The organism is Microvirga splendida, from assembly GCF_016427565.1.
Taxonomy (GTDB): Bacteria; Pseudomonadota; Alphaproteobacteria; order Rhizobiales; family Beijerinckiaceae; genus Microvirga; species Microvirga splendida.
Genome location: NZ_JAELXT010000011.1, coordinates 1 through 112,899 on the forward strand (window position 1 = coordinate 1; position 112,899 = coordinate 112,899).

At 65.9% G+C, this 112,899-nt stretch carries 107 protein-coding genes (1 of these 107 only partly in view); 51 read left to right on the top strand and 56 right to left on the bottom strand.

All coding sequences use genetic code 11. From position 1 onward, the window contains the following. The 19 genes from JAO75_RS12250 to JAO75_RS12340 form a co-directional block, all read right to left on the bottom strand. The coding region (locus JAO75_RS12250) for a calcium-binding protein (protein ID WP_425523179.1) at window positions 1–569 on the bottom strand (569 nt) is incomplete at its 3' end. 835 nt (window positions 570–1,404) lie between these two features. Beyond that, entirely contained in the window at window positions 1,405–4,350 is a 2,946-nt protein-coding gene (locus JAO75_RS12255) for a bifunctional [glutamine synthetase] adenylyltransferase/[glutamine synthetase]-adenylyl-L-tyrosine phosphorylase (protein WP_199049427.1), read from the bottom strand. Between the two features lie 94 nt (window positions 4,351–4,444). Continuing rightward, window positions 4,445–5,878: a HAMP domain-containing sensor histidine kinase gene (locus JAO75_RS12260; protein WP_199049428.1), complete on the bottom strand. Its 1,434-nt coding sequence runs from the start codon at window positions 5,876–5,878 to the stop codon at window positions 4,445–4,447. Window positions 5,879–5,888: 10 nt separating this feature from the next. Further along, window positions 5,889–6,587, bottom strand: coding sequence for a winged helix-turn-helix domain-containing protein (locus JAO75_RS12265; protein WP_199049429.1), 699 nt, complete (start codon window positions 6,585–6,587; stop codon window positions 5,889–5,891). Window positions 6,588–6,727: 140 nt separating this feature from the next. After that, entirely contained in the window at window positions 6,728–7,930 is a 1,203-nt protein-coding gene (locus tag JAO75_RS12270; protein ID WP_199049430.1) for a trypsin-like peptidase domain-containing protein, read from the bottom strand. A gap of 106 nt (window positions 7,931–8,036) precedes the next feature. Continuing rightward, a complete protein-coding gene (locus JAO75_RS12275; RefSeq protein WP_199049431.1) occupies window positions 8,037–8,501 on the bottom strand; it encodes a cytochrome c-type biogenesis protein in 465 nt (154 codons plus the stop codon). Between the two features lie 3 nt (window positions 8,502–8,504). Further along, complete coding sequence (locus JAO75_RS12280) at window positions 8,505–10,487, bottom strand: heme lyase CcmF/NrfE family subunit (protein ID WP_199049432.1); 1,983 nt, start codon at window positions 10,485–10,487, stop codon at window positions 8,505–8,507. A 15-nt stretch (window positions 10,488–10,502) separates the two neighbouring features. Further along, on the bottom strand, window positions 10,503–10,961 hold the full coding sequence (ccmE, locus tag JAO75_RS12285; protein WP_199049433.1) for a cytochrome c maturation protein CcmE: 459 nt from the start codon (window positions 10,959–10,961) through the stop codon (window positions 10,503–10,505). After that, the gene (gene ccmI / locus JAO75_RS12290) at window positions 10,958–12,070 is read right to left on the bottom strand and encodes a c-type cytochrome biogenesis protein CcmI (protein WP_199049434.1); all 1,113 of its coding nucleotides are present in this window, start codon (window positions 12,068–12,070) and stop codon (window positions 10,958–10,960) included. Before ccmI ends, ccmE begins: the two co-directional genes overlap by 4 nt. A 65-nt stretch (window positions 12,071–12,135) precedes the next feature. Continuing rightward, complete coding sequence (locus tag JAO75_RS12295) at window positions 12,136–13,533, bottom strand: ATP-binding protein (protein ID WP_199049435.1); 1,398 nt, start codon at window positions 13,531–13,533, stop codon at window positions 12,136–12,138. Further along, complete coding sequence (locus tag JAO75_RS12300) at window positions 13,530–14,207, bottom strand: response regulator (protein ID WP_199049436.1); 678 nt, start codon at window positions 14,205–14,207, stop codon at window positions 13,530–13,532. The genes JAO75_RS12295 and JAO75_RS12300 overlap by 4 nt, the downstream gene beginning before the upstream one ends. 14 nt (window positions 14,208–14,221) lie before the next feature. Continuing rightward, a complete protein-coding gene (locus JAO75_RS12305) occupies window positions 14,222–14,422 on the bottom strand; it encodes a PepSY domain-containing protein (protein ID WP_199049437.1) in 201 nt (66 codons plus the stop codon). A 197-nt stretch (window positions 14,423–14,619) separates the two neighbouring features. Then, the gene (locus JAO75_RS12310; protein ID WP_199049438.1) at window positions 14,620–14,841 is read right to left on the bottom strand and encodes a hypothetical protein; all 222 of its coding nucleotides are present in this window, start codon (window positions 14,839–14,841) and stop codon (window positions 14,620–14,622) included. A gap of 1 nt (window position 14,842) precedes the next feature. Beyond that, window positions 14,843–15,385, bottom strand: coding sequence for a glycosyl hydrolase 108 family protein (locus JAO75_RS12315; RefSeq protein ID WP_199049439.1), 543 nt, complete (start codon window positions 15,383–15,385; stop codon window positions 14,843–14,845). An 8-nt stretch (window positions 15,386–15,393) separates the two neighbouring features. Continuing rightward, the gene (locus tag JAO75_RS12320; protein ID WP_199049440.1) at window positions 15,394–16,932 is read right to left on the bottom strand and encodes a DUF2793 domain-containing protein; all 1,539 of its coding nucleotides are present in this window, start codon (window positions 16,930–16,932) and stop codon (window positions 15,394–15,396) included. Window positions 16,933–17,226: 294 nt separating this feature from the next. Next, on the bottom strand, window positions 17,227–21,084 hold the full coding sequence (locus JAO75_RS12325; protein WP_199049441.1) for a baseplate multidomain protein megatron: 3,858 nt from the start codon (window positions 21,082–21,084) through the stop codon (window positions 17,227–17,229). Next, complete coding sequence (locus JAO75_RS12330) at window positions 21,084–21,512, bottom strand: NlpC/P60 family protein (RefSeq protein ID WP_199049442.1); 429 nt, start codon at window positions 21,510–21,512, stop codon at window positions 21,084–21,086. Before JAO75_RS12330 ends, JAO75_RS12325 begins: the two co-directional genes overlap by 1 nt. 194 nt (window positions 21,513–21,706) lie before the next feature. Continuing rightward, a complete protein-coding gene (locus JAO75_RS12335; RefSeq protein WP_199049443.1) occupies window positions 21,707–22,597 on the bottom strand; it encodes a DUF2163 domain-containing protein in 891 nt (296 codons plus the stop codon). A 398-nt stretch (window positions 22,598–22,995) separates the two neighbouring features. Further along, a complete protein-coding gene (locus tag JAO75_RS12340) occupies window positions 22,996–23,634 on the bottom strand; it encodes a DUF2460 domain-containing protein (RefSeq protein WP_199049444.1) in 639 nt (212 codons plus the stop codon). Window positions 23,635–23,716: 82 nt separating this feature from the next. Between JAO75_RS12340 and JAO75_RS12345 the strand changes: the two genes are divergently transcribed. Then, window positions 23,717–23,962, top strand: a complete 246-nt coding sequence (locus JAO75_RS12345) for an HP1242/YdcH family protein (protein WP_199049445.1) — start codon at window positions 23,717–23,719, stop codon at window positions 23,960–23,962. A 6-nt stretch (window positions 23,963–23,968) separates the two neighbouring features. Here the strand turns inward: JAO75_RS12345 and JAO75_RS12350 are convergent, their stop codons facing one another. Beyond that, on the bottom strand, window positions 23,969–24,640 hold the full coding sequence (locus JAO75_RS12350) for a phage tail tape measure protein (RefSeq protein WP_425523180.1): 672 nt from the start codon (window positions 24,638–24,640) through the stop codon (window positions 23,969–23,971). On the opposite strand from JAO75_RS12350, the gene JAO75_RS12355 reads away from it, so the two are divergent. Continuing rightward, entirely contained in the window at window positions 24,573–24,932 is a 360-nt protein-coding gene (locus tag JAO75_RS12355; RefSeq protein ID WP_199049562.1) for a hypothetical protein, read from the top strand. The genes JAO75_RS12350 and JAO75_RS12355 overlap by 68 nt on opposite strands. An 89-nt stretch (window positions 24,933–25,021) precedes the next feature. On the opposite strand, the gene JAO75_RS12360 is transcribed toward JAO75_RS12355, so the two are convergent. The 6 genes from JAO75_RS12360 to JAO75_RS12385 form a co-directional block, all read right to left on the bottom strand. Further along, window positions 25,022–25,210, bottom strand: coding sequence for a phage tail assembly chaperone (locus JAO75_RS12360; protein ID WP_246742477.1), 189 nt, complete (start codon window positions 25,208–25,210; stop codon window positions 25,022–25,024). Further along, a complete protein-coding gene (locus JAO75_RS12365) occupies window positions 25,182–25,565 on the bottom strand; it encodes a gene transfer agent family protein (protein ID WP_199049446.1) in 384 nt (127 codons plus the stop codon). Before JAO75_RS12365 ends, JAO75_RS12360 begins: the two co-directional genes overlap by 29 nt. An 8-nt stretch (window positions 25,566–25,573) precedes the next feature. Then, complete coding sequence (locus JAO75_RS12370) at window positions 25,574–25,984, bottom strand: phage major tail protein, TP901-1 family (RefSeq protein WP_199049447.1); 411 nt, start codon at window positions 25,982–25,984, stop codon at window positions 25,574–25,576. A 174-nt stretch (window positions 25,985–26,158) separates the two neighbouring features. Then, window positions 26,159–26,572, bottom strand: a complete 414-nt coding sequence (locus tag JAO75_RS12375) for a DUF3168 domain-containing protein (protein ID WP_199049448.1) — start codon at window positions 26,570–26,572, stop codon at window positions 26,159–26,161. Beyond that, on the bottom strand, window positions 26,569–26,904 hold the full coding sequence (locus JAO75_RS12380) for a phage head closure protein (protein ID WP_199049449.1): 336 nt from the start codon (window positions 26,902–26,904) through the stop codon (window positions 26,569–26,571). Before JAO75_RS12380 ends, JAO75_RS12375 begins: the two co-directional genes overlap by 4 nt. Window positions 26,905–26,919: 15 nt before the next feature. Beyond that, entirely contained in the window at window positions 26,920–27,486 is a 567-nt protein-coding gene (locus JAO75_RS12385; protein WP_199049450.1) for a head-tail connector protein, read from the bottom strand. Between the two features lie 25 nt (window positions 27,487–27,511). Here JAO75_RS12385 and JAO75_RS12390 point away from each other — a divergent pair, with 25 nt between their 5' ends. Next, the gene (locus tag JAO75_RS12390; RefSeq protein ID WP_199049451.1) at window positions 27,512–28,258 is read left to right on the top strand and encodes a S1 family peptidase; all 747 of its coding nucleotides are present in this window, start codon (window positions 27,512–27,514) and stop codon (window positions 28,256–28,258) included. Window positions 28,259–28,337: 79 nt separating this feature from the next. Beyond that, window positions 28,338–29,126 carry a S1 family peptidase gene (locus JAO75_RS12395; RefSeq protein WP_199049452.1) on the top strand — a complete coding sequence of 263 codons (789 nt, stop codon included), beginning with the start codon at window positions 28,338–28,340 and terminating at the stop codon, window positions 29,124–29,126. A gap of 151 nt (window positions 29,127–29,277) precedes the next feature. On the opposite strand, the gene JAO75_RS12400 is transcribed toward JAO75_RS12395, so the two are convergent. The 8 genes from JAO75_RS12400 to JAO75_RS12435 form a co-directional block, all read right to left on the bottom strand. Next, complete coding sequence (locus JAO75_RS12400) at window positions 29,278–30,513, bottom strand: phage major capsid protein (protein WP_199049453.1); 1,236 nt, start codon at window positions 30,511–30,513, stop codon at window positions 29,278–29,280. Window positions 30,514–30,783: 270 nt separating this feature from the next. Continuing rightward, window positions 30,784–31,002, bottom strand: a complete 219-nt coding sequence (locus JAO75_RS12405) for a hypothetical protein (protein ID WP_199049454.1) — start codon at window positions 31,000–31,002, stop codon at window positions 30,784–30,786. Between the two features lie 107 nt (window positions 31,003–31,109). After that, a complete protein-coding gene (locus JAO75_RS12410; protein ID WP_199049455.1) occupies window positions 31,110–31,643 on the bottom strand; it encodes an HK97 family phage prohead protease in 534 nt (177 codons plus the stop codon). Continuing rightward, complete coding sequence (locus JAO75_RS12415; protein WP_199049456.1) at window positions 31,640–31,789, bottom strand: hypothetical protein; 150 nt, start codon at window positions 31,787–31,789, stop codon at window positions 31,640–31,642. Before JAO75_RS12415 ends, JAO75_RS12410 begins: the two co-directional genes overlap by 4 nt. Next, window positions 31,789–31,986, bottom strand: a complete 198-nt coding sequence (locus JAO75_RS12420) for a hypothetical protein (RefSeq protein WP_199049457.1) — start codon at window positions 31,984–31,986, stop codon at window positions 31,789–31,791. Before JAO75_RS12420 ends, JAO75_RS12415 begins: the two co-directional genes overlap by 1 nt. Window positions 31,987–32,493: 507 nt before the next feature. Further along, the gene (locus tag JAO75_RS12425) at window positions 32,494–33,669 is read right to left on the bottom strand and encodes a phage portal protein (RefSeq protein ID WP_199049458.1); all 1,176 of its coding nucleotides are present in this window, start codon (window positions 33,667–33,669) and stop codon (window positions 32,494–32,496) included. Between the two features lie 587 nt (window positions 33,670–34,256). Next, the gene (locus tag JAO75_RS12430) at window positions 34,257–35,630 is read right to left on the bottom strand and encodes a DNA-packaging protein (RefSeq protein ID WP_485020552.1); all 1,374 of its coding nucleotides are present in this window, start codon (window positions 35,628–35,630) and stop codon (window positions 34,257–34,259) included. Then, complete coding sequence (locus JAO75_RS12435; RefSeq protein WP_199049459.1) at window positions 35,518–36,069, bottom strand: hypothetical protein; 552 nt, start codon at window positions 36,067–36,069, stop codon at window positions 35,518–35,520. The genes JAO75_RS12430 and JAO75_RS12435 overlap by 113 nt, the downstream gene beginning before the upstream one ends. 271 nt (window positions 36,070–36,340) lie before the next feature. Here JAO75_RS12435 and JAO75_RS25205 point away from each other — a divergent pair, with 271 nt between their 5' ends. Continuing rightward, entirely contained in the window at window positions 36,341–38,758 is a 2,418-nt protein-coding gene (locus tag JAO75_RS25205) for a cadherin domain-containing protein (RefSeq protein ID WP_199049460.1), read from the top strand. 5 nt (window positions 38,759–38,763) lie between these two features. On the opposite strand, the gene JAO75_RS12445 is transcribed toward JAO75_RS25205, so the two are convergent. Continuing rightward, window positions 38,764–39,795 (bottom strand): endonuclease/exonuclease/phosphatase family protein, encoded by a 1,032-nt coding sequence (locus tag JAO75_RS12445; RefSeq protein ID WP_199049461.1) that lies wholly within the window; start codon window positions 39,793–39,795, stop codon window positions 38,764–38,766. Between the two features lie 159 nt (window positions 39,796–39,954). On the opposite strand from JAO75_RS12445, the gene JAO75_RS12450 reads away from it, so the two are divergent. The 6 genes from JAO75_RS12450 (at window position 39,955) to JAO75_RS12475 (ending at window position 45,571) form a co-directional block, all read left to right on the top strand. Then, the gene (locus JAO75_RS12450) at window positions 39,955–40,149 is read left to right on the top strand and encodes a hypothetical protein (protein ID WP_199049462.1); all 195 of its coding nucleotides are present in this window, start codon (window positions 39,955–39,957) and stop codon (window positions 40,147–40,149) included. Window positions 40,150–40,260: 111 nt separating this feature from the next. Next, a complete protein-coding gene (locus JAO75_RS12455; RefSeq protein ID WP_199049463.1) occupies window positions 40,261–41,757 on the top strand; it encodes a sensor histidine kinase in 1,497 nt (498 codons plus the stop codon). Window positions 41,758–41,893: 136 nt separating this feature from the next. Next, the gene (locus JAO75_RS12460; RefSeq protein ID WP_199049464.1) at window positions 41,894–42,982 is read left to right on the top strand and encodes a TRAP transporter substrate-binding protein; all 1,089 of its coding nucleotides are present in this window, start codon (window positions 41,894–41,896) and stop codon (window positions 42,980–42,982) included. 138 nt (window positions 42,983–43,120) lie between these two features. Further along, window positions 43,121–43,702, top strand: a complete 582-nt coding sequence (locus JAO75_RS12465; protein ID WP_199049465.1) for a DUF2939 domain-containing protein — start codon at window positions 43,121–43,123, stop codon at window positions 43,700–43,702. Window positions 43,703–43,789: 87 nt separating this feature from the next. Beyond that, window positions 43,790–44,104 carry a YMGG-like glycine zipper-containing protein gene (locus tag JAO75_RS12470; RefSeq protein ID WP_199049466.1) on the top strand — a complete coding sequence of 105 codons (315 nt, stop codon included), beginning with the start codon at window positions 43,790–43,792 and terminating at the stop codon, window positions 44,102–44,104. A 417-nt stretch (window positions 44,105–44,521) separates the two neighbouring features. Next, the gene (locus JAO75_RS12475) at window positions 44,522–45,571 is read left to right on the top strand and encodes an AI-2E family transporter (RefSeq protein WP_199049467.1); all 1,050 of its coding nucleotides are present in this window, start codon (window positions 44,522–44,524) and stop codon (window positions 45,569–45,571) included. Window positions 45,572–45,592: 21 nt separating this feature from the next. On the opposite strand, the gene JAO75_RS12480 is transcribed toward JAO75_RS12475, so the two are convergent. After that, window positions 45,593–46,087: a YcgN family cysteine cluster protein gene (locus JAO75_RS12480; RefSeq protein WP_199049468.1), complete on the bottom strand. Its 495-nt coding sequence runs from the start codon at window positions 46,085–46,087 to the stop codon at window positions 45,593–45,595. 243 nt (window positions 46,088–46,330) lie between these two features. Here JAO75_RS12480 and JAO75_RS12485 point away from each other — a divergent pair, with 243 nt between their 5' ends. The 4 genes from JAO75_RS12485 to JAO75_RS12500 are packed head-to-tail and all read left to right on the top strand — an operon-like array spanning window position 46,331 to window position 50,248. Further along, window positions 46,331–48,514 (top strand): transglycosylase domain-containing protein, encoded by a 2,184-nt coding sequence (locus JAO75_RS12485; RefSeq protein WP_199049469.1) that lies wholly within the window; start codon window positions 46,331–46,333, stop codon window positions 48,512–48,514. Between the two features lie 20 nt (window positions 48,515–48,534). Next, window positions 48,535–49,185 carry a DUF1214 domain-containing protein gene (locus JAO75_RS12490; protein ID WP_199049470.1) on the top strand — a complete coding sequence of 217 codons (651 nt, stop codon included), beginning with the start codon at window positions 48,535–48,537 and terminating at the stop codon, window positions 49,183–49,185. Continuing rightward, on the top strand, window positions 49,182–49,745 hold the full coding sequence (locus JAO75_RS12495; protein WP_199049471.1) for a DUF1254 domain-containing protein: 564 nt from the start codon (window positions 49,182–49,184) through the stop codon (window positions 49,743–49,745). The genes JAO75_RS12490 and JAO75_RS12495 overlap by 4 nt, the downstream gene beginning before the upstream one ends. A gap of 5 nt (window positions 49,746–49,750) precedes the next feature. Then, window positions 49,751–50,248 (top strand): GNAT family N-acetyltransferase, encoded by a 498-nt coding sequence (locus JAO75_RS12500; protein ID WP_199049472.1) that lies wholly within the window; start codon window positions 49,751–49,753, stop codon window positions 50,246–50,248. A 37-nt stretch (window positions 50,249–50,285) separates the two neighbouring features. On the opposite strand, the gene JAO75_RS12505 is transcribed toward JAO75_RS12500, so the two are convergent. Next, on the bottom strand, window positions 50,286–50,489 hold the full coding sequence (locus JAO75_RS12505; protein WP_199049473.1) for a hypothetical protein: 204 nt from the start codon (window positions 50,487–50,489) through the stop codon (window positions 50,286–50,288). 251 nt (window positions 50,490–50,740) lie between these two features. On the opposite strand from JAO75_RS12505, the gene JAO75_RS12510 reads away from it, so the two are divergent. After that, window positions 50,741–51,760 (top strand): DUF2336 domain-containing protein, encoded by a 1,020-nt coding sequence (locus JAO75_RS12510; protein ID WP_199049474.1) that lies wholly within the window; start codon window positions 50,741–50,743, stop codon window positions 51,758–51,760. A 109-nt stretch (window positions 51,761–51,869) separates the two neighbouring features. Then, a complete protein-coding gene (locus JAO75_RS12515; RefSeq protein WP_199049475.1) occupies window positions 51,870–52,454 on the top strand; it encodes a carboxymuconolactone decarboxylase family protein in 585 nt (194 codons plus the stop codon). A gap of 19 nt (window positions 52,455–52,473) precedes the next feature. On the opposite strand, the gene JAO75_RS12520 is transcribed toward JAO75_RS12515, so the two are convergent. Next, window positions 52,474–52,815 carry a DUF1491 family protein gene (locus tag JAO75_RS12520; RefSeq protein ID WP_199049476.1) on the bottom strand — a complete coding sequence of 114 codons (342 nt, stop codon included), beginning with the start codon at window positions 52,813–52,815 and terminating at the stop codon, window positions 52,474–52,476. After that, complete coding sequence (locus JAO75_RS12525; RefSeq protein ID WP_199049477.1) at window positions 52,815–53,648, bottom strand: peptidoglycan-binding domain-containing protein; 834 nt, start codon at window positions 53,646–53,648, stop codon at window positions 52,815–52,817. Before JAO75_RS12525 ends, JAO75_RS12520 begins: the two co-directional genes overlap by 1 nt. Window positions 53,649–54,017: 369 nt before the next feature. Between JAO75_RS12525 and JAO75_RS12530 the strand changes: the two genes are divergently transcribed. Further along, window positions 54,018–54,341: a hypothetical protein gene (locus tag JAO75_RS12530; RefSeq protein WP_199049478.1), complete on the top strand. Its 324-nt coding sequence runs from the start codon at window positions 54,018–54,020 to the stop codon at window positions 54,339–54,341. A gap of 68 nt (window positions 54,342–54,409) precedes the next feature. After that, complete coding sequence (locus JAO75_RS12535; RefSeq protein WP_199049479.1) at window positions 54,410–54,838, top strand: SufE family protein; 429 nt, start codon at window positions 54,410–54,412, stop codon at window positions 54,836–54,838. On the opposite strand, the gene JAO75_RS12540 is transcribed toward JAO75_RS12535, so the two are convergent. Beyond that, on the bottom strand, window positions 54,835–55,803 hold the full coding sequence (locus tag JAO75_RS12540) for a DUF6456 domain-containing protein (protein WP_246742478.1): 969 nt from the start codon (window positions 55,801–55,803) through the stop codon (window positions 54,835–54,837). The genes JAO75_RS12535 and JAO75_RS12540 overlap by 4 nt on opposite strands. A gap of 187 nt (window positions 55,804–55,990) precedes the next feature. After that, on the bottom strand, window positions 55,991–56,425 hold the full coding sequence (locus JAO75_RS12545) for a rhodanese-like domain-containing protein (protein ID WP_199049480.1): 435 nt from the start codon (window positions 56,423–56,425) through the stop codon (window positions 55,991–55,993). 88 nt (window positions 56,426–56,513) lie between these two features. Here JAO75_RS12545 and ftrA point away from each other — a divergent pair, with 88 nt between their 5' ends. Continuing rightward, the gene (gene ftrA, locus JAO75_RS12550; protein ID WP_199049481.1) at window positions 56,514–57,509 is read left to right on the top strand and encodes a transcriptional regulator FtrA; all 996 of its coding nucleotides are present in this window, start codon (window positions 56,514–56,516) and stop codon (window positions 57,507–57,509) included. A 45-nt stretch (window positions 57,510–57,554) separates the two neighbouring features. On the opposite strand, the gene JAO75_RS12555 is transcribed toward ftrA, so the two are convergent. Beyond that, window positions 57,555–57,989 carry a Ros/MucR family transcriptional regulator gene (locus JAO75_RS12555; protein ID WP_199049482.1) on the bottom strand — a complete coding sequence of 145 codons (435 nt, stop codon included), beginning with the start codon at window positions 57,987–57,989 and terminating at the stop codon, window positions 57,555–57,557. Window positions 57,990–58,399: 410 nt separating this feature from the next. Here JAO75_RS12555 and JAO75_RS12560 point away from each other — a divergent pair, with 410 nt between their 5' ends. The 4 genes from JAO75_RS12560 (at window position 58,400) to JAO75_RS12575 (ending at window position 66,059) form a co-directional block, all read left to right on the top strand. Continuing rightward, a complete protein-coding gene (locus JAO75_RS12560; protein WP_199049483.1) occupies window positions 58,400–60,511 on the top strand; it encodes a S9 family peptidase in 2,112 nt (703 codons plus the stop codon). 87 nt (window positions 60,512–60,598) lie between these two features. Further along, entirely contained in the window at window positions 60,599–62,989 is a 2,391-nt protein-coding gene (locus tag JAO75_RS12565) for a PAS domain-containing protein (RefSeq protein WP_199049484.1), read from the top strand. Window positions 62,990–63,115: 126 nt separating this feature from the next. Beyond that, window positions 63,116–65,497 carry a PAS domain-containing protein gene (locus JAO75_RS12570; RefSeq protein ID WP_199049485.1) on the top strand — a complete coding sequence of 794 codons (2,382 nt, stop codon included), beginning with the start codon at window positions 63,116–63,118 and terminating at the stop codon, window positions 65,495–65,497. A gap of 4 nt (window positions 65,498–65,501) precedes the next feature. Further along, complete coding sequence (locus JAO75_RS12575; protein WP_199049486.1) at window positions 65,502–66,059, top strand: hydrolase; 558 nt, start codon at window positions 65,502–65,504, stop codon at window positions 66,057–66,059. Here JAO75_RS12575 and JAO75_RS12580 read toward each other — a convergent pair. After that, window positions 66,049–66,999, bottom strand: a complete 951-nt coding sequence (locus JAO75_RS12580; RefSeq protein WP_199049487.1) for a hypothetical protein — start codon at window positions 66,997–66,999, stop codon at window positions 66,049–66,051. The genes JAO75_RS12575 and JAO75_RS12580 overlap by 11 nt on opposite strands. 255 nt (window positions 67,000–67,254) lie before the next feature. Here JAO75_RS12580 and JAO75_RS12585 point away from each other — a divergent pair, with 255 nt between their 5' ends. Then, window positions 67,255–67,854 carry a superoxide dismutase gene (locus JAO75_RS12585; protein WP_199049488.1) on the top strand — a complete coding sequence of 200 codons (600 nt, stop codon included), beginning with the start codon at window positions 67,255–67,257 and terminating at the stop codon, window positions 67,852–67,854. Between the two features lie 49 nt (window positions 67,855–67,903). Here the strand turns inward: JAO75_RS12585 and JAO75_RS12590 are convergent, their stop codons facing one another. Beyond that, window positions 67,904–69,169, bottom strand: coding sequence for an adenylate/guanylate cyclase domain-containing protein (locus JAO75_RS12590; protein WP_199049489.1), 1,266 nt, complete (start codon window positions 69,167–69,169; stop codon window positions 67,904–67,906). Between the two features lie 102 nt (window positions 69,170–69,271). Then, complete coding sequence (locus JAO75_RS12595) at window positions 69,272–70,114, bottom strand: ChbG/HpnK family deacetylase (RefSeq protein ID WP_199049490.1); 843 nt, start codon at window positions 70,112–70,114, stop codon at window positions 69,272–69,274. A 95-nt stretch (window positions 70,115–70,209) separates the two neighbouring features. Between JAO75_RS12595 and JAO75_RS12600 the strand changes: the two genes are divergently transcribed. Together JAO75_RS12600 and murJ are read left to right on the top strand one after the other, a co-directional pair. Further along, the gene (locus tag JAO75_RS12600) at window positions 70,210–71,196 is read left to right on the top strand and encodes a glycosyltransferase (RefSeq protein ID WP_199049491.1); all 987 of its coding nucleotides are present in this window, start codon (window positions 70,210–70,212) and stop codon (window positions 71,194–71,196) included. A gap of 3 nt (window positions 71,197–71,199) precedes the next feature. Beyond that, the gene (gene murJ / locus JAO75_RS12605) at window positions 71,200–72,726 is read left to right on the top strand and encodes a murein biosynthesis integral membrane protein MurJ (protein WP_199049492.1); all 1,527 of its coding nucleotides are present in this window, start codon (window positions 71,200–71,202) and stop codon (window positions 72,724–72,726) included. On the opposite strand, the gene JAO75_RS12610 is transcribed toward murJ, so the two are convergent. The 3 genes from JAO75_RS12610 to JAO75_RS12620 form a co-directional block, all read right to left on the bottom strand. Further along, a complete protein-coding gene (locus JAO75_RS12610) occupies window positions 72,707–73,879 on the bottom strand; it encodes an adenylate/guanylate cyclase domain-containing protein (protein ID WP_199049493.1) in 1,173 nt (390 codons plus the stop codon). The two genes, murJ and JAO75_RS12610, sit on opposite strands and share 20 nt — an antisense overlap. A gap of 52 nt (window positions 73,880–73,931) precedes the next feature. Then, window positions 73,932–74,651: a DUF1194 domain-containing protein gene (locus JAO75_RS12615; RefSeq protein ID WP_199049494.1), complete on the bottom strand. Its 720-nt coding sequence runs from the start codon at window positions 74,649–74,651 to the stop codon at window positions 73,932–73,934. A 95-nt stretch (window positions 74,652–74,746) separates the two neighbouring features. Continuing rightward, the gene (locus tag JAO75_RS12620) at window positions 74,747–75,622 is read right to left on the bottom strand and encodes a branched-chain amino acid aminotransferase (RefSeq protein WP_425523182.1); all 876 of its coding nucleotides are present in this window, start codon (window positions 75,620–75,622) and stop codon (window positions 74,747–74,749) included. 161 nt (window positions 75,623–75,783) lie between these two features. Here JAO75_RS12620 and JAO75_RS12625 point away from each other — a divergent pair, with 161 nt between their 5' ends. After that, complete coding sequence (locus JAO75_RS12625; protein ID WP_199049496.1) at window positions 75,784–76,461, top strand: haloacid dehalogenase type II; 678 nt, start codon at window positions 75,784–75,786, stop codon at window positions 76,459–76,461. A 16-nt stretch (window positions 76,462–76,477) separates the two neighbouring features. On the opposite strand, the gene JAO75_RS12630 is transcribed toward JAO75_RS12625, so the two are convergent. The 3 genes from JAO75_RS12630 to JAO75_RS12640 all read right to left on the bottom strand — a co-directional run bounded on the left by JAO75_RS12630 (window position 76,478) and on the right by JAO75_RS12640 (window position 79,764). After that, window positions 76,478–76,672 carry a hypothetical protein gene (locus tag JAO75_RS12630; RefSeq protein ID WP_199049497.1) on the bottom strand — a complete coding sequence of 65 codons (195 nt, stop codon included), beginning with the start codon at window positions 76,670–76,672 and terminating at the stop codon, window positions 76,478–76,480. 89 nt (window positions 76,673–76,761) lie between these two features. Beyond that, window positions 76,762–78,144 (bottom strand): M20/M25/M40 family metallo-hydrolase, encoded by a 1,383-nt coding sequence (locus JAO75_RS12635; RefSeq protein WP_199049498.1) that lies wholly within the window; start codon window positions 78,142–78,144, stop codon window positions 76,762–76,764. A gap of 81 nt (window positions 78,145–78,225) precedes the next feature. Then, a complete protein-coding gene (locus JAO75_RS12640) occupies window positions 78,226–79,764 on the bottom strand; it encodes a helicase HerA-like domain-containing protein (RefSeq protein ID WP_199049499.1) in 1,539 nt (512 codons plus the stop codon). 122 nt (window positions 79,765–79,886) lie between these two features. Here JAO75_RS12640 and JAO75_RS12645 point away from each other — a divergent pair, with 122 nt between their 5' ends. From JAO75_RS12645 to JAO75_RS24855, 7 genes are all read left to right on the top strand, one after another. Beyond that, window positions 79,887–80,267, top strand: coding sequence for a DUF2267 domain-containing protein (locus JAO75_RS12645; RefSeq protein WP_199049500.1), 381 nt, complete (start codon window positions 79,887–79,889; stop codon window positions 80,265–80,267). A 755-nt stretch (window positions 80,268–81,022) separates the two neighbouring features. Further along, window positions 81,023–81,454, top strand: a complete 432-nt coding sequence (locus JAO75_RS12650) for a hypothetical protein (protein ID WP_199049501.1) — start codon at window positions 81,023–81,025, stop codon at window positions 81,452–81,454. A 114-nt stretch (window positions 81,455–81,568) separates the two neighbouring features. Beyond that, on the top strand, window positions 81,569–83,539 hold the full coding sequence (locus tag JAO75_RS12655; RefSeq protein WP_199049502.1) for a methylmalonyl-CoA mutase family protein: 1,971 nt from the start codon (window positions 81,569–81,571) through the stop codon (window positions 83,537–83,539). A 46-nt stretch (window positions 83,540–83,585) separates the two neighbouring features. Beyond that, window positions 83,586–83,966 (top strand): hypothetical protein, encoded by a 381-nt coding sequence (locus JAO75_RS12660; protein ID WP_199049503.1) that lies wholly within the window; start codon window positions 83,586–83,588, stop codon window positions 83,964–83,966. A 140-nt stretch (window positions 83,967–84,106) separates the two neighbouring features. Further along, window positions 84,107–84,475 carry a hypothetical protein gene (locus JAO75_RS12665; RefSeq protein WP_199049504.1) on the top strand — a complete coding sequence of 123 codons (369 nt, stop codon included), beginning with the start codon at window positions 84,107–84,109 and terminating at the stop codon, window positions 84,473–84,475. A 97-nt stretch (window positions 84,476–84,572) separates the two neighbouring features. Next, on the top strand, window positions 84,573–86,735 hold the full coding sequence (gene scpA, locus JAO75_RS12670; protein WP_199049505.1) for a methylmalonyl-CoA mutase: 2,163 nt from the start codon (window positions 84,573–84,575) through the stop codon (window positions 86,733–86,735). A 179-nt stretch (window positions 86,736–86,914) separates the two neighbouring features. After that, complete coding sequence (locus JAO75_RS24855) at window positions 86,915–88,081, top strand: family 16 glycosylhydrolase (protein WP_246742479.1); 1,167 nt, start codon at window positions 86,915–86,917, stop codon at window positions 88,079–88,081. A gap of 161 nt (window positions 88,082–88,242) precedes the next feature. Here the strand turns inward: JAO75_RS24855 and JAO75_RS12680 are convergent, their stop codons facing one another. After that, window positions 88,243–89,223: an alpha/beta hydrolase gene (locus JAO75_RS12680; protein ID WP_199049506.1), complete on the bottom strand. Its 981-nt coding sequence runs from the start codon at window positions 89,221–89,223 to the stop codon at window positions 88,243–88,245. A 180-nt stretch (window positions 89,224–89,403) separates the two neighbouring features. Between JAO75_RS12680 and JAO75_RS12685 the strand changes: the two genes are divergently transcribed. The 4 genes from JAO75_RS12685 to JAO75_RS12700 all read left to right on the top strand — a co-directional run bounded on the left by JAO75_RS12685 (window position 89,404) and on the right by JAO75_RS12700 (window position 92,639). Further along, window positions 89,404–90,162, top strand: coding sequence for a DUF3750 domain-containing protein (locus JAO75_RS12685; protein WP_199049507.1), 759 nt, complete (start codon window positions 89,404–89,406; stop codon window positions 90,160–90,162). 91 nt (window positions 90,163–90,253) lie between these two features. Beyond that, a complete protein-coding gene (locus tag JAO75_RS12690) occupies window positions 90,254–90,685 on the top strand; it encodes an anthrone oxygenase family protein (RefSeq protein WP_199049508.1) in 432 nt (143 codons plus the stop codon). A gap of 82 nt (window positions 90,686–90,767) precedes the next feature. Beyond that, on the top strand, window positions 90,768–91,754 hold the full coding sequence (meaB, locus tag JAO75_RS12695) for a methylmalonyl Co-A mutase-associated GTPase MeaB (RefSeq protein WP_199049509.1): 987 nt from the start codon (window positions 90,768–90,770) through the stop codon (window positions 91,752–91,754). Window positions 91,755–91,847: 93 nt separating this feature from the next. Continuing rightward, complete coding sequence (locus JAO75_RS12700) at window positions 91,848–92,639, top strand: bestrophin-like domain (protein WP_199049510.1); 792 nt, start codon at window positions 91,848–91,850, stop codon at window positions 92,637–92,639. A gap of 6 nt (window positions 92,640–92,645) precedes the next feature. Here JAO75_RS12700 and JAO75_RS12705 read toward each other — a convergent pair whose 3' ends face one another. Continuing rightward, on the bottom strand, window positions 92,646–93,659 hold the full coding sequence (locus JAO75_RS12705) for an asparaginase (protein WP_199049511.1): 1,014 nt from the start codon (window positions 93,657–93,659) through the stop codon (window positions 92,646–92,648). Window positions 93,660–93,827: 168 nt separating this feature from the next. Here JAO75_RS12705 and JAO75_RS12710 point away from each other — a divergent pair, with 168 nt between their 5' ends. From JAO75_RS12710 to JAO75_RS12720, 3 genes are all read left to right on the top strand, one after another. Then, window positions 93,828–95,132, top strand: coding sequence for a UDP-glucose dehydrogenase family protein (locus JAO75_RS12710; protein ID WP_199049512.1), 1,305 nt, complete (start codon window positions 93,828–93,830; stop codon window positions 95,130–95,132). 96 nt (window positions 95,133–95,228) lie between these two features. Next, window positions 95,229–95,465 carry an Lrp/AsnC ligand binding domain-containing protein gene (locus JAO75_RS12715; RefSeq protein ID WP_009494007.1) on the top strand — a complete coding sequence of 79 codons (237 nt, stop codon included), beginning with the start codon at window positions 95,229–95,231 and terminating at the stop codon, window positions 95,463–95,465. An 83-nt stretch (window positions 95,466–95,548) separates the two neighbouring features. Further along, the gene (locus tag JAO75_RS12720; protein WP_199049513.1) at window positions 95,549–96,214 is read left to right on the top strand and encodes a DUF924 family protein; all 666 of its coding nucleotides are present in this window, start codon (window positions 95,549–95,551) and stop codon (window positions 96,212–96,214) included. 22 nt (window positions 96,215–96,236) lie between these two features. On the opposite strand, the gene JAO75_RS12725 is transcribed toward JAO75_RS12720, so the two are convergent. The 3 genes from JAO75_RS12725 to JAO75_RS12735 all read right to left on the bottom strand — a co-directional run bounded on the left by JAO75_RS12725 (window position 96,237) and on the right by JAO75_RS12735 (window position 100,657). After that, on the bottom strand, window positions 96,237–97,319 hold the full coding sequence (locus JAO75_RS12725) for a transglycosylase SLT domain-containing protein (protein ID WP_199049514.1): 1,083 nt from the start codon (window positions 97,317–97,319) through the stop codon (window positions 96,237–96,239). Window positions 97,320–97,493: 174 nt separating this feature from the next. Continuing rightward, window positions 97,494–97,940: a Crp/Fnr family transcriptional regulator gene (locus JAO75_RS12730; protein WP_199049515.1), complete on the bottom strand. Its 447-nt coding sequence runs from the start codon at window positions 97,938–97,940 to the stop codon at window positions 97,494–97,496. Next, entirely contained in the window at window positions 97,937–100,657 is a 2,721-nt protein-coding gene (locus JAO75_RS12735) for an ABC transporter transmembrane domain-containing protein (RefSeq protein WP_199049516.1), read from the bottom strand. Before JAO75_RS12735 ends, JAO75_RS12730 begins: the two co-directional genes overlap by 4 nt. Before the next feature lie 161 nt (window positions 100,658–100,818). Here JAO75_RS12735 and JAO75_RS12740 point away from each other — a divergent pair, with 161 nt between their 5' ends. The 9 genes from JAO75_RS12740 to JAO75_RS12780 form a co-directional block, all read left to right on the top strand. Then, complete coding sequence (locus tag JAO75_RS12740; protein ID WP_199049517.1) at window positions 100,819–102,090, top strand: glycosyltransferase family protein; 1,272 nt, start codon at window positions 100,819–100,821, stop codon at window positions 102,088–102,090. Between the two features lie 8 nt (window positions 102,091–102,098). Then, entirely contained in the window at window positions 102,099–103,370 is a 1,272-nt protein-coding gene (locus JAO75_RS12745) for a glycosyltransferase family 4 protein (protein WP_199049518.1), read from the top strand. Beyond that, window positions 103,367–104,497: a glycosyltransferase family 4 protein gene (locus JAO75_RS12750; RefSeq protein ID WP_343234608.1), complete on the top strand. Its 1,131-nt coding sequence runs from the start codon at window positions 103,367–103,369 to the stop codon at window positions 104,495–104,497. The genes JAO75_RS12745 and JAO75_RS12750 overlap by 4 nt, the downstream gene beginning before the upstream one ends. Then, a complete protein-coding gene (locus tag JAO75_RS12755; protein WP_199049519.1) occupies window positions 104,494–106,434 on the top strand; it encodes a glycosyltransferase in 1,941 nt (646 codons plus the stop codon). The genes JAO75_RS12750 and JAO75_RS12755 overlap by 4 nt, the downstream gene beginning before the upstream one ends. Window positions 106,435–106,464: 30 nt before the next feature. Further along, the gene (locus JAO75_RS12760; protein ID WP_199049520.1) at window positions 106,465–108,330 is read left to right on the top strand and encodes an ABC transporter ATP-binding protein; all 1,866 of its coding nucleotides are present in this window, start codon (window positions 106,465–106,467) and stop codon (window positions 108,328–108,330) included. Continuing rightward, window positions 108,327–110,240 carry an ABC transporter substrate-binding protein gene (locus JAO75_RS12765; protein WP_199049521.1) on the top strand — a complete coding sequence of 638 codons (1,914 nt, stop codon included), beginning with the start codon at window positions 108,327–108,329 and terminating at the stop codon, window positions 110,238–110,240. Before JAO75_RS12760 ends, JAO75_RS12765 begins: the two co-directional genes overlap by 4 nt. After that, window positions 110,237–111,256: an ABC transporter permease gene (locus tag JAO75_RS12770; RefSeq protein ID WP_199049522.1), complete on the top strand. Its 1,020-nt coding sequence runs from the start codon at window positions 110,237–110,239 to the stop codon at window positions 111,254–111,256. The genes JAO75_RS12765 and JAO75_RS12770 overlap by 4 nt, the downstream gene beginning before the upstream one ends. Further along, complete coding sequence (locus JAO75_RS12775; protein ID WP_199049523.1) at window positions 111,253–112,416, top strand: ABC transporter permease; 1,164 nt, start codon at window positions 111,253–111,255, stop codon at window positions 112,414–112,416. Before JAO75_RS12770 ends, JAO75_RS12775 begins: the two co-directional genes overlap by 4 nt. A gap of 73 nt (window positions 112,417–112,489) precedes the next feature. Then, window positions 112,490–112,899, top strand: partial view of an acetamidase/formamidase family protein gene (locus JAO75_RS12780; protein ID WP_199049524.1) — the start only. It continues 538 nt past the right edge of the window; only the first 410 of its 948 coding nucleotides appear in the window; it begins with the start codon at window positions 112,490–112,492; its stop codon lies beyond the right edge, outside the window.

Consider the following 112,899-nt stretch of genomic DNA (forward strand, 5'->3'; position numbering starts at 1 on the left):
TTGTAGGCCGAACCGCCCAGCCCCTCGATGTCGAGGTAGGTGTCGCCGGCGGCTTCACCCGTGTTGGCACCCGACCATGACAGGTTGGCGATCACGCCGGCAGCGGCATGGTAGTAGCTGGCCAGATCGAAGCCGTCCCCGCCGTCGAGGGTATCGGCCCCCTCGCCGCCGAGCAGGTCGTCGTTGCCGGCACCGCCATCGAGGCGGTCATCGCCCTCATGGCCATAGAACTCGTTGGCGAGATCATTGCCGGTGAGACTGTCGTTGTGCCGCGATCCATGCAGGCCCTCGATGGAGACATAGAGGTCACCCGTCGCTAAGCCGCTATTGAGCGACACGTCCCTGAGATTGGCCGTCACAGCAGCAGAGGCGCTGTAGTAATCGACAAAGTCGAAGCCCGAGCCGCCATCGATCAAATCGCTGCCCTTGGAACCGATAAAACGATCATTCCCATCCCCTCCAAGCAAGAGATCGGCTTCGGTGCTGCCGGATAGGATATCGTCCCCTGCTTCTCCGCTCACGACCCCGCCGCCGGAGAGATTGTCAGCCTGATCCGTTCCACGCGTCACGGGTATGTGGGCGGCCTTTTCGGTCGTACCGTCAACAGTAATTGTTCCGTCGTTTATGCCATCGACAAGCGCCTCTCTCTCCCAAAGGAGAAAACTTGTGTCTTGGCGATTGACGCTCTCAAGGTATGAATCAGTAGGACCAAAGAGAGCAATTCCTGGCACTTCCAGCCCAGTGAGTTCGTAGGTTCGTGTAATGACTGATGTCGACCCATTGGACCAAGTAACGGTTGTTGTGGTCGTCACTGTGTCCCAAGTCTGCGTGTAACTCGTGCTGGAACTACTTAGATAAGGCACCACGACGATCGCGTTGTCGAGTAGGATCGTCGTACCTGTGAAATTGTTCGTAGTCGGCGCGGTTGCAGACAAAGTTGCAATATATCCAGCAACATTGACTGTACAGGTCACCGGCGCCGGCCCAGTATAGGTGTATGCGCCCCCAGTACTGTCCCCACTTGCAGTGCCCGTGCCGGATCCGCTTTGAGTGCCTCCGGATGCCGTTCCCCCCGTCGTACTGGACCCGCCAGAACTAGGTCCGATAAAGACCCCGTTGCCGTACCAATTTGAGAGGGTCCCCCCATGTGAGAGCTCGAACAAAACGCAGAGTTGTTCCAACGATGCCATAGCGCCGACCATTCGAAACCCCTTGCCACAGTTCAAGTGTGGAAGGGGCGTACACCCGGTAAATGAGGCTCTATTTCTCGGCTGAAGGGAGCTAGAGTCTACTCCATAATCGTGTAGTAAATCAAAATAACTGCATGAAAAATAAGCTATAACTCTCCCGATAGTTGCATTCCGCAATGAAAGAGATGCGCGCTGGTAGCACCCAACGCCTGCGTCATGCAGTATCGACTACACTACGGACACATCCCCGCATCGCGCCCAAATGCTCCAGCAAAACCTTCGTGCTCGGTAACCCGGCCACAGTCGCAAGGCGCTTGAGAATGACCGCCGGCACGTTCTCCGCATCAAATTTTCCTTCGATGGTCAGACGCTGCCACTGGAAGATGTCGTTGAAGAGCCGGTGGGCTTCGGCGAGAGTCCTTGCGTTATCGCTCGACAGAAGGCCTGCAGTCTGAGCCTCTGCGAAAGTGGCTTCCGTCGAAAGGCCGGCGAGCGACGGATGCGCATTGGCATGGGCCAACACCAGACCCTGCGCGATGAAGTCGAGATCGGTGAGGCCGCCGCGGGCGAGCTTCATGTCCCACGGGTCGCCGTCGCCCTTCTCCTGCGCGATCAGCTCGCGCATGGCGCGCACTTCCCTGAACACGTGCTTCGGATTCCGCTCGGCGGTGAGGATATCCTTGATGGCTTGCGCTACGTCAGCGCCGAACGCCTCGTCACCGGCCAGCACGCGGGCGCGGGTGAGCGCCATGTGCTCCCAGAGGTCGGCCTCTGTCTTCTGGTAATTCACGAAGCCCTTGAACTGCGACGCGACAGGACCCTTGCCGCCCTGCGGGCGCAGGCGCAGGTCGACATCGTAGAGCAGCCCGCGCCGGGTCGGGACGGTCAGCGCCGAGACGAGGCGCTGCGTCAGGCGCGTGTAATAGACAACTGCGTCGAGGCTGCGTGCTCCATTGCTCTCGCGCACATTCTCGTCGAAATCGTAGATCACTACGAGGTCGAGGTCCGAGCCTGCCGTCAGTTCGCGGCTGCCGAGGCGGCCGAGGCCGAGGATCGCGATGCTCGAACCCGGCACGATTCCATGCTCGGCCTCAAAGGCGCGGCGGACCTCGTCGAACGAGGCGCGGATGACGGCGCGCGCGATGGCCGCATAGGCCTCTCCCGTCTGCGTCGGCGAGAGAACGCCGGAGAGCAGCCGCGCGCTGGTGACGAAGCGCATCTGGCGGGCCGCATCGCGGATGCGGTCGAGAAAATCCTCGAAGTCGCGCGGCGGACCGATGAGCTGCCTGACCTGGCTTTCAATCGTCTCGTCGTCCGTGGTGGGCGTGCCGAAGGCGGGATCGATCAACGCATCGAGCACATGGGGGGACTGCGCCACCGTGTCGGCCAGGCGCGGCGCGGTGCCGAGAAGATCGGCAAAGAGAAGCCGCAGGCGGTCGTGCGATTGCAGGATGGTGAGGAGCTCAACGGCCGCCGGCATGCGCCCGAAGGCGCGGTCGAGGGCAGCCAGTGCCCCATCGGGATCGGCGGTGCCGCCGAGCGCGGAGAGCAGCGCGGGCGTGAGCTCGGTCAGCACCTCGCGGGCCCGCGCGCTCTGGATCGCAGGGCGTCTGCCAAAATGCCAGCCGCGCACGGTCTCGGCCACACGCTCAGGCTCATGGAAGCCGAGGCGCTGCAGGGTCGCGAGCGTATCGGGATCGTTGTCCGAACCGGTGAAGACGAGACTGCCCACGTCGGAGGCAAGCTCCGGCCCTTCTTCGAACAAAAGCGCATAATGCCCCTGCACGATCGTCGCCTGATCCGTGAGGGCCTTGGAGAAGGCCTTGAGGTTGGGATAGCCGCAGAATTTCGCGAAGCACTTCAGCTGCTCCTCGTCCGCGGGCAGGCGCTGCGTCTGCTCGTCGGCCACCATCTGCAGCCGGTGCTCGATGGTGCGTAGGAAACGGTAGGCGTCGGAGAGCTCGTCGCGCGCCCTGTCGGTGATCCAGCCCTCATCGTGGAGGGCTTTGAGCATGTCGAGGGTGCGGCGTCCGCGCAAGCCGGGACGGCGCCCGCCGAACACGAGCTGCTGCGTCTGCACGAAGAACTCGATCTCGCGGATGCCGCCGCGTCCGAGCTTGATGTCGTGGCCCACAACGGCGATCTGGTCATGCCCGCGCACCGCATGGATCTGCCGCTTCATGGCATGCACGTCGGCGATGGAGGCGAAGTCGAAATACTTGCGCCAGATGAAGGGGCGCAGCTCCTTCAGGAAGTTCTCTCCGAGCGCGAGATCGCCGGCGATGGGCCGCGCCTTGATGAAGGCCGCGCGCTCCCAGTTCTGCCCCACAGTCTCGTAATAGACATAGGCCGAGGCGAGCGAAACGGCGGTGGGCGTCGAGCCGGGATCGGGGCGCAGGCGATAATCGACGCGATGCACATAGCCATCCGCCGTTCGCTCCTGCAGGAGCTTGGCGAGCTGCTGCGCGATGCGGGTGTAGACCGTCGCGGCCTCGGATGGGTCCCGCAGCACCTGCGTGTCCGGATCGAAGAAGATCACGAGATCGATGTCGCTCGAATAATTGAGCTCCCCTGCCCCGTGCTTGCCCAGCGCCAGCACGGTGAAGCCGGAGCCCTCGCCCGGCGCGTCCGGGTTCGCGAGCGTGATGCGCCCGAGATCCGCCATCTCGGTGAGAACGAGATCGACGCCGCCGGCGACAGAAGCATCGGCGAAGTCGGAGAGCGCCTGCGTCACCTGCTCCGTGGTCCAGAGGCCGCCGATATCGGCCATGGCGACGAGAAGCGCATGGGCGTTGCGGTTCTGCCGGAAGGCACGAACGGCATCGTCGCGGGTGATCGCGCCGGAGCGCAGCGCGCGGAACAGACCCGACTGGCTTTCGATGATGGCGCGATGCGCCTCCTCCGGCGAGGAGAAGACAAGCCTCGCCATGCGGGCCGGATCGTTGACGATCAGCTGCCAGAGGAACGGGGAATGATCGGCAAGGCCAAGGAGGAGGTCGTGGAAGAGGCCCTGGTCGAGATGCCCCAGCAGGGCAGCGGCCTCGGGCTCGTCGCGCACCCGCTCGGCGAAATCCTTCAGCTGCGCCTTCGCCCGTCTCGAGTCGGCCACGAGCGGCGCCTTGGTCAGGCGGCTGAGGAGGGTGTCATTCGAATCCGGCACGGCGGGTCTCTTTGGGTTACTGGGACCGGCCGAGTGTTCACGCCGGGAAACCGGAGGCAACCGAAAACTGCCGTGGGGCGCTCATCCTTCAGGCTTAAGCGGCCGATTGCAGGGAAGGCTGCGGAAGCTCCACGGCCTTCAGGGGCAGCGCCAGCACGACCCTCAAGCCCGGCTCGTTGTCCTCGAGCTTGAGCGCCCCGCCATGGAGACGCGCCACTGCGGCAGCGAGGCTGAGCCCCAGGCCGAAGCCAGGTCGGGAGCGCGCCGTCTCCAGGCGGACGAAGCGTTCCAGCACCCTGCTCCGATCTGCCTCCGGGATGCCGGGACCGCAGTCGGCCACGAGGATCAGCACCTCGCCGTCCCGGCGGTGGGCCGATACGCTGATTGTCTTGTCGGGAGCGTCGGACGAAGCGCCATACTTGAGGGCATTGTCGAGGAGGTTCGACATGGCCTGCCCGAGAAGCTCGCGGCTGCCGTGAACGGGCAGATCGTCCTCGACGGAGACCTCCAGCTCTACGCCCGCCTCCTCGGCCAAGGCCTCGTAGAGTTCCGCCACGCCGCGCACCGCCTCGGCCGCGTCGAAATCGGCCAGCCCCTCGCGAGCACTGCCGGCTTCCAGCCGCGCGATCATCAGCAGCGCATTGAAGATGCGGATGAGGTTGTCGCTCTCGTCGATGGTGGCCTCGAGCGCCGTCTTCAGCTCGTCCGGGGTGTTGGCGGTGCGCAGGGCCTCGTCGGCCTTGTTGCGCAGGCGCGTCAGGGGCGTCTTGAGATCGTGGGCGATGTTGTCCGAGACCTCCTGCATGCCGCGCATCAGCTCGCCGATGCGGTCGAGCATGGCGTTGAGGTTCTGCGCCAGGCGGTCGAGTTCGTCCCCGGTTCCTGCCACCTTCAGGCGACCGCCGAGATCGCCCGCCATGATGTGGCGCGTGATGTCCGTCATGTCGTCGACGCGCTTGAGCACCCGGCGCGCAATGAACCAGCTGCCCAGGCACCCGAGCACGCCGATGAAGAGCAGCGAATAGCCGAAGGCGCGGTGAATGATGTCGCGCAGGCGGATGCGCTCGCCCACGTCGCGCCCGACCAGGAGGCGAAAGCCGCCCGGCAGAAGATAGACCCGCACGATGGCGGCATCGGGCCGCGCCTCGGTCTCGTCGGTGCGGTTGTAGAGCGTCTCGAACTCCCCCGCGCGGCTGAGCACCTCCGGCGGCAGCGCGCCGACATTGCCGGCAATGCGCTCGCCGTTCTCCGTCGTCACCAGGTAAAGCAGGGCGCCCGGAGCGCGCGAGCGCCGCTCCACGTTGTTCACGAGACGACGCAGGCCGCCGAACCGGTACTGGTCGGACAGGCTGTTGATCTCGGTCTCGATGCTGGAGACGAACTGATCGGTCAGGAGCCTTTGGGCGTTCCAGGCGACATAGCCCAGCGTCACGAAAGCAAAGATGGTGAAGATGAGGAGATAGGCAAAGGACAGCTTGAAGGCGGTCGTGCGGAAGAGCTTGCCGAGAGCGCTCATGAAGGCTGTCATGGCCGCACGCTCATTCCTCGTCTCCGTCCGCACCCACGCGCACCATGTAGCCCGCGCCGCGGATGGTGTGGATGAGCGGCTTGTCGAAGCCCTTGTCGATCTTGGCGCGAAGCCGCGAGACGTGAACGTCGATCACGTTGGTCTGCGGATCGAAGTGATAGTCCCACACGTGCTCCAGCAGCATGGTGCGGGTGACCACCTGATTGGCGTTCTTCATCAGGTACTCGAGCAGCCGGAACTCGCGCGGCTGGAGCACGATCTCCTGGCCCGACCGGGCGACGCGATGCGACAGGCGGTCGAGCTCGAGGTCGGCGACGCGGTAGACGGTAGGCTCCGCACTGGGAGCCGAGGCTCGGCGCCGCGAGAGCACCTCGACACGGGCAAGGAGTTCGGAGAAGGCGTAGGGCTTGGGCAGGTAGTCGTCGCCGCCCGCGCGCAGGCCCTTCACCCGGTCGTCCACCTGGCCCAGCGCCGAGAGGATGAGCACCGGCGTCTCCACCTTCTGCTCGCGCAGGGACCGGATCAGGGAGAGGCCGTCGAGCTTGGGCAGCATGCGGTCGACCACGAGGACGTCGTAATCGCCGGCCTCCGCCATGGCGTAGCCGTCGAGGCCGTCGGCGGCATGGTCAGCCACGTGGCCTGCCTCACGGAACGCCTTGACGAGGTAGGAAGCCGCCTCTTTGTCGTCCTCTATGATCAGAATCCGCATCAGCCTGCACGCCGCACAAGAAAAAGCCCGTCGGCGGACCGGTCCTGGAGGGGAAAAACCGGTCCGCCGCGGGCAGAAGACACCAGGTGTCGGGGGCAATCAACTAAGAAAGCCTGGTGTCCATCTCCTTATCCGAAGGATCAGACGCCCTTCGGCTGGCTCGCGACCTCGAGGGTCACGGTCCGCTCCTTGCCGTCACGCCAGAGGGTGAGCGACAGGCTCTTGCCCGGGGCGACATTGGCCACCTTGCGGGAGAGGTCCTTGGCCTCCTTGATCGGCTGCCCGTCGACGGCGATGATCGTGTCGCCCGTCTTGACGCCGGCCTTGGCGGCGGGACTGTCCTTCATGGCCTCGGCCACGAGGGCGCCCTTGGGCTCGCTCAGGCCGATCGCCTCGGCGATCTCCTTGGTCACCGGCTGCATCTGCACGCCGATGAAGCCGCGGGTGACGGAGCCGTTCTCCTTGAGCGACGCGACGACGGTCTCGACCGTGCTCGCCGGGATGGCAAACGCAATACCCACATTGCCGCCCGACGGCGAGAAGATCGCCGTGTTCACGCCCACGACCTCGCCGGAGAGATTGAAGGTCGGGCCACCGGAGTTGCCCTTGTTCACGGAGGCGTCGATCTGGATGAAGTCGTCATAGGGACCGGCGCCGATGTCGCGGTGCTGGGCCGACACGATGCCGGCCGTGACCGTGCCGCCGAGGCCGAACGGGTTGCCGATGGCCACCACCCAGTCGCCGATGCGGGCCTTCTGGGCGGCTAGGCGGACGTAGGGGAAGTCGCTGCCCTCGACCTTCAGCAGGGCGAGGTCGGTCTTCGGATCAGTGCCCACCACCTTGGCGTCGAGCGTCTTGCCGTCGTCCATGGCGATCTCGACCGCGGAGCCCTTGTCGATCACATGGTTGTTGGTCACGATGTAGCCGTCGGCCGAAACGAAGAAGCCGGAGCCCATCGACTGGCCGAACCGGCGCGGACGCTCGCCGCGCTGGCTGCGGTCACCGCGCTCACCGTCGCGGAACTGGCGGAAGAAGCGCTCCATGGGATGGCCCGGGGGCAGGTCCGGCATCGAGAACTGCTGGCCGTCGTCATCGTCGCGGTCGGCCACGTTCTGCACCTTGACCTTCACGGAAACCACGGCGGGCTTCACGCGCTCGATCACGTCGGCAAAGGCTGGAGCGCTCTGGACCGGCTGGGCCATGGACCGCAGCTCGGCATGGGCGGCATTGGGGGCAACCAGACCGCTCTCGACAGCGCCGCCTGCGATCAACGCAGCCACGGCCACTGCGCCGAGCCATGTCGCGGTGCGCTTGCGGGCGGGAGTGGAAACCTTGTCCAACATCTCTTGTCTCTCCTCGAAGAACTCTTGTCGGTTCGTCATGGGAGCAAGATGGGGGGTGCTGGATTACGGTACCCTCACCCGAAGATGAAATGTTGGTAAGGTTTCGTCAGGAGGCGGATTTGTCCTGGCTGAGCAGCCTCTCCAGCGCCTCACGCTCCTCCTCGTCGAGGGTCGGGGCGGTGGGGTTCGGACGGCGTCTCAGGGCCGCGTAGGCGCCGAGGCCGCCCAGCACCAGCACCAGGGCCGGGGTCAGCCAGAGCAGCAGGGTGTGGGCGCCGAAGGTGGGCTTCAGCAGGACGAACTCGCCGTAGCGCTGGACCAGGAAGCTCTCCACCTCGTCGTCGGTGTCTCCGGCGACCAGCCGCTCGCGCACCAGCAGCCGCAGGTCCTTGGCGAGCTGGGCGTCGGAATCGTCGATGGACTGGTTCTGGCAGACGAGGCAGCGCAGGCCCGCCGAGATCTCGCGGGCGCGCCGTTCGAGGGCCGGATCCTTCAGCACCTCACCCGGCTGAACCGCGAAGGCGGAACCGCTGAACAGAAGGGCCGCGATGAGGGCGAGAACGAAGCGCATGGCCTACTCCGCAGGAACCGCAGCCGACGGCATCGTCTTGGCCGGGGCAGGCGCGCCGATGCGCAGGCGCCGGTCGGTCAGGGAGATGCCGCCGCCGATGGCCATCACCAGTGAGCCGATCCAGATCAGAAGCACCAGGGGCTTGTGGTAGAGCCTGATGCCGACCGACCCGTCCGGCTGCGCATCGCCGATGCTGGCATAGACCTGGCCGAGGCCGATGGTCAGGATTCCGGCCTCCGTGGTCGGCATGCCGCGGGTCACGTAGAGCCGCTTCATGGTCTCGATGGTGCCGATCTCGTGACCGGACCTGAATACGGTCAGGACGGCCGCGTCCTCGCGGTAATTGGCCTCGACGCGCGGGATCACCCGCTCGAGCCGCACCTCATAATCACCGCCCTTGAGGCGCTCGCCCACCTTCAGGCTGCCAATGGCCTCGATGCCCCAGGCGGTGGCCGCGATGCCGATCACCGTGAGGCCGACGCCCGCATGGGCCAGGGCCGTGCCCCAGGCCGAGCGCGGCAGGCCTCGCGCCTTGCGCCAGGCGGCCGAGAGCGGCGTGCCCTTCGACCAGGAGCGCGTCACGATCTCGTTGAGCGAGCCGAGCACCAGATAGACGCCGAGCCCGATGCCGAGGGGCGCCGCCACCGGACCGCCGTAGCTGAAGGCGAACAGGACCATGGTGGCCAGGATCGAGATGCCGAACACCGCATAGAGGCGCTGGGCCGTGCCGAGGAAGTTGCCGCGCTTCCAGGCGAGCGTCTGCCCGAGGGGCAGCAGCAGCAGGAGCGGCACGATCAGCGGCAGGAAGGTGAAGTTGAAGAACGGCGCGCCGACGGAGATCTTGTCGCCGGTCATCACCTCCAGGGCCAGCGGGTAGAGCGTGCCGATGAACACGGTGGCGCAGGCGGTGGCGAGGAACAGGTTGTTGACCACGAGCGCGCCCTCGCGGGAGACAGGCGCGAACAGGCCGCCCTGCCGGAGCATGGGCGCGCGCCAGGCGAAGAGCGCCAGCGAGCCGCCGATGAACAGGATCAGGATGCCAAGGATGAACGTGCCGCGCTCCGGGTCGACCGCGAAGGAATGCACGGAGGTGAGCACGCCGGAGCGCACCAGGAAGGTTCCGAGCAGCGAGAGCGAAAAGGTCAGGATGGCGAGCAGGATCGTCCAGACCTTCAAGGCGTCGCGCTTTTCCATCACCACGGTGGAGTGCACGAGCGCCGTGCCGGCGAGCCACGGCATGAGCGAGGCGTTCTCCACCGGGTCCCAGAACCACCAGCCGCCCCAGCCGAGTTCGTAATAGGCCCAGTAGGAGCCCATGGCGATGCCGAGCGTCAGGAACGCCCAGGCGCCGAGCGTCCAGGGCCGCACGATCCTGGCCCAGACCGCATCGATGCGCCCGTCGATGAGCGCCGCGCACGCGAAGGCGAAGGAGATCGAAAAGCCCACATAGCCGATGTAGAGGAGCGGCGGATGGATCGCGAGGCCGGGGTCCTGCAGGAGCGGATTGAGGTCCTGCCCTTCGAGCGGCGCCGGAACGACGCGCGTGAAGGGGTTGGACGTGGTGAGAATGAACAGCAGGAACGCGATGGTCACGGCAGCCTGCACGGCCAGCGTGTTCGCCTGCAGCCGCATGGGGATGCTGTTGCGCGAGATCGCCACGACCGCGCCGAACAGGGCCAGGATCAGCACCCACAGCAGCATGGAGCCTTCGTGGTTCCCCCACACGCCGGAGATCTTGTAGATTAGCGGCTTCGCCGAGTGCGAGTTCTGAAAGACGTTGAGCACCGAGAAGTCGGAGTTCAGGTAGGCGAAGGTCAGGGCCAGGAACGAGAAGGCGATGCAGGCGAAGACCGCCAGCGCGCTCGCCGGCGCCACCGCCATGAGCACGGGATCGTTCGCACGCGCGCCCCAGAGCGGCACGAGGAACTGGATCAGCGACAGGCCCAGGGCGAGCGCGAGTGCGAAATGTCCAGCCTCGACTATCACGAGGATTCTCCCTTGCTACTGCGTCTTGGGCGAAGCGTCGGCCTCGCCCTGCCAGTGGCCCTGCTTCTTCAGCGTGTCGGCGACCTCACGCGGCATATAGTTCTCGTCGTGCTTGGCGAGAACCGAGTCGGCACGGAAAGCGCTCGGGCTCTCCAGGATGCCCTCGGCCACGACCCCCTGCCCTTCGCGGAACAGGTCGGGCAGCAGGCCCTTGTAGTTCACCTTGATCGTGGCCTCGGCATCCATGACCTCGAAGGTGATCTGCTGATCGGCGCCGCGCTGCACGGAGCCTTCCTTCACGAGGCCGCCGAGGCGGATGCGCGTGCCGGGCTGCACGCTCTTCGCCTGGATGTCGGCCGGCGAGTTGAAGAACACGATCGTGTCGTTCATGGCGTAGAGCACGAGCCCGAGTGCGACCGCGAGGACGCATCCGGCAACTCCGATGAGGGTCAGGCGGCGTTGTTTTCTCGTCATGGCTGTGCGTCGGTGAGTTTCAGTTCCTGGGCCATCGTGTCGATGGTCTTCAAGGCTTCGGTATCCTGCGCCAGAGCCTCCCGGGCGCGCTTGGCCGCATCCGCTGCCTTGTCGCGCTGCCCCAGCACCGCATAGGAGCGCATGAGCCGCGCCCATTCCTCGGCGGTGCCGCCCTGGGATTCGAGCCGGCTTGCAAGGCCGGCCACCATGCCGGCGATGGCCTCGGGGCCGATCTGCGGCGTTGTGGCCGCCGGGGCTGCCTCGGGCTGGGGTGCGCCGAGCGCCGCCAGCTCCTGCCTCACGGCATCCACCCACGGCGCATCGGCGGGCGAGGACGCAAGCATCTCCTGGAAAATCGTCTTGGCCTTGTCAGTCTGCCCATCCTGCACGGCCGCGCGGGCGAGATAGAACTGGGCCTTGGGCGCGCTCGGGTCGAGCTTGAGCGCCTGCTCGAAGGCGGCTTGCGCCTCCGCAGTGATGAGCCCGTCCTTGGCAAGCACCAGGACCTCGCCGTAATTGGCGAACCGGACGGCGTCGGGCGTTTGGTAGCGGATCGCCGATTCATAGGCTTTCACCGCGTCCTCGATGCGCCCCATGCGCAGATAGACCGGAGCGATCACCTCCCAGCCGCGCCCGTCCTGCGGGTTCCTGGCGAGATGCGCCTCGATCTCGGCCACAGCTCCGAGCAGGTTCATGTTGCCTGCCTGCTGGGCCTGCTGCAGCTGCGCGCCCGGAGGCTGGCTCAGCAGCTGGGGCGAGCCGTAGATTTCGTAAGTGGCGAGCGCCAGCAGCGGGACGATCGACAATGCGAGGGTCGATGCGGCGCGGCGGCGGCGCAGGGCCGGCTCGCCGACGGCGGCGAAAGCCTCCTCGGCCTGCAGGCCTGTCGCCCGCAGAAGCCGGCGTCCGGCTTCGGCCTTGGCGGCCTCCGCTTCGCCGGGAAGAAGCACGCCGCGGGCCAGATCCCGCTCGATTTCCCCGATCTGCGAGCGATAGAACTGCGTGTCCGGATCGGCCTGGCGCCCGACCGCATAGTGACGCGACAGCGGCCACAGAACCGCCATCACGGCTGCGGCCGTCATTGCCAGAAGAATGATCCAGATCACCATAAAGTCCTATTTACTCCGTGTCCTCCTGAAGCACGACGGTGGCACGGTGTCACGCGTAAATGTCCTTAAGATGAACTCCTGTCCCCTGGGAGTTCGAGGATCGCGCGCAGACCTCCCATGGGCGAGGCGTCGAGCCTGAGCGAGCCGCGATAGAGGCTCGCCAGATCGCTGACAATGGAGAGGCCGAGGCCGGAGCCGGGCTTTGTCTCGTCGAGCCGCCGGCCGCGCTTGAGCATCTCGGTCCTGGCGGCCTCGGGCAGGCCCGGCCCGTCGTCGTCGATCAGCAGGCGGAAGCGCGGCCGGTCGTCGTCGCGGACGATCTCGACCGCCACGACCACCTTGCGCGCGGCCCATTTGGCCGCGTTGTCGATGAGGTTGCCGGCCATTTCCTCGAGATCCTGCTTCTCCCCGCGAAAGCGCAGGTCCGGCGGGATCGCGAGCTCCACCTCCAGGTCCTTGTCGCGATAGATCTTCGCGAAGGTGCGCGCCAACCCTGCGATCACGGGCTCGGCTTCCGTCAGGGTTCCGAGCGTGCCGGCGAGCGCCGCCGCGCGGGCGCGGTCGAGGTAGTAATTGACCTGGTCGCGCATGAGGGCCGCCTGCTCGCGGACCTTGGCGGCCACATCCTCGGGCGCGTTCTCGGCCTCGTTCATGATCACGCTGAGGGGCGTCTTGAGCGCATGGGCGAGGTTGCCAACTTGCGTGCGGGCGCGCTCCAGGATCTCCCGGTTGGTGTCGAGGAGCAGGTTCAGTTCACTGGCCAGGGGAGAGATATCGCGCGGGTATTCGCCCGCGATGCGCTCCGCCTCCCCCTGCCGGATGGCACCCAGCGCGCTGCGGAGATTCGACAGGGGCCGCAGGCCGAAGCGGATCTGGAGAAGCGTGGTGAATCCCAGCCCGGTGCCGAGCAGGGCGAACGTGACGGTGAGGGCGAAGATGAAGTCCCGCACGGCCGCCTCGATCTCGTCGGACGGTCCGGCCACGCGGATGATGTAACGTCCGTCCTCGCCCAGGTCGATGTCGCGCTCGATGATGCGCAGGGAGCGGTCGTCGGGGGCCCGGCCATAGCCAGGGCGGATCTGGCCGAAGCGGTCGTCGCCCGCGGCAAGGTTCGGCAATTGCCCGCCGAACAGGGATTTCGAGGAGCGGATCTCGGCGGGCGCCGCGTTGGGCCGCGCCACCTGCCAGTACCAGCCCGACAGGGGCAGCTCGAACCGGGGATCGCCGATGGGGCCGAGGTCCCGGTCGGGATCGCCCGGCCCGACGAGGTTCGACGCGAGCGTGTTGGCATAGACCAGGAGGCGCTGGTCGAAAGCCCGTTCCGTGTTCTCCCGGTAGAGGGTCGACAGGATCAGCCCCGCGATCAGCAGGATCACGAAGCTCCAGAACACGGAAGAGACCGCCAGGCGGACCGCGATGGGCCGGCTGGCGAAGCGTTTCACGAGCGGGCCGAGACTGGTCACGTCTTGGTCGGGGCCTGGCTCGCGTCAAGGAGATAGCCCAGCCCCCGGACGGTCTGGATGATGTCGACCCCGAGCTTCTTGCGAAGCCTGCCGATGAAGACCTCGATGGTGTTCGAGTCCCGGTCGAAATCCTGGTCGTAGAGATGCTCGGTCAACTCGCCGCGCGAGACGATGCGGCCGGTGTGGTGCATCAGGTAGGACAGCAGCCGGTATTCGTGCGAGGTCAGCTTCACCGGGTTGCCGTCGACAGCCACGCGGCCCGAGCGGGTGTCGAGCTTCACGGGGCCGCAGCTGATCTCGCTGGTGGCATGGCCGGCTGAGCGGCGCAGCAGGGCACGCACGCGGGCGAGAAGCTCCTCCATGTGGAAAGGCTTCGTTACGTAATCGTCGGCGCCGGCATCGAAACCCTGGACCTTGTCGCTCCAGCGGTCGCGGGCCGTGAGGATGATGACGGGCACCTTGCGTCCCTCGCGGCGCCAGGCTGTCAGCACGGTGACGCCGTCCACCTTCGGCAGGCCGAGATCGAGGATGATGGCGTCGTAGGGCTCCGTTTCCCCAAGGAATTGCCCCTCCTCGCCGTCCATGGCGGCATCCACCGCATAGCCAGCCTGCTCGAGGGCAGTCACGATCTGCTTATTGAGGGTTCTGTCGTCCTCGACAACGAGTAGGCGCACGGTTTTCGCTTTCTCTACTTGACCGATCTCACGCGCCCGGAGGAGCCGTCGATCATCACTTGCACGATGCGACCGTCCTTTTGCAAGGCCATGATCACATAGACAAGGGCATCGCTGCTGCGGCAGAGGCTGGCCCGGACCACGTCGGCGCCCGGCACCTGGCGGCGCGCCGTCATCACGGCGGAAGCCGGGGTGACGACGTCCTTGGACGCCACGGCAGCCTGCATCTCACGTTGCGGAAGGCAGTTCCTGAGGGCTGCGGATGCGCTTTGCGCATGGGCAGCCCCCACCATTCCCCACAACGCTATGACCAGACAAACCAGACGCATGAGGTGACCATGCCTTTACCGCACTGAACGAAGTCTGAATGTAGATAGGGCCGGTTTCGGAAGGATGAACCACCGCTATCCCCTTAAAAATCCTCCTTGTTCAGGATCTGCTTCGTGGCGACGATCCGAAAGGCAGTGGAGGCGATGAAGCTGCCGGCGGCGACGAGCTGGAACAGCGCCTCCTCGACGGCGCCGCTTGCCAGCGCCGAGCCGTCGAAGCCGAACAGCCCGAGAACGAGGGCGGCGAACCCGATGAGGTTGGACCAAACGGTCCGGCTGGCCAGAACATTCTTGGTATCGAACATGTCAGACACTCCTGGAGTGAGGGGGTGAAGAGAAAGCAAGCCGCAGAGCCCCCTGCTCGACGGCAAGGACCCGCCGGCGCCAGCCGCGCCCGAAGACGGGCCAGGCGGCGAGACGGCCGAGAAAGCCGAGGCGGGCCCGGGTGAGACGACGGATCGCTTGCGGGAGATCGGCTTCCCCTGCGGCCTTCAGGGTCACGGGCCCCATGAGCCCGTCCGCGGGAACGCCGAGCGTGGTCTGCAGCATCCGCACGGCCCGGACCGGGCCCGAATTCACGGCCAGGTCGAAGACCGCGAGATCGAGACCGGGCGGCAGCTCGTCGGCGCGCACGGCATCCCAGTAGAGCCTGCGGTAGAGGGCGACCGCTTCCGCGCGGGTCAGCTCCCGCACGTCCGTGACGGAGGCGGGATATCCCCTGGCCCGGGACAGGGTTTCGCGGGTGATGCCGAACTTGGTCGCTCCGCCCGGATCGCCAGGGTGATGCACGAAGCCGCCTTCGTGCTGCAGAACAATCTCGACGGCCTCCCCGAAGCGCGATGCGGTCACGGGCGGTCTCACAGTTCCGCCTCAAGCGCGATGAAGGCATCGGGTCCGAGGTAGATGTTGCCGACGCCGCCGGCCGCGGCGGTGAAGGAGGAGCCGGCGCGGAAGCGCAGAACCACGCAGGACGCGCTCGGAGGCGTTGCGCTCGTCACCGTCAAGGCGCCCGTCAGCGCGGACCAGACGGCGCTGCTGTTGCTGTAGAAGCCCACCTGATTCCCGGAGGGCGGCGCGTTCAGCCAGGTGAACCCGCTGGTGAGGAGCGTGGGATCGGCCCGCATCGGCACCGGCAGAGTGCAGACGGCATCGATGATGTTCATGCCGACGCGCTGCCCGACATAGCCGAGCAAGCAGGGCGCTCCGCCGGTGGTGGCGAGGCGCTGGAAATATCGGCGGCAGCGGAGTTCCTCCATGTCGGGCAATGGAGCGCTCCAGGGGCTGGCATGGGCGCCGAGTTCCAGCTTCACGCGCCTGAAGGTGCAGGCAGCCTCTGGCTGCAGGCGCACCGTGATGTTGCCGGTTTCGGCGCCGTCGAGGGTCACGCTCGCCGCCTGACGGCCGGAGCCTGCCGGAATGACGGCACTCTTCGAGCCGACGAGCACCGGCAGGGCCGCCGAGGGATCCTCCACCGAGAGCGTCAGGGTCGCGCCGGCAAGGTTGCCGGCACCGAACTCCGCCGCCGCCTGCGCGGCATCGACCACTTGGTCGAGAGCGCCCGCAAGGGTGATCGTGCCGTCGGCCGCGCGCGTGACGGTGCAGCCGCCAGGCCCGGCCTTCCAGCGGTCGAAGCCGAAGACACCCTCGGCCAGCGAACCGCCCGCGAAGCGGCGCTGGTTCACGATGAACGCGGGATTGATGAGCAGATTGAGGCGCGGCGCGTTGGTGAGGCCCACGGGGAACGACGCGATGCCGGTGCGTCGGTCGATCATGAGGGCGTCGCGCCACTGGGCCCCATCGGGCGAGACGCGGATACTGAAATCGTCGTTGCCGATCAGGCCCGTCTCTGCGCGCCCGCTGAAGCCGCGCTGGTAGAGCTGCGAGAGAACGTTCGCCTCCGCACTCTTGTTGAGCACGAAGCGCAGATCACCGCTCCCGCCCTCCTCTGCGTTCAGCGCCGCGAACAGCGCAGCGTTGAGCTTTGCCGACAACCGGTTCAGGGCGTCGGCATTCGTGCCGATGCCGAGCCGCTGCAGGTTATGGATCTCGTCGGGCACGGAGCCGAAGGTCTTCCATTCGGCTCCGTCGAAGACAACGACAAGATCCTCGTTCTCCACGTAAGCGCGCCAGCCCGCCCGCGGCGAGAAGAAACGCCAGAGGCCGAGATCGAACAGGGCGATCCGGCCCTCCTGCCCCGCAAAGGCGCCCGTCCCATTCGCGCCAACGAGGAAACGGTCGCCCTCCTCGGGCGCCGCCGGCGGCGCGGTGCGGTTGCGCTCCTTCACGGCGAGCTGCACGAGCGCATCGAGCGATGCGAGCGCCTCGTTGTGGGTGACATGCTTCTGCGCCTGCGCGGCTGCGATGAGCGGCAGGGCGAGATGGGGCGTCGATGACATGGAAGGGTGTGCTCCGACAGGGAAACGGACAAGGATGCGCTGACAACACCCACTCACGTCATCACCGGCCTCGTGCCGGTGATCTCGATTTGGAGAGCGCAGCGTTTTCGGATCGGGATGGCCGGCACGAGGCCGGCCATGACGGGCTGGGTGTCATCCCCGGCGCACGCAGTGCGGGAAGGGGATCCATCGCGTTGCGCATACGGGTGGATTCCCTTCCCCTCCGCTGACGCTCCGGCCGGGAATGACAACCGTCCGGTCAAACGTTAGTCAGTGCGAAAATCATGCAGCCGTTCAGCGGATGGCAATAACGACACGTCGCTCGAAGCCGCGCCCCGCAACGGCGCTCATCTGCGCGACGGCGAGAGCCAGCATGGATTGGACATCGCCGAAATCGGCGATCTCCTGCGCGGCCGTGTAGAGGACGGAAGGCTGCGCACTCGTGAGCCTCCGCACCGGCTGTCCATCTTTGAGAATATCGATCTCGTAGGCCTCCGCGTCCTCGGCGAGCGGCACGTCCACAGCCTCCCAGCCATCGCCGTTGCGGCGCGTGCGGCGGATCCAATCGAGACGAATGCCGCCGGGCTCGCGCCGCGCCGTCACGTGCACCGGGCTGAAGGGCTTCAGCGCCTCGCGCCCCACGGTCGCGGCGATCTCCGCCATGGACGCATCTGCATGGTCGCGCCCGGACGGCCCGATCCTGTAGCGCCATGTCTGGCCGAGATCCTGGAGATTGGTTGCAAGCGGCGCGACCGCCTCGTCGAGCTTCACGATCAGGGCGCCGGCCGGCACGAGGCGGCCGGCCTCCGGCTCGCTGCCCGCAAGCCCGCGCAAAAAGCGCGACAGGCGATAGGTGCGCTCCCCGATCAGTTCGGCGCGCGCGGCGGACAGGATCTCCCAGCGGCCATCGGTGCCGCGCAAGGCGAAGAGGTTGCGCCCGGCCAAGGCCGCCTCGTCGTCGATGGAGCTCAATGCGCCGGTGGAAATTTCCACGTCGAGCGTCGCGTGCACGTCCCAGCGCCAGAGCGGTCCGGACGCCAGAGCGGTCTTCGTGCGGCCGATCAGGGCGGGCAGGTCGAGGATGCGGTAGGGCGTGAAGCTCGCGCCGTTCCCCGAGCGCCAGATCGTCATGGCGCCGGGCCAGGGATCGGCCGCCACCGCGATGTATTGCAGCGGCACGGGGTCGCCGAGCGCCGCCGGCAGGTCGAGCACGACAACCACAGGCTTCCCCGGCACAGGCGGAGGGCGCTTCACCGGACGCGGAATCGCGTAGCCCGGCCGCTCGAACACCGCCGGCTCCACCGCGCGCGTGCTGACCTTGCGCGTCGGTCCATCGGCGATGCGCGTGATACGATGCAGCTTCGGCCCCGCATCGGTGGGAACGGCGATCACGTCGCCCGGCTCCAGCTCGATCCGGCGCGGCGAGACCTCGAACTCGGCGCCCTCGCGCCCCGCCCACAGATCCTGCAGCCAGGTATCGGCGAGGCGCTGGGCCTCGGCGCGGCGGGTGACGACGGCGCTGTCCGCCCGCGCCTCCCGGCGGCTCGATCCGGACAGGCGACGCGACGCGACAGCCGCGCGCCGGTAATCCGTGTCGCCTTCCGTGAACCCCACCTCCACCTGCTGCGGCAATTCGGTTTCCTGCGCGCGGGTGAGGCGCAGCGAAGGCTCCTCCTCGTTCAGCACGAGATCGTCCTTCGTCAGGTTCAGCACGGCGCGGCCGCCCCTGCCCTGCCAGGCGATCGTACCGCCGCGTGCCACCGCATCCACGCCGAAGAGGCGCAGCAGCGGCTCGAGCGCCCCGCGCAGGGACATCGGCCGGTCGATCACGTAACCATCCACGAAGCCGTCGACGGGAAGAACGCCGGGATCGGGGAGGCCGAAATCGCGCAGGACTCGCGCGATCAGGCGGTCGAGGGTCGCACCCTCGATGCGGCCGGTGATCCAGTGGCCGGTGTCCCAGTTGGCACCGTCCGACCACACGCTATCGAAATCGGGAAAGGCCGGATAGGGCCTGGCATCCCAGGCCCAGACGAACACATTGCCCGGGTCCACCATGCGCCCGTTGTAGGACGGCGAGGCGGGATTGTACTCAGGTGCAAAACCGCGCTGCGCCGGATCGAAGCGCGAGAGGATGGCCTCGAGACCGCGCGCCTGCACGAGGTCGTCGCGCACCCCGCGCGAGAATGGCGGATAGGCCGATTCCGACGATTTCGGATCGGGAAAGACGTTCGGCCCGTTTGGCCCCTTGTCGACGGCGGGCACGCCGATCTCGGTAAGCCAGATCGGCTTCGATTGCGGCTGCCATGCGGTGGCGCCAGTCTCGACGCCGCCGACGCGCTCCACATGCCGGTTGGACCACCAGGACACGAGATCCTTCTGGCGGAAGACCCAGGGCTTGTTGAAGGCGCCGTCGGTGATCGGCGTGCGGGTCTGGGCCGCGCGATGCGAGGCACTGGCGTAGTACCAGTCGAACGCCTCGCCGCTGCCGAGCCGCGCGCGCAGGTAATCCACATCATGGATGCTGCGCCCAGCCGCCAGATCCGCATGATCGGGACCGTCGCGCCAGTCGGAGATCGGCGGGTAGTAATCGATGCCGACCGCATCGATGGCGGTGCTGGCGAACAGGGGATCGAGGGGAAAGCGCACCTCGCTGCCGCCGTTCAGCACATGAGCGCCGTATTCCGTCCAGTCCGCCGCATAGACGATTGTCGTGGAGGCGCGCAGGACCGCACGCACATCCTGCGCAAGCTCCCGCAGCCGCGCGACCGCAGGATAGACGCCGGAGGCGGAGCGCACCCGCGTGAGGCCGACGAGCTCGCTGCCGAGAATGAAGCCGTCGACGCCCCCCGCCTGCTCGGCGAGCGCCGCATAATGCAGCACCATGCGGTTGAAGCCCGCAGCCCGGGTAAACCAGAGATTCACCTGGCTGGCGGCGGCACTCGTTCCGTCGGGAGAACCGGATTGGCCCGGCGCGGGATGGCAGGTGATGCGCCCGCGCCAGGGATAGGCGGGCTGGCCGGTGCCGCCATAGGGATCCGGCAGGCTGTTGCCGGCAGGCACGTCCATCATCACGAAGGGATAGAGCACCACCTCGAGGCCGCGATCCTTCAGATTGCGGATCAGCCGGATCACGCTCTCGTCGGACGGCGTGCCGCCATAGGCGGGCGTTCCCTTCACGAGCGAGACCGCCTTCGCGTCTTCCCGCGTCAACCCGGCCACCGACCAGGCGGCGCCGTCGGTGGTTTTCGTCGTCACGTCCACACGCGGCTCGACGAGGCATGAGCCGGCGCGCAGATCGTCGCCGAACCAGCTCACCACGAGGGACACCCGCTTGAGGTTCGGGCACAAGGCCTCCAACGCATCGAGGGAGGCCGACACGTCGGCGGCGCGTTGCAGCTGGTGCCGGTTCTCTGCCTTCGTCTTGCCGAGGTCGAGCACCTGCATCACGGGCTTGGTGTCGTAGCCGAACTCGCTCGCGCCGGGGATGAGGCACACGGCGCGGACCATGCGGTTGAGCCCGTCGACGGGCCGGATCACCTCGAAGGAGAATTGCGGCACGCGGTGGCCGAAATCGGCGAGCGGCAGGCGCTCGAACACCACATAGGCCAGCCCGCGATAGGCCGGCGCATGATCCGCGCCCTCCTTGGCGACGATGAGCGGATCCGGGCTTTGCGTCTCGCTGCCCTTGTGCACGCGCATGGTGAGCGTGCTGAGATCCAACTCGCGCCCATCGGCCCACACGCGCCGGATGAACCCGATGCGCCCCTCGCACAGGCCGACCGCGAGATTGGCGAAATAGGAATAGGTGGTGGTAACGGTCTTCGGCCCGCCCGTGCCCTTGCCGCCCTGACTGCCCCGGTCGGTATCGCTGTTCACCACCTCCTCCAGGCGCGTCGCCCAGATGAGCTGGCCGCCGATGCGCGCCCGGCCATAGACCCGCGGGATCGGCGCGCCCTCCGTGGAGGTGAGCCCGTCGATGTCCTTGAGGCGCGGGCCCTCGACGTATTTGGTGTCGCTGCCGGAGAAGAGCGCATTGTCGATGGCGGCGCCCGCGAGCGCCCCGAGCGCACGCCCCGCCATGGCGCCGATCGGCCCGCCGACCATGCCGCCAACGACGGAGCCGACGGTTTGAAGAACGATGGTGGCCATCAGGGTGCATCCGGAAAACGAAAGGCATGGGACAGGTGACGCCGCCACCAGGGCCGAAACGCGACTTCCGCGACCGCAGCGCCGTCATGGGCGTGGATCATGGTGTCGTCAGATGTGGCGATGGCGCAGTGCTTGGCCGGCATGGTCTCGCGCCAGCGGAAGAGCAGCACGTCGCCGGGAGCGAACTGCGTGGGCTCGATCTCCACGAGATGCTTTCGCGCGGCAGCCACCAGCGTATCCGCCCCGGCCTCGGCCCAATCGGGCGAATACGGCGGCGGCAGCTCGGGCTCGGCCCCCATGACACCGCGCCACACGCCGCGCAGCAGCCCGAGGCAGTCGCAGCCGACGCCCTTCAGCGAGGCCTGGTGGCGATAAGGCGTGCCGATCCAGGACCGGGCCTCGGCGAGGATGAGGTGAGGTGTGGGCATGAGAATGCTCGCGGCAGCACCCTCCCCTCGAGGGGGAGGGTCGGCTCGAAGAGCCGGGGTGGGGTGAAAGGCGCAACAGGGATGATGGGCTGTGCGTTGAGTCCGAGTCTGCTCGGGCAAGGGCGCGCTGCCACCCCACCCCGCCGCCCTGAAGGGCGTCGACCCTCCCCCTCAAGGGAAGGATAAGAACGGCTTCACCTGAAAAAGCTCCCGCCATCCAGCCCCGGCTCACCCTGCTGCGGCATACGGATGATGAAGTCGTTGCCGGGCATGTGTGGGAAGCCGCGGAAATTCGCGACGTTGTCGAACTTCCTGCGGCACATTCCGTGGGTCTTGTCGCAGCCCGCCGTGACCTGGAACGTGTCGCCGACTTGGATCGGTTGCGGCGCACGCTGCCAGAGATCAAACTCGTCCGTGCCGCTCAACGCGCGATGCACCTTGACCTCCACCGCGACGCCCGCATTGTCGCCGGTGAGCCAGGTGAGCTTGCCGGCATTGCACCAGCCGTCCGCAAAGCCTATGCCGGAGGCGGCGATGGTCAGCGCACCGTCGGTGCGCGTCACCGTGCCGGTGTCGGCATACGTTGACGCGGTGAGGTTCACACCGCACTGTACATCGCCGAGATCGGCTGAGCAGGTGGCGCGGAACAGGCGCCCACGCTCCTCGTCGAAGCGGTGCATGAGGCCCCGCACCTCGGCCACGAAGCTGCCGTCGGCGCGGCGGATCTCGCCGATGGAGCCGATGTCGAGGAGCACGCGCTCCTCCACATTGCTCCAGTTCACGAGCCAGGTTTCCACGCTCGCGTCATCGTAGAGGCCGGAGGAGATGTCGTCCTCGGTCAGCCCTGCCGAGACGAGCGCGCCGGCCACCTCGCCGCCGCCGACCGCAAAGCCCAGCTCGGCACTCGCTTCGGCTGCTTCCAACCCCGAGCGCGCTGCATAGATGGTGCCGCCGAAGGAGATGTCGCGGTCGTGATCGGTGAAGCCGAAGGCGGTGCCGTCGCGCCGGATGAGCCGCCAGCAATGGCACAACGTGGTGGCTCCATCGGTGAGATGGGCAGCAAGGTTTTCAGGGATGGTGCGCATGGTTGTGCTCGAATGGTGTTGTGATGCCTGTCGCCTTGCTTTCGTCGTCATGGCCGGGCTCGGCCCGGCCATCCACGCCTTCAACCCGTTCGGTCTCCCTCCAGCCTCATCCTGAGGAGGATTGCGTGAGCAATCCGTCTCGAAGGAGGCTCCGGTGCGCGCTGGACGATCCTTCGAGACGCAGCCTGACGTCTGCTCCTCAGGATGAGGCTGGAGAAGCGGATAGAAAGACGTGGATCCCCGGACCAAGTCCGGGGATGACGAGGAGGGTGTCAGGACCAGAAGGGTGTCATTCCCGGCCGGAGCGCAGCGGAGGGGAAGGGAATCCACTTACACACTCGGCGCTATGGATCCCCTTCCCTCGCCTACGGCTCGCCGGGGATGACAGCGTCTTGCATCTAAGGAACGATCTCGATCAACGGGATCTGCGGGATGCCGCCGGCGTCGAAGGTGGAGAGGTCGATGTCGAGTTCGTCGGTGTCGAAGCGCACCGGCACGTCGAAAGCAAAGCCCGCCGTGATGACGGCGCCCGCAGGCGGCGCGGCCGCGAAGGTCACGAGGCCCGTGGCCGGATCGCAGGTGAACTGCGCACCCACCGCCTGCTCCACGCCGTTCAGCGCCACCCGCACCGTCCCGCCGACGGGCTTGGCGATGCTGCGGCTGTAGGGTGCGAAGGCGGCGCCGTAGGCCTTCACCAGCTGAAAGTTCCGTTCCGCTCCATTGCCCGTGCCGATGCGCTGGTCGAGCGGCGTCGGCTCGCGGGAGGGCGGGCCGGAGCGCCAGTCGGTCCGGTCGCGGAAGCGGAAGCCGTAGAGCCTGCCGCGCCGCTCCTCGAAGAACGCGATCACCGTGTGCAGGGCATCGACGGTCCTGACGCCTAAGCCCGCATCGTAGCGGCGGCGCGAGCCGGCCCAGCGGCTGTTGCGGTGCTCGCGGCCGGACGCGAGCGTGACGATATCGGTCCGCCGCACGGGCCCGCCCCGGCTGCCGAGGCTGACATCGAGGGGAAAGCGGACCTCGTGGAAATCTGAGGCCATGGTGGATCCTGGATAGGGGTGAAACGAAAGAACCGGGGTGGCGTTGACGTCACGAACGCAGTCAACACGGAGGCGGCCGGCGATGAGCAATGCTCCCAACGACCTCGCGCAGGATTTCCCGGACAAGGTCGACCGGATCCACCAGCTGAAGACGAGCAACAATCGCTTCGCGCGGCTCTATGACGAGTACGACGAGCTGAACCGCACCATCCACCGCATCGAGACCCGGGTGGAGCCGAAGCCCGAGGAGGTCGAGGAGGAGCTGAAGCGCCGCCGCCTGCAGATCAAGGACGAGATCATGGCCATGCTCGAGGGCACCGACGCCTGATCGCCCTCACATCCCGCGCTGGCCGCGCGCAACCGCCCGGGCGAGCGCGGCGGAAACCTGCGCCTCGGAGCGGCGGAAGCTGTCCGCATCCGGGGTCGTGACGTTCACGGTCACCGAGACCGGCCGCCCTCCCCCGCCGCCGCGCACGCCGAGCCGCCCGTCCGACCCGCGCGCCAGCGGCATCACGGCCTCGGCTCCCTGCTCGCCCATGAGGCCGAGCCCGCGTCCGAGCGGGAAGTAAGTCGGCGCACCGACCACCCCGCCCTTGGCGAAGGGCATCAGCATCCCACGGGAGAGCACGCCACCCTTAGCCAGAGCGGGACCGCCGGCGCCGAACAGGGAGCCGAGGAGAGACGACAGCCCGCCGCTCAGGCTTTGCCCTGCACCTGACAGATCGGGCCCCATCGGCAGCGCATTGCCGAACAAACCTGCCATCAGTGTTTGCAAGCCACGACCGAGCGCCATCTGTAGTGGAGCCATCTCCGACTTCAGCGCGAATTCTGTGAACGTCTTGCGCACATCCTTTAGAACGTTATCAAATTTCTTGCCTTCCGAGATGTTCTTGGCGAAGGCATTGGACAGGGATTCACCGAACCGTCCGGAGAGGCCGATGAGCGTGTTGAGCTGGCGTTCTCTATCCTTATCAATCTCTGATTTCGGAGATTTGTCTTTGGACACTTGGTTATCATCAGCCAAGATGTATCCTCTTCTATCTCTTGTGTTTCCGCTTGCGCTCCTTACCGGCTGCAACACGTCGGCAAGGCCAGATTTTGTTTTCAAACGACAAGGCTTGTCTCAACAGCAGTATTCGCGAGCCGAAGCAGAGTGCGAACTGGAGGCTGAAAAGGCTGCAATCCAGGCCAAGAACAGCGTCACGGCTGGAGAAAACTGGCGGAAAATCTTTGTGCTCTGCATGGAAGCGAAAGGCGCTCGCTACCTTGGGACAACTGACCAACTTACTCGGCCATAGTCATGAGCATCCAATCGAGTTCCAAACGCACGCTATGCCATGTCTTCTCGAGGAGAGGCCTCTGAGGGTGTTGAGCTCACAATCCACATTCATTGATCCGGAAACGCTTCCATCAACCGCCTGAGATCCTCGCTCAGCGCCGGCTCAGCGCTTCGCCCGTCGTGCAACCCACTCCAAACCGCCATCAGCTCGCGCGGCGTCGCGCGCCAGAAGGGTTCCGGGCTCCACCGCAGGATGCTCAATCCAGCGTCAGCGCGTCGTCCCAGGGGAAGGCGCATGGCTCGCGCCCGCCTCCTGGGATGCCGGAGGGTTTGGCGGTGCCTCGCCTCCGCCGAAGGTCATGAGGAGAAGATCGGCCAGCGCCGCGGCCACGGGCTCGATGCCCTCGTGCAGCGGCAGGTTCGCCACCTCCGCGTCGTTCAACGTTTGACCGCCGCCGCGCAGCGCGACGCCGAGCAGCGTGAGCAGGTCGCGGCTCGAGACGCGCCCGGCGCCGAAGCGTTCCGTGAGCGCGTTGAGATCCTGCACCCCGAAGGCATCCTCCAGCTCCGCGAGCGCGCCGAGCGTGAGGCAGAGCGTATAGCGCGTGTCGCCGAGCTGCAGCGCCACCTCGCCCCGTCGTCTGTTGGCCATGGTGCCTCCTATATCGCCACGAAGGCGAGCGCACCGGCGGATTCGAACGCCATTTCGAACGTCACCTCGCCCGCATGGTCGCCGCGGTATTCGAGGCTCGTGATCTGGAACGGCCCGTCGATGCGGCCGAAATCGGGAATGACGATCTGGTAGGCCAGAATGTCGCCGTCGAAGAAGACCTGGCGCATGCGCGCGTCCGACGCTTCGTCCTTGAACACGCCGGAGCCGGAGATCGCGGCGCGGCGCACGCCGACGCCGGCGAGAAGCTCGCGCCACCGCCCGGCGGATTCGGAATGAGTCACGTCCACGGTCTCCGCATTGAAGGCGATCTGGCGCGTGCGCAGGCCCGCCACGGTGACGAAGGCATTGCCTCCGTCGCTGATCTTGATGAGCAGATCCTTGCCCTTCTGAGCAGGCATGGGATGTCCTTTGTTTAATTGATGAAGCTGTTCGCGGCAGAGGGCAATGGAAGTGCCGTGTCATCCCCGGCGCACGAAGTGCGGGAAGGGGATCCACTCTCACGCTCAGTGCTATGGATTCCCTTCCCCTCCGCTACGCTCCGGCCGGGAACGCACCGGATGGAGAAAAGAGCCTTATCCTGCCACCTCGGTCACCGCGCGCAGGCGCAGGGTGACGCGGGCGAGGCCGGAATCCTTGTCGCGGGCGGAGGCGAGTTCGGTGACGCGCAGGTTGACGAGGCGGTGGCCGTCGAGAACGAGCGGCGCATCGTCGAGGATCGCGAAGAAGCGGTCGGCAGCCATCAGGGCCGTGCGTGCGCCGCCTTTCTCCGACCAGATCACGATGTCCACGCTCTGCGCGTGGCCGCGGTCGAGGTCGGTGGACCAGTCCTCGGCCCTCACGTCGCCGAACAGCGCGTAGACCGGCTCGGCCCCGCGCGGCGGCTCGTCGTAGAGGCGCAAGGTTCCGCCCATCAGAGCACGCAGCTCCGCATCGGCGGATGCCGCGTCGATGATCGCGCGGCGCAAGGACAGCACCGGGCTGGTCATGCCCTCACCTCCTCGACGAGGCAGACGAGATCGCGCTTCGCCCCGTCGGGATCGGAGGCCGCCCGGATAGCGAAGCGGCGCAGCCCGGAGGTGAGCCGCATGGCGCCGGTCACGCCCTCGCGGTAGCGCAGGGTAATGCGGTGGGTGAGGCTCTGCTCCGGCCGGTCGGCGCGCACGCGCTCATGGCCTGAGAGCATCTCGATGGCGCCCCACACCTGAGGCCCCTGCGCATAGGAGCGGATGACGCCGCCGAACCCGTCGGGCCGCTCCAGCGGCAGTTCGAGCACGAACCGGCGCGAACGCGCGCCGATGGGAATGGATTTCGATGTCATGACGAATCTCGACGATTAAGGCCGCGCCCGCTGGAAGGGGGCGACGAGGGCGAGGGCCTCGGGCGGGAGGATCTGCTCGCCCACCACGTCGCCGCGATGTTCGAACCAGTGCGCTACGAGGATGCGGATGGCGAGCTTCAGGGTCGCGGGCACCGCTTCCGCGGTGGATCCATAGCCGGCGCGCAGCTCCACCGAGATGCCGTTGCGCGGCTTCCCCGGCTCCGGCGCACCGAAGACGGCGATGCGGGGCGGGTCGCTTAAGCCATCCGCATCGAAGGCCTCCTCCGGCAGTTCGGTCACGGCGCCCGAGGCGTCCGTGAGCCTGATCGCGTCCACGGCGATCAGGGGTGAGAGCGGCAGCAGGAGCACGCGTTCCCGCGGCCAGCGGTCGAGCACCACGCGCCAGCTTTGCTCGATGAGAATTCGGCGGGAGACCGCCTCGATCGTGAGCCGGGCCGCCTTGATGAGGCCCGAAATCAGGTCATCCTGCGCGGCGTCGTCCTCGTCGACGCGCAGATAGGCCTTCATCTCGATGAGGCTGACGGGCTCGACGGCGGGGCCGCTGACGAATATGGGAATCATCGGAACAAAGGATCCTCGTGCTGTCATGAAACGTCTGATCACGCTCTGTCTCGCGCTGTCGCTGCCGGCGACGGGCGCGCACGCCATCGTCGGCGGCCAGCCCGATGAGGGGCCGCTGTCGCGCCAGAGCGTGATGGTGTTGAGTTCGAACGGCGGCGTGTGCAGCGCCGTGGTGCTGGCGCCCGACGTGGTGCTCACCGCCGCCCATTGCGTCACGGGCGCCGCCGAGCACCGGGTGCATTTCCGCGACGAGGCGGGCGAGCCCGTGCTGATCGTGCCCACTGCCAAGACCGTGCATCCCGGCTACAACGCGAAGGCCATCGAGACGCGCCAGCGCTCCATCGATCTCGCGCTCGTCCGCATCCCCGAGCCCCTGCCCGCGCGGTTCGAGCGGGCGACCCTCAGCGCCGCGAAGGTGCCCGAGAACACCTTCGTGACCGTCGGCGGCTACGGCCTTGCCCGCGACGGCGACGCGAAGAGCACCGGCACCTTCCGCATCGCGTCCCTCACGGCCGTCGAGCCCTATGGCCCGAGCCGAATCCTGCTCTGGGCCGAAGGCTCCGGCACGGCGAGCGCCTGCCAGGGCGATTCCGGCGGCCCGATGGCCTCCGGAACGGCGGTCGCGGCGATCACGAGTTGGTCATCGCCTGCGAAAGGCCGTAGCTGCGGAGGCCTGACCCAGGGCATTCTCGTGGGGCCGCAGCGCGCGTGGATCGACCGTGTTCTCAAGGGCTGGAACCGCGATGCGTTGTGGAGCGGCAACGGGGTTTAGAAATTCATAATGTAACGGAACTATCCTCGCAGCCGAGGTCTTGCCTTACAAAGTCACACCTTCACGGCATCATCAATCCATGCGCGCATTGCCGATCCTCGCCCTTGCTGCCTTCACCCTCGTCGCAAGCCCCGCCTGGGCCATCCTGAAGGGCGCCAACTCGCGGGATCCGAACGGATTGCGCCGCTCGGTGGTCTCCATCGAAAACTCCTTCGGCGAGCTCTGCTCCGGCGTGCTCGTCGGGCCCGATCTCGTGCTGACGGCGGCGCATTGCGTCATCGACCGCGCCGCCTATCGCGTCACCGCGCTCAACCGGGCCCTGAGGCCCCAGCGCTTCAACGTCGCTGCGCTCGCCATCCATCCGACCTTCGTGCCCGGCACCACGCCGCGCACCCAGCCGGGCGTCGATCTGGCGGTGGTCAAACTCGACCGCCCCATCGGCCGCGACTTCCTCCCCCTCGACCCCACCCAGGCAGGCCGCATCGATGTGGGCGATCAGGTGACGATTGCCGGCTACGGCGTGCTCTCGGAGCGCGCCAGGGGCACGGCCCGCAAGCTGCGCCAGACCAACCTCGTCTCGCTCGGCTCCATCGAGGTGGCGAACCGGGTCCTGATCGTCGCCGACCGGGTCCGGCTTGCTGAGACGGAGGGGGCCGGCGCCTGCCGCGGCGATTCCGGCGGACCGATCCTCGCCGCGACGCCGAGCGGCTACCAGCTCTACGGCATCACGAGCTGGTCGAGCGGAGCGCTGCGCACCCGCACGCCCAGCGCCTGCGGCGGCCTCACGGCCGTGACGCCCGTGGTGGAGCACCTGCGCTGGATCGTGAGCAGCATGCAGAGCCTCAACGGCGTGTGGGCGAGGAATTGATCCCGCCCACAACGTATGAGCGCACCCTTTTCTCACCGCATTTGCGAGAGTGACACTCTCTGCGTCATGGCCGGGCTCGTCCCGGCCATCCACGTCTTACACCGCGCAAAGGCGTGGATCCCCGGAACAAGTCCGGGGATGACGAGGCGGGTTATGCAGCAAACTTCAGCAGCTTGATCGCCGCGTAGTCCTGCACGCCGCCGCCCACGCGCTTGGTGGTGTAGAACAGCACGTAGGGCTTGGCGGAATACGGATCGCGCAGCACGCGCATGCCGGCGCGGTCGACGATGAGATAACCGCGCTTGAAGTCGCCGAACGCCACCGCGCAGGCGTTCAGCGCAAAGTCAGGCATGTCCTCGGCCTCCACCACGGGGAAGCCCATCAGGGTCGCGGCCTGGCCGATGCTCGCGGGCGGCGCCCAGAGATACTGGCCGTTGTCGTCCTTGAAGCGGCGGATCGTGCTCTGCGTCTTGCGGTTCATCACGAAGGCGGCGTTCTGGCGGTAGCCGGCCTTGAGGGCGTAGATCAGGTCCACCAGCACATCCGACGGGCTCTCCACCGGGAAGGCTGCACCGCCGGTGTTCACCGTGCCGAGGCGCCCCCACTCCCAGATTTCGTTCTCCACGGTCTCCGTCGCCAGAAAGCCCTTCGGCCTGTTGACCCCGTCACCGTTGACGAAGGCGGCGCCCTCCTGCTCGGCGAAGGCGGCCTCGACCTCCTCGGCGATCCAGCTCTCGATGTCGATCACCGCATCGTCGAGCAGGGTCTGGGTGGCGGCCGGCATGGCGTAGAGCTCCATGGCCGGAAAGCTCATCTCGGAGAGCGCAGGGCTTGCGGTCTGGGGCCGCGCCGCCGTCTCGCCGACCCAGCCGGTGGCCGGGCCCGTGGCCGAGAAGGCGCGCTTGTACTGGCCGCCGGAGATCACCCGCACCGACGAGATGGCGCGGATCGGCGACACATTGGCGAGACGGCGCAGCACCTCGCGCTCGACCGTGTCGGGCACGAGATAACCGCCGTCGGGACCGGAGCCCGCCGAGAGCGCCTTCTCCTCCAGGCGCTTGAGGCCCGCGGCCTCGCCGGTGCGCACATAGGCATGGAATGCGCTCTTGTGCTCTCCTTGAGCCGGGTCGCGCGGGGCCTCGGTGCCGCCGAGCGGCGGGCGGGCGCGCTCGAGGCTGAGGCGGTCGAGACGGCGCTTGGCATCGTCGAGGGCCGTGTCGATGCGGGCGAGCTTTTCGTCGGTCACCACGTCGCTCGTGAGCCTGGTCTCGATCTCGGACAGGCGCGTGTCGTTGGTGTCCTTGAAGGCCTCGAAGGCGCGGGCGAAATCCTCAAACGCCGAGGCGACGTCGTCGGAGATTGTTTTGGTTTCAACAACGGGAATCATTGCAATCCATAGGTTTGAAAAGAACAGCTTCGGAAATGAGCATCGGGTGGGTGCGAAAAGCGGAATCCCCGTTTCGGCCCGATGCCCAAAGAAAAAGGCCCGCCGAGTGGCGGGCCCGTTGTTTCCCGGTGAGGGGAATATGGACCTCTGACCTCATCCTGAGGAGCCGCTGCAAGCGGCGTCTCGAAGGACGATCCAGAGAGCACTGAAGCATCCTTCGAGACGGACCTGCGGTCCTCCTCAGGATGAGGGTTTGGCGGAGCCGACGCTTTAGCGGCGACGGACGCGGCGGACCGGACGGGTGTCCTCCACCGTGTCGACCACGGCCGGGGCGGTCGCTGCGCCGATGGCGCCGCCGGCCACCGCACCGACCGGACCGGCCACGGCACCGACGCCGGCGCCGACGGCCGCGCCGCCGATCCGCTCTTCCGTGGTGGTGCAGGCCGCAGCCGCAAGGCCGAGGAGCGCAACGAAAGCAAGCTTCTTCATCAGAATCTCCCGAGACAGCGAAGAACAGACGCCTTTCACGTGAGGAAAGGGCCCGCAGCCTCCGCATCCATGCGGGCTTTCAGCTAACGCGCTCCCACGGACAAGGTTCAGGAAAACAGCCTGACGGCGGCGCTGCGAATATGGGTAGCAAGTCTCGGCGTCTGCTTGACGGTCTCGACCCGCGCGCCGGGCAGCATCGGGAAGGTCACGACCGAGATCTCCCACAGGTCGAGCCGCTCCAGGCGCCGCAAGCCGGTCGGCCGCTCGGCCCTGGCCCGCTCGACGCGAAAGCCGATGGAGAGCCCGTCGACGGCCCCGTCGCGCATGAGCGCATGGATGTCGCGGGCGCGCTCCACCGCGAGGTTGAGCCTGCCGCGCACGCGCAGGCCGCGCCCGTCCTCCGCGATGGAGAGCCAGCGCCCGATGGGCTGCGCCGGATCGTGCTGCCACAGCAGGCGCACCTGCGCCGTGCCGCGTTTCTTCAGGCTGTCGCGGAAGGCGCCGGGCATGACCACGTCCTTGCCAAGATCGGCCTCGCCGAACAGGCTGGCATAGCCCTCAAACACGCCATCGGCATCGACGCCGCTCAGGGGCTCGGGCAGGAACTTGCGCTCGCGGAATGTGGGGACGCCCGCCTTCATCGCGCGGCCCCGCGGGCGGCCTTCGGCGGTTTCGCATCGAGCTTTTCGAGCTGGCGCACGAAGTCGCGGAACACGGTTGTGGCGCGGCTCGTGTTGTCCTGCCGCGTCGCCGGCTTGCGCGCGGAACGGGCTGCGGAACGGGTCATCAGAGGTCTCCCGAATGGCGGCGGTTGAACAGGGACAGCTCGCGCACGAACGCATCGAACCGGCGGTTGGCCGCGAACAGGTCGCGCAGGGTCATGGCAAGCAAGGCAGAGGCCCCGCTGGCCCAGACGAACAGGGCCAAATGGGCAAGATCCCCGCGCCGGATGACGGCCTCGGTGATCTGATCGAATGTGTTCATGATTTGTTCTCGTGAAAGGCTCCGTTGTGAATGGAAGGCTCCTTGGAAGGGAAGCGAGAAAAGCATCGGCTTTCGCGACTGCTGTTCGTGAACGCCGTCAGTGTCGTCATCTCGGACGAGCAAAGCGAGATCCGGGATCGCGTGCAGGATGGTGCGCAGGCTTCCCTCCCCCTTGCGGGGAGGGTGGCCGCGGCAAGCGGCCGAGTGGGGGTCGCAAAGTCGAAGCACTTGCTCATTCAAAGTGCATGAAGGGCACTACAGCATCCCCTCTCCCGAGCGGGAGAGGGGCAGGGGTGAGGGCGTGCGGCTGCACCAGCCCGGCACCATCATGTCCGCTGCAATACGTCACCCGCAACCCTTCATCAGGCACCGATCTTCCCTCACCCCAACCCTCTCCCACACGGGAGAGGGAGGCGCGTTGCGCTGGTTGTCTGGCTCACCCGGTCGCACCACCCCACCCGAGCGCTGGCGCGCCCACCCTCCCCGCAGGGGGAGGGAAAACCTGCACTACGCCCGCCTCCCCTTCCCACTCTCCGCACGCCCATACCCCACCGCCTCGCGCTTCTCGTCGTCGCTCAGAAACCCCGCCGCCGACACGCGCCGCCACAGGCTTTCGCGTTCATCCGCAAGCGCCTCGATGGCATCGAGGTCAGGCTCGAGGGAAAGCGTCTCGCGATAGGCCGGCGCCAGCCATTGGGCGAGCGCTTCGGCGGTGCGCTTGACCAGCGGGATCACGGTCTGGCGGTAGAAGGCGCGGTTGGCTTCGGCGTAGTTGGCAAGCGTGCTGTCGCCGGGCAGGCCCAGCAGCAGCGGCGGCACGCCGAAGGCGAGCGCGATCTCCCGCGCCGCCGCCGCCTTCGCTTCCACAAAATCCATGTCCTTCGGCGAGAGCGAGAGCGGCTTCCAGTCGAGGCCGCCTTCGAGCAGCAGCGGGCGGCCCGCATTGCCGGCGCCTTGATAGTTCGTTTCCAGTTCGCTCTTGAGCCTGTCGAACTGCGCGTCCGTGAGGGTCGCGCTGCCCACCACCAGGGCGCCCGAGGGCCGCGCCGCGTTGTCGAGGAGCGCCTTGTTCCAGGCGCCCGCCGCGTTGTGGATGTCGAGCGCCGTGGCGGCGGCTGCCATCGGGGATAAACCGTAATGATCGTCCGCCGGATGGAACAGGGTGAGGTGCAGGATCGGCGCCGGCGCCTCGTCGTCGCGGATCGGGAAGCGCACGGATTGCGCGCCGACCGCATATTCGTAAGCGGCTGGCCAGCCATCCGCATCGGGCACCACGCGCATCCGGTCGGGCCTCAAGCAATGCAGTTCGTGCGGCGCGCCGTCGAGGCTCACTGCCTCCACATAGGCGTTGCCGGACACCATCAGGTGTCCATACAGGCTCTCGAGAAAGCGCTGGCCGCCCTCCCGTGCGTTGGGCCGCGCGAGCAGCGCCAGCAGCGGATGGGAATCGAGCTCCCTGCCCTCGCTCATGAGCGCCAGCGGCAGCGACGCCGCCGCCTCGCTCACCAGGCGCACGGCACGATGCACGATGGCGTTCTTCTGGAAGCCCTCGCGGGCGAGTGCCCCGTAGTCGCGCGGCGTCCACACGGCGCGTCCGGCCACATAGAGCGCAACGGCGCCCTGCGCCCGCGAAGCCTTGGCCTCAGGCGGCGCCTGGAGCCAGCGGGTCAAACGATTCAGCATGAATAGGTCCTCGTTGCCAGGGTGTCATTCCCGGCCGGAGATGGCGAAGCCATCGGAGGGGAAGGGAATCCATCGGGTGCAGAACATAGGAGTGGATCCCCTTCCCGGCCTGCGGCCGCCGGGGATGACAAGTGTGCCTGCGGTCGCTTCAACGTGCCGACAACTTCCGCACCCGGTGACCGCAAAGCAGGCAGGTTCGGCGCGTTCGTCATTGGCCCGTCACATCCCGCAGGGTAATCTTGAGATGTTGCGGGGGCACCCGGCGACATTCACGCGCCAGCCGGGCCGCTTTCCTCGGATCGGCTGGCGCGACCATCAGTTTCAAAGCTCTGCCGTCCTGCTCCTATGGGACGGCATGAGGCAGACGGCGGGGCGGACCGGCACGGATGGACTGCCGTCCGCCCCAGCCCTGCAGCCATATCCTTTCGAGACAGGGCCGGCGCGAAAGGCTCACCCCATCAGAATCCTTGAGGAATCCCGGCACCGGCATAGCTTATGCCGAGTGGCTTCATTTTTGCCCCTACGGTAGCCACGGCGCCCCGGCTGGAGATGTGCGTGAACACCACGCTTCGGCTGGGGCGTTCTTTTTACAACATCCGCACCCGCGGCTCGCGGCGTTCGCGCAGCATCAGCTCGGTGAGCGCCCAGACGAGCGCATCCATGCGTTCGGGCGAGCGGCCGGAGGTCAGGCCGCCGGGGCCGAAGTCGCAGAGCTCGTCCTCCAGCTCCGGCAGCGCGCCCACATGGCGGACGCGGTTCTGCGCGTAGAGCACGGAGACCGGCTCGGCACGCAGGTATTTGCCGCGCGTGGCGCGCACGCTCACCACCGGCACGGACGGGTCGACCTCACGGATCACGTTGCCCACCATCTCGCCGCCCTGGTTCGTCTCGACCACGAGCGCGTCGGCCTGCAATCTTCGATATAAAGCGACGGCTTTGGCGGCCCATTCGGGCGGCTTCAATCCTGAGGCGCTAGCATCCTCCAGCACATAGGCCGTGCCGCCTTCGTCCACCCCGGCGGCCACGATCCCGCAGGCATCGGCGCGCTTCGAGGACGACGCCGGCGGATCGACCGCCACGACGATGCGCATGAGCGGTGGCGCGGACTCAGTCCGGTTCACCTCAAGCACCTCGCGCGTCCACAGCGCATCGGGGCGATCCTCGACGATGTCGCCATCGAGTTCCTGACGGCCGAGGCGCGTGCCGGCATAGCGGCGCACCACCGTGTCGAGGAAGGCCGGCGCCAGGTTCTCCGCATTCTCCGCCGTGCGCATGCGCGAGACCGCCACCTGCGGGTCGCCGAGAAAGCGTTTGATGAGCGGGATCGGCCGCGGCGTCGTCGTCACCATCTGGCGCGGATGAAGCCCTAAGCGCAGGCCGAACTGCAGCATGTCCCAGGTCTCCTCCACGTGCTTCCACTTGGCGAGCTCGTCCGCCCAGGCGGCCTCGAATTGCGGGCCGCGCAGCGAGTCCGGATCCTCCGCCGAAAACACCTGCGCGACCGCGCCGTTCGGCCATTCGAGCTTGCGCAACGAGGGCGACCAGGTGGGCCGCTCGTCGCGCGCATGGACGGCGAGGATGCCCGCAGGGCCCTCGACCATCACGTTGCGCGCATCCGCGAATGTTTCGCCGACAAGCGCGATGCGCCGCGAGGCGCCTGCGCCGAAATCGGGGTCGCCCAGGGCGATGCCGCGCACCCATTCGGCGCCGGTGCGGGTCTTGCCCGCGCCGCGTCCGCCGAGGATGAGCCAAATCGTCCAGGGGTCGTGGTGCCGGGCGAGGCCCGGCAGGCGCTGCTCGGGCCGGCAGCGGATCGGCCAGAAGCGGAGGATGCTGCTGAGTTCGGCCTCAGATAAGAAGGCCGTCGCGTCCGCGAGCCTCCTCCTCCGCGATAACCCGGTCAAGATGGCGAGCAAGCTCCTCTCGAAGCTCGTGCAGGCTGCGCCGGGGTCCGTTGTCATGGGGCTCGCTGTCATCGAGCGGTGAACTTTCCTGTTCCACAAGAGCCCGGGCGGCTGCGAGCGTCTTCGCATAAGACGCGAGCCTGCGGGCCGTCTTGTCGTGATCCTTGGCGCGGCCGGTGCGCTGCTCGTCCATGAGCGTGTCGATCTGCGCCCGCGTGGCCTGCGCCAGGGCGCGGGCTGCGTCGTTGACCGAAGCGGCCGCGGCCTTCGCGAGGCCCGCCGCGCCGCCCTCGTCCTTGGCGGCCTTGCTTAAGCTGTTCTCGTTGAGAGCCACATGGCGATGCGGCCAGCCCCAGCGCTGGCGCATCCGCACGAAGGTCCCTGCACTCACCCCGAGAAAGGCCTGGATCTCGGGCAGATGCTTATGCGGCTCTCGGGCATAGATCTCCCAGGCCTGCTGCCTCTGCTCGTCAGTGATCTCGATTCTCTGGGGCATGGGACGCGCCAATAAAAAACCGCCCGGGCGGGGGCGCCGGGGCGGTGGAGGTTTGGCCTGACGCGGTGAATGCGGGCGGGGGCTCTTCATTCACACTTCGTCAGTGTTCTTGTTTTGTACTCTAAGAGCGTGACGCTGTCAAGCCTGAAGATGCAGGCATGACAAGAATGCTTCAAACGTTCCAACGTGGCCACGGCCCTGCCGCCGTTTTCAAGGACCTGCGGCAGGAGCGGCTTGGCACCGCGGGACGATTCTTGAACGGGAGCGGACGATGACGGCGACGATTGTGCGGCTCGGCGATGAGGAGCAGGTCAACCCCATTTCGGTGGGCGCCCAGACCGAGCCGGATGTGACGCATCTGGCGGATGGCGGCTGGGTGGTCACCTGGCGCTCCACCGACGCGGCCGGCACGATCCTCAACGTGCACCAGCAGCGCTTCAACAAGGACGGCTCGCTCAACGCCGTCACGGAAACGCAGGTCAGCGATATTCCGCTCAAAACCGTGTCGAACACGTCCACGGCGGCCCTCGACGACGGCGGATGGGTCGTGGTCTGGGTTTCGAACGATCCGAACAACCCTGCGGCCCAGGGCCTCGACGTCTACATGCAGCGCTTTACGAAGGACGGCGCAGCGGTCGGGGGGCGGCAGACGATCAGCACCTCGTCCGACGAGATGAACCTGAGTGCCACCGTGACGGGAGTCGAGGGCGGCGGCTGGGTGGTCGCCTGGCAATCGAACACCCTCGACGGCACCAGCTATATCTACCAGCGCGAATACGATGTGAACGGCGGCTCGCCGGACGGTCCCGTCGAGGTGAACACCTCCACGCGGCCCCAGCATAGCCGGCCGAGCATCGACCGCCTGGAGGGAAGCGGCTGGGTTGTCACGTGGGATCAATTCGTCCCGGGCGAAGGACACAACGTCGTCCAGCAGCGCTACAAGGTCGACGGCACGCCCGCCGATGGCGAGACTCCGGTCAACACGTTCACGGCCTTCGACCAGTATCACTCCAGCGTGGCGGCTCTCGAGGATGGCGGATGGATCGTGACCTGGACATCCGCGAGTCGGGAAGGCCCCGACATGGATATCTATCAGCAGCGCTATTATGCGGACGGAACGCCGAGGGGCGGGGAGCAGAGGGTCAACACGCACCGCACTTACGACCAGAGCCTGTCCAAGGTCACGGCGCTCGACGACGGCGGCTGGATCATCACCTGGCAATCGTACTTCCAGGAAGGTGAAAGCTACAGCATCCATCAGCAGCGCTACGACAAGAACGGCAACCCCATTCGCGGCGAGCAGCGCGTGAACGTGAATGACGGCGGCGCGCAGCACTTCCAGAATGCCGTCGCCCTCGACGACGGCGGCTGGGTCGTCACCTGGCAGTCGCAGGACAGCCACAACGCCGGAATTTTCCAGCGCCGCTACGAGACGGTGGCGGCCTTCGGGGAAGGCCTCGAGGACGGATTCGGCACGGACGATAACGACGTCTTCGCCGTCCTCAACGGCGGCCTTGGCGCCGGCGACACGCTGGAGGCCGGCGGCGGCGTCGATACGCTCCGCATGGCCGAGAGCGGCACGCTCGATCTCACCGCGCCGGCCCGGTTCTCCGGCATCGAGGCTCTGCAGGGAACGAGCGGCAACGACATCGTTGTGGCCGACGCGGCGCGGCTTGCCGGAATCGTCGGCCTGCAGGGGGGCGGCGGGCGGGACGAGCTGCGCCTGCAGGCCGACGATTACGACCTTGCTTTCAAGTTCATCTCCGGTTTCGAGGCGATCACCCTTACGGGCATCGGCTCCCTCGCCTTCGCCGACAAGGCAACCGCACTTCTCGCGCACAGCCTGACACAGGACGGCTCGCTCACCCTCACCGGCGATGCGTTCACCCTCGCAGAGCGCACCCAGCTCTATAACCAGGGCATCCGCAAGGCGACCGATGCCGGCGGCGTTCACATTCTGGAGCAGGCGCGCGCCTCTCTCAGCGTGCAGGCCGTCACCGAGAACACCAGCCCCGGCACCGTCGTGGCCACCCTCTCGGCCACCGACCCGAACCCCGGCGACGCCCTGCGCTTCGAGCTCACCGACAGCGCCGGCGGACGCTTTGCGCTCGTCGGCAACCAGCTCGTCGTGGGCAGCGGCAGCCCACTCGATTACGAGCAGGGCGCCTCGCACCGCATCGCCGTGCGCATCGTCGACGAGGGCGGCATCACTACCGATGCGGCGTTCACGATCACGATCAGCGACGTGCCCGTGGAGTTTCTCAAGGGCACGTCCCGCGCCGACGTGCTCGTGGGCGGCTCGGGCCGGGACGTGCTCTACGGCGGAGGCGGCAAGGACAGGCTCACGGGCGGCGCCGACCGGGACATCTTCGTGTTCAACACCAAGGCGAACAAGAAGAACCTGGACAAGATCACCGACTTCAAGGTGAAGGACGACGGGTTCTGGCTCGACAACAAGGCGTTCTCCAAGCTCGGCAAGAAGGGCACGGAGAAGAAACCGTTTCAGCTGAAGAAGGACTTCTTCACCGTCGGCTCCAAGGCCAAGGACAAGAACGACTACGTGATTTACGACAAGAAGAAAGGCGTGCTGTTCTACGACGTCGACGGCTCAGGCTCAAAGAAGGCGGTGGAGATCGCCACCCTGTCGAAGAAGCTCAGCCTCACCCACAAGGACTTCTTCGTCATCTGAGTCGGTCAGAGACTGACCTCCACGGCGATCATCTCGTGATCCGACACCGCCCTGCCCTCGCGATCGAGGGCGGGGATCACCTGCGGATGACGCGCCTCGACGCCGCGCACCGCGAGCCAGTCGAGCTTGCCGAAGGGCGGCTCGTGCTTGTCCGTGGGGCCTGGTGTCTGCGTCGGTAGGGCGAGGTTGGCGTGCCGCCAGTCGAAGCCGGCCGCGCGGAGGTCGGCGAAGAGCGGCTCGGTGCATTCAGGCTCCTCCAGCAGGAGATGGCGCTCGTCCTCGCCGCGCGGCAGGGCCTTGGTGTTGAAGTCGCCGCCGATCACGCAGGCCTCGCCGGGAGCGATCCCGTCGAGGGCGCGCAGCAGAGCCCCGATCTGCGCCCGGCGGTCGGCCGGATCGGTCTTGCTTTCGAGATGCGTGCTCACGATCCAGAGCGGCCGGGGCGCCTGCGCCACCCGGGCGGCGAGCGCCATCCGCCCGCCGACGCGCCGTTGCAGGCCGTCGATGCCGGTGAACCACAGGCCATTCTCCTCGAGCGGGATCAGATGCGGTTGCGTGAGAGCAAGGCGGGTCACGATGGCGTTGCCGTGCAGGCCCCGCGCATTGCTCCGGCCGGCGCATTGCGCGATCTCGTCGGCGCCGCCGAGGTCGAGCTCCACGAACTCGACTCCGTAGAGATAGCCCTCCCCTGACCCGGCGATCAGGTCGCGGATCGTGTGCGCGTTGCCCGACCGGGCCATGCCGAGATCAACCTCGCTGAGCAGCGTGACCTGCGCGCCCGCCTGCTCCATGAGGTGCCGGGCCGCCCGCCTGTCCTTAAGCCGCTGGGCGTTGAACGCCGCGATCTTGAGCGAGCCGGGCCAAGGCGGCGGATCGGTGGGTATACCCTGCTCGAGCGCATGCAGGGCGGGAAGGCGGGCGAGCAGGCTTGCGTGAGCGGCCTGCCTCCCTTCGGCGGAGGCCTGCCGGGCCTCGGCCAGAACGGCGGCGTCCGGCGCGGCGAGATCCGGCACGATCCGGTCGATGAGGGGGCGCATGGGCAGGCCTTCAAAAAACCGTCATGGGAGGTCTCCATCATAGAACAGCGCCGCCTGCGGGAAAGCCAACGGTCAAGAGATATTTTAGCTTGGCCTTAGGAACTCTTGGGCTAGTCAGGCGTTGTGTTGCCGCATCAAGCTTAGCCGGGGAGAAGGCCCATGTTCATTTGGGCTGCCATAGTCGCGCTCGTCACGGGCGCCTTCGCTTTTGTCGGCGATCTGTCTTCCGCACTCGTGAGCTTCGTCGAAATCCTAGGCGTCGTCGCCCTGTTTACCGTGATCTGCGCCGCCGAGGCTTTCAGCATCCCGAAGGCCTCGACCTTGGACGGGAACTCCGTTCAGGCCGAATCCTGATCGCTCCGAAGGGAGCCGGCGTGCGGATTCGCACCTCGGGCTCGCAGCGTTGATCGGAGGACCCGCCGGGTCCATTGCTCACGCTGCGAAACCGTGATTATGTTTCATATCATGAGTATCCCCAACCCGGCTCCGGCTGTTTCCATCGATCTGGAGCAGCTCACAAGCGATCTTGTGGCCTCGATCTCGGCCTCTCCGCGGGGAGCGCTGAGCGATGCCCTGCAGCAGGCTCTCGCCCGCACGGTCGAGGCAAAGGTCAATGCCCAGCTCGCGGTGGTCCTGGAGGGCATCGGCGACGCCTTTTACTCTCTCGATGCGCATTGGCGCTTCAGCTACATCAACCGGGCCGCAGAGGGCTATTTCGGCCTTCCGCGCCAAGCGATGCTCCACAAGGTCATCTGGGACATGTTTCCCGAATCCGAGGGCACCGACCTGCGCGGTCGCTACGAGGAGGTATTTCTCTCCGGCAGACCGCTGTCGTTCGAGGGCGAAGCCGTCGGACGCCCCGGACGCCACCTGGAATTCCACGTCTTCCCCTATAACGGCGGCATCGGCGTCAGCTTCCGCGACTGGACGGAGCGTCGTCGGGCCGAGGAGGAGCTGCGGGCCAGCGAGGCGCGCCTGAGCGCGCTGGCCAACAACGCGCCCGCCTGCATGTTCTATCAGACCAGCCATTCCCCGGCCTATCATGCACGCAAGGTGCTCTACGTCTCGAAGACCTGCGAGAGGCTCACGGGGGTCCCCGCGGAGGAGGCCCAGGCCAACCCGGACCTGCTCTACAACCTCGTGCTGCCGCAGCACCGGGAGCGCCTGCTCGCGCGGCGGCTGGAGAGCCTTCGCGACTTCGCCGAATGCGAGGAGGAGTTCGAGATGCGGCATGCGAAGACCGGCGAGATCCGCTGGCACCGCATCATTACGACCCCGCGGCGGCTGGAGAACGGTGGCATCGTCTGGGACGGCATCGAGATCGACATCACCGACCACAAGCGCTCGGAGGAGCACCTGCGGCTCCTGCTCAACGAGCTGAACCACCGGGTCAAGAACACCCTGGCGACCGTCCAGTCCCTGGCGTCCCAGAGCTTCCAGGTGCGAGGGGCCAACAGGGCGCGGGACCTGCCCGCCCTCTACGCCACCTTCGAGGCCCGCCTCTTCGCCCTGGCCCGGGGCCATGACATCCTCACCCGGGAGAACTGGGAAGGCGCAGGCCTCGTCGAGATCGTCGCCCAGGCCTTCGCCCCCTACCGGGACCTCTCGGAGGATGGCGGCCGCATCCGGCTCGAGGGGCCGGACCTGCGCGTGAGCCCCGCCATGGCCCTGAGCCTCTCGATGGCCATGCACGAGCTGTGCACCAATGCGGTCAAGTACGGCGCCCTGGGGGCGCCGGAGGGCCGGGTCCGGGTGTCCTGGTCGACCCTCGACGCCGCATCCGGGCCGCGCCTTTCCATGCGCTGGGAGGAGCATGGCGGCCCGCCCGTCTCCCCGCCCTCGCGCAAGGGGTTCGGCTCGCGCCTGATCCAGGACGGGCTCGCGCGCGAGCTCAACGGCGAGGTTCGCCTGGTTTACCAGCCGGAAGGGGTGGTCTGCACCATCGACGTGCCGCTTTCGTAGGCAGACCCGACACGTTTTCAAGAGCCGCATAGGTCATTAGTCGATATCGGCCCGAGGGTTCTTGCGGAGGGAACCCCATTTGGTGTCAATAGGGCGCAAGTGACGAAGTCACGATCCCAGAGGGAGGAGTTTGTTTATGAAACGTCGTCAGTTTTTGCAGGCCGCAACGGTCGGCGCCGCCTCGACGGCAGTGGCCGCTCCGGCGATCGCCCAGTCGATGCCGGAAGTGAAGTGGCGCCTGCAGTCCGGCTTCCCGAAGTCGCTCGACACCATCTACGGCGGCGCCGAGGTGATCGCGAAGTACGTCTCGGAAGCGACGGACGGCAAGTTCCAGATCCAGCCCTTCGCAGCCGGTGAAATCGTCGGCACGCCCCAGATCGCCGACGCGGTCGGCGGCGGCACCATCGAGCTGGGCCACACCTGCTCGTACTACTATTTCGGCAAGGATCCCACCTTCGCCATCGGCACTGCCCTGCCCTTCGGCCTCAATGCCCGCCAGATGAACGCCTGGCTGTATCACGGCGGCGGCAACGACATGCTGAACGAGTTCTACGCCAAGCACAACATGTACGGCATGCCTGCCGGCAACACCGGCGTGCAGATGGGCGGCTGGTTCCGCAAGGAGATCAAGACCGTTCAGGACATGCAGGGCCTGAAGATGCGCATCGCCGGCCTCGCCGGTCAGGTGATGCAGAAGCTCGGCGTCGTGCCGCAGCAGATCCCGGGCGGCGACATCTATCCGTCGCTGGAGCGCGGCACCATCGACGCGGCCGAGTGGGTCGGCCCCTACGACGACGAGAAGCTCGGCTTCGCGAAGGTCGCCCCGTACTACTACTATCCCGGCTTCTGGGAAGGCGGCCCGGCGATCCACCTGTTCGTCAATCAGGCAAAATGGAAAGAGCTCCCGAAGGCGTATCAGGCCGTCCTGACCACGGCCTCCGCTTACGCCAACGCCGACATGCTGGCCAAGTACGACGCCCGCAACCCGGCCGCCCTGCGCCGTCTGCTCGGCGCCGGCACCCAGCTGCGTCCGTACTCGCAGGAGATCCTCGAAGCCGCCTACAAGGCCGCCAACGAAGTCTATGACGAGGTTTCGGCCAAGAATGCCGACTTCAAGAAGATCTACGAGAGCGTCCGCGGCTTCCGCAACGAGGAATACCTCTGGTTCCAAGTGGCCGAATACGCCTACGACACCTTCATGATCCGGGCCCGCGCCCGCGGCTGATCCTCAGTCCAGCCAATCTCGACAAAGGGCGATCCTCGGATCGCCCTTTTTTATGGCCGGGGGCATGATTACCTGAGGTGCCTCACCGGTCGCACCGCTTCTTGCGGGCGCCCTCCGCACTCTGCCCCTCGAGAGACGATGCGCTGGACCCTTCGCATCAGCTTCCTGCTTCTTCTGGCGTGGGCCATCTTCATGGTCTCGCCATTCGTTGCGCTCTACGATCTCTCCAAGGCCGTGCGGACCAAGGACGTCGCGCGCATCACCGAGCGCGTCAATTTCAACGCCCTGCGGGCTTCCCTTGCCCGTCAGATCCTCGGAGAGTACCTGAAGACCCAGGACATCAGCGAACGCGACCGGCAACTGGCTGAACGAGCCGGAGCGACAACCCTCAATCCGGTCCTGGAGGAACTTGTCACACCCCAAGCCCTGATCGATCTCCTCGGAGACGGACAGCTGCAGCAGATTCAGCGGGAAGGCATGGGCGGGACGGAAATCGGCTTCGATCCCGGTTCCCTCGGGCAAGCCTGGCGGATCTTCATCCTGTCCGAATCCCAGGGCTTCAGGGCCATCACGATCCCGCTCACTCCGGACGAGCCCCGGGACCGGCAGTTCAGGGTCACCCTGCGCCTGAGCGGCACCACTTGGCGCCTGACGGGAATCGACCTTCCTGCTTCGCTGCGGGAAGAATTAACCAAGCGAGCCGCTGCGGCCTCGAAGTAGAACCGCAATTCCACGCAGCTCACGGCAGGAACCCCGCGGATCAGCTCAGCGTTCTTCATCAAATGTATTGTATTGAAGGATCGAGTTATGCGTAAACTTGCTATCGGGCTTTCCGCATCCGCTCTCTGTATCATACCTTATCTTGCTGTGGCCCAGGAAGGTACGGCTGCGGGTGCTGCAAGCGGTGCGGTCACCGGCGCGGTCGCGGGCGGATCCGAAGGCGCCGTGATCGGTGCGGGAACTGGCGGCATCGCAGGCGGAACTGCCGAGCAGAACGCCAGGACGCAATCGGGCTCGAATGCAGCCGTGATCCCAAGCGCTTCCGCCACCGCCTCCGTCCGCCAGCGCACCTGCAGCGTGGACATTCGGGGCAACCAATCCTGCACCGAGGTCGTTCGTTAAGCAGCGCCAGGAGCGGGCATGCAAAAGCCCGCCTGAACGTTTCAGGCGGGCTTTTGCATGCCTGTCGGCAGGACCAGAGCAGTATTCGCCGCAAGTAATGAACTGCTTCTCCTTCAATGCACGAATAGCCAGCCTACCGTTGCAAGCGGGAATACCGTACCGAGAATAAAACAGATAACATCCGAGGTCATTTGACTTCCCTCCATACCAATAACAACAAGGGATAGCTCAGAACGTTCCATCCTATCTGGGTACAAATTCTTCATGTATGACCAAGCTATATCGTGCTAATCCATGTTTTCTTAGCGATTGTGCTCAGGGCAGCTGGCGGAACCGAGCTTCGCCGTTTCCATTGTCAAAGCGGACGTGGAGACGCCGTAAACGATGAATGACCTGGACCGTTCCCAGAGAGGGCTCATGCGAGATGCGGAATTCATCCGCAAGGTCCTGATCGCACTCGGCTTGCTGGCGTTTGCTCTCGTCCTGTGGAAGCTCTCGGACGTTCTGCTGCTCGCCTTCGGAGCCGTTCTCGTAGCCATCATCCTGCATGCCGCAGCCGACGCCTTGGTGCGGTATCTGCGCGTTCCCGACCGCTGGGGCCTCACTGTGGCCGGCCTGCTCATCTTCGTGGCCTTCATCGGCCTCGCTGCGCTGTTCGGAACCCAGGTCCGCGCGCAGTTTTCCAATGTCGTCGAGCGCCTTCCCTTCGCCGTCGACAACTTTGCCAAGAATCTCGGCCTCGGATCCGTCAGCGACGAAATTTCGGAGATGGTGTCCGATGCCCCTACGGGCGGGCTTGCTTCGCGCATCGCAGGAATCGGCGGGGCCATTCTCAACGGGATTGCCAACTTCCTGCTGGTGGTGATCGCAGGCCTGTACATCGCAGCGGATCCCCGGTTGTACACGCGCGGTCTGGTCAAGCTCTTTCCCAAACACCAGCATGAGCGGGTGGAGTCTTCGCTTGACGCCTCGGGCCAGGTCCTGCGGCTGTGGCTGACCTCGCAGCTTATCGCCATGACCTGCGTGGCGCTGCTCTCGATGGGAGCATATTGGCTGATCGGCCTGCCGTCGCCCATTGGTCTTGGCCTCATTGCCGGCGTTATGGACTTCATCCCGTTTCTCGGCCCGATCTTGGGAGCGTTGCCGGCAGTTCTGATTGCCTTCACCGTCAGCGGAGAAGCCGCGCTCTGGACAATCCTCGCCGTTCTAGTGATCCAGCAGATCGAGGGCAACGTCATCCAGCCCATTGTCGCCCAAAGCGTGATCAGCGTTCCGCCGGCGATGGCGCTGTTCGCCATCCTGGTCGGCAGCATCCTGTTCGGAACGCTCGGCCTGATCTTCGGCTTCCCCTTGGCGATCGTCACCTATGTGCTGGTGAAGAAGCTCTATGTGCGGGAGACCCTTGGCGAGGAAACGGAGGTTCCGGGCGAGGACAATGGCGACAGCCCGCAAAAGGTGCAGTCCTAACCCAGCGTAGGGCTACCCGCCTCAGTCCTCAGGATTCTCCATCGGCCAGTCGGTGATGCGCTCCAGGAGCTCGGCGATGCTGAAGTTCTCCTCGGGGCCCGCCACCCGGTCGCGGACGGAGATGCCCGCCGCATGGACGGTTTCCGGGTCACCGGAGACGAGCGGGTGCCACCAGTAGAGGTCCCGGCCTTCCGCCAGCAGGCGATAGGCGCAGGTCTGCGGCAGCCAGGAGAGGTCCCGGACCGCCTGAGGGGTCAGGCGCACGCAATCGGCCACCTTGGCCTGGCGGTTCGGATAATCGCGGCAGCGGCAGGTCTGGTCGTCGAGGAGGGTGCAGCCCACATTGGTGTACATCACCTCGGCCGTGTCCTCGTCCTCCAGCTTGACGAGGCAGCAGCGGCCGCAGCCGTCGCACAGACTCTCCCATTCCTCGAGACTCATGGTTTCGAGGGATTTCACGCGCCAGAAGGGTTGCTCCTCCGGCTGAGGCTGGATCGCGGGTGCGGCATTTGGCATGTGGGCGCTTTGACGTCTCTTTGAGGCGGTTTAAAGGAAAGTGCTAAACCGCACGTCCGGCAGCCTTTTACCCCCTAAGAGGTAAATCTCCGTGAACCTACAAACAAGGTTCTGAGTTATATATCAGCCTCGCCACGCTTCAGCGTTGCCGCTAGGCAACCGAACGACCATAATATGAGCCAGGTCAGGACGCCTGACCCGCCCCGAAGGACCGCCGTGAGCCAGCAGCCTCCCCTCCCGTTCATGACACGGATCAAACGTGCCTCGCTCGCGTTCGATGCCTGGCTCAACTCGGCCCTGTTCCAGGGGCGCCGCGGGTTGGCGAGCGGGTGGGAATGGTATTCGGAACGGATGAAGTGCCTGCGGTTTCGCGGCGCTCCCCGCGTTATCCTCGACCTGACGAGCGAGGCGACCACCCTCGGCGCGGTTGGCGCCGTAGTCATGCTGGCGCTTGCCCTCCCGGCCTTCCGGGAGACCGAGGACGATTGGCTGAAGACCCAGGACCTCGCCGTCACCTTCCTCGACCGCTACGGCCAGGAGGTCGGGCGGCGCGGCCTGCACCTCGACGATTCCTACAAGCTCGAGGATTTCCCGGATCATCTGATCAAAGCGGCACTGGCGACCGAAGATCGTCGATTCTACGATCACTGGGGCATCGATCCCATCGGCACCTTCCGCGCCCTCCTGGTCAATGCCCAGGGCGGCGGCGTGGTCCAGGGCGGCTCCTCCATCACCCAGCAGCTGGCGAAGAACCTCTTCCTGACCAACGAGCGCTCCCTCGAGCGCAAGATCAAAGAAGCGTTTCTGGCAATCTGGCTCGAGTTTCACCTCACCAAGGACGAGATCCTCAAGCTTTATCTCGACCGCGCCTACATGGGCGGCGGCGCCCACGGTGCCGTGGCGGCAGCGGATTACTATTTCGGCAAGCCGGCCAAGGACCTGACCTTGGCGGAATCCGCCATGCTGGCCGGCCTTTTCAAGGCTCCGACCAAGTATGCCCCGCACATCAACCTGCCAGCGGCCCGCGCCCGTGCGAACGAGGTGCTGCGCAACATGGTCGAAGCCGGTTTCCTCACCGAGGGCCAGATCCAGATCGCCCGGCGCAATCCGGCCACCCCCGTCAACCGCGAGCGCGAGACAACGCCGGACTTCTATCTCGACTGGGCCTTCGAACAGGTGAAGCTCCAAGCCTCGCAGAAGAAGTTCGGCAATGAGCGCGTGCTGATCGTGAAGACGCCCCTCGATACGAACCTCCAGCGCCATGCGGAGCAGACCCTCGAAAACATGCTTCGCCAGCACGGGCGCCAGTATAAGGCAGGCCAGGGCGCCCTCGTGGTCATGGATGTCGACGGCGCCGTCCGCGCCATCGTCGGCGGTCGCGATTACGGACAGAGCCAGTTCAATCGCGCCACCGGCGGCCTGCGCCAGCCGGGATCATCGTTCAAGCCCTTCGTGTATGCGGCCGCGATGACCACCAACCCGAAGCTGCGGCCGAATTCCACCGTGGTCGACAAGCCGATCTGCCTCGGAAACTGGTGCCCGCAGAACTACGGCCGCTCCTTCTCGGGATCGATGTCGCTCACTTCGGCCCTGGCGCGCTCGATCAACTCCATCCCGGTGCGGATGTCGCTCGAGATCGGCAAGGGCAACGCCAAGGCGGGCCGCGCCGTCATTGTCGATACGGCCAAGCGTATGGGCATCACCCATCCGCTCACGGATTCAAGCTCGCTTCCGATCGGCGCCGCCGAAGTCACCGTCATCGACATGGCCGCCGCCTATGCGGTCTTCGCCAATGGCGGCAGACGTGCCGATCCCTATGCAGCCTGGGAGGTGCGAAACTCCTCCGGCGAGGTCATCTTTCGCCGCGACCGGGACACCCCGCCCAAGCAGGTGCTCGACACCCGCGTGGTCAACGACATGAACTTCATGCTCAACAAGGTCGTCGAAGAAGGCACGGGCAAGCGATCCGCTCTCGATGGCATCAAGACCGCAGGCAAGACCGGCACCACCAACGGCTACAAGGATGCCTGGTTTGTCGGCTATTCCGGCAATCTCTCTGCCGCGGTCTGGTACGGCAACGACGATTCGAAGCCCATGAACGATATGACGGGCGGAAGCCTTCCGGCCATGACCTGGAAAGAGGTCATGGCGGTAGCGCACCAGAACCTGGAAATCCGGCCGCTCCCCGGCGTGGATACAGGGAACCAGGAGCGTCCGGTTGCCTCGAAGCGCCAGGATGCGGATCAGGCACAGGCACCCTCGCAGACCTTCCTGGCCGGCACTCTGTCGCGCAAGTCCTATGAGGTTCTCGGCGGGATCGGCACCCTCTTCCAGTCGGTGGACCGCTCCGTCACGACCGGCAAGGCTCCGGAAATGCCGCGCAGCTCGGCGGCCGTGAATACCCCTCGCCAAGTCGCCATGCCCTGATCATGCAGAGTGAGGCTCTCTTGACGAACGCCCCTGCGGCCGCTTCGATGCGCGCCTCATCGAGGCCATCCCTGTCCGTGTCCATCCGCCGAGTCCCCACAGCCATCCTGGTCGTCTACACGCTGCTTCTGGCGCTGGGGCTCGGCCTGGGCTCGGCCTATTGGGCCATCAATGGCGCCCCGCCTTTCGGCGGCCTTCGGCTCGGTCCCTGGCAGGCATGGCCCAGGCTCGGCTCCCCTGAGGCCGATCCCTACATGCGCGCCATCATCGCGCGCCGGAGCGACGTTCCCTTCGCCACGGGTGAAGGGATCGGGTTCACGGCCAGCGTGGACAGTGACGGCAGGCTGCTCGACTCGGCCTGTTCCTACAGTATCGGGCCGAGCGCACCCATCGCCCGTGTTTGGACCCTGACCCTTTATGACCAAGCCGGCCGCCTGCCAGTCACGGAACTCGGACGCGGGAACTTCACTTCGGCCGAGGTGTTGCGCGACACGCAAGACCGTTTCTCCATCGCCCTGTCCCGATCTGTGCAGCCCGGCAACTGGCTCCAGCTTCCCGCCGGAGGGGCCTTCACGCTGGTGCTGCGCCTCTACGACCCTCCGGGAGCCGCTGGCGCCAATCTCGAGGAAAGCGAAATGCCGGTCATCCAGCGGCTGGAGTGCGGCGCATGAGGGGATTCGGCCGTTTCGTCATCGCTACCCTCTGCGGCCTCGTCATAGCCCTGGGTGTGCACATCGCGGCCATCCTGGCCAGCCCCTATCTGGCCGATCAGGATGCCTTCTCCAAGGTCCAGGCGACCCTCACCGCCGACAAGGCGCAGATCATCAGCGCTCCCGGCGGCGCGAATACCTGGCTGCCTGCTCCCGATCCAGCCACGGCAGTGGCAACCTGCGCCTTCGACCTGCGGAACGGGCCGATGCGGGTTGCAGCCCGCACGGGCTCGCTCCCTCTCTCCTTCTCGTTCCACAAGGAGACGGGCGGCGTGTTCTTCGCCGTGACGGATCGAGCCGCCGTGCGCGGCGAGCTTGAGATCGTTGCCATGACGGCGCGCCAGCTCGACGAGGCCAGGGCCGCCGAGGACGAGAACGACCCGTCCCGCGACGTGAGGATCGTTGCCCCTGAATTGCAGGGCTTCGTGATCGTGCGCGTCGTCGCACCCGCACCCAGTCTGCGGCCCCAGGCAGAAGAGATGGCGAAGGCGGTTTCCTGCACGGCTGAGCAGGACGCCTGACGTTCATGCCCTGGCGGCCGATGACCCCGCAGGACCTGGGCGAGGTTCAGGCTCTGGCGGACAGGATCCATGTGAGCCACCCGGAGGATCCGGAAGTCCTGGCCGAGCGGCAGAGCCTCTATCCGCAGGGCTGCTTCGTTCTGACCGAGGCTGAACGCGCCATCGGCTATGCCCTCACCCATCCCTGGCGCTTCGCGGAGCCGCCGCCCTTGAACCGGCTTCTCGGCGCAGTCCCGTCCCCGGCTACGACCTATTACATTCATGATGTCGCCCTGCTGCCCGATGCGCGGGGCAAAGGCTATGCCGCGCAGATCACGGACCGGCTGGTGGCCCATGCGCGCGAGGCAGGCTTCAGCAACCTGTCGCTGGTCGCCGTCAACAAATCGCAAGTCTTCTGGGAAAAGGCGGGCTTTCGCGTAATCGCTATTCCGGGCCTGGGGGCAAAGCTCGCAAGCTATGGACCGGATGCGGTGCTGATGGTGCGCGACGTGACCAGCCTCTAACGACGCCTAACGGCGCTACTTCGGCAAAAAAGATTAATCAAGAACGGCGACGGCCGGGACCTTTGGAGGCGAAGGGGCGGGAGGGACCTGGATTGGACGCCGGCCTCTCGTAGCGGACGCCCGTGAAGAGCAGGATCTCGCCTCTGGGCTCGTCAGCCGGCAGATGCGGACGCGCCGGCCGCTCGGTAACATTCGGGAATGCGATCACCACTCCTGGCGATCTCGTCCAGACGTCTTGCATGCTGCCCTCCTCTTCTACGGTGCCACTGGTTGCCTCGACGACTGACTCACAAAAAGAGACTCATGGTTAACAGATGGTTTCCGCCGGGCTCCGTCATGCTGAAAAATGCCGGGCCTGACATGAAAACAACATTCACGGCTGCGCTTATGTTCCGGTTGGAATCGATCACATTCCGTGCAGCGGCCTCCCGTTAAAGATGCGCTAAGATGCGCCCTCTAGCTTTTGAGCAGTTGCGTTGAAGCGAGTTGCGTATGACGTCCTCCTCGAACCCGGATCTGTGGTCGGGCCTGTCGGGCTTCGGATCCTCCGAGAGCGCAACGCCCGACATGCGCGCCGCCCTCCTGAAGGTGAACGCGGAGATGTTTGTCGCCGCGCCCGCCCGCGACAGGGAGAGCATTGAGACTTTCGAAGCACTCATGCTCGGCTCCCTGCCGCGCGCGGATGCGGCCACTCTCCTGGCGCTCGCCCGCATCCTCGCGCCCTGTGCCGATGCACCGCCACCCGTTCTCGACTATCTCGTTCAGCATTGCCCGGAGGCACGATCCTTCGTGCTCCAGCACGCCACCCATCTCCCCGAGACGGTGAACCGCCGGCAGCTCGCAACGCCTGCAGGACGCCTGCGGCTCGCCGCCCGCTCCGATCTCGATCCCGCAACTGTCCGGAGGCTGCTGCTGCTCGGCGAGGAAGCTGTCGCGGAAACTCTTGCGGCCAACCAGGCCGTTGCACCCGAGACGGGCTCGTTCAAGCTCCTGGTGCAGCGCGCACGCTGCCGGCCTGCTCTCGCCCGCATCCTTCTCAGGCGCGACGATCTTCCGACTGGCGACGAAGCGCTCCTGTATCTCGCGGCCGACACCGAGCGGCGCGCAGCGATCCGCGAACACGTCGCCGCCATGCTGGCCCGGCGACGCATCACTCTGTCGTGCGTCCTCACCGAAGGGGATGTTGCAGAACTGCTGGCCGTCAGCCGGCGGGGCGATGCGGAGCGGCTGGAGGCACTTCTCTCGGCTCTGCTGGGGTTTCCGATCTCGACCGAATGGCGGGTGCTCGAACTCGGACGGCATCGTCTGCTCGCCCTCGCCTTGAAAGCACTCGGTCTGGACAGGAGGGATGCGACGCGGATTTTCCTGTGCCTCCACCCTGCCCTGTCCTATCCACTCTCGGCGATCAGGGAGCTGGTACGCGAAGTGCGGGACGTTCCCGGCCCGGTCGCGCTTGCGCTCGTCGAGGCGATCCTCGGAGTGCGGGTGCTGTCGCGAGAGCATCAGGCATGAACAGCCGGCGCACCGCCTGCGGATGCGGTGCCTCCGTTCAGAGGAGGATGCCTCCAGACCAAGGTTTCTGGTAGGATTTCTCATTCTGTCACATTGGCCGGAGGTTGGGATGTTCCTGGAAACGATTGAGGAAGAGAACGCAACCGGCAGGGTCGCAGAGATCTACGAGCGGCAGAGGGAGCAGCTCGGATTCGTCATGGAAGCGACGAAATGCTTCACCGCCCGTCCCGACCTGCTGCCGATCTACACAGATTTCTCGGACAGGATCCGGGCCGGCTTTTCCCTTGGCCTGCGCGAATGGCGTTTGATCACGCTGATTGCCGCAAAGCACATCCCGTCGACCTATTGTTCACAGGTCTACAGCAAGCAGCTCATCGCGGACCTCGGATCGAAGGACGCCGTCCTTGCGGTTCAGCACGACTTTCGAACGGCAGGGTTGTCGGCGAAGGACGTAGAGATGCTGTCCTATGCAGAGAAAGTCGCCACCGATGCGTCGCGTATTTCGCAATCCGACATCGACCGACTGCGGTCAGCAGGATTCTCGGACCGGCAGATTTGCGACATTGCTCTCTGCGCAACCTTTCGGTGCTTCGTCAGCCGGTTCTTCGACGCGGTCGGGGCCGGTACGGAAGCGGCCTTCATCGACAGCGACGAAGAATTCCGATCGCAGATGACCGTCGGCAGGGCCCTCTGACAGGGATCGATCCGCGAAACTAGTCGCCCGGCGCCAGATCCAGGAGATGGCGGCCTTGCCTGTCGTCGACCTCGACGAGCCAGAGATCGGGATCGAAACGCAGTTCGCGGGTCATGCGCTCCTCCACGTCGAGGGGCATCACGCCCTGCAGGATGGGAGCGAAGAGTCGCTCGCCGCTGTCATCGAGGAATACCTGCGGCGCGGGGCCGTACAGGCTTGCAGTGCCGTCGAGATGATCGACCTTGACGAAGATGGCTCCGGCCTCGGCCGCTCCACGCTTGCGCAGGGCAGCGTCGAGGCCTTCCACCGAGCAGCGGCGGAGATAAGCGGAGACCCAGAAGTCCGAGCGGAGGCGTGCCACTACTGAACCGCGATGCCGGATGCGTTGGACAATTCGCGCATGGTGCGCCCGTTGAACTCGCCCGTCACCGGCAGGCGCCGGTCCTGCTCGAAGCGTTCGATGGCCTGCCTGGTTCCGGAGCCCATCAGGCCGTCTACCTTCACGCTGTAGCCGAGCCGCGCAAGGGCGCGCTGTCCTGCAAGAACCGTGTCGCCAGGATCGGGCCGGCCTACATTGCCGGGCGGCACCGGCACGGGACCGCCCATGCGGATCATGTCCGCGATCGGATCGCGTGCGGCGGTGCGCGCCGGCGGCGCTGCCGGCGCAGGCTGCTGTGCCCGGGCAGGAGGCGCGGCGGCCGGCGCGGGCTGTCCGCCGTTGCGGATCATCTCCGTGATCGGGCTGCGCGCCACGGGCTTCGTTGCCGCTCCAACCGCACCTGCTTCAGGCGCAGCTGCATGCGGAACGAAGGCATGCGGATTCGGTCCTGTCGACGATTGCTCGGTCAGTTCAGTTCCAGGGCGCACCGGAGGCAAGGGCTGATCGGCTCCAGCCTCAGGAGATGGCTCAGGGGCAAGCACGATCTCGCGCGTGTTGAAGAGAGGCGCGGGATGGCGGCTGTTCTGCAGCGCCAGCGCGTTCCAGGCAATCGCCCCTCCGCATCCGGTCAGAAACAGGGCCGCGAGAATCTGCCGCGGATGACCGAAGACGAAAGCGGCGGCCTGCTCGGCCATGCCCAGCCTGCGCTGAGGCTTCGCGGCCCGCCGCTGCGGTGGCCGCGCCGGCGCCTTGCGCCGCACGACGGCGGGAAGGTCCAGATCGTCATCGGGCTGATCGGCAAAAGCTTCGCGCAAGGGATCGTTCCGTTCTCATAAAGATGAGGTCGTTTTGGACCACGTCAGCAAAAGGACAAGCCCGCGGCGTGTTCCGCTCGCTGTCCCTCTAGCAATGGAGCCTGCCAGAGGGCGCTTAAACGAAACCTAATTGCCGCAGCCGTGCGACCGGGGAGATGCCAAGGCCGCATCGATTCCGGCATCCGCAGGCTGCGGGTCGGCGAAGAGCGCTCAAGTTTTCCATTGCCCCACAACAACTTGGCGTCGACTAAAAGCGGCAAGGTTTCGTTCATCCTGTTTGCAGGTTTCCCGCGACACGCCTACGCGGGACGCGCCGGGTCCGGTATGGTGCTGCATCATTGTTCGCTTCAGGCCATACAGTCACCTCCGATGTTGTCCATTCTCCGTTTCGTCCTGATCGTCGGCGCCATTTTCTACTACTCGCCGGTTCGCCAGAAAGGCGAAGGCACCGCTGCCCTCGAGGCGTTCTTCACGCCGAAGGCGAGCGAGCCTGCCGCCTCTTCTCCGTCGCCCAAGCCTGAGAGTCCGGGCCACCTGGAGACCGTCTGGAAGGCCCTGCCCGACAGCGCCAAGCAGGCCGTGGTCGACAAGATCATGACGTCCTCGGGCTTCCCCCTGGCGGACGCCTCCAGGCCGGCCGATACCCTGAAGTCTGAGGACCGCGCGTCGGCCGCAGCGAAGCCTCGCACGTAGATTCCGGCGCACCCGTCGCCAAACGGCAGCCCTGTGGCTATATGAGCGGCAGACATCACAGGTTTTCCATGCTGCCGACCATCGACGAAATCGTTTCCAACTTCGAGCTGCTCGACGAGTGGGAGGAGCGTTACCGCTACCTCATCGAGCTCGGCCGGCTGATGGAGCCGCTGCCGGACGATGCCCACAGCGACGCCAACAAGGTCCAGGGCTGCGCCAGCCAGGTCTGGCTCCAGACCGACGTGCAATCCTCCGGGGGGCAGCCGGTTCTGCACCTGCTCGGTGACAGCGATGCCCACATCGTGCGCGGCCTCGTGGCGCTCCTGATCTCCCTCTATGACGGCAAGACCGCGTCCGAGGCGCTCTCCACGGACGCGCTCGGCCTGTTCAAGGAACTCGGCCTGTCCGAGCATCTGACGCCGCAACGGTCGAACGGCGTCAGATCCATGGTCGAGCGCATTCGCCGGGATGCGCAGATGGCGCTGGCTGCCTCCTAGATCCGCCCGCCCTCGATTACCACCGCCTGCCATGTGCGGATGCCGCGCGAGGCTGCCGGTCCGCGCGCTTCCGCCTCGATGCCGTAATGCTCCGCGAGACGCGTGAGGGCGAGGCGCACGACGATCTTGGCCGAACGTGCGGGCCATTGCCGCTCCCGCTCGATCTGCTCCAGCCCCTTGAGGAAGCCACACAGGTCGAGGAGCAGGTCGCTGAAATCGCCCCCGATGGCATCGAAGGCGTGGCGGAGTCTCTGGCGTGCTGCGACCATCCGCTCCGTGGCCTCGCCCGGTGAGGCAGGGCCGCCGGTCTTCGGCATCGCATCCCACCGCGCCGTCACGCCCGGCAGGAGGCCTGCGAGCATGATGTCGGTGCGAAGCCGCTCTCCCGCTTGGTAGGCTGTCTCATCGATCATCGGCGCGCCGTTGCGGTCCCGGCGCCGGCGCAGCCAGTCGAGGGGGCTCTCTTCCGTGTCGATCCGCACGCGCGTCGTGCCCATGGCGGTCTCGACATTCGTGGCCTGCGTCTCGCGGTGCTGATGCAGGAAGGCGAGATCCGCATCGGGCGCGGCGGCCCGGCGCAGATGGGCTTCGCCGGCTGACGTCAGTTGCAGCGTCCGGCGGCCCGAGCCTGCCTGCTGCCAAGAGGCGAGGTCCCTGCCGACGAGGTCCTCCGCCGACGCCGCCGCGAAGCTCCCTGCCCCGACCGAGACGCCGCTGCGGCGCCTGTGGATAAGCACGCTCGACGGATCGGTCGGATCGACGAACGCCCAGGTCTCCGGCTGGCCGAGCGCCCCCAGCAGGCGCCTTGCCTCCCGGGTCAGGGAATCACCTGCCGGTTGTCCTGCTGCCGGAACAGTCTTGTTCTTCGCATGTCCTCTGCGCCTCTTCGAACCACCCTTCTCCACGGGTGAAAATCCTGCCGCGGCAATACTTTGATGAAGCGCATCGCCGTCTTCAATGTTCATGTTTCGTTCCTATAAATAAAGTAAGGAAGGGCTGCCCCTTCCTTCTTCGATAGTGGGGTCATATTCCTAGTTGTCAACGCGATTCAAAACTGTTGATAAGACTGAGGATAACTGGGACAGCCCAGGGTTCGCCCGCACATTGGCCGCAATGCTCCCCCGCTTTTTTCCGGCGGGGGAGCATACTGGATCATGCTGCAGGCATGAGGTTCAGCGCTCCGGGCTCAGCCCCTTCCGCGAAGGGAAACCCCTCGTCGGCCCAGCCGGTCATGCCGCCGAGCATCAGTTTCACCGGTCGTTCGAGCTGCGCCAGCTTCAGTGCGGCCTTGTCGGCGCCGTTGCAATGCGGGCCAGCGCAATAGACCACGAACAGTGTCGAGCCGGGCCAGGCCGACATCCGCTCCGGCGTGATCTCCCGATGGGGAAGGTTGAGCGCGCCCGGCACATGGCTGCGGGCATAGGCCTTGGGCCCGCGCACGTCGAGGACCACGAAGTCGGCCTCACCGCTCGCGGATGCCTCGTGCACATCGGCGCAATCGGTCTCCAAGGAAAGGCGAGCAGCGAAATGCGCCTGCGCGACGGCGGGTGCGGCTGCCGGAATGGCCGCGACGGAACTGGCTGGCATGTGATCCTCCTTGTGGAAAAGCCGTGGCCAGAGTTCCGCAGAGGCGTCATGGTGGAAAGCGGCGCTCCCGCCAACAGACGTAAAGATCATGCCAAACCGCCTCGTCGTCGCCCTCGCCTATGACCGCCTGAGCACCTTCGAGTTCGGCATTGCCGTCGAGATCTTCGGGCTGCCGCGCCCGGAGATGGGCCCGGACTGGTACCGCTTCGCCGTCTGCGCCATCGAACCGGGCCCCTTGCGCGCCATCGGCGGCTTCCAGATCATGGCCGATGGCGGCCTCGAGCTCCTGGAGCAGGCGGACACCATCGTGATTCCCGGATGGCGCGGAGCCTCCGCCGAGCCGGTCCCGCCGGCGCTTGTTGACGCTCTGCGGCGGGCGCATGAGCGCGGCGCGCGGCTGATGTCCATCTGCTCCGGTGTCTTCGCGCTGGCAGCCACCGGCCTCCTGTCGGGACACCGCGCGACGACCCATTGGCATTACGTGGAACAGCTCTCGAGGGCTTATCCCGAGATCAAGGTCGAGCCGGACGTGCTCTACGTGGACGAGGGCCGGCTGCTGACATCCGCCGGCAGCGCGGCGGGAATCGATCTCTGCCTGCATGTGGTGCGCACCGATTTCGGCCCCGAGATCGCCAACCGGCTTGCCCGCCGCCTCGTGGTGCCGCCCCATCGCGAGGGAGGCCAGGCGCAGTTCATCGAGCGCCCCGTTGCACCGGCCCGGGAGGGGGCACGATTCGCTCCCCTGTTCGACCGGATGCGGCAGCGGCTCGGCGAAGAGCAGCCGATCCACATGCTGGCCGCAGAGGCAGGCATGAGCACGCGTACGTTCCTTCGCCGCTTCAAGGCCGCGACAGGCCTGCCGCCGGGCGAGTGGCTGCTGGGTGAGCGCCTGATCCGCGCCCGCGAAATGCTGGAGACGACCCGGCACTCGATCGAGGATATTGCCGGCGCAACCGGCTTCGGCTCCGCCGCAACGTTGCGCCATCATTTCCGGTCGCGGCTCGGCACCAGCCCTGCCGCCTATCGAAGCCGCTTCGCGCAAGGAGCCAAGATCAGCTCCAGTCTCAGCGGAGCTCCGGAATGAAAAAAGCCGCCCGAGGGGCGGCTGATTTCAGAGAATGCGTGTCGTTCAGCTGGCGCTGCGCGAGGAGCGGCGCTTCCGGCGCTGCTGGCCGAGGCCCATTTCCTTGGCGAGCTCGGAGCGAGCCTTCGCGTAGTTGGGAGCCACCATCGGGTAATCGACGGGCAGGCCCCACTTCTCGCGGTACTGCTCGGGGGTCATGTTGTACTGCGTGCGCAGGTGGCGCTTCAGCGACTTGAACTTCTTTCCATCCTCGAGACAGACGATGTAATCCGGGGTCACCGACTTCTTCACCGGGATCGCGGGCTTGGGCGCCTCGACCGGAGCTTCCACCGTGCCGCCCCCGACACGCAGAAGAGCCGTATGGACTTCATTGATCAGGGTCGGAAGATCGGACGAAGGAACAGAATTATTGCTGACATAGGCAGAAACGATATCAGCAGCCAGCTCAATGTAGTTCGAAGCAGCGATGTTGTCGCTCATTTTGATTTTCTTCCTTTCCGGCTCTTTAGAACAGCTCAAAAAAGCTTTTCAACCTATCTTTGAGCATTCTCGTCTGAAGCAATGCTTGCCTCTTCCTAGAACCGCACCGTACTTGCACAGAAATCGTGCCTGCTCGTCCAAGTATGGCAAATTCAGCCGCAATGCAAGATGTTCAAAAGGAAAACTTTGGAAAACTTCGTATCATCTTTCACTGTGCAATAAACCTGCATTCAAAAGTTAATGCCTGTGCCCATAGGTTAGGGCCTTGATCACACGAATTTCATCGTTGGTCCCAAAGAAGTAACTAAAACAGAACCTCCCGGCACCTGTTCTGCCCCCTGCGGACCCTGCATGGGAAATCGGAGTTATCTGTGCATAATCCCTTCCCGCTCCCCTCACCGGAAGATTTCATGAAACCCGAACGCCTCCCCTTTCACCCTTTGCCTGCTGCTCCCTCAATTCCGGCCAGACCGCACGTCTTCGCGATGCATGGGGTGGAGGTTCGGGACGACTATGCATGGCTGAAGGCTGAGAACTGGAAGGAGGTTCTCAAGGATCCGGCGGTTCTCGATCCGGAGATCCGCGCCTGCCTGGAGCGGGAGAACGCGTACGCTGCCGCAGCCTTCGCGGGCACCGAGGAATTCCAGTCGCGCCTCGTGGCCGAGATGCGCGGCCGCATCAAGGAAGACGATTCCACCGTTCCCGAGCCGGACGGTCCTTATGCTTATTTCACCCGTTATCGCGAGGGCGGGCAGCATCCGCTCGTCTGCCGCCAGCCCCGCGACGGTGGGGCTGAGACCATCATGCTCGACGGCGACAGGCAGGCCGAAGGCCATCCCTTCTTCGATCTCGGCGGCGCGGACCATTCCCCCGACCATCGGCTCCTCGCGTGGGGCGCCGACATCAAAGGCTCGGAATACTTCACGATCCGCGTGCGCGATCTCGAAAGCGGCACCGATCTGCCGGACGAGGTGGCCCAGACCTCCGGCGGCGCCGTGTGGCTCAACGACTCGTCGGGCTTCTATTACGTGGAACTCGACGAGAACCACCGCCCCGTGCGCGTCAAGCGCCATCTCCTCGGCACCGCTCCCGACCGGGACCAGGTCGTCTATGAGGAGAAGGACCCCGGCTTCTTCGTGAAGCTCGGCACCACGCAATCGGATGCCTTCGTGCTCATCGAGGCGAGCGACCATGAAACCTCTGAAATCTGGCTCCTCGACCGGTCCGACATGTCGGCCGCACCGCGCGTCGTCGAACCTCGCACGCCGCAGCTCAAATACGACGTGGAGCACCACGGGAGCGATCTGATCATCCTCACCAACGCGGACGGGTCCGAGGATTTCAAGATCGTCGCCGCTCCCGTCGCCACACCCGGGCGCGATCATTGGCGCGATCTGGTGCCCTACCGCCCGGGCACGATGATCCTCTCCCACGTGGCGCTCGCCCGCTATCTCGTGCGCCTCGAGCGGGAGAACGCGAACCCGCGCATCGTGTTGAGGGAGTTCGCGACAGGAGCCGAGCAAAGTGTGGCCTTCGACGAGGAAGCCTATTCCCTGGGCTTCTCGGCCGGCTACGAGTTCGACACGGACACGATCCGCTATCATTACTCGTCGATGACCACCCCGAGCGAGGTGATCGACTACGACCTGCGCACCGGGGAGCGCAGCTTACGCAAGCGTCAGGAGGTGCCGAGCGGGCACAACCCGGCCGACTACGTGACCCGCCGCCTGTTCGCCACCGCTCCCGACGGAGAGCAGGTGCCGGTCTCCATCGTCCACCGGCGCGAGGTCGCCCTCGACGGCTCCGCCCCCTGCCTGCTCTACGGCTACGGCTCTTACGGCATGTCCATGCCGGCGGGCTTCCGCACCGGCATTCTGTCCCTCGTCGACCGGGGCTTCGTCTACGCCATCGCGCATATCCGCGGCGGCACGGAGAAGGGCTGGCGCTGGTATATGGAGGGCAAGCGCGAGAAGAAGATCAACACCTTCACGGATTTCATCGCCTGCGGCGAGGCTCTGGTCCAGGCGGGCTACACCTCACGCGGCCGCATTGTCGCCCATGGCGGCAGCGCCGGCGGGATGCTCATGGGGGCTGTGGCGAATCTGGCGCCGGACCTCTTCGCCGGAATCATCTCCGAGGTTCCCTTCGTCGACGTGCTCAACACCATGCTCGACAGCGAACTGCCCCTCACCCCGCCGGAATGGCCGGAATGGGGCAATCCGGCCGCGGACGAGGCCGCCTTCCGCACCATCCTGTCCTACTCGCCCTATGACAACGTGAAGCCTCAGGCCTACCCGGCCATCCTGGCGCTCGCAGGCCTCACCGACCCGCGGGTCACCTATTGGGAACCGGCCAAATGGGTGGCGCGGCTCCGGGCCACCATGACGGGCGGCGGCCCGATCCTGTTCAAGCTCAACATGGAGGCCGGGCACGCGGGCGCCGCCGGCCGCTTCGACCGCCTCGAGGAGGTCGCCCTCGCCTATACCTTCGCGCTGAAGTGCATCGGGGGGTTTCAGACCTGACGCAGAGCCCTATGTCTCGTTGTACCGTATCCTGCCGCTCAGCTCGAGGCAGCCGGGAGAGACCAGGGATTCCGAGAGTATGCGTCGATGACCGAAAGGCGCCCTTCAGAGACGGCCGCCGATGTTGCTTCCTATGGAGAGAGCGACAGGCAACGCCTTGCCGATCTGGAACGCCGCCTGCGTGAGACGGAGAATGCCCTGCGCCTGAGCAACGGCAAGTTGCGCATGGCGCTCGACATCGGCAAGGTCGGGTCCTGGGAGCGCGATCTCAGGACCGGAGAGGTGACGGGAACTGCCACCTTCAAGGCCACCCTGGGCCTGCCGCTGGATGCTTCCTTGAACTACGAGGAGTTCCAGAAGCTCATTCATCCCGGCGATATGGACCGGATAGACCAGGCCATCGTCTTCGCGCTCAAGACGAAAACGGACTTCAACGTCGAGCACCGGGTGATCCGGCCCGATGGGGGCATCGGACGCGTCCTCGTGCGGGGAGGCGCGATCTTCGAGGGTGAGGAACCCGTTCGCCTGATGGGGATCATCCAGGACGTGACGGCCCGCGAACAGGCCAAGGAGGACATGCACTCGGCCCAGCGCCGTCAGGAGTTCCTCCTGAACCTGAACGATCAGTTGCGCAGCCTCGAGGATCCCGACGCCATCATGGAGGCCACGGCCAAAAGCCTGGGACGCTTCCTCAAGGTGGATTGCGCCGGCTACGGCGAGGTCGACGAGGAGCGCGGCGTTATCCTGGTGGAGCGCGAATGGTCGAAGGGGGCCATCGGCAACGAGGGACGGGCCTACCGTCTCTACGATTTCCTGCCCACCATGATGGCGGAACTCAAGCTGGGCCGGCCGATCTTCGTCGAGGACATCAGGACCGACCCGCGCGCGGACAATCCCGAGGTCCAGACGGCTTACAGCACGATCAATGCCCGGGCGGCTCTCGCGGTGCCCCTGCTCAAGAACCAGAAGCTGACGGCCGTGCTCTACATGCACACGTCCCAGCCCCGCGCCTGGTTCGGAGACGAGTTGTCCCTCGTCGAGGACGTCGCCGAGCGGACATGGACGGCCGTGGAGAAGGCCCGGGCCGAGAGGGATCTCCGGGAAACGGATGCGCGGTTCCGATTGATCGCGGAGTCGCTGCCGGCCCTGGTCTGGATTCTCAATCCCAAAACCGAACTGCTCTATACGAACGAGCGCTGGGTGACCTATTCGGGCCTTCCCCGCGAAGATGCGCTCGGCCACAGCTGGACGCGGGCCATTCACCCCGACGACATGGCCAGAATGAGTGAGGAGCTTGTGCCGGTCGTCACCCTCCATACACCCTACACGACGGAGGCCCGCTACAGATCGCACGAGGGCCATTACCGTTGGCATCTGATCCAAGGCGCCCCCATCCACTCCGCAACCGGTGAGTTCAAGGGTTGGGTCGGCACCAGCGTCGACATTCACGATCTGAAGGTGACGGAAGAGGCGCTCAGAAAAAGCGAGGAGCAGCTCCGCATTGCCCTTCAGGCTGCCAGGATGGGGGATTGGAGCTGGGATATCGGCACGGATATGTTCGCCCTCTCGGACAGGGCTGCCGAAATCTTCGGCCTCACCCGCGGATCGATCAAGAAGGACGAACTGGCAAGGCAAATCCATCCAACCGATCTGCCTCGGATGATCGAGTCCAAGATGGATGCCATTCAAAACCAGCAACAGTTCAGCACCGAACTCAGGGTCAGACGCCTGAACGACAATGCTCAGATTTGGGTCGCGGCTCAGGGCCAGGTCATCTACAACCAAGACGGTACCCCGAGCGGCATGACCGGGGTCGTTCAGGACATCACCGACCGCAAGCAGGCCGAGGAGCGTCAGCAGCTGCTGATCCGCGAGCTGCATCACCGGGTCAAGAACACGCTCGCCACCGTCCAAGCCATCGTCGGCTCCACCGCCCGCACCGCATCCAGCATCGACGAGTTCTACCAGGGCTTCGTCGGCCGCATCGTGTCGCTCGCCCGCACCCACAACCTGCTCACCGAGGACCTGTGGCAGAAGGCTGCTCTCGAGGACCTGATCCAGACCGAACTCGGCCCCTACGAGGACGAGGCGCGAAACCGCATCATCGTCGAAGGTCCTCATGTGGAGCTGCCCTCCGAGGCGGCGGTGCCCATCGGCATGGCCATTCACGAGCTGACCACCAACGCGGCCAAGCACGGAGCTCTGTCGACCTTTGGCGGTCAGGTGGAGGTGCGCTGGCGGGTGGAGCCGGGCGAGGAGCGGCCGATCCTGCATTTTGCCTGGACCGAGCATGGCGGTCCGCGGGTGAGCACGCCCACCCGTCAGGGCTTCGGATCCCGCCTGCTGCGGCGCGTGCTGGCCACGCAGCTCCAGGCTGAGGTGCAGATGGAGTTTCCCGAGGAGGGCCTGCACTTCACCATGACCATGGTCATCCCAGGCGAACCGCCCATTTTCAACCCGGACCGTCCCGAGAATTAACCTTCCGTTTATTCGTCACTCCCTCTTATGATCTATTGCCGCCCTCACGCATGACTTTGTGGCATGAGGTGACGTAGCCTCCAGAAATGCTTAGAAAGCAGCAGGCGCAGCTCCAGAGCATTGTTCATGATCAACAGGGTCGACGTTCCTCCGTTTCCAAAAGCCGTTGCGCCGCAAGGCGAGCGGCAGCCCAGCACACAGGAGAAGGGCCGAGACATCAGCGGGACGGACTCACGCGGGAACAGCGCCATGCTGCGTCTGGCGCTTGAGATCGGTCGCCTCGGATCGTGGGAGCGGGATCTCGTGACGAACGAGATGACGGCCAATCCGATCTGCAGGGCCCACCTCGGATTGCCGGCCGATGAGCCTTTGACCTTCGAGAAGCTGAAGAAGCTGCAGCATCCGGGTGATGTGGAGCGCATCAACCAGGCCGTCACCTATGCGCTGGCGACCCGGTCGGACTTCAATGTGGAGCACAGGATCGTCCGTCCTGATGGCTATATCGGTCGCCTCCTCGTCAGGGGCACGCCGATTTTCGAGGATGGCAGGCCGGTCCGCCTGGTCGGCGTCACGCAGGATGTGACCGAGCGCGAGCGCGCCAAGGAAGAGCTCAAGGATGCCCGGCGCCGCCAGGACTATCTCCTGAAGCTCAATGAGCAGCTTCGGAGCTTCAAGGATCCGTTCGCCGCCATGGAGGCGACCGCTCAGAGCATCGGCCAGCTCCTGAAGGTGGACTGCGTCGGCTATGGCGAGGTGGACGATGGCCGCGGCGTGGTGCTCGTCGAGCGCGAATGGTCGAGAGGTGCGATCAGCAATGAGGGCCGGGCGTATCGCCTGCAGGAATTCCTCCATGGCATGATTGACGACTCGAAGGTGGGGCAGACCCTGACCATCGAGGATATCGCCACGGATCCGCGAACGGGAAGCCCTACTCTCCAGAGCTTCTACAGCACCATCAATGCCCGGGCCGTCTTGACCGTCCCGCTGCTCAAGGAAGGCCACATCACGGCCATTCTCTACGTGATCTCGTCCATGCCGCGCTCCTGGTCGGATGAGGACGTGGCCCTGGTCGAGGATGTGGCTGAGCGCACCTGGACGGCCGTCGAGAAGCTGCGTGCGGAACGCGGCCTGCACGATACCGAGTTCCGGTTCCGGACCTTTACCGAAGCGCTCCCCGGATTTGCATGGATCGCCACGCCGGAACTCGAACTGGTCTATTACGTGAATGAGCAGACCTGGTTCGAATTCTCAGGGCTTTCGCGGGAGCAGACCCTGGGCCATGGCTGGCTGTCGATCGTCCACCCCGAGGATCTCGCCGCCATCATGCAGGATGCAAAGAAGGCGACCGACGATGTGATGGAAGCCGAGATGCGCTATCGCTCGGTCGACGGCACCTATCACTGGCACATCGTTCGGGTTGGCTCGCTTTACGATTCCAGTGGCGAGTTCAAGGGCAAGATCGGGACGAGCATCAACATCCACAACCTGAAGGAGACCGAAGCGGCCCTGCGCAAGAGCGAGGAGCGGCTCGCCCTGGCTCAACGGGCCGCGCGGATCGGGGTCTTCGACTGGGATGTGGGCAGCGGCGCCATTACCTGGATGTCGGAGCAGGAAGAGCTGTTCGGGATCGAGCCCGGCAGTTTTGAGGGCACCTACGAAGGCTGGAGCTCCCGCATTCACCCGGCTGACCTGAATGCGTTCGAGAAGAGTTTTAGAGAGACGATTGCCCGAGGCGATCGTGAGATGGCCTTCACGTATCGTATCCCGCTCCCGGATGGCTCCTTCCGTCACATCGAAGGCAGCCTGATGATCTTCTACGGGCAGGACGGCACTCCGGCCCGGATCATCGGCGTCAATATCGACGTCACCAAGCACAAGCAGGCGGAGCACCGCCAGCAGCTGCTGATCCGCGAGTTGCATCACCGGGTCAAGAACACGCTCGCCACCGTCCAAGCCATCGTCGGCTCCACCGCCCGCACCGCATCCAGCATCGACGAGTTCTACCAGGGCTTCGTCGGCCGCATCGTGTCGCTTGCCCGCACCCACAACCTGCTCACCGAGGATCTGTGGCAGAAGGCTGCTCTCGAGGACCTGATCCAGACCGAACTCGGCCCCTACGAGGACGAGGCGCGAAACCGCATCATCGTCGAGGGACCCCATGTGGAGCTGCCTTCGGAGGCGGCGGTGCCCATCGGCATGGCCATTCACGAGCTGACCACCAACGCGGCCAAGCACGGAGCTCTGTCGACCTTTGGCGGCCAGGTGGAGGTGCGTTGGCGGGTGGAGCCGGGCGAGGAGCGGCCGATCCTGCATTTTGCCTGGACCGAGCATGGCGGTCCGCGGGTGAGCACGCCCACCCGTCAGGGCTTCGGATCCCGCCTGCTGCAAAGGGTCCTGGCCACCCAGCTTCAGGCGGACGTCTCGATGAACTTCCCCGAAGAAGGGCTTCGTTTCACCATGACCCTGCCGATCCCCGGCGCTCCGCCGATCTTCAACCCGGATCAATGACGCCATGCTGATGAACGCAAGCCGCTCGCACCTCGTCGTGGTCGATGTTCAGGCCCGCCTGATGCCCGCGATCCACGACAGCGAAGGCCTTGTGCGCAACTTGGCCATCCTGCTGGAGGCAGCCAAGCGGCTCAAGATCCCCGTCACGGTGACGGAACAGTATCCCAAAGGGCTGGGAGCCACCCTTCCATCGGTGGCGGAGGCGCTCCCTTCGGAGGCCGTCACCCTGCCGAAGACCACCTTCTCGGCCGCCCGGGAGCCTTCGATTGCGGAGCGGATCGCAACCATGCGGGGCAGCAGCCGCGATCAGCTTGTGATCTGCGGGGCCGAGGCGCATATCTGCGTGCTGCAGACCGCCCTGGAGTTCAGGGCCTCAGGCCTGGAGGTCTTCGTGGTGGCCGATGCGGTGTCGAGCCGCTCGCCTCATAGCGTCAACGCCGCCTGCGCGCGCCTGCTGCATGCGGGATGCCATTGGGTGACCACGGAGATGGTGGCTTTCGAGTGGATGGAACGGGCTGCGACGGACGAGTTCCGCGCCCTGGCGCCGCTCTTCAAAGACTAGCCGACGAATTGCCTTCGCCGCCGGCTGCGATGAACTCCTTCAGCTCGTCCAGGGACTGGAAGCGGAAGGTGCCGCTCGGGGTCTGAGCTTCGATGGAGCCATCCGAGAACATCACGTACTTGTTGTCGCCGGAATTGTAGGTGCCGATGACCGTAGCCGGGCTCTCCTCGTCGGACGGCGCCTCGTCTTCGTACCGGGTCTCCTGATCGGCCTCCGGAGCGGCAGTATCGTCGCCACGCTGCAACTCTGTCTCGGAATCGACGGCAGCAACGGCCTCGGCAGGCTCATCGCTCCGGTCACGATCCTTGCCTCCGGGCTCGCGGTCATCACCCAGCTCGAAGACCTCGACCTCGAGACCCGGCTCGGCAACGAGAGGGCCCTCCTCATCATTGCGCCGCCGGTCTGCCAGGAGGAAGTCAGGCACCTTGAGGTCCTGCTCCTGCTCGTCCCCGGCAGGCGGGGCAATCGGGGTGGTCCGCGGTGGGAATGGAATGACAGGGGCGGCATCCCTGTCGGTGGGCCACTCGGCGGCGGCCACCATGGGCTTGTCCTGAGGCTCGTCCTGCTCGCGTCTCTCCTGCTCCTCGAAGAGAGGCAGGGTCGGCTGGCTGTCGTCAGTGCGATCCTCGTCGGCATCGGCCGTCTCTGCCGCAGCGACACCCGCAAGCCCGGCGCCGGCAAGTGCCCCGGCGTGACGGCTCATACCGAACTCATCGATCCCGGAGCCCGCCTGCAGCTCCGAGAGCCGCTTTTCGATCTTCGCCAGCTTGGAGACCGCCGCCGCAAGGCCGAGGAGAAGCGCACCGCTCGCCGCCGTGACGCTGCCGGCGATCACCATGGTCCAGCCGCGTTCGACCAGAACGATATCCCATCCGAAGAAGGCAGCCAGCAATCCGCCAACGATCATCGCGAGAGCGAGGGCCAGAAGAGCGATGATCATGCTGTCTCCATCATACGCAAACTATAGTTATTGAATGCAAAGCTATGCTTGTATAGGCAAAAGACAACCGCGATGGAAGCTTGGGCAGAAAAAAGTCCGGAGCTTGGCCGTTGCTCTTAGGGCTCCTGCGCTTTAACTAACGCTCAAGCGCATCCGGCGATGCGCGGTCGCACAAGACGGGCATCGGATCGACCCCAAAGTCGCCACTACTTTCGGGTCCGATGCCCCGGGTCGCTCAATCCAAAGGAGACGCCGATGTCGTTCACCCTGCCCGAACTGCCTTATGCCTATGACGCCCTGCAGCCCTACATGTCACGCGAAACCCTGGAGTTTCACCACGACAAGCACCACGCGGCTTACGTCAACACCGGCAACAACCTGCTGAAAGGCACGGAATTCGAGGGCAAGAGCGTCGAGGAGGTCGTGAAGGGCTCCTACGGCAAGAACCAGGCCCTCTTCAACAATGCGGGACAGCATTACAACCACATCCACTTCTGGATGTGGATGAAGCCCAATGGCGGCGGCGCCCTCCCCGGCAAGCTCGAGAAGAAGATCGTCGAGGATCTCGGCTCGGTCGACAAGATGAAGGAAGATTTCATCCAGGCCGGCGTGAGCCAGTTCGGTTCGGGCTGGGCCTGGCTTGCGGTCAAGGATGGCAAGATCACCGTCATGAAGACCCCGAACGGCGAGAACCCGCTGGTCCACGGCGCCCAGCCGATCCTCGGCTGCGACGTGTGGGAGCATTCCTACTACATCGACTACCGCAACCGCCGCCCCGACTACGTGAAAGCCTTCCTCGACAATCTCGTGAACTGGGAGCATGTCGAGGAGATGTTCGAGCAGGCGACGAAGTAAGCGATATACCGCACCGTCAAACGGGCCTCTTCGGAGGCCCGTTTTTATTTTATCCTGCGCCGCTCGCGCGCCAGAACTCCGCATTGGGCGTCACCCCGTCCGCGTCGGCGCTGAACTCGGGCCGGATGCGGTCGAGGAAGTACATATCGGTGGCGCCGATATGTTTGACGCCGACCGATCCTCGTGCCTCCGCGTCGAACAGGCGGGAGACATGATGGAACGTGCTGGCGGAGATGTTGACCCGCCCGGGCTCGCAGGCCTCCTCGAGGCGCTGCGCGACATTCACCGCATTGCCCCAGATGTCATAGGTAAAGCGGCGATGCCCGACGATACCGGCGATCACCGGGCCTGAGTTGATACCGATCCTCAGCTCCCAGGGCGCGAGGCGAAATTTTTCGCGCTGGCGATTGGCGCTCCGGATGAAGGCCTGCATCTGCAACGCCGCCAGGCAGGTGTCGATGGCGTGCGTACGGCTCGGCATGGGCAACCCGCCTGCACAAAGATAGGCATCGCCGATGGTCTTGATGGTCTCCAGCCGGTTGTTGACCGCGATCTCGTCGAAGCGCCCGAAATTCTGGTCGAGCTGATCGATGAGCCGCGCGGGGTCGAGGGACTCCGTGAGCAGGGTGAACTTCTTGAAATCCGCAAACAGGATGGTGGTCGCCTCATGAAAGCGGGGCTCGACCTTTCCACGATGCTGCAGCTCGTGGGCCACCGGCTCCGGCAGAATGTTGCGCAGCAATCGCTCGGATTGGTCCCGCGCCTCCTCGGCCGAGGCCTTGGCCTGAGCCAGTTCGGTCAACAGGGCGTTGCGCTCCAGAAGCTGGCGCCGCAGCTCGAGCAGGGCCATGGCCTGCTGCGCGAGACGGCGCACGGCCTCCCGCTGGGATGGGCGCAGCTCCCGCGGCTCGAAGGCCACCACACATAGGGTCCCCAGGCCGTAGCCCTCGCGCGAGATCAGCGGCATGCCGCAATAGAAACGCAGATGCGGCTCGCCCGTCACCACGCCGACATGCTTGAACCGCTCATGGGCCGTCAGGTCGGGCACGTAGACGAGATCGTTCGCGCAGACCGTGGAGTTGCAGACGGTGATCTCGCGAGGACATTCGGTGAAATCGGCCGGCAGGCCATACTTGGACTTGAACCATTGTCGCCGCTCGTCGATCAGGCTGACGATCGCCACGGGGCAGTTGCAGATCTCCGCCGCAAGCTCGGTCACGGCATCGAAGGCGAATTCGGGCGGCGTGTCGAGCACCTGATAGAGGGCAAGCGCAGCCAGCCGCTCAGCCTCGTTGACGGAGGACGCCTCCTGCATCGGCCTTCTCCCTTGGCCCCTCAGCCCCCGGATAAGCCTGCACTGTCCTGACTATACGCGATATTCCTTGAATTTCAGGGAAAATTGAGGCCCTGCTCCGTCTCAAGGGACAGGAGCGAGCTTCAACCGCCTGTCCGCCAGCAACTCACCGAAAGCATCGGACTTCAGATAGTCCAGCTCCGCGACACGGCTTTCCACCGCCGGATCGAGCGCCCGCAGCTCGTCGTCCACATACCCCGGATGGCACATGACGACCGGGTGAGGCCCGAGCCTCGAGAATGCCTCCTCGAACACGCGGGCCGCCGGGACGGAGAGGTCGAGCGGGGCAAAGCCCGAAAAGCCCTTGTTCGTCTGAAATCCGGCAGCATGAGCGCCTCGTGCAAAGCCCCGGCTCAGGGACTTCACGACCAGCGCCTTGCTGCGCCCGATGGGGCGGCGCAGGATCGCGGCCACCCGATCCGAGGGATCGCGAAGCCAGACACGCCCGGCATACCCCCTCTTCCGCAGAACCTCGATCAGAGCAGGCCTGATCCCCGGAAGCACATGCACGTGCTGGTGGCCGTCGACGAATGCCGGCGCCGCTCCATGGCCATCGATGAAGGCGTCGAGCTGACGTTCGATCTCCCGGGCGATTTCATCCGCCGAAAGCTGGCGCTTCAAAGCCTTCGGCAGGAGATCCCCGAGCGTGGGAAGCATGCCGGACGGGGCAAGCTGCGGCATGGGGGCCAGGGGCGATCCCGTGGTGAGATTGAGGTGAAGGCCTACGGCGATCCGGCCCCTCAGCGGCTTCAGACTCCCCGCAGCCCGCCGCCAGCCGGGCATGTTGGTCATGGCTCCCGTGGCCGAGAGGCGGCCCATCTCCGACAGCTCGACGATGCCCCGGCTCACCCCTTCGGCGAGGCCGAAATCGTCGGCACAGAGGATGACGTTGCGGGAGAAGCTCATGAATGTCCTGAAAACGGTTCTGCCGCACCCTAATCCTCTTGAGCAAAGGCGCAAACTCGGCTCTTGATGCAGCCCGACAATCAAGGGGTCATCCAGTGGCGTCGCCCAAGCTCAGCGTCATCATCCCGGTTCATAACGAGAGCGCCAACATCGCGCCCCTCTGCGAGCGCCTGCTGCCGGTCCTCGACCGGATCACCTCCGCTTGGGAAGTGGTCTTCGTGGACGACGGCAGCCGGGACGACACCCTGGCCATCATCAAGGACATCGGCCGGAAGGAGCCGCGGATCGGAGCCGTCTCCTTCAGCCGCAACTTCGGCAAGGAGATCGCCATCGCGGCCGGGCTCGATCACGCCAGCGGCGATGCGGTGGTGATCATGGATGCCGACCTTCAGCACCCGCCGGAAATGATCGAAGCCTTCGTGGAGCGCTGGCGGGACGGCTACCTCATGGTCTACGGCCAGCGGACCGACCGCTCGGACGAGACCCGGGCCAAGCGCGGCTTCGCCCAGGCGTTCTACAAGCTCTTCTCCCGCTTCGGGGAGATCCCCCTGCCCGAGGGCGCGGGCGATTTCCGCCTCATCGACCGCAAGGGGGTCGAGGTCCTGAGGACGTTGGGCGAGAGGGCGCGCTTCTCGAAGGGGCTTTATGCCTGGATCGGCTTCAAGGCCACGGGCGTGCCCTTCGTGGTGGAGGAGCGCCGCTTCGGCACCACCCAATGGAGCTTCAGGAAGCTCTTCCGCTTCGCCTTCGACGGCATCGCGGCCTTCTCCACCGTGCCGCTGCGGATCTGGACCTATATCGGGTTCCTGGTTTCGTTCCTGGCGATCGCCACGGCCCTGTTCTTCATGGTCCGCACGCTCCTGTTCGGCACCGACCTGCCCGGCTTCCCGAGCCTGATCGTCTCGATCATGTTCTTCTCTGGCATCCAGCTCATGTCGCTCGGCATCGTCGGTGAATATGTCGGCCGCATCTTCGCCGAGGTGAAGCGACGGCCGCTCTACGTGGTGGCGGAGCGGATCGGCGGCGCTGCGGAGATCTCGAGCGACCTCGTTCCCGACAATTACCGACTGCGCCGGGCCTGATCCATGTTCAAGAAGATCCTATCCGTCGGCGGCTGGACGCTGGTGTCCCGCCTGACCGGCTTCGTCCGCGACGTGGTGCTGGCCGCCGTCGTGGGCGTAGGCCCCATCGCCGACGCCTTCGTGGTGGCCTCCCGCATTCCCAACCATTTCCGGGCCATCTTCAGCGAGGGGGCCTTCAACAGCGCCTTCCTGCCCACCTATGCGGGTGTCCTCGAACGGGAGGGCGCCGCCCCGGCCCGCTCGTTCGCGAGCCGCATCAGCACCCTCATGCTGATCGTCCAGGTGGTGCTGCTGGCAGCAGCCCTCATCGGCATGCCCGTGGTGGTGACCCTGCTCGCTCCCGGCTTCGCCGACGACCCGGCCAAGTTCGACCTGGCGGTGACGCTCACCCGCATCACCTTCCCTTATCTCCTCTTCATCACCCTGGTGACGATCCTGTCGGGGATCCTCAACGCCCATGAGCGCTTTGCGGCCGCCGCTGCCGCGCCCGTGCTGCTCAACGTCTCCATCGTGGCGGCGCTCGCCGTGGCCTTCCTGTTCCCGAATGCCGGCTATGCCGCCGCCTGGGGCGTCACGGCGGCGGGCGTGCTCGAACTGCTGCTGGTCTGGGTCTCGGCCAGGCGCCTCGGCATCGCGCCGAGGCTTGAGGCGCCGCGCTTCGATCCGGCCATGAAGCACTTCTTCAAGGTGCTGGGGCCGGCGGTCATCGGCTCGGCGGGCGTGCAGCTCGCCCTCTTCGCCGACACGATCATCGCCTCGCTGCTGCCGACCGGCGCGGTCGCCTCGCTCTATTATGCCGAACGCATCTATCAGCTCCCTCTCGGCGTGATCGGGATCGCCGCCGGTACCGTGCTGCTGCCGGAGATGAGCCGCCGCATCGCCGCCGGCGACGTGACCGGCGCCCACGGCGCCCAGAACCGGGCCGTGGGGCTGACCTTGGCGCTGGCGGCTCCGTTCGTCGTGGCCTTCGTCACCATGCCCGACCTGATCATGTCGGCCCTGTTCCAGCGCGGCGCGTTCGATGCAGCCGCCGCCGAGCGCTCCGGCGCCGTGCTTGCCGCCTATGCCATCGGCCTGCCCGCCGCCGTGCTCATCCGCTCCGCGGTGGCGAGCTTCTATTCCCGCTCCAACACCGTGACGCCGCTCATCGCATCGCTGACGGCGGTGGCGGTGAACGTGGCCTTGAAAATCGTGCTGACGGGTCCTTATGGGGTTGTCGGCCTGGCGCTTGCTACCGCGATCGGCATCTGGGTCAATCTCGGGCTCCTCGTCCTTCTCGCCGTGCGGAAGGACTGGATGGCCCCTGGCGGCACCTTGGGCCGCACGGCAGCGGCCGTTGGCGTGGCGAGCCTCCTGCTCGGAGCCTTCGCCTGGTTCGCACCGGTTCCGCTGTCCGAGTGGACCGCCCGGCTCCCCGCCTGGAACAGCGAAATCCTGCTCGCAATCCTCGGGATAACCGGCGCCCTCCTCTATGGCGGTGCGCTGCTGGTGGGGCTGAAAGCCCTCGGGGTCAGGCTGTCGCGCCGCTGACGGGCGCGAGGGTGAACAGCTCCCGCTCCGCAGCGATGCCCCGCAGGCGATGGCTGCCGAGGGAGCGGACCGGCACCGGGCTCACCGAGGCCACGCTCTCCGAGAGGATCAGGGCGCAGTCGAGGGTGCTGCACAGGGCTTCCATGCGGCTCGCCTCGTTCACGGCAGGGCCGATCACCGTGAAGTCGAGGCGCCCGGCGGCCCCGATATTGCCGTAGAACACGTCCCCGCAATGGAGCGCGATGTCCAGGCTCAGCGGGGTCCTGTGCCGGCGGTTGACCGCCTCGTTGCGTTCGAGCGCCGTTTGGGCGGCCCGAATGGCGGCCGCGCAGGCCTCCTCCCGGGAGCGGTGCTCCGAGATCGGAAAAGCCGCCAGAACGCCGTCGCCCATGAACTTGAGCACCTCGCCGCATTGCTCCGCGACCGGCTCGGCCATCGCCTCCAGGTGCTGGTCGAGACGGCCGATCAGATCCATGCCCGAGGCATCGGCCAGGGAGGTGAAGCCGCGCAGATCGGCAAACAGCAGGGCGGCTGTCAGGGTCGTGCCGACGCCGCGCCGGATCTCGCCGCTCAGCACCCGCCGGCCGGCGGACAGGCCCACATAGGTGTCCAGCATCGCGACCGTGAGATCGAAGAGGGTCATGCGGTAGGCGGCGAGCCCCAGGAGCGGCAGAAGCGCGTCGATGCGGGCGACTTCCGCCGGCAGAAAGCCTTCGGGGCGGCCGGACGAGAAGGAGATGCCGATGCCGCGCAGATCGGGCGCGCTCGCATTCTCGAAGCTGAAGAGGCGCGCGAGGTAATCCGTTCCGCCTTCGCGCCGCACATCCTCGAACACGCCGAACCGCTCGGCGTCCGGACCGTCGACACGCCAGTAGCCTTCGGTCTGCTCAGTCCGCATCATGTAGGCAAAGGGGCTGGACTCGAAGGCATTCGTGTTTCGCTCATGCGAAACGCCCTCGACCATCGTGCCGGAAGACCGGGTCCACACATGGGTATAGACGCGGATCGTCGGGTTGACGGTCGGCAGGGCAATGTAGGCCCGCACCAGCGGCACGCCCTCCGCGCTCAGCCCGTCGACGAAGCCGGAGAGCAGCGCCGTCACGTTCGCGCCGCGCAGCCCCTGTTCGATGATCCAGCTTTCGAGATTCGCCATGGGCTCACTCTAGCATCCCGATCGGGAATGTCCTCAGGCAGAAGGTCTTCCGTCAACGCCTTGCATGGCGCGTAGCCCCGCCCGTCCCGGCGATCTCCGTCAGGAGCTTGCGGCGGGCGGCCAGCGCGAAGGGCCGCATCTCGTCGGCGATCTCGACGAAGGAGCCGGGCCCGCCGATGACGTTCTGCGCATAGTAATCCTCCAGCGACATCCCGCCGGGCCCGCCCGGCCGGCCGCTGCCGGGGCGGCGGATGGCGAGCGCGTTGATGGTGAAGCCCTTGGCCAGCGCCTCCTCCCTCACCTGCTCCAGGGACCGGCCGTTCATGTTCGGCCCATCGCCCGAGACGTCGATGACCTTGCGCGTTCCGTCATGGGCATTGCTCTCCACGAGACGCACGGAGAAATCGATGGCGTTGGAGATGGAGTTGTAGCCCGTCGCGCCTCGGGGAGCGCTCAGGAGCTTGTCGGCGAACACCTTCGCGCTCGCCTCGTCGCGGATCACGTGCCAGTCGACGATGAGCACCTGGGAACTCGGCCCGCCCCATTCCATGAAGGCGACGGCGATGGCCCCGAGGGGGCCGTCCTTGATGCCGGTGAGCACATCGGGGCTGGTCAGCGCATCGGCCCAGCCCTGCCGCTGGAGGCGCAGTTCCTCATTGTCGATGGAGCCCGAGCCGTCGGCCGCGAAGACCAGCTCCAGATCGACGGGCTCTGCCGCGGCCGGAGCCGTTAGAAGACAAAAGGCCACAAGGCTTTTCAGAACGAACCGCATCGAAGGCTCCAGCTTTGAGCGCAATGCTGGAGCCATGTAGGGCACGAGGCGACCATCGCCGCCTCGTGCATCGTTCACAACTTCGTTGAAGGCGCTCAGGCGGCCTTGAGGACGCCCTTGTCGTGGGCGAAGGCCCAGTAGAGCTCGCGGGCGCGGCGGTAGAACGGGCCGGGCTGGAGATCGCGGGAATCGATGCGCAGCACCGGCATCACCTTGGAATAGTTGCCCGAGATGAAGATCTCGTCGGCGCCGGCGAAATCCTCGTAGCGCAGGGTGCCTTCGACCACCTGGACGCCGTCGTCGCGCAAGAGCTGGATCACGCGCTGGCGCGTGATGCCATTGAGGAACGTACCGTTCGGATACGGCGTATGGACCACGCCATTCTTGGCCATGAACACGTTGGAGGTCGCGGTCTCGGCGATGTTGCCGAGAGCATCGCACACGAGAGCGTTGTCGAAGCCCTTCTCCTTCGCCTCGCGGATCACGCGGGCGTTGTTGGGATAGAGGGCACCGGCCTTCGCATCGGTCGGCATGGATTCGAGGGTCGGACGACGGAAGCTCGACTTCGTCAGCGAGCTGCCGCCCGGCACCGGCATGGGCGCCTCGAAGAGGGACAGGCAGAACTGGGTCGATTCCGGATCTGGCGCGATGGTGGCCAGGCCCTCGGCCTCGCCCCAGTACATGGGCTTCACGTAGAGCGCCGTGCCGGGCGCGAACTTCTTCACGCCCTCGCGAACGAGATCCACGATGGCGCGAGGCTCCATGGTGGGCTTGAGGCCGATGGTCAGCGCGGAGCGGTTCACACGCTCGCAGTGAAGGTCGAGATCGGGGGCCACGCCCTCGAACACGCGGGCGCCGTCGAACACCGAGGAGCCGAGCCAGGACACGTGGGAGCGCGGCCCGATCAGGGGCGGATTGCCCTCCTGCCAGCTGCCGTTGAACCAGTTCCAGGTTTGCGAATACCAAGCCACGTGCATTGTCCTTATCGGTCAGAAATCCTGTCCCATCGAACCCTCTGGAGCCGCCCCCGTCAATCGCTTGGTTGCTGGCCGGGGCATAAAGTCTTGTGATGGGTCCCATGCGAAGGGCTGATCGGTTGCCTATGGGGAAATCCGGTGCGAAGCTTGCCTTCATGTCATCTTCCGCAACCCTCCCCGCCCCGATCCGCGCCGTCGTGTTCGACGCCTATGGAACCCTGTTCGACGTGCATTCGGCCGTCGGCCGCCACATGGGAGCCGTCGGGCCGGACGCTGCGCGGTTCTCCGAGGTCTGGCGTTCGAAACAGCTTGAGTATTCGTGGGTGCTGTCGCTCGCCGGGCAGTACGAGCCGTTCTGGTCCCTGACGGAGAAGGCCCTGGACTATGCCTTCGCCCGATTTCCCGATGTCGACCGCTCGGTCCGGCCGATGCTGCTCGAGGCCTATCGCTCGCTCGATGCCTATGCCGAGGTTGCGGCGGCACTGGACAGGTTGCGGTCGCGCGGCCTGAAAACCGGCATCCTGTCGAACGGCGACCCGGGCATGCTGAAGGCCGCCGTGGAATCGGCGGGTCTCACCGATCGCTTCGATGCTGTCCTCTCGGTCGATGCAGCCAAGGTGTTCAAGACGAGCCCGCGGACCTACGACCTCGCGCTCAAGGCCCTGTCGTTAAGCGCCGACAAGATCGCCTTCGTGTCCTCGAACCGCTGGGACATTGCGGGCGCCGCCGCATTCGGCCTGCACGCGATATGGGTCAACCGGCTCGGCCTGCCGGACGAGTATGCGGAACTCGCGCCCCGAGCCGTCATCCCGTCCCTCGACGGGCTCGTGTGAGATCGACGCCCGAGGCTCACCGCCTGGCCGCCAGCCGGCGAAAGGCCAGATCGGCGGTTGGAACGGCGATCACCGACAGAACGAGCGCACCCCAGAAGCCCCAGCCGGCGGTAAGGGCAAGGGCGATCGATGCCGCGACGCTCAGGCCCAGGACGACAAGGCGCCATCCCGTCGGCCATGCCTGAGTTCCTGGGACAGGCCAGCGATCCATAAGCATTCCCCATAAATCGGTGATGAATGATGCGGGACAGGAAACGGAGGGGTGATCAGCCCGCCCCTCCTTGGCTCTTGCTTCAGCCCTTACTTCGCCAGGGCCGCCAGGATCCGCGCCCAGGAGCGGGTGCCCTTGTGGAAGCTGTTGAGGTCGTACTTCTCGTTCGGCGAATGGATGCGGTCGTCGTCGAGGCCGAAGCCGACGAAGAGCGTGTCGAGGCCGAGCGTGCGCTTGAAGTCGCCGCCCACCGGGATCGAGCCGCCCATGCCGATGACGATAGGATCCTTCTGCCATTCGTCGTGCAGCGCGGATTTCGCCGCCGTGATGGCCGGGAAGTCGTGCGGCAGCGCCAAGGCCCGCGAGCCCTTGTGGTGGATGAACTCCACAGAGCAGTCGGCGGGAATGCGCTCGCGCACGAAGGCTTCAAAGTTCTTGGAGATCGCAACCGGGTCCTGATCGCCCACGAGGCGGAAGGAGACCTTGCAGCGGGCTTCCGCCGCGATCACCGTCTTGGTGCCCTCGCCCGTGTAACCGCCGATGATGCCGTTCACGTCGCAGGTCGGGCGCGACTGGATCTGCTCGATGAGCATGTGCTCCTTCTCGCCGGCCGAGTGCTTCAGCCCGACCTGCCCGAGGAACTCCTCCTCCGTCAGGTTCAGGCCCTTCCACTGCTCCAGCACCTGCGTGGGCGTTTCATGAACGCCGTCGTAGAACCCGGGAATGGTGATGCGGCCGTTGTCGTCGTGGATGGCGGCAATGATCTTCGAGAGCACATGGATCGGGTTGCGCGCAGCGCCCCCGAAGGTGCCGGAATGCAGGTCCCGGTCGGCGCAGCGGACGATGATCTCCTCATAGACCATGCCGCGTAAAGACGAGGTGATGCCGGGCGTGTTCTGGTCCCACATGCCCGTGTCGCAGACGAGTGCCACGTCGGCCTTCAGCTCGTCCTTGTTGGCCTCGATGAACTCGGGCAGGAACTTGGAGCCGTCCTCCTCGGCGCCCTCGACCAGGAAGGTGATGTTGATCGGCAGCGAGCCCGTCACGGATTTCCAGGCGCGGCAGGCCTCGACGAAGGTCATCACCTGACCCTTGTCGTCGGAGGAGCCGCGGGCGCTGATGGCCTTGCGGCCGTCGGGCAGGGTGATCATGCGCGGCTCGAAGGGCGGCCGCTCCCACAGCTCCAGCGGATCGACCGGCTGCACGTCGTAGTGGCCGTAGAACAGCACATGCAGCTTCGCGTCGCCCTTGGCGTGACCGACCACGGCCGGGTGCCCGCCCGTCTCGCGCAAGGATGCCTCGATGCCGATGTTCTTCAGCTCGTCGACGAGCCACTGGCCGGCCGTGCGGCAATGGTCCTTGTAGGCGGGATCGGTGGAGATGGACGGAACCTTGAGCCACTGGAACAGGCGCTCCAGGGAGGTGTCGAGGTCGGAATCGATCTTTGCAAGAACTTGGTCGAGCTGGGACATGGTGGCCCTGTGTTGGTGTGTATGGCGGCCGACAAGGTGCATCCAACGGGAGGATGCCGCAAGAGGAGAAAGACGGATCGGCTAGCGCCGCAGCAGCCCGCCCAGGGTGCCGCGCACGATGGCGCGGCCGATGGAGCTGCCCTGGCGGCCGCCGATGGACTTGCCGATCTCGGCCGCGAGGTTGCCGACCGTCTGGTTGACGATGGTTCGCGTCACCTCGCGGGTGACGCGCTGGCCGACCGTCATCGAGCCCTTGCGCTGGCCCGTCGTTCCGAAGAGGCCGCCGAGCATGTCGAGGATGCCGCCTCCCCCTTCCGCCGCCTTCGCGTCGGCGGCGGCCTGCTCGGCGCGCTTGGCGAGCATCTCATAAGCCGATTCCACATCGACCGACTGATCGTATTTGCCCTTCATGGGGCTCGACGCGATGATCCCCTGGCGCTCGGTGAGCTCGATCGGCCCCACCTGCGCCATGGCGGGCGCGATGAGCGTGCGCTCGACCATGGATGGCGCGCCCTTGCCCTCGAGCGTCGAGACCAGCGCCTCGCCGACGCCGAGTTCCGTGATGGCCTTCTCCGTATCGAAGGCCGGGTTCTGCCGGAAGGTCTGCGCGGCCACGCGCACGGCCTTCTGCTCGCGTGGGGTATAGGCGCGCAGCGCGTGCTGGATGCGGTTGCCGAGCTGCGCCAGCACGCTCTCGGGAATGTCGGCCGGGTTCTGCGTGATGAAATAGACGCCGACGCCCTTGGACCGGATGAGGCGCACGACACGCTCCACCGTCTCGACCAGGGCCTTCGGCGCGTCGTTGAAGAGCAGATGCGCCTCGTCGAAGAAGAACACCATCTTGGGCTGGTCGAGGTCGCCCACCTCCGGCAGCTCCTCGAACAGCTCCGACATGAGCCAGAGCAGGAAAGTCGCGTAGAGGCGCGGATTGCTCATGAGCTTGTCCGCCGCCAGGATGTTGACGATGCCGCGCCCATCGCGGTCGGTGCGCATCAGGTCCTTGATGTCGAGTGCCGGCTCGCCGAGGAACTCGTCGCCCTGCTGGTTCTCCAGCACGAGGAGCTGACGCTGAATGGCCCCGATGGTGGCCTTCGACACGTTGCCATAGGCGGTGGTGAGTTCGCTGGCATTCTCGGCGATGAGCTGCAGCAAGGCGCGCAGGTCCTTCAGGTCGAGCAGCAGCAGCCCCTGCTCGTCGGCGATGCGGAAGGCGATGTTGAGCACGCCCTCCTGCGTGTCGTTGAGATCGAGCAGGCGCGAGAGCAGCAGCGGCCCCATCTCGGAGATCGTCGCCCGTACCCGGTGGCCCTGCTCGCCGAACAGGTCCCAGAACACCACCGGGAACTTGTCCGGAACATACTCGATGCCGATGTCCTTGGCGCGCTTGACCAGGGGCTCCTTGCCGTTGCCGGGGGCGGCGATCCCAGAGAGATCGCCCTTGATGTCGGCGGCGAAGACCGGAACGCCCGCGTTGGAGAAGCCTTCCGCCAGCACCTGCAGGGAGACGGTCTTGCCCGTGCCCGTGGCTCCCGTCACGAGGCCGTGGCGGTTCGCGAGCCTCAGATCGAGATATTCCGGCTTGGTGCTTTTGCCGATGAAGATTGTCCCGTCCTGTAGCATCGTGCTTCTCCAATACTCCTGAATGGATCTTAGAAGCGTCGCCACGAGTTTCCACTCTCAGGTTTCTTGATTTAACAGTTCAGCTGTGAACTATCGTGCCGAACCTTTCCCAGGAGAATCAAATGGAAGAGCTCATCGCCCGCGTGACGCAGAAGACGGGCCTCGACGCAGCGACCGCCCGCAAGGCGATCGGCATTATTCTCGGCTACCTCCAGAAGGAAGGGCCGCAGAACGAGGTCAACCAGCTTATCGAGGCGATGCCCGGTGCCATGGATGCCATCGAGCAGTCGAAGACCGGCGCCAGCGGCGGCCTCATGGGCATGATGGGCTCCATGGGCGGCGGCGTGATGGCGCTCGGCGGCCAGCTCATGGGCATCGGCGTGTCCATGGGCCAGATGCAGCCGCTGGGCAAGGAGCTCTTCGCCTATGGCCGCGAGAAGGCCGGCGAGGACGTGATGGGCCCCATCGTCGGCTCGATCCCCGGTCTGTCGCAGTTCGTCTGATCGACAGGTCTAACGACGCGTCATCACCGGCCTTGTGCCGGTGATGACGAGCGGCACCTCAGAGGATCGGGATGGCCGGCACAGGGCCGGCCATGACGCGGGTGGGTCGAGGACGACGCCTGTGTCAAAGAGCCAGCGCCTTGGGGCCCGCAGCGATGTGCTGCGAGCCTGAAGGTGTGTCGAGGGTGGCGTGCTGGGCAGCCCGGCTCGATGGTTGTGTGGAAGGTGAGAGCCAGACTGCTCGTCACGCGCGGTTTGTTTCAGCGGACCTGGTCAGAGCCAGGATCGGCCACCCGCGATCACAGGGGTGCGAGACCTGCGGCGGGACCGCTTCCCACCCCACTCCTGCGACGCCTCGCGAGCGCGCCCCTCGAAGGGCGGGAATGCACAACGATATAGCCGAGCTTAAGACAACTGTCAAGAACAGAGTGAGAACATACGTGCGCCTTCCCTCTCCCCTTCAGCGGGAGAGGGTGGTCCGAAGGACCGGGAGAGGGGCCGAGTTCAAATGAGGACTTCCCCTCTCCCGGCTCGCTCCGCTCGCCACCCTCCCCCGCAACGGGGGGAGGGTTCGCGCGCCTCATCCTGTACCTGACCCCGAGGCTTTCGCAATTCGCTCGAAACTAAAAATTCTCGTGTCATTCCAAGTGACGCAGGACGGGATGACACCTTGGACAAATTGAATTTATACAACATTTCATTTCGATAGAGCGTACGGAGAGGTACAGCTACTACAATAATGTGGTCATGCGTTCATGAGATACCTGCACCAGAGCGTGGAGCCGATTGCGGAATTCCTGGAAAGCCGCGGATTGAGGCTGTTTCTTCTCGATTTCAAGGGTGAAGAACCGTCAAAGCCAGTCGACGCAACTGCCCTCAAGCCATACCTGGAAGAAAGTAACCTTCTGTGGGGTGACAACCCCAACACCTATCTCGTCGCCGCTCATGGAGCCCAGCCGCCTACGATGATGGTACACGAGGCGGTCGAACAGGCTGAAACAGAAAGCCCAATCATTCTCGCCCTCGTTGCTTATGCTGATGGAGGCATAATCTCCGTCTCGAACCAGCAGTTTGATTTTCAGCGGGAGACCCAATCCGGCGAATGGTGGAAGCCTACAAATCTGTCTCAACCTGCCCTGTCGTCCCTCTGGCTTCGGAAACTCTTGGCGATGTTCAAGCGGGAGTGATGAGTTCTCCACTCAGCGGTGATGGTCTCTTGGAAGATGGAGGCATTTCCCTCACCGCCCCACCGCGGTATTGTCCCGCACCATTCGCGCAGCCCTGCTCCGGACGAGGCCCTCATGGACGATCTCTCTCTCGCCGCCGATTTTCCGCAAGCGACCCGCGAGCAATGGCTCAAGCGGGTCGAAGGCGTGCTGAAGGGCGCGGATTTCCAGAAGAAGCTCGTCTCCCGCAGCCACGACGGCATCGCCATCGAGCCGCTCTACCCGAAGGCGGAAGGTTCTGCGCCGGTGGCGCGCGAGCAGGCCGGCCGCTGGCGCGTCTCGCAGCGGGTCGATCATCCCGAGCCGGCAAGGGCCAATGAGCTGGCGCTGGCTGATCTCGAAGGCGGCGCCGACGCGCTGACTCTCGTCACCCGGAAAGCGCCTGCCGCACGCGGCTTCGGCGTCGCGATCGACTCCATCGAGGATCTCGACCGGGCGCTCGACGGCGTCATGCTCGACCTCATTCATCTGCGCGTCGATGCGGGCGGCCACGGCCGCCAGATGGCGGCGCTCGTGCTGGCGCTCGCCGAGCGGCGCGGCCACAAACTCGCCGACCTCTCCCTCGATCTCGGCCTCGATCCGCTCAGCGCCATGGCCGCCATGGGCCGCATGTCGGCCGCCTGGGACGTGATGGCCCGGCGGATGGGCGACACGCTTGCGCACCTGAGCGAGCAGGGCTTCGGCGGCCGTGCGTTCCTCGCCGACGGACGCGCCTATCACGAAGCCGGCGCCAGCGAGGCGCAGGAACTCGCGGCCGTGCTGGCGACGGGTCTCGGCTATCTGCGCGGCCTGGAATCCGCAGGGCATTCGCTCGATGCGGCGCGACGCTCGCTGTCGTTCCTGCTCGTGGCCGATGCGGACGAGTTCCTCACAGTCGCGAAGCTGCGGGCCCTGCGCCGCCTGTGGGCGCGGGTCGAGCAGGCCTGCGGCCTGGAGCCGAGGCCGATCCGCCTCCATGCGGAAACCGCCTGGCGCATGACCACGCGGCGCGATCCGTGGGTGAACATGCTGCGCACCACGGTGGCCGCGTTCTCGGCCGGCATCGGCGGGGCGGACGCGATCACGGTGCTGCCGTTCACGACAGCGCTCGGCCTGCCCGATGCGTTCGCCCGCAGGATCGCGCGCAACACGCAACTGATCCTGCTCGACGAGTCGAACCTCGCCCGCGTGGCCGATCCCGCGGCCGGCGCCGGCGGGTTTGAGGCGCTCACCGATGCGCTCTGCGACAAGGCCTGGGGGCTGTTCCAGGAGATCGAGCGCGAGGGCGGCATTCTGGAGAGCCTGAAGGGCGGAACGCTGCAGGCCCGTATCGCCGCCGTGCGCGCCCAGCGGGACAAGGCCGTCGCCACCCGCAGGGAGCCGATCACCGGCACGAGCGAGTTTCCCAACATCCATGAGGCGGACGTGACGGTGCTGATGCCGATGCCGGATGCGAAGGAGAACGGCGGCCCGGCATCGCCTGTTGCAGCGGGCGCAAAGGAAACCTCATTCGCCTCCCTCGTGCAGATGGCCGCGGGCGGATCGACGCTGCCGCAGCTTGCTGCCACGGCTGCGGCCTCGGAAGCGGTGGCGGTCGCCCCCCTGCCCTCGGTCCGTACGGCGGAAGCTTTCGAGCGCCTGCGCGACCGCGCCGACGCCTATCGGGCCCGGACGGGATCGCGGCCGCGCGTCTTCCTGGCCAATCTCGGCTCCGCGGCCGATTTCACCGCCCGCGCAACCTTCGCCAAGAATTTCTTCGAGGCCGGAGGAATAGAAGCCATCATGAACGATGGATTAACGGACCATAAGAAACTTGAACAGACATTCATCGACAGTAAAGCCAAGATTAGCTGCATCTGCTCTACTGACGAAATTTACAAACTTCATGCCCCTGCGACCGCAAGGACCTTGCATCAGGCGGGAGCAAAACTTATGTTCCTGGCTGGCCGACCCGGGGAAGATCAGAAAGAGCTGACCGGAGCGGGCATCACAACCTTCATTTTTTCCGGGTGCGACACCCTCAAGGTTCTCGGCGAGGCTCTCGATATGGCCTGCGCGGAGGCTTGAGGTCTCCTCCCGGCCACCAACCGGGGGGACCGCGGTGACGAATTTCATGAAGACAACGGCTGTGGCCCTGAGCCTCGGCATGGTTTGCACCGGCGCGGCCCTGGCCGCTCCCAAGAGCCAGCACGACGGCACCTGGCAGGTGCAGATGGTGACCGAGTCCGGCATCTGCGGCACCAACACCTATGCCATCACGGTCGAGCAGGGGAATGTGCGCTACCACGGCACGCCCGGCGACACGCCGGCGCAGATCAACGGACGGATCGCCACCAACGGTTCCGTGAGCCTCGACATCCGCCGCAGTTCCGCCCAGGCCCAGGCCTCCGGCAGCCTGGCGGGCCAGTCCGGCTCCGGCGTCTGGAAGGTCGATTCCTACGGCTGCTCCGGCCGCTGGAACGCCCAGAAGCGCTCAAGCGTCGCGCAGAGCTGACCTGCCGCGCTTCCCTCAAGCCGCCGCATCGTCCGATGCGGCGGCTTTTTCATGCCTGCGGCTGCCCGTCCCGGGAGAGGAACCCCGCCCGAAACACCCACGTTGGTTCAACCAATTCATTGTTGTTCAAGGAGTGTTTCATGCGTGTTCTTTCCTGGCTCGGCGGCGCCGCCCTCGTGGCCCTCGCGATGTCTCCCCAGGCCCAAGCTCAGACCAACCGGTTCGACGGCAACTGGAGCGTGGAGGTGGTCACCGAGCAGGGCGCCTGCGACCGGGCCTATCGCTACCCGGTCATCGTCCAGAACGGCCAAGCCCGCTACGGCGGTCCCGAGAGCTTCAACGTGAACGGCCGGGTTCAATCGAACGGCTCCGTCTCCGCCAGCATCTCGCGCGGTCAGGACCGGGCCAACGTCTCGGGCCGGCTCTCGGGCACCATGGGCCGCGGCACCTGGACCACCTCCGGCGGGCGGGTCTGCTCCGGCTACTGGAACGCCGAGAAGCGGGGGTGACGGCTCAGACCTTGCGCCGATAGCATCGCGCAGACGGATGCCCTAGAATGCACCTCATTCGATCCGTTTCCACCGGCAAGGGCATCCGTTTCATCCCATGACCAGCATCCCGGATTTCGCGAGCGTCGCCTTTGCCGACGCTCCCCTGGCATCCTCCCCGAAAGCCTCGGCCGAGCCGTGGCTGACGCCGGAGGGCATTGCCGTGAAGGGATCCTACGGGCCAGAGGATCGCGCAGGCCTCGACTTCCTCGACACCTATCCGGGCATCGCGCCGTTCCTGCGTGGTCCCTATCCAACCATGTACGTCAACCAGCCCTGGACCGTGCGCCAGTATGCCGGCTTCTCCACGGCTGAGGATTCCAACGCCTTCTACCGCCGCAATCTGGCGGCCGGCCAGAAGGGCTTGTCGGTGGCCTTCGATCTCGCCACCCATCGCGGCTACGATTCCGACCACCCGCGCGTTTCGGGTGACGTAGGCATGGCGGGGGTCGCCATCGACTCCATCTACGACATGCGCACCCTGTTCGCCGGCATCCCGCTCGATCAGATGAGCGTGTCGATGACCATGAACGGCGCGGTGCTGCCGATCCTGGCGCTCTATATCGTGGCGGCCGAGGAACAGGGCGTGCCCGCCCCCAAGCTCTCGGGCACGATCCAGAACGACATCCTCAAAGAGTTCATGGTGCGCAACACCTACATCTACCCGCCAAAAGGGTCGATGCGCATCATCTCGGATATCTTCGCCTACACCTCCGCGAACATGCCGAAGTTCAACTCCATCTCGATCTCCGGCTACCACATGCAGGAGGCAGGCGCGACGCAGGATCTGGAGCTCGCCTACACGCTGGCCGACGGCGTCGAGTACATCCGCGCGGGCATTGCGGCCGGCCTCACCATCGACCAGTTCGCGCCGCGCCTGTCGTTCTTCTGGGCAGTCGGCATGAACTTCTTCATGGAAGTGGCCAAGATGCGCGCGGCGCGCCTCATCTGGGCGAAGCTCGTGAAGGGCTTCAACCCGCAGAGCGAGAAGTCGCTGCCGCTTCGCACGCACTCGCAGACTTCCGGTTGGTCGCTCACCGCGCAGGACGTGTTCAACAACGTCACCCGCACCTGCATCGAGGCGATGGCGGCGACGCAGGGCCACACGCAGTCGCTGCACACCAACGCGCTCGACGAGGCGCTGGCGCTGCCCACCGATTTCTCGGCCCGCATCGCCCGCAACACGCAGCTCTTCCTGCAGCAGGAAAGCGGCACGACGCGCATCATCGATCCGTGGGGCGGCTCCTACTATGTCGAGCGGCTGACCTATGAGCTGGCGCAGAAGGCCTGGAGCCACATCCAAGAAGTCGAGCAGCTCGGCGGCATGGCGAAAGCCATCGAGGCCGGCATTCCGAAGCTGAAGATCGAGGAGGCCGCCGCCCGCACGCAGGCGCGCATCGATTCCGGCCACCAGAAGATCATCGGCGTGAACAGCTTCAAGTCCACGGACGAGGCCTCCATCGACATCCTGAAGGTCGACAACGCCGCCGTGCGCGCGAGCCAGATCGAGAAGCTCAAGCGCCTCAAGATGGAGCGCAACCAGGCCGATGTGGATGCCGCGCTCAACGCCCTGTCGCAGGGCGCTGCAGGCAACGGCAACCTGCTCGACCTTGCCGTGAAGGCGGCCCGCGCCAAGGCAACCGTGGGCGAGATTTCGGACGCGCTGGAGAAGGTCTGGGGCCGTCACCGGGCCGAGATCAAGGCGATTTCGGGCGTCTACAAACGGGAGGTCGGCATGGCGTCTCCGGCCGTGGAGAAGGTGCGCAACCTCGTCGAACAGTTCGAGCACGACGACGGGCGCCGCCCGCGCATTCTCGTCGCCAAGATGGGCCAGGATGGTCACGACCGCGGTCAGAAGGTGATCGCCTCGGCCTTTGCCGATCTCGGCTTCGATGTGGATATCGGCCCCCTCTTCGCCACCCCGGCGGAGGCGGCGCGCCAAGCCATCGAGAACGACGTGCACATCATCGGCGTCTCGTCGCTGGCGGCAGGCCACCTGACGCTCGTGCCGGAGCTGAAAGCCGAACTCGCCAAGTACGGCCGCGAGGACATCATGATCGTGGTCGGCGGCGTGATCCCGCCGCAGGATTTCGATGCGCTGTATCAGGCTGGCGCCTCGGCGATCTTCCCGCCCGGCACCGTGATTGCCGATGCCGCTGTGAATCTCATCGAGGATCTGAACGGCCGGCTCGGATACGGGCCGAAGCAGGCGGCGGAATAGCGCCGCCTCGCCGTCCCTGCCCGTGACGATCCGGAGCCTGTCAACCCTGCGATAACCCTCTGAACAAATGAGGGACCCGACCTCTCCGGCCCGGGCGGGTTACACCGCCCGTTTCATTGATCGGTAATATTCCCCATGGGAAGCTTCCTGCAGTTCTTTAAAGCAATTGCGGGGACCCCATGGCCATCAATCTCGAAAATTACACGCTGACCTTCTCCGACGAATTTACGGGCAATTACCTCGATACGTCCGTGTGGGGCACGAAGTATTGGTGGGGCGGGCGGACGCTGGCGAGCAACGGCGAGATGCAGTACTTCGCCGACCGCTCGACCGCGGTGGTCCAGCAATACCCGAGCCTCGATCCGTTCCGGATCTCCGGGGATCCGTATCAACCCGGCGACGGCGTTCTGACCATCACGGCCCAGCCGTCCCCCGATACGAGCCTGACGGATGGGCTGCCCTATGTGTCGGGGCTCATCAACACCTACGGGACGTTCTCTCAGACCTACGGCTATTTCGAGATATCGGCGCAGGTGCCGTCCGGCCAGGGCCTGTGGCCCGCCTTCTGGCTCTTGCCGCAGAGCGGCAACTGGCCGCCGGAAATCGACGTGCTCGAACTGCTCGGCCACGATCCGTCGACCTATTACGTCGGCTCGCACTGGAAGGATGCCACGGGCAAGCATGCGTTCAAGACTCAAGGGATCTCCACCGGAATCGATCTCTCGGACGGCTTCCACAGCTACGGCACGCTGTGGACCGCCGATACGATCACCTACTATCTCGACGGCACCCAGGTGTTCTCCATGGCGACGCCGGCGGGCATGAACGAGCCGATGTACCTCCTCGCCGGTCTCGCCGTCGGCGGCAACTGGCCCGGTGCGCCGGACAGCACGACCGTGTTCCCGGCCGAGTTCCAGATCGACTACATCCGCGCCTATGCGCCCAGCATCAAGCCGACGATCTCGGGCAACGACAGCAACAACTCGCTGGTCGGCGACAAGGTGGCGACGGCGCTCAACGACATCATCTTCGCCTATGGCGGCAACGACACGCTCGAGGGCCTGAAGGGCAACGACACTCTGGCGGGCGGCAGCGGTGCGGATACCTTCATCTACCGCAGCAGCCCGACCGGGCACGACGTGATCCTCGACTTCGATCCCCTCGGCGGAGACGTGGTGCGCATCACGAAGGCGATTGCAGGCCAGAAGAACTTCTCCGGCCTCTACCGGATGATCAAGGACAATGGCGCCGGCGATGCGGTCCTCAAGCTCGCCGATGGCGGCTCCATCACCTTCGACGGCGTGAGGAAGGCCCAGCTCGGCTACGACGACTTCCTCATCGTGTGAGCGCCGCTCCTGTTCGAGCGGTCGATCGAGCATCGGACCCAAAAGTGGACTTGCACTTTTGGGGATTCATCCGATGCTCAACTGTGAGAGCAGCGCATCGTGTGGTCCGGACCCAGCGGGCCGCGCTAGCGAAAACCGGGTCCACTTTTCCTCACGATGCACTACGACCGCTCGATCGCGCGCTTCACCACCTGCTGCACTTCCTTGTTCGACAGGAACAGGTCGTGGTTGATGATGCCGCCGCCGAACTCAGAGGCGTCGGCCACGCGCACGCCCAGAGCCTCCAGCCGCTCGCGGTCGGCCGCCCCGGCCCGCACGATGCCGCCGGCGAGCCGGCTCGAGACGGCGAGCGCCCGGTCGTTGGTGGAGCTGATGACGGTGATCTTCTTCGCGTCCGTCCCCAGGCGCTCCAGCCCGCGGGCGAACAGGTCGATGTCGATGTCGGGCGCGGCCAGCACCACGGCGCCGATGCGCTCCATGGCGCTCTCGCCGCCCGACGCGCGCAGCATGCGCAGGGTTTCCAGCGTCAGCAGCGTGCCCATGCTGTGCGCCACGATGTGGATGCGCCCGCCGCTCGGGGTATTGGCGATGGCAGCCAGCAGGTCCTCAAGCGAGTCGCGGGACCACATGGCGCTCTCGCGGTCGGCCACATAGCTGAAGGTCGACGCGGCGGACGGCCAGGTGAAGAGGCCGGTGACGCCCGCGAACTTGATGCCATCCGACAGATCGACCGTCGAGGTGGCGGCGGTCTCGAAGCTTTCCTTGTAGCCGTGGATGTAGAGCAGCAGGTCGCGGCCGAAGGCGGCTTGAGCGAAGGCCTGCGCGGCGTTGCTGCGATTGATGTTATCGACCTTGGCGATGGTCCAGTCGCTTGCGGTCACGCGCCCGAGGAGCGAATCCGAGGGCGGCGTCAGGCGGGCTTCCGCGAAGATCATGTCGGCCGAGCGCTCGCTGCTGAACCAGGGTTTCTGGGGCGGGTCGCCCGCCGGCAGCCGCGTGGTGGCGATCAGCAGCTTGGGATCCTTGCTCAGGCCGACCTTGAAGGCAGCAGGGCTGACGAGCGCCGAATCCTCCCCGACGCAGCCGGACAGGGCAACGCCGGCAAGGCAGAGGATCGCAACACGGGAGAAGGAGAAACGCATGAGGCCTGAATTTCGAGAGGGGACGGGGAAGGTCATGCTGTTTTGCCCTCGATCATGGCATGCGCAAGGCAAGGCCCTGCCGCAATCCCCACTGGTGCCGGATCCCGGTAAAGCATTGGTGAACATGAGCATAGGGTCCGGTGCCTTGATGCAGGCAGGGCCCGACCGTACCTTCACCCCATGCTCGCCGCCCTCGCCCGCATTCTCCTTGTCATCGTTGCCCTTTTCATCCTTCCCCTGGGGGCCCATGCCCTCTGGTGGACCATGCGCGACGATGTCGCGCCGAATTGGGGCGCGGCCGACTGGTCGAGCGCGAAGCTCCTGCCCGCCGCCTCGGAGGCTCCCGAGGCCATCGTGGCGGTCTATGCGGCGCGGGTCGGGCGCTGGCGCGGCATCTTCGCCCACCACACCTGGGTGGTGGTGAAGGAGGCCGGCGCCCGCACCTATACCCGCTACGACAAGGTTGGCTGGGGCAGCCCGGTGCGCACCAACGGCTGGGCGCCGGACGGGCGCTGGTTCGGCAATGCGCCCCAACCCGTGGTGGTGATCGAAGGGCCTGAGGCCGAGCGGCTGATCCCCCAGGTGCGCCGGGCGGTGGCGAGCTATCCCTACCAGGGCTACGGCGCCTACAACGCCTGGCCGGGCCCGAACTCCAACACCTTCGTGGCCCATGTGATGCGCTCCGTGCCCGAACTCGCCGCTCCCCTGCCCCCGACGGCGCTCGGGAAGGACTGGCAGCCCTGGCGCGACATCGTGGGCCTGACCCCCAGCCGCACCGGCATTCAGATCTCGCTCGGCGGCTATGCGGGCATCGCGGTCGGCTGGATCGAGGGAATCGAGATCGACTTCATGGGCCTCGTCGCCGGCCTCGACCTGCGCCGCCCGGCGATCAAGATTCCCGCCTGGGGACGATTCGGCATGGACCCGATCACGTGGTGAACGCGCAGCCCGGATGATTGTCCCGGTCACGTGTGAGACCTATGCTCGCGACGCAGGGGCCTCGTGAAGGCAGGCCCTGAAGGGAACTGACATGCTCCTAGGTCAGCTTGCGCTCCTTGCTGCCGCCGTGTTCTCCGGTGCAGCTCTCTACATCAATATTGCCGAGCAGCCTGCGCGTCTGGAGTTGGACGACCGATCCCTGCTGATCGAGTGGAAGCCAGCCTACAAGCGCGGCTTGTCCATGCAGGCCCCGCTGGCAATCGTGGGGTTCCTGCTCGGCATCGCGGAATGGTGGCAGTCCGATCACGTCGGATGGATTCTTGGGGCGTTGCTCATGATCGCAAACTGGCCGGTAACGTTCTTCGCCATCATGCCCACCAACAACAGGCTCATGGCGACCGATCCTGCGGCGGCTGGCCCCGAGAGCCGAGCGATGATCGGGCGGTGGGGCATGCTTCACGCGGTTCGCACCGCGCTTGGCTTTGCGGCCTGTCTCGCTTTCCTGTGGGCCTCCCTCTCCTGACTTGGCATCCCGGCGCCTCCCTCACGGATATAGGGTTCAAAAACCGGATCCACTTTTCCGCACGATGCGCTAAAGCTCTCTCATGACCGGGGGCTTGCAGAAAAAGACGCAAATATCGGCTGAAGCTGTCGCCAGCGGCGACCGCGCGGCGCTCGCGCGCGCCATCACGCTCATGGAATCGCGCCGGCCCGACCACCGGGAGGCAGCGCGCGCGCTTCTCCAGGAACTCATGCCCCGCACCGGAAAGGCCGTGCGCATCGGCATCACCGGGGTTCCCGGCGTGGGCAAGTCCACCACCATCGACACCCTGGGCTCCATGCTCACCGAGAAGGGCCACAAGGTGGCGGTGCTCGCCGTCGACCCCTCCTCGACGCGCACCGGCGGGGCGATTCTCGGGGACAAGACCCGCATGGCGCGGCTCGCCGCCGACCCCAATGCCTTCATCCGCCCCTCGCCCTCCTCCGGCACCCTCGGCGGAGTCGCGGCGAAGACCCGCGAGACCATGCTGCTCTGCGAGGCCGCCGGGTTCGACGTGATCCTGGTTGAGACCGTGGGCGTCGGGCAGTCGGAAACGGCCGTGGCGGACCTCACCGATTTCTTCCTCGTGCTCATGCTGCCGGGCGCTGGCGACGAGCTCCAGGGCATCAAGAAGGGCATCCTGGAGCTCGCCGACCTGATCGCCGTCAACAAGGCGGACGACGTGGGCGCGAAGGCCAAGGCGGCGGCGGCCGAGTACAAGGCCGCCCTGCACATCCTGGCCCCTGCCTCGCCGACCTGGACGCCGCCCGTGCTGACGGTCTCGGGCCTGACCGGCCAGGGGCTCGACGAGCTCTGGACCAAGGTGCTCGACCACCGCAAGCGCCTGGAAGCCACCGGGGAGCTTGCCGCCAAGCGGCGGGCGCAGGACACGAAATGGATGTGGGCTCTCGTCCACGAGCGCCTGCACGAGCGCCTCACCCACGATCCCGCCCTGCGCCGGCGCGTGCCGGAGATCGAGCGCGCCATCGCCGACGGCACCCTGTCGCCCAATGCGGCGGCGAGCGAGATCGTGACGCTGCTGGGAATCTAGCCCCTATCCGCAATTGCACCTGATCCGGGCTCGAAAACCGGCTTCAATCCTGAGGCGCCTCTATGGCCTGTCAGGACAGGAGCGGATCGCATCGTGATCGACCAGCTGCATCAGCTGCCCCTTCTGCTCGGCGGCGCCATCGTCTGCCTGATCTTCGTAGTGCCGACCCTGATCGGCTCGGCGCTGCTGCAACCGGTCGTCAGTCGTCTGCTGCGTGGGGAGAGGGACGCGAATACGGTTGTCGGCCTGCTCCTGAACGCCTTCTCGCTCTACTACGGGGTCCTTCTGGCCCTGCTCTCGATCGCGGTTTTCGAGAATTACAACAAGGCGCAGGATGCGGTTGGGCGGGAGGGCTCGAGCGCAGTTGCTCTCTACAACATCTTCAGCGGCTATCCGGAGCCTGCCCGCACGTCACTTTCAGAAACATTGCTCAAGTATGTCGATGAGGAGACCGGCCCCGGCTGGGCTTTCCAGCAAGGCAATCAGGTCTCCACGCCGGGCATGCGGCTGGTTGATCGCTTAAGCCGGGAGCTTCTCGGCTTCAGGCCCGACCGGGCCACTGGCGAGGACCTGCTTCATGGCGAGGCCTTGAGAGCTTTCGCCGAGTTCATCGAGCAGCGGCGTCTTCGGGTGCAGGCGGCGGGAACAAGCATTCCGAGGGTGATCTGGACCGTCGTCATGGTCGGCGCGGCGCTCAACGTCTTCACCCTCTGGCTCTTCGATCTGAAGCGGACGACCCACTTTATCCTCGGCGGCGTGCTGATGGCCTTCATCGGCCTCGTCGTCTACATGGTCGCCGTGCTCGACCGACCGTTTCACGGCGCGCATGGTCTTCGACCCGATGACCTCATCCAGGCCCGCCAGCAGATGCAACCACGGGCCTGAAACGGCTTAAGCCGCGCCCGTCATCTCCGGGGTCGGCCGGATCTGGCCGACCTCGATGCCGTTCCAGTTCTTGAGCACCGGCTGCGCCAGCGCCTCGACGGTCTGGCGCTCCTCATCGCTCAGGTCGAGGAAGCGCAGGACGAGGCTGGCCATCATGGCCTCGGCAGCCCGGGCATGGCCGTCGTCGGCCTTCAGGGCGATCCCGTAGCCGAGTTCCGGGAACGAGGCGCAATAAACGCCCTCCGCGCCCACTTTCACGAAGACGCGCTCGCCGAGACACTCCATCAGCTTCGTGTCGAACCGGCCGGTGCCGGCTACCATGAAGGGATGGCGGGCCACGGCCTTGCGGATGCGGGCGGCGGCCGCCTTGCCCTCGCCCGGCAGGCCGATTCCGGTGCCGAACCGGGCGAACCCGAAGGCGAGCGACGGAAGCCGGACCGCATAGGTGGGGATCGAGCAGCCGTCGATGCCGCTCTTCTCGATCGAGTGGCAGGCGCCCGTGATGTCCTCCAGGGCCTCGCGGATGGTGCGCTGGACCGGGTGGTCCGCCAGCACGTAGCCCGCAGGCGCCTCTCCCTGGCCGCAGGCGAGGCAGATGAAGCCCGCATGCTTGCCCGAGCAGTTGTTGTGGAGCGCGCTGGGGCTTGCCCCCGAGGCCGCCAGGGCCCGGTTCGCGGCCTCGCCCATGGGCCAATGGGTGCCGCATTCGAGGCAGCCCGCATCCTGGCCCGCCTTGGCCAGCATGGAGGCGGCCACCCTCACATGGTCCGGCTCACCGGAATGGGACGCGCAGGCGAGCGCGATCTCCTCGTCGGTCAGGCCGTATTTCTCGGCGATTCCGCTCTCGACCAGCGGCATGGCCTGGAGGGCCTTGATGGCGGAGCGCGGAAAAACGCGCCGGTCCACATCGCCGATCGACAGAACCGTGGCCCCCTCGGCGTCCACCACGGAGACGCTGCCCCGGTGGCGCGACTCGACCAGATGGCCGCGGGAAACCTCGACAAGAAAGGGATTATCCATCAATGCCCCGTTCGAAAAACGGCGGTGTTGTGGAGGCACCGGCCGCAGAAGTCAAAGGGGACGTTGTTGCAATTCACCAACGGGTCACCGCGAAATCGTCGCAACCGACCGCTTGCGACCAAGCGCTGCTCACCCTAAACCCTAGGTTCAACAAACAGGGAGCCCCTGATGCATGTCGCGATGATCGGAGCAGGCTATGTGGGCCTGGTCTCCGGCGCCTGCTTCGCCGATTTCGGCCACGAGGTCTGCTGCGTCGACAAGGACCCGGCCAAGATCGAGGCCCTCAACCGGGGCGAGATTCCGATCTTCGAGCCGGGGCTGGCCGATCTCGTCGCCAAGAACGTGCGCGAGGGCCGCCTCACCTTCACCACCGACTTGTCCCAGGCGGTCAGGAGCGCCGAGGCCGTGTTCATCGCAGTCGGCACCCCGTCTCGGCGCGGCGACGGCCATGCGGACCTCTCTTACGTCTACCAGGCCGCCCGCGACATCGCCGCCGCCATCGACGGCTACACGGTGGTGGTGACCAAATCCACCGTGCCCGTGGGCACCGGCGACGAGGTCGAGCGCATCATCCGCGACGCCCGGCCCGATGCGGACTTCGCCGTGGTGTCCAATCCCGAGTTCCTGCGCGAGGGCGCGGCCATTGCCGACTTCAAGCGCCCGGACCGCATCGTCATCGGCACCGACGACGAGCGCGCCCTGAGCGTGATGAACGACATCTACCGGCCGCTCTACCTCAACCAGTCCCCGGTGCTGGCCATGTCCCGGCGCACGGCGGAACTGACCAAGTATGCGGCCAACGCGTTTCTCGCCACCAAGATCACCTTCATCAACGAGATCGCGGACCTGTGCGAGCATGTGGGCGCCAACGTGCAGGACGTGGCCCGCGGCATCGGGCTCGACAACCGCATCGGCTCCAAATTCCTCCATGCCGGTCCCGGCTATGGCGGCTCGTGCTTTCCCAAGGACACGCTCGCCCTGATCAAGACCGCCCAGGATTACGAGGCGCCGATCCGCCTCGTGGAGACGGTGGCGGCGGTCAACAGCCAGCGCAAGCGCGCCATGGGCCGCAAGGTGATCGCGGCCTGCGGCGGCTCGGTGCGGGGCAAGACGGTGGCGGTGCTGGGGCTGACCTTCAAGCCCAACACCGACGACATGCGCGATGCGCCCTCGCTCGACGTGATCACGGCGCTGCAGGATGCAGGCGCCAGGGTGAAGGCCTACGACCCCGAGGGCATGGAGGCCGCCCGAGGCATGCTGACGGATGTGGCTTACGCGAAGGACGCCTATGACTGCGCCCGCGATGCGGATGCCCTGGTGCTGGTGACCGAGTGGGACCTGTTCCGCGCGCTCGACCTGCGCCGCCTGAAGGCGGCGCTCGCCTCGCCCGTGGTGGTGGACCTGCGCAACGTCTACCGCCCCGACGAGATGCGCCGCCACGGCTTCACCTATGTGAGCATCGGGCGCCCCTGAGTCCTCCCTGCCCTCTTGCCCGGGATCGGCTTGCGCGCCGGTCCCGCCGATGCCATGAGAGAGGCATTCTGAAGATTGCGCCACCGGGAGCGGCCCATGCAGACCTTCTTCGTCGAGATCAAGTGCAAGCTCGGCAAGACCTACGCCGTCGCGAACGCGCTCGCGGACCGGGAGATCGCGTCCGAGATCTACTCGACCGCCGGCAATTACGACATCCTGGCCAAGTTCCACGTGGACGACGGGGTCGATATCGGCCACTTCATCGCCGAGAACGTGCAGGTCATCCCCGAGATCGCCGACACCCACACGATCATCACGTTCAAGGCGTTCTGATCCGCCCTGCCCGGATGTGATCTGGCTCACATCGCAAGACGCCGGCAAGGGATAATGTCGAGGCTCCTTGAGCGGAGGAGCCGATGGTGTCACGCATCGACTGGCAGAAGATCTACGATTTCTGGTTCCCGATCGACCTCACCGGCGCCGATGTGGCGGCCCATTGGCAGATGCTCGCTTGGTGGATGCGCGGGGGCGCCAACACGGATCTTGCGCGGTTCGCGCCAGCCCTGCGGGCGGCACGGGCCGGCCAGCTGGATCACTGGCTGGAAACGCCCCGCGGACGCCTGTGCCTCATCATCGTTCTGGATCAGTTTCCGCGCGGCCTGTTTGCCGGGTCGGCCGAAGCCTATGCGTCGGACCGGGCTGCGCTCGACATCGCCGAGGACGGTTTCCAGAACGGGCATTACGATGCCTTGGAAAGCCCGTATGAGCGGTTCTTCCATCTGCTCCCCCTCGCCCATGCGGAGGGTCCGGACCATCTGGAACGGATGAGGCGCATCGTTGCGATCTCGGAACAGGCCCTTGAGGAGGCGCCGGAGCATCTCAAGCCCGTCTGGCAGTACTCGCTCAGCCAGGCCGAAGGCAATCTCGACGTGATTGCCCGCTTCGGCCGGTTCCCGCATCGCAACCCGGTTCTGGGCCGCGCCTCAACGCGGGAGGAGCTGGCCTATCTGGCGAAGGGAGACTTCGTGCATATGCGGACGCTGCCGGCCTCGTCCTCGTCGGCGATCAGCGCCATCGGGTGACAGGCTCCAAGGAGCCTGTCCCTTACTGGACGATTGCGGCCGCCTCGGCGGTGCGCTCGGACTGCCGGGTGATCTCCGCGAGGTACGGGCCGATGCCCTCGTAGCGGTCGAGGCGGCGGACGATCTTCGAATCGATCTTGTTGTAGAGCTCGGCGACGCTCACGGGACGGCGCTTGCGGCCCTTGCCGTCCATGAAGAGCCCGGTATTGGCCCGGGCGGCCTTCGGGAAGAGCTTGGAGGCCTTCATGTTCGGGTCCTGGTCGAGAACCTCGAGGAACCGGACCGCGCTGGACGCGCCCAGGAAATGCGCGAGGTACAGCTCGGCCTCGGCCAGCTCGCGCTCGCCCTGAGCCTGGAGCGCACGCTCCACGTCCTTGATCAGCTCGCCGGCCATGAGGGCGGAGAAATAGGGATCCGTGCGCAGGCTCATGATCCATTCGCGGTCCTTGGGCTCGACCGCGAGTTCGCCGTTGACATAGCGGATGGCCTCACCGGCCGCCTTGAAGCCGTAATCGGCCGCATGCTGGTAAACGGTCTCGATCCAGGTGCTGTCGATGAACTGGAACAGGCCCTCGGCCGAGGACGTGCGCGCCTTGGCTTCCGGCGAGAGGCTCGATTCCACATCGGCCAGGGTCATCATGTAGACCGGGTCGACGCCGGTCACATGGGCGGCCTTGAGGATGGAATGCACCAGCCAGCGCGGCACGGTGCGGCCGTTGAAGGGGATCAGCTCATCGGGATCCCCGATCTCCGCCTCGGAGATGGTGGGGGACGCGGGCTTCTCGCCGCGCGGCTTCACGATGGAGAAGGCTCCGTCCAGGATGGCCTTGAACAGACCCGGATCCTTGGCGAGCTTCGGCGTGAAGGTCACGGACGCGGTCACCACCGAGCCGGTGATGTCCTGCGGCGCCTGCGGCACCACGGAGGGCCGCGCCAGCAGGGCGCTGGGGACCGTGGCCACGGCGGCCGGTCCGGCCGTGAGGCCCTGGAAGCCCAGGATGAGGCCTGCGGCCAGGGCGAGGCGGAGAGAGCGGCGACCCCCGGTCTTGCGCACATCCGCAGCAGGCTGCGGAACCGCGCACAGCAGCGTTCTCGCGTTACTCATCATCACTTATCCCGCATGGCCCGACCGGACGGCTGGGCCTTCCCTTGTGTCGTTCTGGAGACAAGGGTTGACGGGTAGATGTGTCGAGAATCGGTCAGCTTGACCATAAGAGGTAGGATTTTGCTAACCTTACCCAGCTTTTCCCCGACGAATTTTCAGGTTTTTCCCGGAAATTTAGGATGAGGATTGCGCGACAAGCTGGGCGTTGGTGCGTTCGAGGCGCTTCGCCAGCTCCCGCATGATGGCCAGGGACATCTGGGGGAACTGGGCCAGGAGCTCCAGGAACACCCGCTTGTCGATTCGAAGCGCCGTGGTCGGCTCGGCCGCCATGATCGTGGCCGACCGGGGGGTGTCGGACAGGATGCCCATCTCGCCCACCAGGGCGTTGCTCCCCAGCTCGGCCACCTGGATGTCCCCGCCCGGGGTGTTGAGCAGTACGCTGGCCCGGCCGTCGAGAATGACATAGGCGGCATCGGACGGGTCCCCCTGCGAGAAGAACCGCTGCCCAGCGGCGAACTGCACCCGCTCGCTGGTGAAGGCGAGAAGCTTCAGACGAGCGGGGTCCACGTCCCGGAACATCGGGACCTGCCGCAAGGACTGAACTTCCGTCTCAAGGGTCATGCCACCTCTCCTGTTATCCTCTGGGGGGCGTCCGGCTCGGGCGTCGAAGGCTTCGAGGCCGGAGCGGCCGTCTTGTCGGTTATGATCTGTCCATCGCGGAACCGCATCTGAACACCGAAGTCACCGGCCTGTCGATCATTCGGCAGGACCATGAACAGGCTTTGTTGCTCGAACATCTCGAGAAGCAGCTGCATCAGCTGCTGGCCGCGGGCCTCGTCGAAGGGCGCGAGGGCTCCGTCGATCACGAGAATGTCCGGGCGCTTCACCAGGCAGCGGACCAGGTTGACGCTCGCCCGCTCCTGCGGAGAGAGCAGCCTGCCCGCCGTGCCGACCTGGTATTCCAGGCCGACCCTCTCGACCTCCTCCTGAAGGTTGAGTTCGCGCACGACCGCGGCAACCGCCTCCGCGACCCGTCCACGGGCATTGGCCACCTGATAGCTGACACGCCCGAACAGGAGGTTGTCCCGCAAGGGAGCGGCCGTGCAGATCCCTTCCGGGTCGTAGAATTCGACGCCGGCGGATCCCGATTTTTCGAGGACCTCCCGTACGAGCGCCCGCGCCTCGACGATCCGGCCCATCATGGCGTCGTCGAGAAGGCCCAGGCGGTGCCGGGCCTCGATATAGGCCAGCGGCAGGGACAGGAGGCGTGTCCGGTCCTCGCGTTTCAGGCTGCCCTCGTCCCGGCTGCGGCGGCGCAGGATCGCCTCGAACTCGGTCAACTCGTCGGCGCCGATGAAGGAAAACTGCTCGAACAGGGAGTGGCCGGGCGGCAGCCCTTCGAAGATCTCGGTCATGGTCTCGGCGATCTGCAGGCCCATCTGGATGAGGTCGCCCGTGATCTCCGCCCTGTCGAGGGCGCTGCGGAACTGCGCATTCTCGGCGAGGTTGCGCCCTTTGAACTCGTCGGACACCGGCACGCCGAAGAGAAGGTTTTCCGCGATCGTCGCCTGGCTGTTGTAGCGCTCCGGATCGAAGGGCTCGACCAGATCGCCCATGCCGCTGGATTGGAAGGTCTCGCGAAGGCGATGCCGTGCCTCGACGAGGCGCTCCGCGAGGCTCGCATGGCGCTCGGGATCGATCCTGCCCGCCAGGCCGAACAGGTAGATCGTGTCGCCCATGCCGACCCTGTCGAGGAGGTCGAGGAGGATGCGGTCCAGCTCGTTCTCGTCCTTGGCGCCGAGGCGCTCGTAATCCACCCACTGATCGGAAATGCTCTCAATCGGATTGCCGGTTCTGAGCGCCTCCGCGATCCGGCGGTCCATCTCCTGCCTGTCCTCCTTCAGCCGACCGACGGGCTTGGAGCGCAGACCATAGACGAGATTGTCGCGGATGCTGCCGGGAAAGAGGATCGGGTCCACGCCCGCATAGGCGATCCGGCGCCCTGTGACCGCGGCGGGAAGCTGGGTCAGGTCGCGCTCGCCGATGCGGATGCGGCCGCTGAACTCCAGGCTCCGGCGCGCCAGGATGCGCGCCAGGAGGCTGGCGGCCGCACCGCCGTTCGAGATCAGCGCGACGCTTGCGGGCAGCTCGACCGCGAAGGCGCCACCTTCGACGATCAGATCCCCATGCGGCCCGGCGATCCGGATGTCCTCGGCCATCAGAGGGCCGATCAGGGGCTGATCCGCTTCCGCGGCCTCGCGCGCCTCGATCATCGGGCCGAGCCGTTCCTCGGCGAAGTGCTGCGTGACCTGGTCGTACTTCACCTGGACGTCGAGACGCTGCTGGTCCCAGTCGATCAGCTCCTTCAGGGGCGGCGGCAACTCGCGATAGGCGGCGATGACCGCGACGAGCTGGCCGATATCGAGGGTGCCGCGCAGGGCGAAATAGCCGCCGATGGAATAGAAGAAGAACGGGGTCAGCTGAGCCAGAAAATTGTTGAGGGCTTTGACGAAGAATTTCCTGTTGTAGATCTTCAACCGGATGGAAAAGAGATTGAACAGGCGGTGCCCGATTTCGGCCCTTTCCCAGCCATAGGCGTTGTGAACATGCACGACCTCGATGCCGTCGAGGACCTCCGCGATGCGCCCGGCGAGCTGGCGGGACGCCAGCTGCCGCTGCTTGCCGAGGCGCAGCAGCTCGCGCCGCAGCCGCGGGATGATCGTGAACTGCACGGCGATCACCGCCAGGGCGATCAGCCCGAGCCAGACGTTCTGCACCATGATGAACACGAGCGCGGTGATGGCCTGCGTGCCCAGGAACACGGGCGTGATGAAGGCGTCGCCGATGAAGCCGCCGATCGGCTCGACCTCATCCTTGATGATGGTGGCGGTCTCCGACGACTTGACGGTCCGCAGGGCGTCCGGCGTGAAGCGCAGCACCATGGCGAACAGGTCGAAGCGCATGCGCCTGAGCATCCGCTCGCCCAGCACGCCCTTGGCGACGTTGATCCAGTACTTGAAGGCCCCGTTCACGATGACGAAGAACAGGAACACGAAGGACAGGCCCATGAGCAGGCCGACCCGGCTGACCTGGAAGCCCTCGAAGATCTCCCAGGTGCCGCCGCCCAGCCAGCCCGGCCAGTCGAATGAGAGATTGAGGAAAGGGGCTGTCGGATTGCCGTCCCGGAAGGCCTCGCCCTGAATCGCCTGGTTCACGATCTGGCGAGGCAGATCGAGGGACATGAAGTAAAACGGCAGGGACGCCAGCACGACGGCGCAGACAATCATCTGGTCGCGCTTCGAATGTGTCCAGATATAGCGGAAAAGGCTCTTTTCCATCAGCGCCGGGATGCCATGTTCATTTGCCTGTGAGTCCCTCTTTCCGTTCTGGGGCACCGCCATAGTTTGACGAGGGGGGCTATTGCAAGGGTAGAGATAGCTGGCCTAACGTCAACCAACGATACGTCAATTGCCTTAATCGCCCACCAGGGGAAGCCTGCATGGCAAACGCGGTCATGGACCCGAGAACAGAGACAGGCTCGCCCCTGGTCAAGTCCCGTCCGGGAGCAAGGGTCCTCATCTACAGCCACGACACGTTCGGGCTCGGCCATCTGCGCCGGTCGCGGGCGCTCGCCAATGCCATCGTGGAGGCGCAGCCCGGCACCTCCGTGATCATCATCTCGGGATCGCCGGTGATCGGCAATTTCGAGTTCGAGACGGGCGTCGACTACATCCGCATTCCGGGGGTCACCAAGCTCCACGACGGGGATTACCGCAGCCTCAACCTGAATGTGAGCCTGGACGAGGCGGTGGGCCTGCGCCAAGCCCTCATTCTCCAGGCCGCCAAGGCCTTCCAGCCGGACGTGTTCATCGTCGACAAGGAGCCCACGGGCTTCCGCGGCGAGGTCGTGCCGGCGCTCGACTACCTCAAGGCTGCCGGCTGCAGGCTCGTTCTCGGCATCCGGGACGTGATGGACGAGCCCGCCCTGCTCGTCCCGGAATGGGAGCGCAAGGGCGCCAAGACGGCCCTGATCCGCTATTACGACGAGATCTGGGTCTATGGCCTCAAGGACGTCTATCAACCGCTGAAGGCCCTGGACCTGCCCCGGGACATCGAGAGCCGGATCACCTATACCGGCTATCTGCGCCGGGACGTGCCGCCGACACCCTCTCTCACCAAGTACCCGAAGATCACCAAGCAGCCCTTCATCCTGGTGACCACCGGCGGCGGCGGCGACGGGGACGACCTGATCGACTGGGTGATCTCGGCCTACGAGGCGGATGCGGAACTCGACCAGCCCGCGCTGATCCTCTTCGGCCCGTTCATCGACCGGGACAAGCGCCGCTCCTTCGTGGAGCGCCCCGCCCGGCAGCCCAAGCTCGACGTGATGTCCTTCGACAACAAGATCGAATGGCTCATGAAGAAAGCCGACGCGGTGGTGGCCATGGGCGGCTACAACACCTTCTGCGAGGCCCTGTCCTTCGACAAGCGCACCCTCATCGTGCCGCGCACCCGGCCCCGACTCGAGCAGTACATCCGGGCGGTGGAGGCCGAGCGGCTCGGCCTCGTGCGCATGCTGAGCGACTACAAGGAGCCGCGCACGCCCGAGCGCATGGCCGCGGCCCTGCGCGCCCTCTCGTCCCAGCCGCGCCCGTCGAAGGTGGTGATCCCCGGCCTGCTCGACGGGCTTGACCGGGTGCGGGAACGGCTCACAGTGCTGACCGAATCCCGACCCCAGTTTGCCGCTGCCTATCATCAGGCGGCCGAGTAGCGTGAAGAATGCTTCCCTCCCCAGCAGCCCGACGCATCGCCGTCGTCGTCAAAGGTTATCCACGCCTTTCTGAGACCTTCATCGCCCAGGAGATCCTGGCCCTTGAACAGCGCGGTCTCGACCTCGAGATCTGGTCGCTCCGGCACCCGACCGAACGCGCCGTGCATCCGATGCACAAGGCCATCAGGGCAAAGGTCGCGTACCTGCCGGAATATCTCTACGAGGAGCCCCTGCGCGTGCTGCGCGGGGCCCTGTGGAGCATGGGCCGGAAGGGCTTCGGGGCCACGATCAAGGCCTTCTGGCGCGACCTGAAGCGTGACTTCACGGCCAACCGCGTGCGCCGCCTGGGCCAGGCCTTCGCGATGGCCCGGGAACTGCCGGCGGACGTGCGGCACCTGCATGTCCATTACCTCCACACGCCCGCTTCCGTGGTCCGCTATGCCGCGCTCCTGACCGGCCGGACCTGGACCTTCTCAGCCCATGCCAAGGACATCTGGACGACGCCGGACTGGGAGAAGCGGGAGAAGATGGCCGAGGCCCGCTGGGGCGTGACCTGCACGGCGCAAGGCGCCGCGCACCTGCAATCGCTGTCGCGGCCGGAGCAGGTGTCGCTGGTCTATCACGGGCTCGACCTCTCGCGCTTTCCCGCACCGCCCGAGAGCCGCCCCGCCCGCGACGGTTCCGACCCGCTCGACCCGGTCCGCATCGTCTCCGTCGGCCGGGCCGTGGCGAAGAAGGGCTACGGCGACCTGATCCAGGCGCTCGCGGCCCTGCCGCAGGATCTGCACTGGCGCTTCGCCCATGTGGGCGGCGGAGAGCTGCTGGGCAGCCTGAAGAAGCAGGCTGAGCAAGCCGGCATCGGCGACCGGGTGGCGTTCCTCGGCTCCAAGGCGCAGCCCGACATCATCGCCCTGCTCCAGGAGGCGGACCTCTTCGTCCTGCCCTCCAAGGAGGCGAAATCGGGCGACCGGGACGGCCTGCCGAACGTGATCATGGAGGCGGCGAGCCAGGGGCTTGCCATCGTGGCGACGGACTTTGCCGGCATTCCTGAATTCATCCGCAGCGGCACCGAGGGCGAACTCGTTCCGCCGGGCGACTGGACGGTCCTGTCCAACGCCCTGAACCTGCTCGCCCGCGAGCCGGACCGGCGCAAGGCCCTCGGCTCCGCAGCCTTCACGCGGCTGCGGCGGGACTTCTCCATGGAAGGCGGGATCGACGTGCTGGAAGCGCGCCTGCGTGCCGTGACCGACACCCCGCTCAGAGAGCCGGAGCGGGTGTGACCCACGCGCGGCCAGTGGCGTTCTACGCCCCCTTGAAGAGCCCGAACCATCCGCTTCCGTCGGGCGACCGCACCATGGCGCGCCTGCTGCTGAAGGCCCTCGACCGGGCAGGCTTTGGGCCGACGGTCGCAAGCGAGCTGCGCAGCCTCGACAAGGCCGGCGATCCGCAGCAGCAGGCTCTCATCAGGCAGCAGTCGCTGGAGGAGGCCTTGCGCCTCGTCGAGCGCTACAAGGCCCTGCCGGAGCAAGGCCGTCCCTGCCTGTGGTTCACCTACCACGTCCATTACAAGGCGCCGGATTGGATCGGCCCCCGCGTGGCCGACGCGCTGAACATCCCCTATGCGGTTGCGGAAGGATCGCGGGCGGCAAAGCGCGCGCATGGCCGCTGGGCTCTGGGGCATGAGGGAGCCGAGGCCGCTCTCGACCGCGCCGATGCGGTCTTCGTCATGACGGCCCACGACCGCGAGGCCCTGGAGGCCGCAAAGCCGCCGCATCAGGCGCTCGTCGATCTGCCGCCCTTCCTCGACGCGCAGGACTGGCCGGCACCGAGCGCTCGCCGCTCGCCCGGACGCGTGCCGCGCCTGCTCACGGTCGCCATGATGCGAAACGGCGACAAGCTCGCCTCCTACCGCATCCTGGCCGCCGCCCTCGAACGCCTTCGGCACCTGCCCTGGTCGCTCGACATCGTGGGCGACGGCGAAGCCAGGCAGGAGATCGTGCAGCTTTTCGCGCCCCTCGCAGACCGGGTGCGCCATCATGGGCAGATCGAGAACAGGGCCGATCTAAAAGCGCTGTACGACACCGCCGACCTCTTTGTCTGGCCTGCCGTCAACGAGGCCTATGGGATGGTGCTGCTGGAGGCTCAGGTGCTGGGCTGTCCGGTGCTTGCCGGCGCCTTCGGCGGTGTCGCCAGCGTGGTGAAGCACGGCGAGACGGGACTGCTGACACCGCCCGGCGACATTGCGGCCTTTGCCGATGCCTTGAGCCTTCTCCTGCAAAGCCGCGACCAGTTGCGGAGGCTCGGCGCCAATGCCCTGCGCTTCGTTCGGCAGGAGCGCGATCTCGATCAGACGGCTTTGCGCTTGCGCAATGCGCTCGAACCGCTCACGGCTAGAACGGGAGCATGACATTGCGCGTTCTGATCGCCGTGACGCATCTGCTGGGCGCAGGCCACCTGACGAGGGCGGCCGCCCTGGCGCGCGCCTTCGCCGGGGCTGGGCATGAGACCGTTCTTGTGTCGGGCGGCACCCCTGCGCGCCTTGCCGGTTTGGGGCAGGTCAGGCTCGTTCAGCTGCCACCCGTGCGCACCGTCGGCACGAACTTCAAGACGCTGCTCGACGAGAGCCTTCAACCCGTCGACCGGGCCTATCTGGACGAACGCCGGGCCGTCCTGATCGACACGCTCCGCAATGCCCGGCCCGACATCCTCATCACAGAACTCTTCCCCTTCGGCCGTCGCGTGCTGGCGGACGAATTCACCGCGTTGCTTGAGGCCGCGCGCGCCTTGAACCCGCGCCCGCTCGTGCTGTGCTCGATCCGCGACATTCTCGTGGCGCCTGCGAAGCCCGAGCGCATCGCGCAGGCGCATGAGCGCATCCTGCGCGACTATGACGGGATCCTCGTCCACGGCGACCCGGACCTCGTTCCCCTGGAGGTTTCTTGGCCAGTGGATGAGCGGATCCGGCCGCTCCTGCGCTACACCGGCTATGTGGACGAGAACGAGGAGACCGTGCCCGAAGAGCGCCGGCACGGCATCGTGGTCTCGGGCGGATCGAGCGCCGCGAGCCTGCCGCTCTATCGCGCGGCGCTCGAAGCCGCGCACCTCATCCCCGAACGGCCCTGGCGCATCCTGGTCGGGCGCGGCGTGGCGGAAGAAGACTTTCAGGCGCTCCGGAACAGCGCTCCGGCCCATGCCGCAGTCGAGCGGGCGCGTCCGGATTTCCGGGCCCTGCTCAGCGGCGCGGAAATCTCCGTCAGCCAAGCCGGCTACAATACGGTGGTGGATCTCCTGCGCTGCGGCGTGAAATCGGTGCTCGTCCCTTTCGAGGCCGGACACGAAACGGAACAGCGCCTGCGGGCCGAGCGCCTGAAGAGCCTTGGGCTTGCCAGCATCGTTCCGGAGGACGAACTGTCGGGGCGGCGCCTGGTCGACGCGATCCTCCACGGGCTGTCGCAGCCCCTGTCGTCGCCTCAGGCCATCTCCATCGACGGGGCCCGGCAAAGCGTTGTCATTGCCGAGAGCCTGATCCTGTCCAGGCCCGCCCTGCACAGGGCTGCCGACTGGTCATCTCTGAATGCCGCCTTGGAGCGGGCGCGGGATCGGGGCTGTCATGTTCGTTTCTGGTGGCGGGATGACGACGCGGTCGCCGATACCCCTGCCCTCGACCGCCTTCTCAAGCTGGCCACCCGCTACGGCGCCGGGATCGGCCTGGCCGTCATCCCAGCGGGCGTTCAACCGTCCCTGGGCTCGCGCCTGGCGGATGAGACTTCAGCTTTCGCCCTCGTGCATGGCTGGAGCCATGCCAGCCATGCACCGGCGGCTGCCAAGAAGGCGGAGTTCGGCGCCCATCGCCCCGTCCCAATCATGGCCGCGGAGGCACAGCGCGGCTTGCTCTCGTTACGCGAGCACCTTGGAGCGAAGCTGCTGCCGGTGTTCGTGCCGCCCTGGAACCGGATCTCCGGCGAACTGGTCCCGCATCTGCCCCGCCTGGGCTTTGCGGGATTGTCCACCTTCACGGACCGGAGCGCGGCCTTTCCGGCGGCAGGTCTTCTCCAGATCAACACCCATGTGGATCCGATCGACTGGCGCGGCTCCCGAAGCGCGATCGACCACGCTCAAATCGTCGCCGGCCTGACAAGCGCCGTCGAGCGCCGCATGAACAGCGAGGCCGACAGAGACGAGCCCATCGGCTTCCTGACCCATCATCTCGTCCATGACGAGGTCATATGGTCGTTATGCGAGAGGCTTATCGCTCACCTCGCTGCGCGGGACCTCCATTTCATGCGCCCCGATGCGTGTTTCGGAATGGAAACAGGGTCACATTTGCGATCTAATGGGGTTTGAAGCGTTATGCTCGTAGGCTTGGAGGAGCATATGGAAGCGCCGATCCTGTCGGTTCGCCAGCTGACAGTGGATTTCAGCACCGATGCCGGAAACTTCCGAGCGGTCGACGGCCTGACCTTCGACATCCCGAAGGGCAGGACCGTGGCGCTCGTGGGCGAGTCCGGGTCCGGCAAGTCGGTGACCGCGCAGGCCATCCTCCAGATCCTGTCGAAGAAGGCCCGGATCACGAGCGGCTCTTTGGTCTTCAACGATCCCTCGAACGGCGGCAGCGTCGACATTGCGGCGCTGCCCGCCGAAAGCGACACCATGCACGCCCTGCGGGGCGGGCGCATCGCCATGATCTTCCAGGAGCCGATGACGTCCCTGTCCCCGCTCCACACCATCGGCGACCAGATCTCCGAGGCGCTGATGATCCACGCCGACGTGGACCAGGCCACGGCCAGCCGGCGCACCATGGAGGTGCTGGACCGGGTGGGCTTCCCCGATCCGAAGCGGGCGCTCGGAACCTACCCGTTCGAACTCTCCGGCGGCCTTCGCCAGCGCGCCATGATCGCCATGGCGCTCATCACGCGGCCTGCCCTGCTGATCGCCGACGAGCCGACGACGGCGCTCGACGTGACTACTCAGGCGCAGATCCTCGACCTCATCAAGGAATTGCAGGCTGAGACCGGCATGTCGGTTCTGCTCATCACCCACGATCTCGGCGTGGTGGCCAACGTGGCCGACGAGGTGGTGGTGATGTATCGCGGGCGGATCATGGAGGCAGGCTCGCGGGAGGACATCTTCCGCAATGCCCAGCATCCCTACCTCCAGGCGCTCATGCGCGCGGTGCCGCGCTTCGCCATGGCGGACGACGAGCGCCTGACGCCGATCCGCGAGGTGAAGAGCGCAAGCCTCGCAACCGCCCATGCGCCGGAGCGCATCCAGCCGGCAGGCCCGATCCTGAAGGTGGAGCACCTCACGAAATCCTTCACGCTCCGGTCCGGCTGGTTCGCAGGCAAGTCGCGCGAGATCCGGGCCGTGAGCGAGGTGGACCTCTCCCTTCCGGCCGGAAAGACCCTGGGGCTCGTGGGCGAATCCGGCTGCGGCAAGACCACCGTGTCCAAGATGATCATGCGGGCGATCACGCCCAATGCCGGGCACGTGCTGTTCGACGACGGCACCGGCCCCAAGGACGTGCACAAGCTCGAAGGCGAGGCGCTGACCACCTATCGGCGCTCGGTGCAGTTCATCTTCCAGGACCCGTTCTCGTCCCTCAACCCGCGCATGACGGTCTACGAGTTGCTCACCGAGCCCCTGCGCATCCACGACATCGGCACCTCGGACGAGCGCTACGAGCGCGTGAAGCAGCTTCTCGAGATGGTGGGCCTCGACCAGCGGGCCCTGCGACGCTACCCGCATTCCTTCTCCGGCGGCCAGCGCCAGCGCCTCGGCATCGCCCGGGCGCTCGCCCTCGAACCGCGCGTCCTGCTCTGCGACGAGCCAGTCTCGGCCCTCGACGTGTCGGTGCAGGCGCAGGTGCTGAACCTGCTCAAGGACCTGCAGGCGGCGCTCGGCCTGTCCTATCTCTTCGTGTCGCACAATCTCGCGGTCGTGGACTACATCGCCGACACCATCGCGGTCATGTGCCGGGGCTACATCGTCGAGGAGGCTCCGAAATCCTCCCTGTTCCGCAACCCGGTTCACCCCTATACTCAGGCGCTTCTCGCGGCCGTGCCCGATCCGGATATCGACCGGCCCCTCGACTTCACCAAGCTGCGGACGGGCGGCTTCTCGCAGCCCTCCGCATGGCCGGAGCCCTTCCGGATCGAGCCGGGCGAGTTCGGGGTGATGAAGGAAATCGAGCCCGGCCATAAGGTTCGCATGGGGCGCCTGACAGCCCGGGAGGCTGCATGATGCTCGACATCCGCAAGACCACGCTCGCTCTTGCTCTGGCATTCGGATGCCTGGCAGGGCCGGCCCTGGCGCAGGATTACAAGGAGCCGCCCTTCTTCGCCGACCTGCCGCAGGACAAGAAGCTTCCGCCCATGGCCGAGCGGCTTCCGACACCGCCCATCGTGGTCGGCTCCTCCGGCCAGTACGGCGGCGACATCGTCACCCTGGTACCCCGCCCGCGCGACATCCGCTACATCTCCACCTACACCTACACGCGCCTCGTGGGCTACGACCGGAACCTGGATCTCCAGCCCGATCTCCTGGAGAAGTTCGAGAACGAGGACGACCGGGTCTTCACCTTCACCCTGCGCGCCGGCCATCGCTGGTCGGACGGCTCGCTCTTCACGGCCGAGGACTTCCGCTACTACTGGGAGGACGTGGCGCACAACCTCGACCTCTCGCCGGCCGGCCCGCCCGAGTTCATGCTGGTGGACGGAAAGCCTCCCCGCTTCGAGGTGCTCGACGAGCGCACCGTCCGCTACACCTGGGACCAGCCCAATCCGCGCTTCCTGCCGCAGCTTGCAGGTCCCCTCGATCCCGGCATCTACCGGGCTTCCGCCTATCTCAAGCAGTTTCACGCCAAATACGCCGACAAGACCGCCCTTGAGGAAAAGGCCAAGGAACAGAAGCTGAAATCCTGGGCGGCGCTCCACAACCGCATGGACGACATGAAGGAGCAGACCAATCCCAATCTGCCGACCCTCATGCCGTGGCGCGTCACCAATGCAGCGCCGGCGAACCGCTTCGTCTTCGAGCGCAACCCCTATTATCACCGAGTCGATGCCGAGGGCCGGCAGCTTCCTTACGTCGACCGGATCCTGATGGACGTGTCGGCCAGCGGTCTCTTTGCCGCCAAGGCCAATGCGGGCGAGGAGGACCTGCTGTTCCGCGGCCTCTCCATGGGCGACATTCCCGTGCTGAAGCAGGGCGAGAAGGCCAAGGGCTACAAGACCCTCCTCTGGCCCTATGCCCGCGGCACGGAGCTTGCGCTCTATCCCAATCTCAACACGGTGGATCCGGTCTGGCGCAAGCTCAACCGGGATGTCCGCTTCCGCCGCGCCCTGTCGCTCGGCATCGACCGCAGGACGCTCAACAACGCCCTGCTCTTCGGGCTCGGCATCGAGGGCAACAACACCATCGTGGCGGAAAGCCCCCTCTTCATGCCGGAGCTGCGCACGAAATACGCGGGCTACGATCCCGCCCAGGCCTCGCGCCTGCTCGACGAGATCGGCCTGACGAAGCGCAACGGCGCGGGCATCCGCCTGCTGCCGGATGGACGCGAGCTGGAGATCATCGTCGAGACCGACGGTGAGAGCAGCCTCGTGGTGGACGGGCTCACCCTCATCGGCGAGTTCTGGCGCGAGGTCGGCGTGCGGCTCTTCGTGAAGCCGCAGGACCGGACGGTGCTGCGCAACCGCTCCTATGCGGGCCTCACCATGATGGTGGCGGCTCCCGGCCTCGACAATGCCATCCCGACCGCCATCATGCCCCCGACAGAACTTGCCCCCATGCGCCAGGACAATTACGCCTGGCCGAAATGGGGGCAGTACGTGGAGACCAAGGGCAAGATGGGAGAGCCGGTCGACGTCCCGGAGGCGGAGCGTCTTCTCAAGTCCTATGAGACCTGGATGACGACCGGAAACCGGGAGGTTCAGCGGGCGGCATGGCGCGAGATGCTGCAGAACCATGCCGAGAACCAGTGGACCATCGGCACCGTCGCGGGCGCCCTGCAGCCCATCGTGGTCAGAAACGGCCTGAAGGGACTTCCCGCCAAGGCCCTCTACAGCTGGGAGCCGACGGCGATGCTCGGGATCTACCGGCTGGACGAGGTCCACTGGAACAAAGCCGCCGGCAAAGAGGCCCGTCGATGATCCGCTTCCTGTTGCGTCGCATCGCCACCATGGCGGTGACCCTGCTGATCATTTCGGCCCTGGTGTTCTTCATCATCAAGCTGCCGCCGGGCGACTTCCTGACCAACCAGATCGCCGAGCTGAGGGCCCAGGGCGAATCCGCCTCCATCGCCAAGGCGGAGTTCCTGATCCGGCAATACGGCCTCGACAGGCCGGCCTGGCAGCAATACCTGGTCTGGCTCGGGGTGATGCCGGGACCGAACGGCTTCTCCGGCCTCTTGCAGGGCGACTGGGGCTGGTCGTTCGAATACGACAAGCCCGTCGTCGACGTGGTGGGCGATGCCCTGTGGCTGACGCTTCTCGTCAACTTCGCGGTGGTGATCTTCATTCACGTGGTGGCGATCCCGATCGCGATCTATTCGGCCACGCGGCAATATTCCATGGGCGACTACATCGCGACCTTCATCGGCTATATCGGGCTCGCGACCCCGAGCTTCCTGCTCGCGCTGATCCTGCTCTACTACATGAACCGCTGGTTCGGCATTTCCATCGGCGGGCTGTACGACGCGCATTATGCGGGCGAGCCCTGGACCTGGGACAAGATCCAGTCCCTTCTCTCCCACCTGGTGGTGCCCACGGTGGTCATCGGGCTCGGCGGAACCGCCGCCATGATCCGTCGCATGCGCGCGAACCTCCTCGACGAACTCGGCAAGCAGTACTACGTGACCGCCAAGGCGAAAGGGCTCGGCCCCACCAAGGCGCTCGTGAAATATCCCTTCCGCATGTCGCTCAACCCGTTCATCGCCGATATCGGCAATCTCCTGCCGCAGCTCGTCTCGGGCTCCGTGCTCGTCTCGCTGGTCCTGAGTCTGCCGACGGTCGGGCCGATCCTCCTGAGCGCGCTCAAGAGCCAGGATCAGTTCCTCGCCGGCTTCATCCTGATGTTCGTCGCGGTGCTCACCGTCGTCGGCATGCTGGTCTCCGACCTGCTGCTGGCATGGCTCGACCCGCGCATCCGCATGGGAGGCGCACGATGAACAACGTCGTGACCTCCAGGCGGCACTACGTCGATCCCGCGCCCTTCGATCCGGGCGCCACGGAACCCGTCGGCACGGAGAACGAAAACTTCTATCGCGCCTCCTCGTGGCAGTTGATGTGGTGGAAGTTCCGGCGGCACAAGGTGGCCCTCGCCGCCGCCTTCGTGCTGCTGGCCTTCTACGCGCTCGTGCCCTTCGTCGAAGTGGTCGCGCCCTACAACCAGACCAAGCGGCACGGCGACTTCCTCTATGCCCCGCCGCAGGGCATCCACCTGATGCACGAGGGACGCTTCATCGGCCCCTTCGTGTATCCCTACAATTACAGCTTCGACCTGGAGAACTTCCGGCGCGTCTACACGGCCGACACCTCGAGGCCGCAGCCGATCCGCTTCCTGTGCCGGGGCGACGACTACGAGTTCTGGGGGATGTGGCAGGCGAACCTTCACCTGGTCTGCCCGCCGGAAGACGGCACCATGTTCCTGCTCGGCACCGACCGGCTCGGACGAGACCTGCTCTCGCGCATCATCTACGGGGCGCGGATCTCGCTCACCATCGGCATCGTGGGCATCGCGGTCTCGTTCACCCTGGGGCTCTTCTTCGGCGGGCTCGCCGGCTATCTCGGCGGCTGGGTCGATCACGTGATCCAGCGCATGATCGAGATCCTGCGCTCCCTGCCGGAGCTGCCCCTGTGGCTCGCGCTCTCCGCTGCCCTGCCGCCGAACTGGAGCCCGATCCTGGTCTTCTTCGGCATCACGATCATCCTCGGCCTGCTCGACTGGCCGGGCCTCGCCCGCGCGGTGCGCTCGAAGCTGCTTTCGCTGCGCGAGGAGGATTTCGTGAAGGCCGCCGAGTTGATGGGCGCCTCCAAGCAGCGCGTGATCGCGCGCCATCTCATCCCGAACTTCATGAGCCACCTGATCGCCTCGGCGACGCTGTCGATCCCCTCGATGATCCTCGGCGAAACCGCCCTCTCCTTCTTAGGATTAGGCCTGCGCCCACCGGTGACGAGCTGGGGCGTCCTGCTCAACGAGGCGCAGAACTTGGCTGCCGTGCAGCTGCATCCCTGGCTTCTGTTCCCGATGCTTCCCGTGGTGCTCGTCGTGCTTGCCTTCAACTTCATGGGCGACGGTCTGCGCGACGCAGCGGACCCGTATCATTAGGCGAATGGCCTGTTGTCCTCGATCCGAGGGAATGCGAGACATCCTGCATCGATGAAGATGGCAGAGGTGTTTCGTGGCCGAATACCGGATTGATGCGTCGCCCGAGAGCGTTCACTGGGGTTATTTCGATGCGGGCATTCCCCCCCGCCTTACGGTCAACTCCGGCGACACGGTTACGATCTCGACCGTGTCTGGCGGCCCGGAGGCGATGCCGAAGGCGCCCTTTGTCATCCCGCAAGCGCTGTCGGATATTCATGCGGCTCACAAGCCGAAGCTGCCGGGCCACATCTGCACCGGCCCGGTCGCCGTGCGCGGCGCCAAGGCCGGTCAGGTTCTCGAGGTCCGCATCAAGGACATCCAGCTGCATTACGACTGGGGCTTCACCTATTCCGCTCCGCAGAAAGGTGCCCTGCCCGACGATTTCGATGAGATCCATTTCATGACGATCCCGCTGAATCACGAGCGGATGACAGGCAAGCTGCC

Coding starts and splice junctions, on each gene's coding strand:
- murJ (WP_199049492.1), top strand. CDS start 71,200: ATGTTCAAGAAGATCCTATCCGTCGGCGGCTGGACGCTGGTGTCCCGC.
- JAO75_RS12710 (WP_199049512.1), top strand. CDS start 93,828: ATGCATGTCGCGATGATCGGAGCAGGCTATGTGGGCCTGGTCTCCGGC.
- ccmI (WP_199049434.1), bottom strand. CDS start 12,070: ATGGTGATCTGGATCATTCTTCTGGCAATGACGGCCGCAGCCGTGATG.
- JAO75_RS12340 (WP_199049444.1), bottom strand. CDS start 23,634: ATGGCCTCAGATTTCCACGAGGTCCGCTTTCCCCTCGATGTCAGCCTC.
- JAO75_RS12735 (WP_199049516.1), bottom strand. CDS start 100,657: ATGGAAAAGAGCCTTTTCCGCTATATCTGGACACATTCGAAGCGCGAC.
- JAO75_RS12685 (WP_199049507.1), top strand. CDS start 89,404: ATGCTCGCCGCCCTCGCCCGCATTCTCCTTGTCATCGTTGCCCTTTTC.
- JAO75_RS12740 (WP_199049517.1), top strand. CDS start 100,819: ATGGCAAACGCGGTCATGGACCCGAGAACAGAGACAGGCTCGCCCCTG.
- JAO75_RS12555 (WP_199049482.1), bottom strand. CDS start 57,989: ATGAGCGACAACATCGCTGCTTCGAACTACATTGAGCTGGCTGCTGAT.
- JAO75_RS12450 (WP_199049462.1), top strand. CDS start 39,955: ATGTTCATTTGGGCTGCCATAGTCGCGCTCGTCACGGGCGCCTTCGCT.
- JAO75_RS12625 (WP_199049496.1), top strand. CDS start 75,784: ATGTCATCTTCCGCAACCCTCCCCGCCCCGATCCGCGCCGTCGTGTTC.
- JAO75_RS12755 (WP_199049519.1), top strand. CDS start 104,494: ATGACATTGCGCGTTCTGATCGCCGTGACGCATCTGCTGGGCGCAGGC.
- JAO75_RS12645 (WP_199049500.1), top strand. CDS start 79,887: ATGGAAGAGCTCATCGCCCGCGTGACGCAGAAGACGGGCCTCGACGCA.
- JAO75_RS12730 (WP_199049515.1), bottom strand. CDS start 97,940: ATGACCCTTGAGACGGAAGTTCAGTCCTTGCGGCAGGTCCCGATGTTC.
- JAO75_RS12650 (WP_199049501.1), top strand. CDS start 81,023: ATGAGATACCTGCACCAGAGCGTGGAGCCGATTGCGGAATTCCTGGAA.
- JAO75_RS12385 (WP_199049450.1), bottom strand. CDS start 27,486: ATGATTCCCATATTCGTCAGCGGCCCCGCCGTCGAGCCCGTCAGCCTC.
- JAO75_RS12640 (WP_199049499.1), bottom strand. CDS start 79,764: ATGCTACAGGACGGGACAATCTTCATCGGCAAAAGCACCAAGCCGGAA.
- JAO75_RS12580 (WP_199049487.1), bottom strand. CDS start 66,999: ATGATCATCGCTCTTCTGGCCCTCGCTCTCGCGATGATCGTTGGCGGA.
- JAO75_RS12590 (WP_199049489.1), bottom strand. CDS start 69,169: ATGCAGGAGGCGTCCTCCGTCAACGAGGCTGAGCGGCTGGCTGCGCTT.
- JAO75_RS12410 (WP_199049455.1), bottom strand. CDS start 31,643: ATGAAGGCGGGCGTCCCCACATTCCGCGAGCGCAAGTTCCTGCCCGAG.
- JAO75_RS12595 (WP_199049490.1), bottom strand. CDS start 70,114: ATGAGCTTCTCCCGCAACGTCATCCTCTGTGCCGACGATTTCGGCCTC.
- ftrA (WP_199049481.1), top strand. CDS start 56,514: ATGCCAAACCGCCTCGTCGTCGCCCTCGCCTATGACCGCCTGAGCACC.
- JAO75_RS12760 (WP_199049520.1), top strand. CDS start 106,465: ATGGAAGCGCCGATCCTGTCGGTTCGCCAGCTGACAGTGGATTTCAGC.
- JAO75_RS12420 (WP_199049457.1), bottom strand. CDS start 31,986: ATGAACACATTCGATCAGATCACCGAGGCCGTCATCCGGCGCGGGGAT.
- JAO75_RS12485 (WP_199049469.1), top strand. CDS start 46,331: ATGACACGGATCAAACGTGCCTCGCTCGCGTTCGATGCCTGGCTCAAC.
- JAO75_RS12260 (WP_199049428.1), bottom strand. CDS start 5,878: ATGACAGCCTTCATGAGCGCTCTCGGCAAGCTCTTCCGCACGACCGCC.
- JAO75_RS12445 (WP_199049461.1), bottom strand. CDS start 39,795: ATGCGCCCCCTCATCGACCGGATCGTGCCGGATCTCGCCGCGCCGGAC.
- JAO75_RS12360 (WP_246742477.1), bottom strand. CDS start 25,210: ATGCGCCTTCCCCTGGGACGACGCGCTGACGCTGGATTGAGCATCCTG.
- JAO75_RS12275 (WP_199049431.1), bottom strand. CDS start 8,501: ATGCGCTTCGTTCTCGCCCTCATCGCGGCCCTTCTGTTCAGCGGTTCC.
- JAO75_RS12680 (WP_199049506.1), bottom strand. CDS start 89,223: ATGCGTTTCTCCTTCTCCCGTGTTGCGATCCTCTGCCTTGCCGGCGTT.
- JAO75_RS12540 (WP_246742478.1), bottom strand. CDS start 55,803: ATGAACATTGAAGACGGCGATGCGCTTCATCAAAGTATTGCCGCGGCA.
- JAO75_RS12570 (WP_199049485.1), top strand. CDS start 63,116: ATGATCAACAGGGTCGACGTTCCTCCGTTTCCAAAAGCCGTTGCGCCG.
- JAO75_RS12495 (WP_199049471.1), top strand. CDS start 49,182: ATGAGGGGATTCGGCCGTTTCGTCATCGCTACCCTCTGCGGCCTCGTC.
- JAO75_RS12585 (WP_199049488.1), top strand. CDS start 67,255: ATGTCGTTCACCCTGCCCGAACTGCCTTATGCCTATGACGCCCTGCAG.
- JAO75_RS12335 (WP_199049443.1), bottom strand. CDS start 22,597: ATGCGCACCATCCCTGAAAACCTTGCTGCCCATCTCACCGATGGAGCC.
- meaB (WP_199049509.1), top strand. CDS start 90,768: ATGACCGGGGGCTTGCAGAAAAAGACGCAAATATCGGCTGAAGCTGTC.
- JAO75_RS12665 (WP_199049504.1), top strand. CDS start 84,107: ATGCGTGTTCTTTCCTGGCTCGGCGGCGCCGCCCTCGTGGCCCTCGCG.
- JAO75_RS12775 (WP_199049523.1), top strand. CDS start 111,253: ATGAACAACGTCGTGACCTCCAGGCGGCACTACGTCGATCCCGCGCCC.
- JAO75_RS12460 (WP_199049464.1), top strand. CDS start 41,894: ATGAAACGTCGTCAGTTTTTGCAGGCCGCAACGGTCGGCGCCGCCTCG.
- JAO75_RS12545 (WP_199049480.1), bottom strand. CDS start 56,425: ATGCCAGCCAGTTCCGTCGCGGCCATTCCGGCAGCCGCACCCGCCGTC.
- JAO75_RS12435 (WP_199049459.1), bottom strand. CDS start 36,069: ATGCCCCAGAGAATCGAGATCACTGACGAGCAGAGGCAGCAGGCCTGG.
- JAO75_RS12510 (WP_199049474.1), top strand. CDS start 50,741: ATGACGTCCTCCTCGAACCCGGATCTGTGGTCGGGCCTGTCGGGCTTC.
- JAO75_RS12395 (WP_199049452.1), top strand. CDS start 28,338: ATGCGCGCATTGCCGATCCTCGCCCTTGCTGCCTTCACCCTCGTCGCA.
- JAO75_RS12405 (WP_199049454.1), bottom strand. CDS start 31,002: ATGAAGAAGCTTGCTTTCGTTGCGCTCCTCGGCCTTGCGGCTGCGGCC.
- JAO75_RS12455 (WP_199049463.1), top strand. CDS start 40,261: ATGAGTATCCCCAACCCGGCTCCGGCTGTTTCCATCGATCTGGAGCAG.
- JAO75_RS12705 (WP_199049511.1), bottom strand. CDS start 93,659: ATGGATAATCCCTTTCTTGTCGAGGTTTCCCGCGGCCATCTGGTCGAG.
- JAO75_RS12325 (WP_199049441.1), bottom strand. CDS start 21,084: ATGGCCACCATCGTTCTTCAAACCGTCGGCTCCGTCGTTGGCGGCATG.
- JAO75_RS12575 (WP_199049486.1), top strand. CDS start 65,502: ATGCTGATGAACGCAAGCCGCTCGCACCTCGTCGTGGTCGATGTTCAG.
- JAO75_RS12560 (WP_199049483.1), top strand. CDS start 58,400: ATGAAACCCGAACGCCTCCCCTTTCACCCTTTGCCTGCTGCTCCCTCA.
- JAO75_RS12690 (WP_199049508.1), top strand. CDS start 90,254: ATGCTCCTAGGTCAGCTTGCGCTCCTTGCTGCCGCCGTGTTCTCCGGT.
- JAO75_RS12515 (WP_199049475.1), top strand. CDS start 51,870: ATGTTCCTGGAAACGATTGAGGAAGAGAACGCAACCGGCAGGGTCGCA.
- JAO75_RS12500 (WP_199049472.1), top strand. CDS start 49,751: ATGCCCTGGCGGCCGATGACCCCGCAGGACCTGGGCGAGGTTCAGGCT.
- JAO75_RS12765 (WP_199049521.1), top strand. CDS start 108,327: ATGATGCTCGACATCCGCAAGACCACGCTCGCTCTTGCTCTGGCATTC.
- JAO75_RS12375 (WP_199049448.1), bottom strand. CDS start 26,572: ATGACCAGCCCGGTGCTGTCCTTGCGCCGCGCGATCATCGACGCGGCA.
- JAO75_RS12610 (WP_199049493.1), bottom strand. CDS start 73,879: ATGGCGAATCTCGAAAGCTGGATCATCGAACAGGGGCTGCGCGGCGCG.
- JAO75_RS12425 (WP_199049458.1), bottom strand. CDS start 33,669: ATGCTGAATCGTTTGACCCGCTGGCTCCAGGCGCCGCCTGAGGCCAAG.
- JAO75_RS12270 (WP_199049430.1), bottom strand. CDS start 7,930: ATGTTGGACAAGGTTTCCACTCCCGCCCGCAAGCGCACCGCGACATGG.
- JAO75_RS12635 (WP_199049498.1), bottom strand. CDS start 78,144: ATGTCCCAGCTCGACCAAGTTCTTGCAAAGATCGATTCCGACCTCGAC.
- JAO75_RS12535 (WP_199049479.1), top strand. CDS start 54,410: ATGCTGCCGACCATCGACGAAATCGTTTCCAACTTCGAGCTGCTCGAC.
- JAO75_RS12310 (WP_199049438.1), bottom strand. CDS start 14,841: ATGTTCGATACCAAGAATGTTCTGGCCAGCCGGACCGTTTGGTCCAAC.
- JAO75_RS12355 (WP_199049562.1), top strand. CDS start 24,573: ATGAGCGTGTTGAGCTGGCGTTCTCTATCCTTATCAATCTCTGATTTC.
- JAO75_RS12330 (WP_199049442.1), bottom strand. CDS start 21,512: ATGCCCACACCTCACCTCATCCTCGCCGAGGCCCGGTCCTGGATCGGC.
- JAO75_RS12475 (WP_199049467.1), top strand. CDS start 44,522: ATGCGAGATGCGGAATTCATCCGCAAGGTCCTGATCGCACTCGGCTTG.
- JAO75_RS12725 (WP_199049514.1), bottom strand. CDS start 97,319: ATGAGTAACGCGAGAACGCTGCTGTGCGCGGTTCCGCAGCCTGCTGCG.
- JAO75_RS12770 (WP_199049522.1), top strand. CDS start 110,237: ATGATCCGCTTCCTGTTGCGTCGCATCGCCACCATGGCGGTGACCCTG.
- JAO75_RS24855 (WP_246742479.1), top strand. CDS start 86,915: ATGGCCATCAATCTCGAAAATTACACGCTGACCTTCTCCGACGAATTT.
- JAO75_RS12630 (WP_199049497.1), bottom strand. CDS start 76,672: ATGGATCGCTGGCCTGTCCCAGGAACTCAGGCATGGCCGACGGGATGG.
- JAO75_RS12565 (WP_199049484.1), top strand. CDS start 60,599: ATGACCGAAAGGCGCCCTTCAGAGACGGCCGCCGATGTTGCTTCCTAT.
- JAO75_RS12470 (WP_199049466.1), top strand. CDS start 43,790: ATGCGTAAACTTGCTATCGGGCTTTCCGCATCCGCTCTCTGTATCATA.
- JAO75_RS12400 (WP_199049453.1), bottom strand. CDS start 30,513: ATGATTCCCGTTGTTGAAACCAAAACAATCTCCGACGACGTCGCCTCG.
- JAO75_RS12660 (WP_199049503.1), top strand. CDS start 83,586: ATGAAGACAACGGCTGTGGCCCTGAGCCTCGGCATGGTTTGCACCGGC.
- JAO75_RS12720 (WP_199049513.1), top strand. CDS start 95,549: ATGGTGTCACGCATCGACTGGCAGAAGATCTACGATTTCTGGTTCCCG.
- JAO75_RS12365 (WP_199049446.1), bottom strand. CDS start 25,565: ATGGCCAACAGACGACGGGGCGAGGTGGCGCTGCAGCTCGGCGACACG.
- JAO75_RS12265 (WP_199049429.1), bottom strand. CDS start 6,587: ATGCGGATTCTGATCATAGAGGACGACAAAGAGGCGGCTTCCTACCTC.
- JAO75_RS12345 (WP_199049445.1), top strand. CDS start 23,717: ATGAGCAATGCTCCCAACGACCTCGCGCAGGATTTCCCGGACAAGGTC.
- scpA (WP_199049505.1), top strand. CDS start 84,573: ATGACCAGCATCCCGGATTTCGCGAGCGTCGCCTTTGCCGACGCTCCC.
- JAO75_RS12505 (WP_199049473.1), bottom strand. CDS start 50,489: ATGCAAGACGTCTGGACGAGATCGCCAGGAGTGGTGATCGCATTCCCG.
- JAO75_RS12530 (WP_199049478.1), top strand. CDS start 54,018: ATGTTGTCCATTCTCCGTTTCGTCCTGATCGTCGGCGCCATTTTCTAC.
- JAO75_RS12430 (WP_485020552.1), bottom strand. CDS start 35,630: ATGACAACGGACCCCGGCGCAGCCTGCACGAGCTTCGAGAGGAGCTTG.
- JAO75_RS12745 (WP_199049518.1), top strand. CDS start 102,099: ATGCTTCCCTCCCCAGCAGCCCGACGCATCGCCGTCGTCGTCAAAGGT.
- JAO75_RS12320 (WP_199049440.1), bottom strand. CDS start 16,932: ATGTCATCGACGCCCCATCTCGCCCTGCCGCTCATCGCAGCCGCGCAG.
- JAO75_RS12380 (WP_199049449.1), bottom strand. CDS start 26,904: ATGACATCGAAATCCATTCCCATCGGCGCGCGTTCGCGCCGGTTCGTG.
- JAO75_RS12370 (WP_199049447.1), bottom strand. CDS start 25,984: ATGCCTGCTCAGAAGGGCAAGGATCTGCTCATCAAGATCAGCGACGGA.
- JAO75_RS25205 (WP_199049460.1), top strand. CDS start 36,341: ATGACGGCGACGATTGTGCGGCTCGGCGATGAGGAGCAGGTCAACCCC.
- JAO75_RS12415 (WP_199049456.1), bottom strand. CDS start 31,789: ATGACCCGTTCCGCAGCCCGTTCCGCGCGCAAGCCGGCGACGCGGCAG.
- JAO75_RS12390 (WP_199049451.1), top strand. CDS start 27,512: ATGAAACGTCTGATCACGCTCTGTCTCGCGCTGTCGCTGCCGGCGACG.
- JAO75_RS12655 (WP_199049502.1), top strand. CDS start 81,569: ATGGACGATCTCTCTCTCGCCGCCGATTTTCCGCAAGCGACCCGCGAG.
- JAO75_RS12480 (WP_199049468.1), bottom strand. CDS start 46,087: ATGCCAAATGCCGCACCCGCGATCCAGCCTCAGCCGGAGGAGCAACCC.
- JAO75_RS12465 (WP_199049465.1), top strand. CDS start 43,121: ATGCGCTGGACCCTTCGCATCAGCTTCCTGCTTCTTCTGGCGTGGGCC.
- ccmE (WP_199049433.1), bottom strand. CDS start 10,961: ATGACGAGAAAACAACGCCGCCTGACCCTCATCGGAGTTGCCGGATGC.
- JAO75_RS12615 (WP_199049494.1), bottom strand. CDS start 74,651: ATGCGGTTCGTTCTGAAAAGCCTTGTGGCCTTTTGTCTTCTAACGGCT.
- JAO75_RS12715 (WP_009494007.1), top strand. CDS start 95,229: ATGCAGACCTTCTTCGTCGAGATCAAGTGCAAGCTCGGCAAGACCTAC.